We start from the raw sequence: 113,062 nt of genomic DNA on the forward strand, positions 1-113,062 counted from the left end.
CTGCACTTTGGCGTCGGGACGCATCATGACGGAACTCCACGGGAAAATAGGGAGCCCAGCATCCGGGATACGGAGAGGTCAGTTGAAGATGGGGTCTATGGAGCGCATACGGTCAAGGCACTAATGTTCTTGGGTGATGCAATCCCATTCTTCTGCGCCTGGGTGATGATGTCGTTCGCGCGGGGCACCAAGCCAAACAGGGCAACATCGAAGTCAACCTCGAGATTCATGGCTCCTTCGCGGCTTCCCTGTCGTGCTTCGTCACAGTATTCCTCGATCGAAACACCAAACTGGGCGGCGGTTTCGCTTGGTACGCCAACCTTGCCCCTCACATACTGCTCCCAGCAGAAATCCCGCTTGGCGAACTCTGAGATGTTCCTGACATTGTCCGGCGGGGATCTCAGAATGTCTGCCACCAGACGGGCCTGCTCTAGCATCCATCCAAGCAGTGCTGAGGGAACACTCTGCTCTCGCCATATCCTATCCAGATCCAACTGCTGGGCCTTTGCTCGGAACCCGTCAGCGCAGGCTGCAATCGTGTACGTGACAATTTGAGCTTTATAGCCTCGGTCTGCTTGGTACCACGACGAGTTCTGCACGGCTTCATCAAGGTCAATGAAGAGCAATGCTTTAGCCATGGCCCGACGGAACCAGGTTTCACTGAGCGAGGATCCATCTCCGAGCTTCGCGAGCACCGATGTCGTGTAGCGGTTGAAGCATTTCTGGGCGCCCTCACTGACATGTTGGGGGCGCCCATCGAAGGAAAGCTCGTACTTCGCAAGGTCGGTCTTTGTCACGAGACGTGTCTTGGGATACATCAACTCAAGCTTCTTGCGCTCAGACGGCGTCTTGTACGAGAAGAGATTCTTGTACTGGCCTCTAGCACGTTCATAGAACCATTTGCTGCTGTGAAGCTCGCCCGCTTTCTGGGGAACGGACACCTCTTTGGAGAAGCGTTCAATTCGGATCTGTACCGGACTGTTAGAGGCAAGATCAGCCAGCGAAACCTTGTTTTGTGTGTTGGCGTATTCGGAGATTCGGGGAACCACATCGGCTAACCGATCCTCCTCCACTACGGACAGCTTGACCTGAACGTAAACATGATCAAGGTTCCTGCCCAAACCATCGCGAGCATAGAGCAGAGACGCAGTGGTTTGCCCTCCGTTTACAACTTGGAAATCCTTGATGTGGGAAATAGCCAATGCACCGCTGGGGAGCCTTCGCGTCTGTACGGAGGACGCCGTAGCCGTTACGCCATTGTTGTACGCAAAGAACATCCCGGGCTCTTCCGCGATGGTGCGCAGAATGCCTTTGTTGACACCGGTCTTTGCCTGCAGGTACGTCCTGACGTTCTGCTCGAGTAGGCGATTACCAAATGCGGCGAAGACCTTGGCCAGTACCGAGCAGTCCCCAGCCAAATCTTCCAAGATCGTCGGGCTCCCGCTCATCCTGTGGATTGGCACTGGCGGGGCGCATGGCGATCTTTAGCGTCTCCAAGTCCATGCCAGTCCCGTCGTCACGGATCCTTACGACAACATCACTCTCCTCGGGCTCGAACGAGATATCCACCCGAGAGGCCTTGGCCTTGATGCTATTGTCGATTAAGTCCGCGAGAGCTGCCGCTAGGTCGTAGTTACCAAAACTTCGTGCGGTCGCCATCAGGTCCCTTGCCTGGGGCGGATTCGTTATCCTCAATTCCCTCTCCTCAGCCCATACCACCGGGCAATATGGCAACAAGCCACTACAACATTATCCTTAGCCATAGTACGGGTACGAGACTATCCAGATTCATGGCAAATGGCCACTTCCTAGCCGCGCCCTTTTCTGCACCGGGTTGCATCGGAGATAGAGCCAATGCCCGCTACTGGATGCTTTGAGCCTGCCGCATCAGACTGGATGCCGGCCATAGTCGACTACCACAGCTTATGATCTCAGCTCGTAGCTGACCTTGCCTGTAGGTCGGCCACACCGACTACGATCATGAAGCTGGAGAAATTAAATGTGTAGACAGTAGGACTGAAAATCCTACGCACCAGTGAGACAGATTACGCTGGCAATACCGCCCTCCCCCACGCCACCAGCCTGGAATCAGGGGAGGGAGGCGGCTCGGGCTAATGATTGATCAACGACCCCTGATCGCCCGCAGCAGCGAGGCTGCTCAGGACATAGCTTTATTCCCCCTCATCATCTGGTGCAGAGGCCTCCATGCGCCGCCCGTAGAACCCTACCCAATCCACGTCACCAAACTCCTTCTGCAGCAACCCCTTCAGATAGTCATGCCACCCCTGGAGAGCCTCAGCCTTTTCTTCAAAGTATGAGTACCGGTCATAGATCGCATCCACCGACAGGTCCTTATGGTTGAGGATGCGACTGCGCACGTCCTTGCCCAAGCCATGCTTGGACATGTGCGTGGTTGCCGTGCGGCGCAAGTCATGCACGGTTGGACGCGGATAGCCATCGGCAACGCGCAGCAGACTCTCCTCTTCGACCCGACCTGAATCCTTCACGTAGTCATCGTAGAAGCGGCGCATGGCGCGGTTGAGCGAGGGCTGCGTCTGCGGTTTAGCAGGCCAACGCCCTGGAAACACATACTGCCCAGGCTTAGGTTGAGTTTTACTATTAGCCCAGTGTTCAAGGTCATTCGAAATCACTTTCTGAATCTGCCGCTCACGCAGGTAATTCAGAATGCTCAGCACATCGTCCGAAAGCGGAATGGCAATCGGGTTGTTGTTCTTCTCGAACTTGCCACTGCGATCCCAGATCTGCTCGTCCAAGTCGATATCGACCCATCGCATAGCCACGATACGCCCCGAGCGCTGCGCCAGCATCAGACTCAGCAACAGGGAAAACCGCGTATTGGTCGTCAGCGAGGCACCGGCCAACTGGTGCAGAAACCACACCAATTCGTGACGATTGAGGCTGCGCTCCCGTGGCGTTTCCTTGGCCACCCTATTGATCTGCACCAAGGGTGTCGCAGCAAGGATCTCGCGCTCGACGCAGAAGTTGAACATCTTTCGGATCACGGCCAGCAGACGGTTGGCCTGCACCGGCGCGGTCTTGGCCTTATGATCAAGCAGCGCCACGACCTGCTTGCGCGTGACATCACCGATCTTGGTGCGCCCGAGGTGCGGAACAAACTCAGTGCGCAGCATGCGCTCATCTTCACGCCACGATTTCTTGTTCTTCTCGGCCCACTCTAGGTAGCTGACAACCGCCTCTTCGAACGTCGGACTGGTGCGGTACTCGACCAACTCGACGATTTTCTTCTGCCCGGGATCGATACCCTGCTTCAGCAGCTCACCGGCCTGCGCGGCCTTGGCACGCGCCTCAGCAAGCGATAGCTCAGGGTATTTGCCCAGTGTCAGGCGCCGGGGATGGCCATGAAAGCTGTAGAGCAAGATGAAACTTATGCATGTTTTGTTGACCCGCACCCCGAACGTACCCTGCCCCGGCATGGGCGGATCGAGGTAATCCTGACGTCCTTTCTGGGGGTCGTACTTGAGCCGCTGGAGGATGTGTTCCTTCATCGCGCCGCGCTGTTTCATCTGCCCGCTCCTGACTAATACCGGGGTAGGTTTGGGGTAGGACTATAGCGCCTGGGGTAGGTTTGGGGTAGGGATTTGACCAAAGATTAAACAGCGGTTAGATTTTTCTACGCAGCCCAGTAAAATCGATACATACCTTTATATTCATGCACTTAGATAGCTTTAAGGCTTGTCAATTTTGCTGATACGGCCTGTGGAAAACCTAGCTTTGACACTGACTTGTAATCAGTAGGTCCCGGGTTCGACTCCTGGTGCCGGCACCATCTAATATCAAGGCCTGCTTTCATGCAGGCCTTTTTTGTTTTTGCTCCTGCCCACATCCGTCGCTTGTTCATTGCACTTACCGCTCTCGGCTCGTGGGTATGGCGAAAGGTTACATAGCGAGGTTATGAGCAGATGCGCATTCTTGTTACCGGCGGCGCCGGCTTCATCGGTTCGGCTCTGATTCGTCATCTGATTCAGAACACCGAACACGAGGTACTTAACCTCGACAAACTGACCTACGCCGGCAACCTGGAGTCGCTCACCCCCGTTGATGACAACCCGCGCTACCGCTTCGTCCAGGGCGACATTGGCGACTGCAAATGCGTTGCGGCGACACTGGCCGAGTTCCAACCGGACGCCATCATGCACCTGGCCGCCGAGTCCCACGTCGACCGTTCCATCGATGGCCCGGCCGCGTTCATCCAGACCAATATCGTCGGCACCTATGGCCTGCTAGAAAGCACCCGCGCCTACTGGCTTGGCCTGAGCGCTGAGCGCAAGGCGGCCTTTCGCTTCCATCACATATCCACCGACGAGGTGTACGGCGACCTGCATGGCGTCGACGATCTCTTTACCGAAACCACCCCTTACGCGCCCAGCTCGCCTTATTCGGCGAGCAAGGCGGCGTCCGACCATCTGGTGCGCGCCTGGCAGCGCACCTATGGTCTGCCGGTGCTGCTCACCAACTGCTCGAACAACTACGGCCCCTATCATTTCCCTGAAAAGCTGATCCCGTTGATGATCCTCAACGCCTTGGCGGGCAAACCGCTGCCGGTGTACGGCAATGGTCAGCAAGTGCGCGACTGGCTGTACGTGGAAGATCACGCTCGCGCCCTACTCAAGGTGGTCAGCGAGGGCAAGGTCGGAGAGACCTACAACATCGGCGGCCATAATGAGCAGAAGAACCTCGATGTTGTGCGCGCCATCTGCGCTTTGCTGGAAGAGTTGGCCCCACAGAAGCCGGCCGGTATCGCGCGCTATGAAGACCTGATCACCTACGTGCAGGATCGTCCCGGTCACGACCAGCGCTACGCCATCGACGCCAGCAAGATCGAGCGCGAGCTGGGTTGGGTACCGCAGGAAACCTTCGAAACCGGTCTGCGCAAGACGGTGCAGTGGTACCTGGACAACCTCGACTGGTGCCGCCGCGTGCAGGATGGCAGTTATCAAGGTCAGCGACTCGGCGCACTCTAAGGAGCAGGAATAATGAAAGGCATCATTCTCGCCGGCGGTTCCGGCACTCGCTTGCACCCCATCACCCTCGGCGTCTCCAAGCAGTTGCTGCCAATCTATGACAAGCCGATGATCTATTACCCGTTGTCGGTGCTGATGCTGGCCGGCATTCGCGAGATTCTGATCATCTCCACCCCCGAAGACCTGCCCAACTTCCGCAAGATGCTTGGCGACGGCAGCCAGTTCGGCATCGAACTGCAGTATGCCGAGCAACCCTCGCCTGATGGCCTGGCGCAGGCCTTCCTGATCGGCGAGTCGTTCATTGGTAACGACTCGGTGTGCCTGATCCTCGGCGACAACATCTTCCATGGTCAGCACTTCACCGAGAAGCTGCTGCGCGCAGCCAGCCACGACAGCGGCGCCACGGTATTCGGCTACTGGGTCAGCGATCCCGAACGTTTCGGCGTGGTCGAATTCGATGCGGCTGGCAATGCGCTGTCGATCGAGGAAAAGCCGGCGCAACCCAAGTCCAGCTTTGCCGTGACCGGCCTCTATTTCTACGACAACGACGTGGTGCAGATTGCCAAGGCGGTCAAACCCTCGCCGCGTGGCGAGCTGGAAATCACCGATGTGAACAATGCCTATCTGGCCCGTGGCGATCTGCGCGTGGAGCGTTTCGGCCGTGGCTTCGCCTGGCTCGACACCGGCACCCACGACAGCCTGCTGGATGCCTCGCATTACGTGCAGACCGTGGAAAAGCGCCAGGGTCTGAAGGTCGCCTGCCTCGAAGAGATCGCCTATCAACAGGGCTGGATCGACCGCGAACAATTGCTCGTGTGCGCCAAGGCGCTGGGCAAGACCGGCTATGGCCAGTACCTGTACAAGCTGGTGGAGGAATCGCTGTGAACGTCATCGCCACTGCACTGCCAGAAGTGCTGATTCTCGAACCCCAGGTGTTCGGTGACGAGCGCGGTTTCTTCTATGAGAGCTTCAACGCGCGACGCTTTGCCGAGGCCACCGGGCTGACCCGCGAGTTCGTTCAAGACAACCATTCGCGCTCCGCACGCGGCGTACTACGCGGCCTGCATTACCAACTGCAGCAGGCCCAGGGCAAGCTGGTGCGTGTCACTGCTGGCGAGGTCTATGATGTCGCGGTCGACGTGCGCCGCAGTTCAGCAAATTTCGGCAAGTGGGTCGGCGTGCATCTGTCCGCCGAGAACAAGCGTCAGCTGTGGGTGCCGGAAGGCTTCGCGCACGGTTTTCTGGTGCTCAGCGAATACGCCGAATTTCTCTACAAGACCACCGACTACTACGCACCGGCCCATGAGCGCTGCATCCGCTGGGATGATGCGAGCCTGGCCATCGACTGGCCCATAGACGGCCTGAGCCCGCAACTCTCGGCCAAGGATCAGCAAGGCCTGAGCCTGACCGACGCCGAGACCTTCGCATGAAGATTCTGATCAGCGGCCACACCGGCCAGGTCGCCCGTGAGCTGCAATTGGCCCTGCGCGAGCATGAACTGATCAGTCTCGGCCGGCAGGCATTCGACCTGTCGCGCCCGGAAACCCTGGGCGACATCATCCTGCGCGAGCGACCGGCGCTGGTGATCAATGCCGCCGCGTACACCGCCGTCGACCAGGCCGAACAGGAGCGCGAGCTGGCCTTCGCTATCAATGCCGATGCGCCGCGCGCTATCGCCGACGCCTGCTTCGAACTGGACATTCCGCTGATTCACTACTCCACCGACTACGTCTTCGATGGCAGCAAGACCACGCCTTACCGTGAAGCCGATACGCCACATCCGTTGGGCGTCTATGGCTCCAGCAAGGCGGCCGGTGAACAGGCGCTGCGCATCAGCGGCTGCGATCACCTGATCCTGCGCACCAGCTGGGTCTACTCGCAGCACGGTCGCAACTTTCTGCTGACCATGCAGCGCCTGCTGCAGGAGCGTGAGGAGCTCAGCGTCGTCGACGACCAGATCGGCGCACCGACCTGGGCTGGCAGTATCGCCAGCGCTACCGCCGAGCTGATCGACAAGTGGCAGCACGGGCGCCATCACTGGGGCACCTACCATCTGACCTGCCAGGGCGAAACTAGCTGGTTCGGCTTCGCCAGTGCCATCGCCGAACGCCTGCGTGCAGCCGGCAAGCCTTGCGCCAGGCTGCGTCCCATCCCCAGCAGCGAGTACCCGACACCTGCGCAGCGCCCACTCAACTCACGCCTGGATGGCAACCGCCTGGAGCAGGATTGGCAGGTTCGCCTACCGGACTGGCACACCGCCCTGGACGCCTGCCTGCAACGCATGAACTGAGCCCCTGCGTTTCATCCGCGCGGCCAGTGCCCATCACCGGCCGCGCGCTTAACGTGCATAATGCGCCGATCATTTCTGCACGGTTTGCCATGAGCACGAACACTGCCACTCCCCGTCGCCTGCGCTGGCGCAGCCTCGTGCTGTTGGCGCTGCTGCTTGCGCCACTGCTGTGGCCGGTCCACTTCCTGGCCGAGCGCTACTACCGCGAAGTGCTGATCGAACAAAATCGGCAAACCCTCGATCTGTATGTGGCCAACCTGCTCGGCACGCTTCGCCGCTACGAAGTGCTGCCGCAGATTCTTGGCGATCTGCCAGGCCTGCGCGCCGCCCTGCATGCCCCTGAAGACCCAGCCGCCCTGGACAACGCCAACCGCTTGCTGGCCCGCGTGAAGAGCCAGACCGGCGCCGACGTGATCTACCTGATGAACCCGCGCGGCGTCACCCTGGCCGCCTCCAACTGGGACAAACCCGACAGCTTCGTCGCCGGCAACTTCGCCTTCCGTCCGTATTTCCGCGAAGCATTGGCCGGGCGCCTGGGGCGCTTCTTCGGCCTGGGTACAACGTCTGGAAAGCGCGGTTACTACTTCGCCTACCCGGTGCGCGAGGACGAGCACAACATCGGCGCACTGGTGGTCAAGGTCGACCTCGACCACACCGAAACCCTGTGGGGCAATACGCCGGAACAGTTGCTGGTGACCGACACCAACGGCGTGGTCATTCTTACCTCGCGCCCGGATTGGCGCTTCCACTCCAGCCGTCCGCTGGACCGCGTCGAGCAGTCGGCCATCGCCGCCAACCAGCCCTACCCGACTCAGGCGCCGCCGGCGCTGGACATCGATCCCAACGCCTGGCTGACGCAAAGCCGTGCCCTGGAAGAAACCGGCTGGACGGTGAGCATTCTCGCCCCACGCATCCTGCTCGATCGCCCCGTGCGCAGTGCAGTGGCCGTCGGGGCGGCAGCACTTCTAGCGCTGCTATTGCTGCTTGGCCTGCTGATCCTGCGGCGCCGTCACTACCTGGAGCGCATTGCCCTCGACGCCCGCGCCAAGGCCGAACTGGAGCAGCGCGTCGCAGAACGAACGCATGATCTGGAACTGCTCAACAGCCGCCTCAAGCAGGAAGTGCTCGAGCGTGAACAGGCTCAGCAGGAGCTGGTGCGCGCTCAGGACGAGCTGGTCCAGGCCGGTAAACTGTCGGCGCTCGGCACCATGAGCGCCAGCATCAGTCACGAACTCAACCAGCCGCTCGGGGCGATCCGCAGCTACGCGGAGAACGCCAGCACCCTGCTTGACCATCAGCGCAGCGACGATGCTCGCGCCAACCTCAAGCTGATCAGCGAGCTGACCGAGCGCATGGCCTCGATCATCACCCATTTGCGCTCCTTTGCCCGCCGCGACCGCCACGCGCCGGAGCGGGTTGCCCTGCAGCCAGCACTGGATGATGCCCTGGCGCTATTGGCCAAACGCCGCCGGGCGATGGATGTAGAGTTGATTCGCGACCTGCCGGACGCCACGCTCTGGGTTCAGGCTGGCGAAACGCGCCTGCGGCAGGTACTCGGCAACCTGCTCGGCAATGCGCTCGACGCCCTGCTCGACAAGGCGCCGCCACGGCGTATCTGGATCAGCGTCGAGCATCAGGCCGAGCACCTCGATCTGCTGCTGCGCGACAACGGCCCCGGCTTCTCAAGCGAATCCCTGGCCCGCGCGCGCGAACCCTTCTTCACCACCAAGACCAGCGCCCAGGGCCTGGGGCTCGGCCTGGCCATCTGCGATAGTCTGGTGCGGGCGCTGGACGGCGAACTGCTGCTGGCCAATCATCCGGCCGGCGGCGCGCTGATTACCCTGCGCCTGCGCCTGGCCAGCCCCGGCGTCAATCTGCAACCTTCTGAGGACCCTTCGCCATGACCAGCGACAGCGCCATCGACAGCCGCATTCAGGTACTGCTGATCGACGACGACGCCCATCTGCGCCAGGCACTCAGCCAGACGCTCGACCTGGCTGGGCTCAAGGTCCTCAGCCTGGGCAACGCGCAGGGTCTGGCCGCGCGCATTCCCGCTGGCTGGCCAGGCGTAGTGGTCAGCGATATCCGCATGCCCGGCATCGATGGCCTGCAACTGCTAGAGCAATTACGCGAGCGTGATGCCGAGCTGCCGGTGCTGCTGATCACCGGCCATGGTGACGTGCCGCTGGCCGTGCAAGCAATGCGTGCCGGCGCCTACGACTTCCTGGAAAAACCTTTCGCCAACGATGACCTGCTCGACAGCGTACGCCGTGCGCTGGAGCTGCGCCGCCTGGTGCTGGACAACCGCAGCTTGCGCATGGCGCTCAATGACCGCCAGCAACTGTCCAGCCGCCTGGTTGGACAATCGCCGGCCATGCAGCGCCTACGCGAGCAGATCGGTGCACTTGCCAGCATCGCCACCGACGTACTGATTCTCGGCGAGACCGGAGCCGGCAAAGAGGTGGTTGCACGCGCCCTGCACGACCTGTCCAACCGCCGCGAAGGGCCCTTCGTCGCCATCAACGCCGGCGCACTGGCCGAGTCGGTGGTCGAAAGCGAGCTGTTCGGCCATGAGGCCGGCGCCTTCACCGGCGCGCAGAAACGGCGCATCGGCAAGTTCGAGTTCGCCAACGGCGGCACCCTGTTCCTCGACGAGATCGAGAGCATGAGCATGGATGTGCAGGTCAAGCTGCTGCGCCTGCTGCAGGAGCGCGTAGTCGAGCGCCTCGGTGGTAATCAGCTGATCCCGCTGGATATCCGCGTGATCGCCGCGACCAAGGAAGATCTGCGTCAGGCCGCCGATGCCGGGCGTTTCCGCGCCGACCTCTACTACCGCCTCAACGTCGCACCGCTGTCCATCCCACCACTGCGCGAGCGCGGCGAGGACGCCCTGCTGCTGTTCCAGCACTTCGCCGATGGGGCGGCCGCCCGCCACGCCTTGGCACCGCGAGAGTTACAGCCAGGACAGCGCGCCTTGCTGCTGCGTCATCCGTGGCCAGGCAACGTGCGTGAGTTGCAAAACGCCGCCGAACGCTTCGCCCTGGGCCTGGAGCTGGCGCTCGACAGCAACGCGCCAAATCTGCCGCCGGTCAACGGCGGGCTCAGCGAACAAGTCGAAGCCTTCGAACGCGCCCTGATCGCTGCCGAGCTGAGCCGCCCGCACGGCTCGCTGCGCAGCCTGGCCGAAGCGCTGGGCGTACCGCGCAAGACGCTGCACGACAAACTGCGCAAACATGGGCTGAATTTCTCCGGGGCTGGCGGAAGCTCGCCAGAGGACTTCGACTGACTGGCGGCAAACCGCCATTTTCAGCCATCCATACCTGATGCTGGCGGGCCCATGCGCCGACCAGAGGGTCGGTAAAGGAACATAAAAGCCCGCAGCCATGGGCCTTTGCACGGCACGCAAGGTCGGCATATCGCAGACTGGCACAAGGGTTGCTCTAGGCTAACGTCAAGCGAACCCACAAGTACAAGTCCAGGCCTCGCTAATGCCACCGGCGTTTTTCTCCAAGCCGCCTAGACTTGCTCTTGTCCGTTCGTCAGCTGCGCCCCGGCGCAAATGCGATAAACACAACAAGAGGAAGCATCCGCATGTTCAAACTGACTGCCAAGGCGCTGGCTTGCGCCCTGTCCCTGTCCATCGCTGGCGTGGTTCACGCTGCCGACCCGATCGTCATCAAGTTCTCCCACGTGGTTGCCGAGCACACCCCGAAAGGTCAGGGCGCCGTGCTGTTCAAGCAACTGGCTGAAGAGCGTCTGGGCGACAAGGTCAAGGTCGAGGTCTACCCGAACTCCTCGCTGTTCGGCGACGGCAAGGAAATGGAAGCGCTGCTGCTCGGCGACGTGCAGATCATCGCTCCGTCCCTGGCCAAGTTCGAGCATTACACCAAGCAGCTGCAGGTGTTCGACCTGCCGTTCCTGTTCGACGACATGGCTGCAGTCGATCGCTTCCAGAAAGGTCCGGAAGGCCAGAAGCTGCTGACCTCCATGACCGACAAGGGCATCACCGGCCTGGCCTACTGGCACAACGGCCTGAAGCAACTGTCGGCCAACAAGGCGCTGCTGGAGCCGAAAGACGCCCGTGGCCTGAAATTCCGCGTACAGGCTTCCGCCGTACTGGAAGAGCAGTTCAAGGCTGTGCGCGCCAACCCGCGCAAGATGAGCTTCGCCGAGGTTTACCAGGGCCTGCAGACTGGCGTGGTCAACGGTGCCGAGAACCCGTACTCGAACATCTACAGCCAGAAGATGCACGAAGTGCAGAAGTACATCACCGAGTCCAACCATGGCCTGCTGGACTACATGCTGATCACCAACACCAAGTTCTGGGACGGTCTGCCGGCTGACGTACGCGACGAGCTGGACAAGATCATCGCCGAGGTCACCGTCGAGGTGAACAAGCAGGCTGACGCCCTCAACGAAGGCGACAAGCAGCGTATCGCCGAAGCAGGCACCACCGAGATCCTGACCCTGACCCCTGAGCAGCGTGGCCAATGGCGCGATGCCATGCAGCCGGTATGGAAGAAGTTCGAAGGTGAGATCGGCGCTGACCTGATCAAGGCCGCGCAAGCTGCCAACCAGCAATAAGGCCGGAGAGCCGTAGGGTGGGCAGAGCGTCGATGCTCTGACCCACCACGACGCCCGCGACGGGCGTCGATCAACGCTGTAACCGGTGGGCCGGCTACCGTCCCACCCTACGCCCTTTCCATTCGGGAGAACCGACCATGAACGCCTTGCGGCGCGGCTGGGAGCACTTCGAGGAAGGCTTTATCGCTTTCCTCCTGGCGACCATGACGCTGATCACTTTCGTCTACGTGATCCTCAACAACTTCTACACCCTGTTCTATTGGCTGGGTGACACCTTCGGCGGTAACGAGACTTTGCTCGCTATCGGCGACGCCATTCTCGACATGGCTCAGGCGATGACCTGGAGCAATGCCCTGACCAAAGCGCTGTTCGGCTGGCTGATCTTCTTCGGCCTGGCCTATGGCGTGCGCACCGCCGGCCACATCGGCGTCGACGCCCTGGTCAAACTCGCCCCACGCGGCGTACAACGCGTGATCGGTGTGATCGCCTGCTCGGCCTGCCTGGGCTACGCCGGCCTGATCGCCGTCGGCAGCTTCGACTGGGTCAGCACCCTGTTCAAGGCTGGCATCGGTGCCGAGGACCTCGGCCACTACGGCATCCAGCAATGGCACATCGGCATGATCGTGCCCTTCGGCTACGCCATGGTGTTCATCCGCTTCCTGGAAATCCTCGTCCGTATCCTGCGCAACGAGCAGACCGGCCTCGGCCTGGCTGACGAAGCCGCCGATGCGTTGAAAATCAATGAGCACGAGGAGCCCAAGCAATGACCGTTCTGTTCCTCTTCCTGCTGCTGTTCTTGCTGATGTTCATCGGCGTGCCGATCGCCGCGTCGCTCGGCCTGGCCGGTTCGATCACCATCATGCTGTTCAGCCCGGACTCGGTGCGCTCGCTGGCGATCAAGCTGTTCGAGACCTCCGAGCACTACACCCTGCTGGCGATTCCGTTCTTCCTGCTCTCCGGTGCATTCATGACCACTGGTGGCGTCGCGCGTCGCCTGATCGACTTCGCCAACGCCTGCGTCGGCCACATCCGTGGCGGCCTGGCCATCGGCGCGGTACTGGCGTGCATGCTGTTCGCCGCGCTGTCCGGCTCCTCGCCGGCCACCGTCGCCGCGGTCGGCTCCATCGCCATCGCCGGCATGGTGCGTTCCGGTTACCCGCAGGCTTTCGGCGCCGGCATCGTGTGTAACGCCGGTACCCTGGGCATCCTGATTCCGCCGTCGATCGTGATGGTGGTGTACGCCGCCGCCACCGAGCAGTCGGTGGGCAAGCTGTTCATGGCCGGTGTGATCCCCGGCATCATGCTCGGCCTGGTGTTGATGATTGCGATCTACATCGTCGCGCGCATCAAGAAGCTGCCAGCCTTGCCGCGCGCCAGCTTCCGCGAGTGGCTGCGTGCTGCACGTGAGGCGTTCTGGGGCCTGCTGCTGATGGTGATCATCCTCGGCGGTATCTACACCGGCATGTTCACCCCGACCGAGGCTGCGGCCGTGGCGGCGGTATACGCCGGCTTCGTCGCCCTGTTCGTGTACAAGGACCTGACCATCCGCGAGTGCCCGAAGGTGCTGCTGGAGTCTGGCAAGCTGACCATCATGCTGATGTTCATCATCGCCAACGCCATGCTCTTCGCCCACGTGCTGACCACCGAGCAGATTCCGCAGCAGATCACCGCCTGGGTGGTGGAGCTGGGCCTGCAGCCGTGGCAGTTCCTGCTGGTGGTGAACATCGTGCTGCTGGTGGCCGGTGCCTTCATGGAGCCATCGGCGATCATCCTGATCCTCGCACCGATCCTGTTCCCGATCGCCATGCAGCTGGGCATCGACCCGATTCACCTGGGCATCATCATGGTGGTGAACATGGAGATCGGCCTGATCACGCCGCCGGTGGGGCTGAATCTGTTCGTCACCTCGGCGGTGACGGGAATGCCACTAACAGCAGTGATCCGCGCGGCGATGCCATGGCTGATGCTGCTGCTCAGCTTCCTGATGATCATCACCTACATCCCGGCCGTGTCCATGGCCCTGCCAAATATGCTTGGCATGTAACGGTTCGACCGAACGCTACTACTTCGGTACCTTGTGTACCTACTACGCCCGGCCTTAGTGCCGGGCTTTTTTTGTTCGAAACAATCTGACGAAAAGTGCTGTAGCCATTTCGCCAACCACGCGCACGGGCAAGACTGCACAGAATTGCCGCGCCTGGCGTAAAGTCACCGCCAAGATCGTCAAGGAAACCGATACATGCTCAGACGCAGCCTGAAATCCGTCGTAACCACCTGGCTGACGGGTCTACTCGCGCTACTGCCGCTGGCACTGACCCTGGCATTGCTTGCCTGGATATTCAGCCTGCTCAATCGCCTGGTCGGACCTTCGACCCTGATCGGCCAAGTGTTCGCAGCCCTCGGCCAACCCTTCTCCAGCAATAGTTATCTGGCTTACATGCTGGGCAGTCTGGTGCTGCTGGCCAGCCTCTACCCACTGGGCCTGGCGGTACAACTGGGCTTGCGCCGCCCGCTGTCCTGGCTGATCGATCGCACCCTGCGGCGCACGCCGCTGATCGGTAACTTCTACAACCTGGCTGATCGATTCGTTGGCCTGCTGGACAAGAGCAAGAACCCCGATATCACCACCATGGCGCCGGTCTGGTGCTTCTTCGGCGGCGACGGCGCAGCGGTGCTCGCCCTGCGCCCGAGTTCGGAAAGCGTCGAACTGGAGGGCCGCCCCTACTGCGCCATCCTCATCCCCACCGCACCGATTCCGGTCGGTGGCGGCCTGCTCTATGTACCCGAAGAGTGGATTCGCCCCGCCGACATGGGTGTGGATCAACTGACCAGCATCTATGTGTCCATGGGGCTCACGCCACCCAGCAGGCGCAACGTCGAGCAGTCGCCGCCAGTGGTGATCAAACCCTGAATATGTCCTGCGTCACTCCCGCGCAGGCGGGAGCCCAGGAAATTCGAAGGCTCGAGATCTACAGGCCAGCGCAAGCGCTGTTCAGCGATAGGGCTGCTGTCCCGCCTGCGCGGGCATGACAGCTTTTTCAGTGTTTCCTAGGCAAGCGGCAGGCTGGTGGTGGACTTGATCTCCGATAACGCCACGATCGAGTTCACCTCCTGGATCCCTGGCACCAGCGACAGCTTCTCGAAGAAGAAGCGCTCATAGGCCTCGATATCGCGGGTGACGATGCGCAGCATGAAGTCCACCGCCCCCATCAGCACGTGACACTCCAGCACCTCGGGAAATTCGCGCATGGCTTCGGCGAACTCGGTCAGGTTGGAGCGCCCGTGGGCGTTGAGTTTGACCTGGGCGAACACCTGCGTATGCAGGCCGATGCGCTTGCGATCGAGCAGGGTCACCTGCTTGCGAATCACCCCTTCCTCCTTGAGCCGCTGGATACGTCGCCAGCAGGGCGACTGCGACAGACCGATGCGCTCGGCGATCTCCGCCGTGGAGAGGCCTGCATCCTCCTGTAGCAAAGCAAGAATGCGTTGATCGTAGGCATCCAGCGCAATGGACATAAAAATTCCTCACCAGCCACTTTTTCAGGTGAGTCTATCCACATAAACGCCATCAACACAGCAAACCAGGCAGAACTTTTGCCGAAATAAGGCGGAAACTTAGGCAAAACCTGCCTGAGCTGCCACCATGCCTGATACCACGCCGTTTCCGTCCGCCCATAATCGCCGCGATCCCTGGCAGGATCGCCCCGATGCCTGTGTCGAATACCAACTGCGCACCGACGCCGAGGCCGACGTCATGTGCCGGCTGCTCGGCCTGTTCGCACAATTGCAGTTGCTCCCCGAAACCCTGCACATGCAGCGCCTGCAAGATGACCTGCATATCAGTCTGCGCCTGCCCGGTATCTCGCTGCATCGAGCCGGCGTGCTGGCGCAGAAACTGCGCGGCCTGGTGTGCGTATGGGAGGTTACCTGGCAGCACCTGGATCACAACCTGGTGACGGAGGTGGCCTGAAGCGGGTGATCGATCACGCCGGGCACTTCGCCCTGGTGCCACTTTTCGGGCATCCTAGCTCGGCTAGAAGATCGTTGAAGAACGACCTGCTACCCTTGTTCAGGCCGACCCCGAGGAGCCCGCATGTCCGCCTTCACCGCCACTGCCCCCGACCGTGTACTGGATCTTGGCGACCTGCTGCGCGAGCTGGTGGCCCAAGGCCGGGTGGACCAGGATGTGGCTGAACAGTGCCTGGCAATCCGCCGCAGCTCACTGAACAACGCCCAGCATCCATTGGAGTTTCTGGCCGCGCAGCAGGTGGACGATCAGCAAAGGCCGGGCAAGAAACTCGACCTGGAAACCCTCACCACCTGGCTGGCCAACTTCGCCGGGCAACCTTACTTGCGCATCGACCCGCTGAAGATCGACGTGCCGGCCATCACCCCGCTGATGTCCTACGCCTTTGCTCAGCGTCACAAGATTCTCGCCGTGGCAGTGGACAGCGAGAGCGTGACCATCGCCAGCAGCCAGCCGCTTGTGCACAGCTGGGAAGCCAACCTGGTCCACGTACTCAAGCGCCCGATCAAGCGCGTGGTGGCCAACCCCAGCGATATCCAGCGTTTCACCACCGAGTTCTATCGCCTGGCCCGCTCGGTCAGCGGCGCCAATGCCACCGATCAAAAGGTCAGCGGTGTCGGCAACTTCGAACAATTGCTCAGCCTCGGCGCCCAGGACCAGGAGCCGGATGCCAACGACGCGCACATCGTCAACATCGTCGACTGGCTGTTCCAGTACGCCTTCCAGCAGCGCGCCAGCGATATCCACATCGAACCGCGCAGGGAACAGGGCACGGTGCGCTTTCGCATCGACGGCGTATTGCACACCGTCTACCAGTTCCCCGCGCAGGTCACCATGGCGGTAGTCAGCCGCCTGAAGAACCTCGGCCGCATGAACATCGCCGAGAAGCGCAAACCGCAGGATGGCCGGGTCAAGACCAAGACCCCGGACGGCAACGAAGTGGAGTTGCGCCTATCCACCCTGCCAACCGCCTTCGGCGAGAAGATGGTGATGCGTATCTTCGACCCGGAAGTGCTGCTGAAAAGCCCGGATCAACTCGGGTTTTCCCCCGAGGATCTGCGCCGCTGGGCCAGCATGACCAGCCAGCCCAACGGCATCATCCTGGTCACCGGCCCCACCGGCTCGGGCAAGACCACCACGCTCTACACCACCCTCAAGCAGCTGGCGACCGAGGAGGTGAACGTCTGCACCATCGAAGACCCGATCGAGATGATCGAAGGTGCCTTCAACCAGATGCAGGTGCAGCACAACATCGATCTGAACTTCGCCAGCGGTGTGCGCGCGCTGATGCGCCAGGACCCCGACATCATCATGGTCGGCGAGATCCGCGACCTGGAAACCGCGGAGATGGCCATCCAGGCGGCGCTGACCGGCCACCTGGTGCTGTCCACCCTGCACACCAACGATGCACCCAGCGCTATCACCCGCCTGCTCGAACTGGGCGTGCCGCACTACCTGCTCAAGGCCACCATCCTCGGCGTCATGGCCCAGCGCCTGGTGCGTACCCTGTGCCCGCACTGCAAGGCGCCCTTGCAACTGGACGAAGACACCTGGAACGGTCTGACCCGGCCCTGGAGCTCGCCGCCGCCGAGTCAGGCACACCACGCCGTCGGCTGCCTGGAATGCCGCGAAACCGGCTACCGCGGCCGCGCCGGCGTCTACGAGATCATGCTGATCAACGATGCCATCAAGCCACTGATCAACGCTGACACCGACCTTACCGCCCTGCGCCGCGCCGCGTTCAAGGACGGCATGCGCAGCCTGCGTCTGTCCGGCGCGCAGAAGGTCGCTGCAGGGCTGACCACCATCGAGGAAGTGCTACGCGTCACTCCACAGAGCGAGCAACGCTGACGCTCGCACAATCGCGATAGCGCTCATCGCTTATCTGAGGATGCCAGGCGAACAGGCACTGGCCGTCCTTGAGCTGATCCACCAGCACACCGATCACCTCCTGCTGCACCGCCGGACAGCCCAGGCTGCGCCCCATACGCCCATATTTCTGCGCCCATGTCGGCGCCACGTAATAAGCACCATGGATCACCAGCGCACGGGCACGCGCCTGATCATTCAGGCCGGGCTCCAGACCATCGAGGCGCAGCGAATGCCCATGCCGCCCCTTGTAGCTTTCAGCGCCGCGAAACAGGCCTAGGCTGGTCTGATTACTGCCAGGCTGATTGGAGAAATGCTCGGCAAACAATTCACCAGACTGGCGACCATGGGCCGCGAACTCACGCTGCAGCAGACGCCCGCGCGCCAGATCGAAAACCCATAGGCGCCGCTCCAGCGAAGAGCGCGAGTAATCGATCACCGCCAACCGTCTGCCTTCACTCGCACCTTCGCGCTCGGCGCACCGCAGCGCCCATAGTGCTTCTTGCAACGCACGCTGTTCCAACTGCGGCGCTGCACGGTGCAGGGCATTCAGTAGTTCACTGGCCACAGCGCCCTTTCCAGCCAGCAACAGAACGCTAAGCAAAAACACCATCAGCGAACGCGTAAACATGCCCTGGCTCCCACGGATGACCTGGCATCTGCCCACCTTGCGAAGGGGTCGGCGGCAGAGCCCAGGCGACTGTGCTTAGATTGATTGATCTGGCAATGGAGTCTATGCGATGCACACCGAAGGGCGATCAGCGAACAGTCTGAGTATGGGTAGCCACGCCTTCCCATGATCACCTACCTGCAACATCTGTCGTTCTGGGACTGGCTGGCCCTGGCCACCCTGCTGCTGATTCTCGAGGTGTTCGGCGCCGGAGGCTACTTGCTATGGATCGGCCTGGTGACCGTCGCTGTCGGCGCATTGACTTATCTGTTCCCGGACCTGTCTTGGGTTTGGCAATTTCTGCTATTCGGCGCACTGGCAATACTCTCGGCATTGATCTGGTGGCGCCACCAACAGCGGGCTCGCAAGCTCAGCAACTGATCGGCCTGGCAACCGGCCATCGCCTGTAAGGAACCACCAGCGGCTTGCGCGACTCCTAGGAGAGGAGCCACCCCTAAGGAGTTTCATCATGCGTGTAACGAGCCGGGCCGCACTGGCGTTCAGTGCCTTTCTGATCGCCCAGACCGCAGCAGCCGATGGCATGCTGCGCGACATTCTTTCATCGGGCGCAACCACCGCCTCGACCTACCTGACCTTCAAGGATCGCAAGCTGGTCGCCGCGGCCGAAGAGGACGCGAGCAGCTTCGTCGCCAGTAACGGCGAAATCCGCGGCCCGCATCTGGAAGCCGCGATGCAGCAACTGCGCAGCGCCAACCCGCAGTTGCAGGAAGCCGACGACATGGCGCTGGCCAGCGCCATTCTCGCGACTTCGGCAGCACCAGCTGACACCCCACGCTGAGCTATCCCGGTCGCGCATAAAAAATGCCCGCATCCATAGGGTGCGGGCATTTTTGATTGGCTTTCGGGACTCAGGCCTTGGCAAGCCTCCCGAAAACTCTCGCCTTACATCAGCGGCAGGGTGTAGCTGACGATCAGGCGGTTCTGGTCGGCGTCGGTAGTGGCATCGCCGCGCAGCATGCCGTTACGCCAGCCCAGACCCAGACCTTTCAGGGCGCCGTCTTGGAACACGTAGTCCAGAGCGATGTCACGCTCCCACTCTTTGTTCTGCGAACCGTCGGCGCGCTGGATGTTGGTGCCCTTCAGGTAGGCTACCGAAGCTTTCAGACCCGGCACGCCGAGGCTGGCAAAGTCATAGCTGTACTGGCCAAAAGTGGTGCGCTCACCGGCACGGGTGAAGCTGTTGACCAAGCGGTCGGTCAGCAGATAAACGCTGGCTCCTGCGGAACCTTCAATGCCACCCTGGTTCAGCTGGACGAAGTTGCTATTCTCGGAAACACGCTGATAGCCCAGCATAAACGCATGGCTCTGCAGGGTGTAGGTGAAGGCTGCGCTCCAAGTGTTGTTGTCGACCTCACCAGTGCCATCACCAAAGGTAGTGTTAGCTGTATAGCCTGCAGCACGCCCGGCCGCGCTACCGTTCTTGCCGTCGGATGTAGTGCGGAAATAGCGCAGATCGGTTTTCAGACTACCTTCACCCAGTGCCAAATTGTGGCCCAAACCGGCGAAGTGCTGCTTGTAGAAATCGTCCAGATTCGCGTAGTAGTACTGGGCAGTCAGATCTTTGGCGACTTTCCAGTCCCCGCCGCCGAAGTAGAATTTGTTGGAGTCAGCCTGGCCAACAGCACGGCCATCGATCGACAAACTGGTGCTATTGCTCGAGGCACGGCCTACGGCGTGCTCAATCTGACCCGCGGTCAGGGTCAGGTTGTCGATCTCGTTGGAGGTGATCATGCCGCCTTCAAACATCTGCGGCAGCAAGCGACCGTCGTTGGAGGTCAAGATCGGCAGCTTAGGCATCAGGGTACCGATGCGAGCCTCGGTCTTGGAGAAACGAACTTTGGCGGTAGCACCGGCCTTGCTGAAATCATCAACAGCGCTGTTGTCGGTCTCACGAGGAAAAAGCTGGCCCGGGGTGCGATCCCGACCGGCCTTATCGCTGCGACCACCGCCATCAAGACGCACACCCAGCATACCTACAGCATCGACGCCAAAACCGACGGTACCTTCAGTGAAACCAGACTGATAGTTGAGAATAAACCCTTGGCCCCACTCACGAGCGGCACCATCGTTATTGGTGGTGTTCTTAACGTCGTTATCGAAATAGAAGTTACGCATGGTCAGGCTGGCTTTGCTGTCACCGATAAAATCGGCGAAGGCGACTTGGCTCAGGCCCAGGGTGCTGGCGGCTACGGCCAGTGCCAGGGAGGTCTTTCTCATTATGTTTCTCTCCAGTGTGTTTAAGGTGACGCATCGTCCGGCTCAGACTTCGGCACGAAGAGGCAGGCCGGAACGAATAGGGCACACACACCCATGAGCCATGGCACGGCAAAGCCGGGCTCGAATGGGCGCATGAAAAATTCAGGAAGAACGAAACAACGGCGAACGCAGCGGGACGGCCGGAATGAGGCGGGCAGAGTGGCGCATGGTGAGTGCTCTCGTCGTTGTTATTGTGCGCCGACATCCTAGCCGGCATCTTTCGGGGCCTATGCAGATAGCGCGCCAGCTTGGCGAAGTCGGCGCACAAGGCTTCTAGAACAGCAGGTTACATTTTTTCGACAAGTCGGTGGCTAACCGATGACAGCACATTATCGGCAATTTTCCGCCCATGATAACCAGGTCTCAGGCGGAAAGTCGCCAACCATCACCCTAGTACGATCTGATTCTTGCCTTGGCGTTTGGCCACGTACATCGCTGCATCGGCACGTGCATAGAGCGCATCGAGGCTGACATCAGTGGCTAGCAGGCTGGTCAGCCCCTGACTGACTGTAATGCCGAAGTGCCGACCTTCATGCTGAAAGCCGAGGCGTTGCACCTCGCGCTGTAGCCGTTCAGCCACCTGCAATGCCACATCCTGCTCACAGCCGGGGAACAGCGCCGCGAACTCCTCACCACCGATACGTCCGAACAGATCGCCGCGCCTCAAGGCGTTGCTGCCGCACTGCGCCAGGCGCCGCAACACCTCATCGCCAATCTGGTGGCCGTACTGGTCATTGATCGTCTTGAAGTCATCGAGATCGAGCAGCAGGAAAGCCAACGGGCTGCCGAACTTGCGCGCGTGCTCGAACTCACGGCGAGCGCATTCGAAGAAGTGCCGCCGGTTGCTGCTCTGGGTCAGCACATCTGTGGTTGCCAGGCGATGCAACTCGCCCTCCAGGCGCTTCTTCTCGGTGATATCTTCAGCAATACCGACGATCACATGCCCCTGCTCGGTACCCAGCCGGGGGCTGACGAAACACTTGTCGCTGAGCCAGCGCAATTGGCCATCGGCGCGAATGATGCGGTACTCACGCGACTCCACCGCGCCAGTTTCCAATACCTTGGCCAGGCTTTCAGCGGCGTAGTCGATATCGTCGGGATAGATGCTGTTACGCCACTCGCCATAGTCGGCCAACAGTAACGCGGCGGAACGACCGAAGATTCGCTCATAAGCAGGGCTGACATAAATCATCCGCTGCTCGCTCCAATCGAAGGCCCAGAGCACGGCATTGACGCTGCCAAGCAAGCTACTGAACAGTTGCTCGCGCGCACCCAGACGCTCTACTTCGGCACGGCTGTGCAGTAGAGCCAAGGTCAGTTCTTCCAACTCGGAAACAGCCCTGCCTTGATCGTCCATTACAGCGGCCATCCGTCCTTCGCCTCGCATTGAAATGAGCATAGTGCGAGCTGTTGGACAAACACAAAGGCCCGCCAGTTCGGCGGGCCTTTGCTGGTAACGAGCGGAGGTCAGGCAGTCGCGCTGGATGGTCGCAACGAGTAGGTCTTGAGGTGCTCGGCAAACTCACGCAGCGACTGGATACCGCTGGCCTCGGCCTCGTGTACCCACTGTTTCATGGCTTCGAGCATGTCGTGGCCGTTGCTGCTGGTCTTCACCCAGATTTGCTGCAGCGCCAGGCGCCTCTCGTAGATCACCTTGAGTGCCTGGCTTTGCGCCAGCATATCGGCGATGTGCGCATGATGCTGCTCTTCCAGCAGGCTCGGTTCACGCGACAAGAGGCGTTTTGCCCGACGGAAAAGGTGACGAACGGACTCATCGGCCTTGGCCACTTCCTGCTTGACCAACGGCACAATCACCAACTTGCGGTATTGCGCCATGATCTGGAAACGGTTGTTGAGGATGGCCATGGCAGTGTCCATGTCCAGACTGGCCTTGCCCTCGACCCGATGCGCAATCGGCGCCACGCGCTGCACCTTCGCCAGGCCGAGGAAGCTGAACAGCTTGATCCAGGCCCAACCCATGTCGAACTCCCACTTCTTCACCGACAGCTTGGCGCTGTTAGGGTAAGTGTGATGGTTGTTGTGCAGTTCCTCACCGCCGATCAGGATGCCCCAGGGCACCAGATTGGTGGCAGCGTCGCGGCATTCGAAGTTGCGATAGCCGACAGCATGACCAAGACCGTTGATGACACCCGCGGCCCATACCGGAATCCACATCATCTGCACGGCCCACACCGTGATGCCGAGTACGCCGAACAGGGCCAGGTCGATGATCGCCATCAGGATCACGCCGCCAATCGGGTAACGGCTGTAGACATTGCGCTCGATCCAGTCATCCGGGCAGTTCTTGCCGTAAATGCGCAAAGTTTCCTGGTTCTTCGCCTCTTCCTGATAGAGTTCGGCACCTTTACGCAGTATGGTGCCCAGACCTTTGACGACCGGACTATGCGGATCATCGGCGGTTTCACACTTGGCGTGATGCTTACGGTGAATCGCGGTCCACTCACGGGTGTTCTGACCAGTGGTCAGCCACAGCCAGAAACGGAAGAAATGCTTGAGCGCCGGGTGCAGTTCCAATGCCCGGTGCGCAGAGTAGCGGTGCAGATAGACAGTGACGCTGACGATGGTCACGTGTGTCATCAGCAGGGTCGCAGTCACCAGCTGCCAGACCGACAGGTCGAGTAAACCGTTGTACCACATGGGCGGTGTTGCCTCTTGATAGGGAAACGCGGTTTGTCCTACAAGGACGAACCTGTTCACATTATCCCTGACCCATGCCAGAAAACCAGTTGGTCTTTTAGATGAGAATGTTTCAGCCCAACCCTCTTCTATACTGACCCACATTAACAGGGAGCGTAGTAGCCTACCCATGCGTATCGACACCGCCGCCCTGCGTTTTACTCTGGGCTATCTGTTGCTGGCCTGCCTCTGGATACTGCTGAGCGACCGACTGCTGACAGCCCTCGGCCTGTCCGTGGCGCAACTGGAGCGCTTGCAATCTTTCAAGGGCCTGCTGTTCGTCGCGCTCACCAGTTCACTGCTTTATCTGGTGCTACACCGTCACGCTCAACAATATCGACGCGCACGCCTGGCGCTGGCCAGCAACGAGGAGCGCCTGCGCCTGGCGCTAGATGCCACGCGCGACGGCCTGTGGGATTGGGACGTGAGCAACCGCCGAGCGTTCTTCTCCGAGGGCTATGCCAGGCTGCTGGGCCTCACCCCGCAAACCCTGGGCAACACCCGCGAAGATTGGGCCGCACGCCTGCATCCGGATGACGCGGAGCGCGCGCTGCATGCGCTCAACGCCGAGTTGAGCGAGCAGGCCTATGAAAACATATACCGTCTGCGCCACGCCGACGGCAGCTATCGCTGGATTCATTCACGCGGCCGCCTGCTGCGTGACGAAAACGGCCAACCACAGCGCTTCATCGGCATCGCCAGCGACATCACCCAGCAACGCGCCATCGACGACAGCCTGCGCCAGGCCGCAGCGGTGTTCGATGCGACTCAGGAAGGGGTACTGGTCACCAATGCCGAGCAGCGCATCGTTCACGTCAACCCGGCCTTCAGCCGCATCACCGGTTACAGCAGCGAGGAAATCCTCGGTCAGCACCCCGGCCTGCTCAAGTCCGGCCGCCATGACGCCGCCTTCTATCAGAGCCTGTGGCAGGCACTGCAGAACCGTGGAGCCTGGAGTGGCGAGGTGTGGAACCGGCGCAAAAGTGGGGAGATTTACCCGCAGTGGCAGTGCATCCGAGTCATTCGCGATGAACAAGGGCGAGTCAGCCACTATGTGGCGGTGTTCTCCGACATCACCGCAATCAAGCGCTCGCAACGCGAGCTGGACTACCTGGCCCACCACGACCCGCTGAGCAACCTGCCCAACCGCCTGTTGTTCACCGAGCGCGTCGCTCATGCGCTGGAGCGCAGCAAGATCGAGGTGCTGCGCGGCGCAGTACTACTGATCGATCTGGACCACTTCAAGCACATCAATGAAAGCCTCGGCCACAACGTCGGTGATCTGTTGCTCAAGGCGGTCGGCGAGCGCTTGCAGCAAGGTTTACCCACTGGCACCACCCTAGCCCGGCTAGGCGGCGACGAGTTCGGCCTACTCAGCGAAAACTGCGCTGACGCCGCCCAGGCAGCCGAACTGGCACAAAGCCTGCTGCGCAGCCTGGAAACATCCTTTCGTCTCGACGGCCACGAGCTCTACATCGGCGCCAGCATCGGCATCAGTCTGTTCCCCGAAGATGCCGACAGCGTCGAGCAAATCCTGCGTAACGCCGACTCGGCGCTGTTCAAGGCCAAGAACAGCGGTCGCGAAGGCTATGCCTTCTACGTGCAGGAGCTCACCGACTACGCCCGGCAGCGCGTGGAGCTGGCCAGCAGCCTGCGTCATGCGTTGGACAACGACGAGCTGCGCGTGTACTACCAGCCGCTGCACGACCTGCGTGACGGTCGCCAGGTAGGCATGGAGGCGCTGGTGCGCTGGCAACACCCGCAACGCGGGCTGATTCCCCCTGGCGAATTCATTCCGATTGCCGAGGACAACGGCATGATCGGCGCTATCGATACCTGGGTTCTGGAACAGGCCTGCCGCCAGATGATGCGCTGGAACGCCGAAGGGCATGCGCTGAGCTTCGTTGCAGTGAACGTCTCCAGCCGGCTGTTCAGTCGCGGTGAACTCGATATGAAAGTGGCGCAGGTACTGGCAGAAACAGGCCTGCCGCCTGAGCAGCTGGAGCTGGAGGTCACCGAGAGCGCGATCATGGAAGACCCGGATGCAGCGCAGAAACAGCTCATCAGTCTGCGTGCCCTGGGCGTACGCCTGGCCATCGACGACTTCGGAACGGGGTATAGCTCTCTGGCGCGCCTCAAGCGCCTGCCCGTGGACAAGCTCAAGCTCGATCAGAGCTTCGTGCGCGGCCTGCCCAACGACGCTGAAGACGCCGCCATCGCTCGCGCCGTGATCGCGCTGGGCAAAAGCCTGGGCCTCAAGGTCCTCGCCGAAGGTATCGAACAACCAGCCCAGGCCGATTTTCTGCGTGAGCTAGGCTGCAACTATGGTCAGGGCTATCACTTCGGTCGCCCACAGCCGGTGCCCGTCAACACCGCTGACGCCAACACCCCAGGCGAAACGCAGGGCAGTCACCCCAGCACCAGGAACTGAGCATGCGCGTGCTGATTCTCGAAGACGATCCCTGGATAGCCGACCTGCTCAAACAGATCGTCCTCAGCCTCTGCCCAGGCGCCCAGGTCGACTGTCAGAGCCGCGTCGTCGATGCCCTTGCAGCCTGGAAGCGGCAGGCGGCCCAGTTGGTCATCGCCGACTGGCACCTGCCCGACGGTAACGGCACCCAGTTGCTGGAAGCTGTGCGTCAACGCAGCCAGGATATCCCGCTGGTCATGGTCACGGCCCGCGCCGACCGTGACAGCGTGCTAGCCATACGCCCGTTGAATATCAGCGCCTTCATCAGCAAGCCCTTTCAGGTGCCCAAGGTGATCGCCAACCTGCAGCCACTATTGGCGAATGCCCAAAGCATCGCCGGTGAAGTCGACCACGCTGGGGATTTCCTCCAGCAACTTGCACGCCTGACCGATGACGCACTCGAACTGCCGCTGCGTGAATCCCTGTACCAGCGTCTGCGCGATGTGCCTCAACCCTTCGATAACCTGCAACAGCTTGGCGACCTCTGGCAGAACGACCCAGCCGTTCACGCGCGGTTGATCGCAGCCGCCAACAGCGGCAACTACAACAGCGCCGGGCAGCCCTGCGTCACCCTCAACGAAGCCGTGCAACGCCTCGGTCAGGCCACTGCCGTCAACCTGGTTCAAGGCCTCGCACTTCGGCCGCAGGCGGTACTGAGCGACCCCGAGCTCCAGCGCCAGGGCGATGCGCATTTCGTTCATGCCCTGCGCCTGCGCCAGCGTATTGCTGAGCTGGCGCGTAGCAGCCGGGTTGATCCGGCGCCGCTGCACAGCGCCGCACTGCTACAACGCATGGGCGAACTGGCCCTGCTGGATCAGGCGCAACGCTGGCGCAGTGCCGGCCGAGAGCTGGACGAACAGACCCTGAACACCGCCCTGCAGCGTCATAGCAGCCAACTGGCCAATCGACTCAAGGCGCACTGGCGCCTGCCTATCGCGCTACGCGAGTTGATCGGTGCCTGCTACGCCCTACCCCCCGGCAATACACGACGTGACACGGTGGTGATGCGCCTGGCCAGTGCCGAACTGCTGGGCGCCGAAGCGCCGGAAATCGAGCGTCTTAGGCGTCTCGCTGGCCTGGCGCGGACAGGCGCACCATGACCAGCAATTCGCGGCCGATTGCCATTCGCTGGATCGTGGTCGGCGGCAGTCTGTGTCTGGCGCTGCTCTTCGCCTTCCTCGGGCGCCAGGCACTGCACGAGCGTGAGGCGCTGTGGCAATTGCAGATGAACAAGCAGGCCGAGGCGCAACGTCTGGCACTGCAAAGCGTTCAGCACGGCCTGCGCGAGCGTGCACAGTTGCTGGCCGAGGCCATCGCCGCCGACGCCTGGGTAGCCGAGCTGGTGCGCCAGGCGTCAGTCCTGCCCAAGGATGACCAGGGCGGTCTGGCCAGCATCCGCAACCAGCTCTACACCCGCTTGGCGCCGCGCTGGCGCAACATGCAGGTGCACCGGCCGTTTCGCCTCTACGTCCATCTGCCAGACGACGCACGCATCCTGCTGCGGGTACACGAGCCGCAGCGTTTTGGTGACACCCAGGAGGCCATGCGCCCGTTATTGCTGCAAGCCCTGCGCACTGGCGACAGCCGTGCAGAACTGAACCTTGCTAACAAAAGCATCGGCATCCGTGCCGCAGCGCCGCTGCTGATCGATACGCAAAACGGTCAGCGCCAGGTTGGCGCCATCAGCGTGGCAATGGATGTGCTCGAGGATCTGCCGCAACTGGATCGGGATCTCGGCGCCGGCATCGCGCTACTACTCAACGCAGCGGCCGAGGTCGGTACGCAAGCCGATCACGCCCCCGCCTGGCGCCTGATCCAGCAGACACGTCCGCAGGCAAATATCTGGCTGCAAGCGGATCTTCTGCCCTCTCCCAGCGAAGGTAACAGCCAGCGTCTGCTGGAGGATGGCGGGCAACACTACCTGCTCAGCCAGCTGTCGATGGCGACCTCGCCACAGCCCGGCTCTGCGGCCATGGCCACGGTGCTGACCTGGCGTGACGTCAGCGAACTCTATGCCGTGCATGAACGCGACAAGCGCTGGCTGGTAGTCAAATGGCTGCTCGCCTGGTGCGGCGCCGAAGCCTTGCTGATGATCCTGCTACACGCGACACATCGCAGTACCCAGCGCCTGATGCAACGCCAACAGAGCGCGCTGCACGCACTCAACGAGATTTCTGCGCTATCGAGCCTGAGCAGCAAGGAACAACTGCGCGAAGCGCTGCGCATGGGGGCCAACTATTTCGACATGCCGCTCGGCGTAATCGGCATGATCGACGCCGATCACTATCGCGTCCTGGTCCAGGTCTGTCCTGACACGCAGCTTGAGGACGGCCAGACCTTCGCCCTCAACGAAACCTACTGCAGCCTGACCTACGCCCAGGACGACATTCTCAGTATCGAGCGCATGGCCAGCTCACCTTATCGAGAGCACGCCTGCTACACCCGCTTCGCCCTGGAAAGCTATATCGGTACGGCGATCTGGGTAGATGGCCGCAGAGTCGGCACCCTGGCCTTCTGCGACCAGCAAGCCCGTGACCGTCAGTTCGACGAGAACGAACGCGAATTCCTGCGCCTGTTCGCCCGCTGGGTCGGCGCCACCCTGGAGCGCGAGCAGCAGCAGCAGGCACGGCAGAACCTGCTCGAACGCCTTGCCAGCATCATCGAAGGCACCGACGTCGGCACCTGGGTGTGGAATGTGCAGAGCGGCGCCACCGTGTTCAACGAGCGCTGGGCGCAGATGCTCGGCTACCAACTCCAGGAACTGCAGCCCACCAGTGTCGAAACCTGGAAGCGCTTCTGTCACCCAGATGATCGCGAGCCCAGCGAACGCATGCTGCGACGCCACTTCGCTGGCGAGTTAGCCTTCTACGACCGGCAGATACGCATGCAGCACCGAGACGGGCGCTGGCTGTGGGTACAGGTGCGCGGCCGCCTCTCCAGCCGCGACGAGCAAGGCCGGCCGCTGCTGATGTATGGCACCCACACGGACATCAGCGCAGCGCGGCAGCGCGAGGATGCGGTGATCGAGGCGCGAGCGTTCCTGCAGACCGTACTGGATTCGGCCAGCGGCGTTGCCATCATCGCCACCGACCCGAACGGCCTGGTCACCCTCTTCAACTCTGGCGCAGAGCGCCTGCTGGGCTATAGCAGCGACGCCGTGATCGGCCAGATGACACCCGAACGCTTCCATCTGCCCAGCGAAATCGACGCTCGGGCCGAGCAGCTCAGCATCAGTTGCGGGCATCTGGTCAGCGGCTTCCAGATCTTCACTCACAACGTACGTAATGGCGAGTCGGAAACCCGCCAATGGACGTACGTGCACAAGGACGGCAGCCAGCGCCTGGTCAACCTCACCACCAACGCCATCTTCGACGCCAGCGGACAGATCACCGGTTTTCTCGGCATCGCCAGCGACATCAGCGCCCTGCAGCAGGCCACTCGCGCACTGCAGCAGAGCGAAAGTCGCTTCCGTGGCCTGGTCGCCAACCTGCCCGGCGTGGTCTATCGCTGCGCCAACGACAGCGACTGGAGCATGCGTTACGTCAGCGACGAGATTCTCAGCCTGACTGGCTACCCGCCCAGCGACTTCATCGACAATCGCGTGCGCAGCTTCTCCAGCATCGTCCATCCCGACGACCTGCCGAGCACCTACCTCGCCAACGAAAGCATCGCTCGCCAGGAAACCTTCGAGCTGACCTACCGCCTGCGTCATGCCGATGGCCACAGCGTCTGGGTGCGCGAGAAAGGTCGCGGCGAGCACGACGCCCAGGGGCGCCTGATCTGGGTCGACGGGTTCATCTGGGACATCAGCGAGCGCAAGGTCATGGAAGACGACCTGCGCCTGAGCCAGCAGCTGTTCAGCAGCGCCTTTGCCACCGCGCCGCAGGGCATGGCGCTGGTGGCCATCGACGGACGCTGGCTGGAGGTCAACGACGAGCTGTGCCGCATGCTCGGCTACAGCCGCGAGGAAATGCTCGCCCTCGATTTTCAGCGCATCACCCACCCCGACGACCTCGGTGCGGACCTGCGCAACGTCGACGACCTGCTGGCCGGGCGCATCAGCGCCTACCAGATGGAAAAGCGCTATCTGGACAAACAGGGTCAGGTGCTCTGGGTACTGCTCAGCAGCGCGCTGGTGCGCAACGCCCAAGGCCAGCCCGTGCATCTGGTCGCGCAGATCCAGGACTTCAGCGATCGGGTTGCCGCCGAGCGCGCGATTCGCGAACGCGAGCATTACCTGCGCACCCTGCTCGACAACGTCATCGATGCCATCGTCACTCTCGACGACGAGGGCCATATCGAAACCTTCAACCACGCGGCCGAACGCATCTTTGCCTACAGCCAGGCCGAGGTCGCCGGGCGTGACATCGCCACGCTGATTCCAGGCATGGCCAGTGACACCCTGCGCCAAGGCTGCGCCAGCGACCAGATTCGCGAGATGGAAGGCCTGCGCCAGGGCGGCGAACGCTTCCCGCTGGAACTGGCGATGTCGCAGATCAGCCACCAGGGCCAGGTGCGCTTCATCGCGGTGATTCGTGACATCGCCGAACGCAAACGCATCGAGCAGATGAAGAACGAGTTCGTCTCCACCGTCAGCCACGAACTGCGCACACCGCTGACCGCCATCGCCGGCTCGCTGGGCCTGATCAATGGCGGCGCACTCGGCGCCGTGCCGCAGGCCATGGCGCACATGCTGAGCATCGCCGAGGCCAACAGCCAGCGCCTGAGCACGCTGATCAATGACCTGCTGGACATGGAAAAGCTGGTCGCTGGCAAGATGCATTTCGACCTCCAGCGCAGGCCACTCAAACCACTGCTGGAACTGGCACTGCTGCATAACCAACCGTATGCCGACCAGCATCAGGTACGCCTCGAACTGCACGCAGAGCATGATGTCGAAGTCCGGGTCGATTCCCAGCGCCTGGCCCAGGTGCTGGCCAATCTGCTGTCCAACGCCGCCAAGTTCTCACCGGCAGGCGCCGTGGTGCAGGTCAGCCTGGAGACAATGGCTGACAAGCTGCGGGTCAACGTGCGAGATCATGGCCCAGGTATCCCCGCAGCATTCCATTCGCACATCTTCGCCAAGTTCTCTCAGGCCGACGCCGGCGATACCCGGCAGAAAGGCGGCACCGGCCTGGGTCTGGCGATCTGCAAGGAAATCATCGAGCGCATGCACGGGCGTATCGGTTTCCACTCGGTGCCTGGCCAGGGCGCGACCTTCTGGTTCGAACTGCCGCGCGTCGATGAAGGCGAGACATGAAGCCTACGCAAGGCTAACAAAGCTGTACCACACTGCAGATAGCAGCCAACGGCCGGGGAGACCGTCATGACTGAGCTCAAACGCATCCTGCATGTCGAGGACGATCCCTCGATCCAGGCCGTGGCCAAGGTCGCACTGGAGGCCGTCGGCGGCTTTCAGGTATTGAGCTGTGCCAGTGGCCAGGAGGCGCTCGACCAGGTGCAGGGCTTCGCACCGGATTTCATTCTGCTCGACGTGATGATGCCCGACATGGATGGGCCCAAGACCCTGGAGCTGATTGGCCAGCTGGTCGATACCGCACGCATTCCGGTGGCCTTCATGACCGCCAAGGTGCAGCCTGACGAGGTCGCCCACTACCACAGCCTCGGCGCCCATGGCGTGATCATCAAACCATTCGACCCGATGCAGCTCGCCGCCCAGGTACGGCAGATCTGGAACCAGCGTAATGGATAAACACGAAGGCAGCGCCATCCCGCAGGCGCTGCAACAACACTTGCAACAGCTCGGTCAGCAATTCAGTGAGCGCCTGAGCCAGGCACTGCCCCAGTTGGCGCAACAGGCAAGGCAACTGCTGGAGGCCGATGTAGCCCAACGCACCCGCCTGCTGCAGGAGCTGCGTGATCAGTTGCACCGTCTGGCTGGCAGTGCCGGCACCTTCGGTTTCAGCCAGCTTGGCCAGCAGGCGCGCGAACTGGAGCAGCATGCCGAGCGCTGGATGGAGCGTCTGCTACGGCAACAACAGAGCCTCAACGAGTTCGTCGCTGCCTTGCAGGCACTCGGTGAGCAGCCGACCAGCGCTGGGGCCGTCACTGAACAGGCAGGCAAAGCGCGCAAGCTGCCGCGCCAGGAAGACGGCAGCCGCACCATCTACATCCTCGAAGGCGAAGCCGCGTTTGGCGAGAACATGCGCCAGACGCTGAGCAACTTCGGTTACCGCGCCGAGCATTTCAATTCCACCGCAGGGCTCGACGCCGCGCTGCAGCAGCACCTGCCCGATGCGCTGATCATCGACGCCAAGCTGCCCGGCGAAGCCAGTTGCGGTCTGGATTACGCCCACCAGTTGCGCGAACGCCTGGACGAACCACTGCCGCTGCTGGTGCTCACCGACCAGCAGGATGACTTCGCTACCCAGCTGCATGCGGTGCGCGCCGGCGCCATGGGCCTGTTCAGCAAGCCGGTGGACATCCCGCAGCTGGAAAGCCGCCTCGAACGCTGCTTCTCGCAACAGCACGGCGAACCCTACCGCGTGCTGATCGCCGACGACGACCAGGACCTGGCCAGCCGCTACAGCCTGGTGCTGCGCGATGCCGGCATGCTGGTGGAGATACTCAGCGAACCGGCGCGGATCTTCACCCACCTGCGCGACTTCAACCCCGAGGTAGTGCTGCTCGACGTCAACATGCCGCACTGCACCGGCCCCGAACTGGCGCAGATCATCCGCTGCAATGACGACTGGCTGCGCATTCCGATCATCTACCTGTCGGCGGAAACCGATATCGGCAAACAGATGAACGCGCTGATCAAGGCCGGCGACGATTTCGTCACCAAGCCCATATCCGACAATGCGCTGGTCGCCACCGTGTTCTCCCGCGCTCAGCGCGCACGCCTGCTCTCCGACGCCCTGGCGCGCGACAGCCTCACCGGCCTGCTCAAGCACGCCGACATCAAAGAGCAAGTGGCCATCGAACTGGAGCGCGCCCTGCGCAGCGGCGACCGCGCCAGCGTGGTGATGCTGGATATCGACCACTTCAAGCGGGTCAACGACGAGCACGGTCACGCGGCCGGCGACAACGTCATCCGCGCCCTGGCCAACCTGCTGCGCCAACGCCTGCGCCGGGTCGACAGCCTGGGCCGCTACGGCGGCGAGGAGTTTCTTGCGGTGCTGCCGGACTGCACACCGCAGCAGGCAGGTTTGATCGTCGACGAGATTCGTCAGCGCTTCGCCGAGCTGCGCTTCATCGCCGATGGTGGCGAATTCTCCTGCACCCTGAGTGCCGGTATCGCCGGCACCGATGTGCACAGCGATGCCGAGCAACTGCGTGAGCGCGCCGACAAGGCGCTGTATGCGGCCAAATACAACGGGCGCAATCAGGTGCAGATAGCGGCGTCGGAAGAACATCGCGGCTGAAGCCGCTCCTAGGGAGCACAGATGCAACTGTAGGAGCGGCTTCAGCCGCGAAACTCTACGCTATTCAGGCGCAGGTCACGCCTCGGCGCGCTGCATCAGGCGGCGCTGACGCCATTCCATGAAGGTCTTGAGGAACAACGTGAGCAGCGCCATGCACGCCAGCAGCCCGGCCGCGGTGAAGGCGGCCGCCGGCTTGTAGTCGTTGTTGAGCTGGTCGACCAGCAGCGGCAACGTCAGGGTCTGGTTGATGATGGTGCCAGACACCACCGACACCGCGCCGAACTCGCCCACCGCGCGGGCATTGGTGACGACGACGCCATACAGCAGCGCCCACTTGATCTTCGGCAGGCTGATGCGGCGGAAGATCTGCCAGCCGCTGGCGCCCAGGCACATCGCGGCGGTTTCCTCGTCCTGCCCCTGCGTCTGCATCACCGGGATCAGGATGCGTGCCACGTAGGGCGCGGTGACGAACACGGTGACCATGACGATGCCCGGCCAGGCGAACATCAGCTGCAGGCCCTGATCGTAGAACCAGCGGCCGATGAAGCTCTCCAGACCGTAGACCACCAGGTAGCAGAGACCGGCGACCACCGGCGACACCGCGTAGGGAATGTCGATCACTGTGGTCAGCAGCTTGCGCCCGCGAAAATCGTAGTGGGTCACGCACCAGGCCAGGCAGATGCCGAAGCACAGATTCAGCGGCACGGTGATCACTGCCACCAGCAGGGTCAGGCCGATGGCGTGGAGCATGTAGTCCTCGCCGAGGTTGCTCCACAGCAGGTCGAGCCCGCCAGCCAGCGCCTTGCTGAAAATCAATGCCAGCGGCACCAGCAGAATCAGCGCCACCACCAACAGACCGAGGGTTACCAACGCCCACTGGCGCCAATCCTGAGGCTTTTTCATCGACCTTGCCGTTGCCATGCGAACAGACGCCCCTGCACGACCTGCAGGAGGAAAAGAAGAGCCAGCGACGCGAGCAGGATCACCGAAGCGATGGCTGCTGCCGCCGGGTAATTGAATTCCTGCAGACGGACGAAAATCATCAGCGAGCTGACCTCCGTCTGATAGGGAATGTTGCCGGCGATCATGATCACCGCGCCGAACTCACCGAGACTGCGGATGAACGCCTGCGAGCCACCGGTGACCAGTGCCGGCGCCAGAGTCGGCAGGATCACCTTGCGGAAGGTCTGCACACGGCTGGCGCCGAGGGTGCGCGCGGCCTCTTCGTATTCCGAGCCGAGGTCCTGCAGCACCGGCTGCACCGTGCGCACCACGAATGGAATGCTGGTGAAGACCATCGCCACCACGATACCTGCGTAGGCGTAGGCCACCTTGAAGCCCAGCCACTGGCCGATCCAGCCGTTGGGCACCAGCAGCGCGGCGAGGGTCAGGCCGGCCACCGAGGTTGGCAGGGCGAACGGCAAATCGATCAACGCATCGACGATACGCCGGCCGGGGAAGTCGTAGCGGGTGATGATCCAGGCCAGCAGCAGGCCGATCACCAGCACCGCCAGGGTCGAGTAGAACGCCGCCGAGATGGTCACCTTGTAGGTCTGCACCACACGCGGGTCGCTGATCGCGAACCAGTACTGCGCCCAGGTCATGTCGCTGACGTACAGCAGCAGCGCAGACAGCGGCAACAGGATCACCAGTGAGAGGTACAACACACTGACGCCGAAGCTCAGGCCGAAGCCTGGCAGCAGCGGAGTCTGCAGGAAGAACAGCGTTGGTTTACTCACGAAAAGCTCGGCTCTACAAATGCAGTTGGCCGCCAATAAGGCGGCCAAAGGACCATTACGATGCTCGCGTAGGGCGGGCGAAACCCGCCACTCTTAGGCGCCCTACGCCAGACCGGCGCGCTCAGCGCCCAGTCGCGAGAAGCTGGTCGAGGATACCACCGTTGTCGAAGTGCTTGGCGGTGATGTCATCCCAGCTGCCAAGGATCTCGTTCGGGTTGATCAGGCGTACCGGAGCGAACTGAGCCTTGGTCGCCTCGACCACTTCCGGGTGGTGCACACGGTAGTTGTAGCGGGTCAGCAGTTGTTGAATGTCCTTGCTGTACTGGAAGTCGAGGAAGGCCTTGGCCTGCTCGCGGGTACCGCGCTCGTCGGCAACCTTGTCGACGATGGCGACCGGGAACTCGGCCAGCACGCTGACTTCCGGTACCACGATTTCCAGGTTGGCGGATTTGAATTCGTCGCCTTTGGCGATGTTGATCACTTCCGATTCGAAGGTCAGCAGCACGTCGCCCTGGCCGTTCTGGGCGAAGGCCACGGTGGCGCCACGACCGCCGGTGGGGAAGTTCTCGACGTTCTTCAGCAGCTTGCCGACGAAGGCTTTGACCTTCTCCTCGTCACCGTTGAATTTCTCGTTGGCGAACAGCCAGGCGCCCAGGTAGCTGTAGCGGGCATTGCCGGAGGTTTTCGGATTGGGGAACACCAGTTTCACGTCATCGCGAATCAAGTCATCCCAGCTCTTGATGTTCTTCGGGTTGCCTTCGCGCACCAGGAAGGCGGTGGTGCTGTAGTACGGCGAGCTGTTGTTGGGGAACTGCTTGGCCCAGTCCTCACGCAGCAGCTTGCGCTTGGCCAGGATGTCCACGTCGCTCACCTGGTTGAAGGTCACTACATCGACCTTCTTGCCCTGGATGATGTCCTGCGCCTGGCGCGAGGTGCCGGCGAAGGACTGGATGATCTTCACTTCCTTGCCGCTCTGCTGCTTCCAATGCTCGACGAACAGCGGGTTGATCTCGCCGAACAGTTCGCGGGCGATGTCATAGGAGGCGTTGTGGAATGGCGTATCAGCGGCAGCATGGCTCAGCGAGCCGGTAAGCAGGGTGGCGCTGGCCACGGTGGCCAGAACGATCTTCTTCAGCATCTATGGCGTCCTTCTTATCGCGAGAGGAACCTGCAGGCAGGCTATTTGATGGCGCGATTCTGCAGAAAAAACATATAGCTGAAAAATATCTTTTTATTCGACTCTTATAACCATTATCTCTTTGCCTGCGAAAACACCCTGCAGCTCTCGTATCCGAAGGCTGCTCAGGCAACCACTCTTAGAGCCTGTTCACGATCTTTATGTGCCTGAATACTACAAGGCAAAAGCGTTCGGCGAGCATGTAGGAGGGGCTTCAGCCCCGAGCTTTATTGGTGCGCAAAGAGCTCGCGGCTAGAGCCGCTCCTACAAGATCGCAAGTGCTTTATTTCGCCAGTTGGCTGCCAAAGCCGACGAAAATTGGCTGAAAAATATGAAAAGGTTCTTACAGCTTGGCGATGGACACTTCGGTGGATTTCACGAAGGCGATCACTTCGCTGCCCACCTGCAATTCCAGTTCACGCACGGAGCGGGTGGTGATCACCGAAGTGACGATGCCGGCAGCGGTCTGCACGTCGATTTCCGACAACACGTCGCCGATGACGATTTCCTTGATGTTGCCCTTGAACTGGTTACGTACGTTGATGGCTTTGATGGTCATGGTGTTTCTCCTCAGGTCGTTTTACAGGTAGCCCGGTGCAATCCGGGGAATCCTCGAGCCGCTCCCGGATTGCCTCCGGGCTACGGCGTCAAAGCGCCCAACGCAATTGCGTGGGCAGGGGTGATACGGGTTCGGGCGGTGTCGGTAATTCCGGCTGCGCCAGCACGCGGTCGAGCACGCGCGCTTCCAGTGCCGCCAGTAGCGGCGAGCCATGTGGACGCGGGCGCACCAGTTGCACATCGAGGTCGAGGCCGATCTGGCCGTCCTCGATCAGGATCACCCGGTCCGCCACGGCCACGGCTTCGGCCACGTCGTGGGTGACCAGCAGTACGGTGAAGCCATGCTGCTGCCACAGGCGTTCGATCAGTTGCTGCATCTCGATGCGGGTCAAGGCATCCAGTGCACCGAGCGGCTCGTCGAGCAGCAGCAGGCGCGGCCGATGGATCAATGCACGGGCCAGGGCCACGCGCTGCTTCTGCCCGCCGGACAGTGCTGCCGGCCATTCATTGGCGCGATCCGCCAGGCCGACCGCCGCCAGCGCTTCCTCGGCCTGCTTGCGCCAGTTGCCGGAAAGCCCCAGACCGACGTTGTCGATCACTCGCTTCCAGGGCAGCAGACGCGAGTCCTGAAACATCAGACGGATGTCTTCACGCACCGCGTTGAGCGAGCCATTGCCGGCCAGCAACTGACCGCCGCTGGGTTGATCCAGCCCGGCCAGCAGGCGCAGCAAGGTGCTCTTGCCACAGCCGCTACGGCCAACCACGGCGACAAACTGACCTGCAGGGATATGCAGGTCGATGCCCTTGAGCACCTGACGCTCGCCAAAGGATTTCTCGATGTTCTCGATCGCCAGGGGAATGCCCTGACGGATGTTATGCAGCGCTGTCATTGCCCACCTGCCTTGGCCTGGTAGGCCGGGTGCCAGCGCAGCCACACGCGCTCGAGACCACGGGCAGCGACGTCGGCCAGCTTGCCGAGCACCGCGTAGAGCAGGATCGCCAGCACCACCACGTCGGTCTGCAGGAACTCACGGGCGTTCATCGCCAGGTAGCCGATGCCGCTGCTGGCGGAAATGGTCTCCGCGACGATCAGGGTCAGCCACATGAAGCCGAGGGCGAAACGCACACCGACCAGGATCGACGGCAACGCGCCGGGCAGGATCACCTGGCGGAACAGCGAGAAGCCTGACAGGCCATAGCTGCGCGCCATCTCCACCAGCGCCGGGTCGACGTTACGAATACCGTGGTAGGTGTTGAGGTAGATCGGGAACAGCGTGCCGAGCGCGACCAGGAACACCTTGGCTGCCTCATCGATGCCGAACCAGAGGATCACCAGCGGGATCAGCGCCAGGTGCGGCACGTTGCGAATCATCTGCACCGAGCTGTCGAGAAAGCGCTCGCCCCATTTGGACAGGCCGGTGATAAAGCCCAGCAGCAGGCCGATACCACCGCCGATGGCGAAGCCGATGCCGGCGCGCTGGCCACTGATCGCCAGGTGCTGCCAGATTTCGCCGGAGGCCAGTAGCTCCCAGCCAGCGGCGAGCACGGCACTGGGCGCCGGCAGGATGCGGCTGGACAGCCAGCCACTGGCCACCGCCAGTTGCCAGGCGGCCAGCAGCCCCAGCGGCAAGGCCCAGGGCGCAGCGCGCAGGGCCAGTTTGTGAAGGGTCGTGTTGCTCATGATTGCCTCAAAGAATTCTGTGTCTCTGTCCCCGGATTGCATCCGGCTACATCTGCCCTCTCCCCCAGCCCCTCTCCCGCAAGCGGGAGAAGGGAGCCAAACCGTGCCATCGGGCGAACAAGCGGTGCCGGACAGCTCCCTCGCCCCTCCGGGGAGAGGGTTGGGGAGAGGGGGCTGGCGCCCAGCCCTCTCGAAATGCATCTGATGACCGCCACGGGACGACCGAGATGCTTTTCAACTCGCCGAAGCCGCCTTAGGCAGGATGTCGCTGGAGATCATTTCGCCGAACGGGCTGACATAACCGCGACTTTCCGGGCGCTGCGGCTGGGCCACGTCCAGGTGCGGGAACAGCAGTTCAGCGACCCGGTACGACTCCTCCAGATGCGGGTAGCCGGAGAAGATGAAGGTATCGATGCCGAGGTCGGCGTATTCCTTGACCCGCGCCGCCACGGTCGGGCCATCGCCGACCAGCGCGGTGCCGGCGCCGCCGCGCACCAGGCCGACACCGGCCCAGAGGTTTGGCGACACTTCCAGGTTGTCGGTCTTGCCGCCATGTAGCGCAGCCATACGCTGCTGACCAACGGAATCGAAGCGCGCCAGCGACGCCTGGGCGCGGTCGATGGTGTCCTGATCCAGATGGCTGATCAGACGATCTGCCGCCGCCCAGGCTTCCTCATTGGTCTCGCGCACGATCACGTGCAGACGAATGCCAAAGCGCACTTCGCGGCCCTGCGCAGCAGCCTTCTCGCGCACCTGAGCGATTTTCTCGGCCACGGCGGCCGGCGGCTCGCCCCAGGTCAGGTACAGCTCGACCTGCTCGGCGGCCAAGTCTTGCGCCGCGTCGGAGGAACCACCGAAATACAGCGGCGGACGCGGCTGCTGGATCGGCGGGTAGAGCAGCTTGGCGCCCTTCACCTGGATGTGCTTGCCGTCGTAGTCGACGGTTTCGCCTTCCAGCACACGGCGCCAGATGCGGGTGAATTCGACGGATGCCTCATAGCGCTCGGCATGCGACAGGTGCAGGCCATCGCCGGCCAGTTCGTCCGGGTCGCCACCGGTCACCAGGTTGAACAGCGCACGGCCGTCCGACAGGCGATCCAGAGTCGCCGCCTGGCGCGCGGCCACGGTCGGCGAAATGATCCCCGGACGCAGGGCGACGAGGAACTTCAGGTTCTGCGTGAGCGGGATCAGCGAGGCTGCCACCAGCCAGGAGTCCTCGCAGGAACGCCCGGTGGGAATCAGCACGCCGCCATAACCGAGGCGGTCAGCCGCCTGGGCGACCTGGGCCAGATAGCCGTGGTCGACGGCGCGCGCGCCTTCGGAGGTGCCCAGGTACTTGCCATCACCATGGGTAGGCAGGAACCAGAAGATGTTGAGGCTCATGGAGTTGTCTCCTTGGATTCGCTCCCCTCTCCCACCGGGAGAGGGGCTGGGGTAGGGTTTACTGGGCCTGCGCGACCTTGGCCGGCGGATTCCAGATCACATCCTTGATGGTCAGTTTCTTGGGGATCAGCTTCAGCTCGGTGAAGGTGTCGGCGATCTTCTGCTGCGCCTCGACCACCTCCGGGGTGATGAACTGCGCGCCATAGCCCTGGCGCTCAACAGCCTGACGGGTGATCTCCGGGGACAGACCGATCAGCGGCGCAACCTGACTGGTGGCTTCATCGAGGTTGCCCTTGACCCACTCGCCAACGCCGCGAATTTCCTCGACCAGCGTGCCGATCACCTGCGGGTTCTTCTCGGCATAGGTGCGGGTCGCCAGGTAGAACTGGTGGTTGTCGACCAGACCGCTACCGTCACGCAGGGTGCGCGCTTGCAGTTGCTTCTCGGCGGCGGACTGGAACGGGTCCCAGATCACCCAGGCATCGACGCTGCCACGCTCGAAGGCGGCGCGAGCATCGGCCGGCGGCAGGTAAACCGGGGTGATGTCGCCGTATTTGAGGCCGGCGTCTTCCAGCGCACGCACCAGCAGGTAATGCACGTTGGAACCCTTGTTCAGGGCGACTTTCTTGCCCTTGAGCTCGGCTACCGATTTGATCGACGAATCTTTCGGCACGAGGATCGCCTCGCCCGTCGGAGCCGGCGGCTCATGGGCGACGTAAAGCAGGTCGGCGCCAGCCGCCTGAGCGAATACCGGCGGGGTTTCACCCGTGACGCCAAAGTCCACGGAGCCGACGTTGAGGCCTTCGAGCAGTTGCGGGCCGCCAGGGAACTCCGTCCACTTGACCTCAACACCCTGCTCGGCAAGGCGTTTTTCCAGGGTGCCCTTGGCCTTGAGCAGCACCAGGGTGCCGTATTTCTGATAGCCGATACGCAATGTCTCGGCTTGTGCATGAGTGATGGCGCCGAAAGAAATGGCCGCGGCAAACAGGGCGACCAGGCTTCGACGCAAAGTAATGTTGCGCATGGCGCTCTCCCTTTGCGGTGATGTCTTGGTTGGCTACCTGCTTGCCCGTTGGCGGGCGAGTAAGGCGGGGTATTACAGATGGATCAGATGCTCCAGCGGGCGTTCACCAGCCGGTCGTTCAACACGTTCGAATCGATCGGCCTCGGCCGTCGCGCCAGGGCTACGCCCAGTTGTTCCAGTGCCTCGTCGAGGCGTTCGCGCAACTCGTCGTCGATCTGCGCGGGCCTGTCCCCTTCCGGGTAGGCGATCTGTTTGTCCACGGCGAACACGCCGGAGAGCATTTCCTGCGCCTTCAGCGCGGCCAGTACCGGCTTGAGCGCGTAGTCCACAGCCAACAGGTGCGCCGGGCTGCCGCCACTGGCCAGGGGCAGAACCACCTTGTGCGCCAGAGCGCGTTCGGGCAGCAGATCCAGCAGCACCTTCAAGGTACCGGTGAACGACGCCTTGTACACCGGCGTACCGACCACCAGGCCATCAGCGCTGGCCACCACAGCCTGCAACTGCTGCACTGCCGGGCTGTCGAAGCGCGCATGCAGCAGATCCTCGGCGGGAAAATCCCGCACCCGCAGCAGGCTCACTTCCACCTGCTGCGCCTCCAGGCGCTGGCGCACGTAATCCAGCAGCACCTCGGTGCGCGAACGCGCCGCAGGGCTGCCGGAAAGCAACACAACATGCATGATCGATCCTTAGCGATGGTCTGAAGTAGTCGTCATTCCCGCGCAGGCGGGAAACCAGCCCCCGCAGTACATGGACTCCCGCCTGCGCGAGAGTGACGAGGTATAGCTTTTTTCAGCGTTTCATTAGCGATTCGGCTGCGGGGTCAGACGCAGATAAGGTTTCACCGCGCGATAACCTTTCGGGAAGCGCTGGGCGATCTCGGCTTCGTCCTTCAGCGACGGCACGATCACCACCTCTTCACCGTCCTGCCAGTTGGCCGGAGTGGCCACCTTGTAGTTGTCGGTCAGTTGCAGCGAGTCGACAACGCGCAGGATTTCGTTGAAGTTGCGCCCGGTACTGGCCGGATAGGTGATGGTCAGGCGCACCTTCTTGTTCGGGTCGATGACGAACAGCGAACGCACGGTCAGGGTGTCGTTGGCGTTGGGGTGGATCAGGTCGTAGAGGTCGGACACCTTGCGGTCGGCATCGGCGATGATCGGGAAATTGACCGCCGTGTTCTGCGTCTCGTTGATGTCGTCGATCCACTTGATGTGCGAATCCACCGGGTCGACGGACAGGGCGATGGCCTTGACGCCGCGCTTGGCGAATTCATCCTTGAGCTTGGCGGTGAAGCCCAGTTCGGTAGTGCACACCGGCGTGAAGTCAGCCGGGTGAGAGAAGAGGATGCCCCAGCTGTCGCCCAGCCACTCGTGGAAACGAATGCGGCCTTCGCTGGAATCCTGTTCGAAGTCAGGGGCGATGTCGCCCAGGCGGATGGTCATGATCGTGCTCCTTGGCAGTAGCTTGGGTGGTGCTCACTATGCTCAGGAACAAAGAGAAACAAAAAGAATAAATAATAATTTATTTATAACCAAAGCATCTTTAAAGAAAGACCGTCATGACCTCCCCAACCTTGCACGAGATTCCCAGCGAACAGGCGCCCATGGCGCTGCTGCTGGAAGCCGATCCGAGCAACGCCCTCATCGCCGGTTATTTACAGGACGGTCATTGCGTGGTCGCGCGCCAGAGCGACGCAACCCTTGGCGTCTACGTGATCAAGGCACTGGCGGCCAACACCTGGGAACTGATGAACATCGCCGTGGCGCCCGAACACCAGGGCCAGGGCATCGGCGCCCTCCTGCTGCACCACGCCATCAACCAGGCCCGGCAACTGGGCGCGAAGCGCCTGGAACTGGGCACCGGCAGCTTCGGCCACCAACTGGCGTTCTATCAGCGCGCCGGCTTTCGCGTGGTGGCGGTGGAACCGGACTACTTTCTTACCCACTACCCCGAACCGCTGTTCGAGAATGGCCTGCAGCATCAGGATCGCTTGCGTCTGGCGTTGACGCTATAGCGCCAAGTGCACCGTCAGGCCGACCAGCGCACAGGCCACCAACGTCTCGATCACCCCGCGTTTGAAGCCCAGCAACGCCACGCCCGCACCCAGGGTGATCAATGCCGACACCCAATCGAACGCGCCGGCAAAACCCTCGGGCCAGAGCACGTGATAACCGAAGAACAGCGCCAGATTGAGGATCACCCCGACTACCGCAGCGGTGATTCCAGTCAACGGCGCGGTGAACGTCAACTTCCCATGGGTTGACTCCACCAGCGGCCCGCCGGCGAGGATGAACAGAAATGACGGCAGGAAGGTGAACCAGGTGACCAGCACCGCCGCCAACGCGCCGCTGGCAAAGGCCGACTCGCCCCCGAACAGCGGCTGGCCGTAAGCACCCACGAAGGCGACAAACGCCACCACCATGATCAGCGGCCCCGGCGTGGTTTCACCCAGCGCCAGGCCATCGATCATCTGCCGGGGCGTCAGCCAGCCGTAGAGCTCGATGGCGCCTTGATACACATAAGGTAGAACGGCATAGGCACCGCCGAAGGTGAGCAGCGCCGCCTTGGTGAAAAACCAACCCATCTGCGTCAGCGTGCCCTGCCAGCCGAACGCCAGGGTCAGCAGGCCCATCGGCAGCAGCCAAAGCAATGCGCCGACCATCAGGATCAGCGCCAGGCGGCTGGAACGAAAATGCGTGTGCGCCAGACGCGTTTCGTCATCGATAAGCGCCGGTGCATGCGCCCCGCCCGCCTCGCCATGTCCAGCCCCAACCGCGAAGTGCTGCGGCGCCAGTCGCCCACCGATGTAGCCCACCAGCGCGGCACCGAGCACAATCAGCGGGAACGGCAGTTGCAGCGCGAAAATGGCGACGAAGGCCGCCGCCGCGATGGCCCACAGCCAGGCGTTCTTCAACACCCGCCCGCCGATGCGCCAGGCGGCCTGCAGCACGATGGCCGTCACCGCCGGCTTGATGCCATAGAAGATCCCGGCCACCAGCGGCACATCGCCGAACACCAGGTAGACCCAGGACAACGCGATCAGGATCAGAAGCGACGGCAACACGAACAGCGCCCCGGCGATCACCCCGCCCCAGGTGCGGTGCATCAGCCAGCCGATATAGGTGGCCAACTGCTGCGCCTCCGGCCCGGGCAGCAACATGCAGTAGTTCAGTGCATGCAGAAAACGCCGCTCGGACAACCAGCGGCGCTTCTCCACCAACTCCTGATGCATGATCGAAATCTGCCCGGCCGGCCCCCCGAAGCTGATCAACCCCAGCTTCAACCAGAACCAGAAAGCCTGCAGCAAACTGACCGGGGCAGGACGTTCAGGCGAGTCGGACATGAATGGCTCCAGCGACGGCAAATCGACCGGCCACTATAGCCACGAAAGATGACAGCCGCGCGACACCGCACGAAAAATCACCAGCCCGACGCAGCCCTTGCCCCACCTGGCCTGGACGACTTTTCCCGCATCTTATCCACAACGCTTTCCCCAGATTTTGTGCACGACACCCGGCAACCCACTCCCGACCTGCCCTGCTGTTGAAAACTCGAGCCAAGTGATTGATTAAACGCGATATTCCGCCTGGCGATAACGCCAGCAGAGCGTCATTGGATAAAAACTGAACGGCTTGCCGAGGCCCGCTTGAATGCTAGGCGCGGAGGGCTTTTGCAAAGGTTATCCACAGTGGTGTTAACAGAATTTGTGGGTGGGTTTGGGAAGGTCTGGAGCGCCGTTTCTCCAACGGCAAACACCCACATGGCATTTTGCCCACAGGCCATGGACAGCCTGCGCTGAAATACCCGCCGCGGTGGACAACGCGAAGCTTGTCCACCATGCCAAGGGTAGGAACAGCGCGTAGGGCGTACCGGGACGCCGGCCGCTCGGAAGCAATACGCCAATGATGTGTTGGCCGCAGGCTCCGGTCTCGCATGGCCTGGCGGGCTGCTCGCTTCGCGAGCGAGGCCGCCCTACGTCAGCAAGTAGCCTGGGTAGAGCGCCTTCAGTCGAATGAAACTTTCGGTTTCATACCCGCCATAACCTCTGAAACCTCGCCCTGACAAAGCCCCCGGATTTCATCCGGGCTACAAAAGCCAACGCGTGCGACGCACTCAAAAAAATCGGGCCTGACGGCCCGAAAAGTTACTCCACCTTGAAGAGTTCGTTTACAGCACGTGCGACTGGTACAGCTCGGTCAGCGCCTCGCCACGCAGGTAGGCCAACTCAGCCGAGCGGCGGTCGCGGGGGCGGGCCAGGGGCACGGCCAGTTCGCGTTGCAGGCGGCTTGGTGTGCCGCCAAAGATCAGCACGCGGTCGCTGAGGTAGAAGGCTTCGTCGAGGTCATGGGTGACCAGCAGCACGGCAATCTCGTAGCGGGCGGCCAGCTCCACCACCAGATCCTGCAGTTTCATGCGGGTGAAGGCGTCCACCGTGCTGAAGGGTTCATCCAGCAGCAGCACCTGCGGTTTGCCGTACAAACCACGGGCAATCGCCACACGCTGCGCCTGGCAGCCAGAGAGGTGCTTAGGCAGCGCCTCGCCACGCCCGTGCAGGCCGACGTCGCGCAGCAGTTGCTGCACCCACGAGTCGTCGGCCACCCAGCCATCGGTGAAGCCGACGTTCTGCGCCACGCTCAGCCAGGGCATCAGCCGGGGCTCCTGGAACACCACGCCTATGCCGTTGCCACGGCCAAAGTTGAGCAGCGGGTTGAGTTCCAGTCCGCCCTGGTAGTCCTGATCCAGCCCGGCGGCAATGCGCAGCAGGGTGCTTTTGCCACAGCCGGAAGGGCCGAGCAGGCTGACCACTTCGCCAGCGGCCAGGCTCAAACTGACGTCATTGAGCACCACGGTGGCGCCGAAGGATTTGCTGACCCGACGCAGTTCAATCAATGCACTCATCGCTTGTCCCCGTCGTAGTTGTCGCGCCAGGTCAGGGCGCGTGTTTCCAGACCCTTGAGCAGGCTATCGCTCAACTTGCCCATGACCGCCAAAGTGGCGATGGCGACCAACACGAGATCCGGGCGTGATACTTCACGGCCATCGGTCAGCAGGTAGCCAATACCTTCGGTGGCAGCCAGCAGCTCTGCAGCCACTACGCACAACCAGGCCATCGACAGCCCCGCGCGCAGACCGGTGAACAGGTACGGCTGCGCGGCCGGCACGAAGATGCGCCGGATGGTCGCCAGGCGTGACAGGTTGCACAGCTCGCCAACCTCGACCAGTTTGCGGTCGACGTTTCGGATACCGGCCACCAGGTTGAGGTAAACCGGGAAGAACGAGCCGATGGCGATCAGCGTGACTTTCGATGATTCATCGATGCCCAGCCAGATCAGCAGCAGCGGCACCCAGGCCAAGCCCGGAACAGCCCGCAGGGCTTGGAAGGTCGGATCGAGGTAGACCTCCAGCCGTCGACTCAAACCAACCAATGAACCGAGTACCAGCGCCAGCGAGGCACCGATGGCGAACCCTGCCAGCACACGCAGTGAGCTGGCGAGGATGTGCGTCCACAGCGGCCCTTCAGCCAGCTCCCACAAGGTCACGGCCAGCTCGCTGGGTGCGGGCATCAGGTAGGCAGGTATCCAGCCGATACGCACCACAGACTCAAGTACGGCCAGTAGCATCGCAGGCAGCAACCAGCCCTGCAGACTCGACAGGCCAGGCAGCCAGCTTCGCCAGGCGAGCCTCGACTGGGCCTGGGGCAGGCTCTCAACGCGGCTCATCACTGGCCTCGATAACGTCCTTGGCGATGCGGGCATCGATCAGGCTGGCCAGCGCCGCCTCGGTATCGGCGTTGCGGCGCAGCACGCCATCGGCAACCAGCAACGGAATGACCGGCTTGATCGCATCCATGTGAACCTGGCCAGGCAGTGGTTTACTGAAGTCGTAACGGCTCAGTTGCAGGCGAATGACCTCGACCGGCAGTTGAGTTTCACCGGACACCAGTTGAGCAGCCTCTTCCGGGTTGGCGATTATCCAGCGACGTGCACGCTCGTAGGCCTTTACCACCGTAGCGACAGCTTCTGGCTGCTCGCCGAGAAAGCGCTCCTGCGTATTAAGGAAGGCGCCGAGACCAAACTCCGCGTTTTGATAGATGAACCGCGTACCCGCCAATTGCGCACCGGCCATGTGGGGGTCGAGACCCGCCCAGCCATCTACCCGACCTTGTTCCAGAGCCGTGCGCCCCTCGGGGTGCTGCAGATGAACGATTTTCACGTCGGCAGGCTTGAGGTTTTCGGCGGCCAGGGCGCGCAGCAGGAAGAAGTAAGGGTCGGTGCCTTTGGTGGCGGCAATCTGTTTGCCGCGCAGGTCATGCAGCGTCTGGTAGGGCGAATCGGCTTGCACCAGGATCGCACTGGGCACAGACCAGAGGTAGTTGTAGATAGCTTTCACCGGCTGGCCGTTGGTGCGACTGACAAAGGCCGAGATGCTTGAAGTCAGTGCGAAATTCGACGCGCCACTGTTGAGAAACTCCAGCGAGTTGTTGCTGCCCCGGGACAGTACCCAGCGCACCTCGGTGCCGGTGGCAGCGAAGTCTTTTTCCAGCCAGCCGTTGTGTTTGATCACCAGGCTTTCCGGGGAATAGAAGGCGTAGTCGAGGCGTACTTCCTCAAGCGGCGCCGCATGTGCGGCAGTCGGCAACCAGGCCGCGAACAGTGCGGCCAGGCCAAGACGCAAGGTGGTGCTTTTCATGATCATCTCCGTGGGCGGATGAGTCACCTTCCAGCCCGTTGGCGGGCCGGTCAGGAGATGCGAAATGGGGTTTATAGAAGAGTCAGGGTGTAGCTCAGGATCAGGCGGTTTTCGTCGGCGTCGGTGGTGACGTTGCCGCGCTGGGTCGCGTTGCGCCAGGACACGCCGAGGCCTTTCAGCGGGCCGTCCTGCAGGGTGTAGTCGAGGCGGAAGTCGCGCTCCCACTCTTTCAGGTCACCGTTGGCGGAGTCGACGTTGTCACCCTTGAGGTAAGCGACGCTGGCCTTCAGGCCCGGGACTCCGAGTTTGGTGAAGTCATAGCCGTACTCGGCCAGCCAGGTGCGCTCGCCGGCGTTCTGGAACTTGCCGATCTGGCGGTCGGTGATCAGGTAGGACGAGCCGCCGCCGCCCTGGTTGAGGAACGGGAAGGCGCTGTCGCCTTCGACCTGCTGGTAGCCAAGGCTGGCGAAGTGGCTGCCCAGGGTGTAGGTGAACAGCGCGCTCCAGGTCTGGTTGTCGACCTCGCCGGTGCTGCTGTCGCCTGCACGCCAGTAGCCGGCGCTGCGGTAGCCATCGGCACGGCCGGAGGCGCTGCCGTTCTTGCCGTCGGAGTTGCTGTCGAAGTAACGCAGATCCGTCTTCAGCGAACCCGGGCCGATCGCCCAGTTGTGCACCAGGCCGAGGAAGTGCTGTTTGTAGAAGTCTTCCAGGTTGCCGTAATAGTACTGCAGCGTCAGGTCCTTGGTCAGCTTGTAGTCACCACCGGCGAAGTAGAACTTGTTGGTGTCGGCGTCACCGGTGGCGCCGGCGATACGCAGAGAGATGTCGTCGGTGGAGCTACGGGTCTTGGTGCTTTCCAGCTGGCCCGCGGTCAGAGTCAGGCCGTCGATCTCGTTGGAGGTGATCTGCCCGCCTTCGAAAGTCTGCGGCAGCAGGCGGCCGTCGTTGAAGGTCACCACCGGCAGCTTCGGTAGCAGGGTGCCGATACGCGCCTCGGTTTTGGACAGGCGCACCTTGGCGGTCACGCCGGCCTTGCTGTAGTCGTCCACGGCGCTGCCGTCGCTGTCGAGCGGGAACAGCTGGCCTGGGGTGCGATCACGGCCCGCCTTGCTTGCGGTGCCGCCGGAGTCCAGCTTCACGCCAAGCAGGCCGATGGCGTCGAGGCCGAAGCCAACGGTGCCTTCGGTAAAACCGGAGCTGTAATTGAAGATGAAGCCCTGGCCCCATTCCTGCGCCTCGCCGTTGTTGTTGGCGGTGTTCTTGGTGTTGAGGTCGTAATAGAAATTGCGCAGGCCGAGGCTGGCCTTGCTGTCTTCGATGAAACCGGCGGCGGTGGCCTGGTTGGCGATGGCGGCCAGCGTGACGGCCAAGGCCAGGGTGGATTTTTTCATGCTCGATGCTCCAAGTGCTTTGTGTGCTGTTCTGGGGTTGGCACTGCACAGGGGCTCGGCAGGACAGCGGACATGGCGCTGGTCTCGGCGGATTGGCATACGAACCTGGTCACGATCTGCTGCGCGTCGGCCATGCTGCGTTGAAACCAGGCTCGGGCGCGAGTCCGATCAAAATGCTCATTTACAGCTCGTAAACTGCGCTTTTTCGCCTGGTTTCGCCTTGCCTGACTCTAGCTCGCGAGATCGGGAACAGGTTCTAAGAGCCCCTGATTCGGGCCCGATGCGGTGGTCCGCTGTCGGCTGGTGGCTAATCTACGAGACGAGCGCTAATCCCTAAAAAGAATTATTTTTCACCTTGTAGTAACTAAAAAGAATATAAGCAGCACGTAAGCCTTACGGGGCGGCGATCCACGAGCGAAGCAGCTTCGTAGGGCGTACTCGCGCAGCAGTACGCCGTCAGATATGCGCAACCACGCAAAGCGACGAACTGTTCGCTTCGCTACGAGCGGCCGGCGTTCCGGTCCGCCCTACCACTGTGCAGTGCTGGGTGCAGGTTGCGGTGCCGGTCTGGGCATGGCCCGGCGGGCTGCTCGCTTCGCGAGCGAGGCCGCCCTACGCTCGTTCGAGCGGCGGTGTTTCGGGTCAATACATGCCTAAGCTAATTCCTAAAAATTATTTGTTAGCTATTTTTTATATCGACTAGCTTCTCTTCACCGGATCACCGGACTTCTTTTTCTAAACACTGAAGTACGCGTGATCCGCCGCATTCCCATGGCCGGCACGTGTTCGTATCGAGAGCCGCCATGTCCAATACTCATTCCAAACGCAGCACACTGATCGCCGCCTCGCTGGCCATCGGCCTGATCGTCGCTCCGCTCACCGAGGCTGCCGAGCAACTGCGCATCGGCTACCAGAAATCCTCCACGCTGATCAGCCTGCTGAAGAGCCAGGGCACCCTGGAAAAGGCACTGGCCGATCAGGACATCCAGATCAGCTGGCACGAATTCCCCAACGGCCAACCGCTGCTGGAGGCACTCAACGTCGGCAATATTGACCTCTCCGCCGATGTCGCCGACACCGTGCCGGTGTTCGCCCAAGCCGCTGGCGCCGACCTCGCCTATTTCGCCCAGGAAGCGCCCTCCCCCAGCGCCCAGGCGATCATCGTGCGCGAGGATTCGCCGATCAAAACCCTGGCCGACCTCAAGGGCAAGAAGGTTGCCGTGACCAAGGCAGCCGGCGTGCACTACCTGCTGATCGCCGCGCTGAACAAGGCCGGCCTGAAATTCAGCGACATCGAACCCGCCTACCTGACCCCGGCCGATGGCCGCGCCGCCTTCGAGAACCGCAAGGTGGACGCCTGGGTAACCTGGGAGCCCTTCCTCAGCGGCGCGCAGCAACAGCTGCCGACGCGCATCCTCGCCGACGGCAAGGGCCTGGCCGACTACCAGCGCTATTACCTGACCAGCGCCAAATTTGCCAAGAGCCACCCGCAGGTGCTGCAGACCGTGTTTGCCGAGCTGGTGAAGACCGGTGACTGGCTGCGCGCCAACCCGCGCCAGGCGGCTGAAATCCTCGGCCCGCTGTGGGGCAACCTCGACCCAGCCATCGTCGAGAAAGCCAACGCCAAACGCAGCTACCAGGTGCGTCTGGTACAGCCGGACAGCCTCGCCGAGCAACAGAAGATCGCCGATGCCTTCTACGGCGCCAGTCTGTTGCCGACCTCGGTGGATGCCCGTGAAGTGAGCATCTGGAGCCCGCAATGAGTGCCGAGGCCCGCCTGCATCCCAGCCTGCGTGACGAACCGCTGTTCGCCGCGCACCTGTTCCCCGTGGACTTCGGCAGCCGCACGGCCAAGGTCGAACGCCTGGCCCGGCGCCTGGCGGCCAGCGCGGTGGAACGTGATCGTGCTGGCGGCAGCGCCCAGGCCGAACGCGAATTGATCCGTGAAAGCGGCCTGCTGACCCTGGCCGTGCCGCAGCAGTACGGCGGTCAGGGCGTGGCCTGGCCGGAAATCTATCGCATCGTGCGCTACTTGGCGGCGGTGGACAGCTCGCTGGCCCACCTGTTTGCCTTCCAGCACCTGCAGGTGGCGACCATCCTGCTGTTCGGCAACCCCGATCAGCAGCGCCACTGGCTGACGCGCACGGTGCAGGAGCGCTGGTTCTGGGGCAACGCCACCAATGGTCGCGACGCTGGCCTGACCCTCAGCCAGCGCGAGGAGCATTACGAGCTCAATGGCAGCAAGTCGTTCTGCTCCGGTGCGCTTGGCGCCGACGCGCTGGTGATCAGCGCACCGCGCGGCAAGAACCCGGAAGATCGGGTGTTCATCGTTCTGCCCAGCCAGCGCGAAGGGCTGGCGGTGAACAGCGACTGGGACGGCTTCGGCCAGCGCCAGACCGACAGCGGCACGGTGCAGTTCGAGCAGGTATTCGTCGACACCAGCGAGCTGCTCGGCCCGGTCGGCCCAAGCCCGCGCACCACCCTGCGTGCCTGCCTGTCGCAACTGATCCTCACCCAGCTTTACCTGGGTAATGCCCAGGGCGCGCTGGATGCAGCGCTGCGTTACACCCGCGAACAGAGCCGCGCCTGGCCAGCATCGGGCGTGGCCAATGCCAGCGACGATCCATTTATCCAGCAGCGTTACGGCGAGCTGTGGCTGCGTTATCGCAGCGCCCTGCCACTGGCCGAGCACGCCGCCCAGCGCCTGCAAACCGCCTGGGAAAAACCGGCACTGACCGCCGCCGAACGCGCCGAAGTGGCGCTTGCCATCAGCGAGGCCAAGGTGGTGGCGGTGCGCGCCGCGCTGGACATCACCAGCCAGATTTTCGAAGCCATGGGCGCCCGCGCCACCAGCTCGCGCTACGGCTTCGACCGCTTCTGGCGCAACGTGCGCGTGCACAGCCTGCACGACCCCATCGACTACAAGGTACGCGACCTCGGCCACTGGCTGCTCAGCGGCCAGGGCCCACAAGCGTCGCTGTACAGCTGACAAGGAGGTTAGAGCCACAACCAACATGCATGGAAAACCCATATCTCGCATCGACAAAGGCTAATCAGCCGCAAAACTGCCAACGACAACGAGGTCAACACAATGAAGATCAAGACCCTATTCGGCGCCGGCGCATTGCTAGCCGCCGCTCTGCTGCAATCGGTGACGGCGCATGCCACAAGCGAATACCTGGTCAGCACCGACTGGTTGGAAAAGAACCTGAAAGATCCCAAGGTACGCATCATCGAAGTCAGTGTGGCGCCCGGTGTCTACGAACGCGGGCATATTCCCGGCGCGGTGAACTTCGCCTGGCACAGCGACCTGGTTGACCCGGTACGCCGTGACATCGCCAGCCAGGAAGCCTTCCAGCAACTGCTGCGCAAGGCCGGGGTGAATAACGACAGCACCACGATCATCTACGGTGACAACAACAACTGGTTCGCCGCCTGGGGCGCCTGGGTGTTCGACGTGTACGGCGTGGATAACGTCAAACTGCTCGACGGGGGCCGCGCCAAGTGGGAGGCCGAAGGGCGCCAGTTGGACAGCCGCGCCAGCACACCGAAGGCCGGTAACGTCACGGTACAGGCCGCCAACAAGAGCCTGCGGGCCTTCCTCCCCGATGTGCTAGCTGCCGCCGAAAAACGCAGCGACACGCAACTGGTGGATATCCGCTCGCCCGATGAATACAACGGCAAGGTCTTCGCCCCGCAGGGCGTGCAGGAGCTTGCCGTGCGCGCCGGCCATGTACCAGGCGCAGTGAACGTGCCCTGGGGCCAGGCGGTCGCTGCTGATGGCACCTTCAAATCGGCTGAAGAGCTGAAGAAGGTCTACGGCGCAGTCGGCATCGACGGTAGCAAGCCGATCATCACCTACTGCCGCATCGGCGAGCGCTCCAGCCACACCTGGTTCGCCCTGAAGAAAATCCTCGGCTACGACGTGCGCAACTACGACGGTTCCTGGACCGAATACGGCAATGCCGTGGGCGTACCGGTGGTGAACGTGGCCGGCACCGTCTGGGGCGGCAAGTAAGCGAACACTCGGTGCGGTGGTGAATCACGCGTCAGCGATTCACCACCAACGCGAATTCATCCCCCAAGGCTGATGCTTCCTGTAGGAGCGGATTTATCCGCGATTCTCGTGGCTGAAGCCGCTCCTACAAAACAAATGTCAGTCACGCAAAACGCGGCCCCGGCCGAAACGCCGGGGCAGCTTTAGTCATCACGGTCGGAAAGGACAACCTATGACCGCCAGTATCGTCTCCACTCGCGCAGTGCTGCCCATCACCCTGGCGGGCCTGCTCGCTCTCGCCCTGCTCGCCTTCATCTGGCAACTGTCCGATGGCAGTAACCAGGGCCGCGCCTTCGGCTATTCGCTGGCCAGTGGCGCGCTGTTCGGTCTGTTTCTACAGCGTGCACGCTTCTGCTTCTTCTGCGTGACGCGCGACTTCGTCGAACGCCGTGTGCCGGACGGCCTGCTCGGCCTGCTCGCCGCCCTGGCGGTCGGCACCCTCGGCTATCACGCGGTGTTCGGCGCCTTCCTGCCAGACCCCAGCGGTGGACGCCTACCACCGGATGCCCATATAGGCCCGCTGAGCTGGGTGCTGGCTCTGGCCGCCACGGTGTTCGGCATCGGCATGGCGATTTCCGGCTCGTGCATCAGTGCGCACCTGTACCGCCTCGGTGAAGGCAACTTCGCCTCACTGGCTGCACTCGCCGGCGCCCTGCTTGGCTTCGCCCTAGGCTTTCTCAGCTGGAATCCGCTGTACCTGGCCGCCCTGCAGGAGGCGCCGGTGCTGTGGTTGCCGGGCAAGCTCGGTTACGGCGGATCCCTGCTCTTGCAACTGATCCTGCTTGGCGCGCTCGCTGCCTGGCTGCTGCGTTATCGCCAGGCGGGCACAGCTTCCGAGACACAGGGGCTATGGTCGCTGATGTTCGGCGCACGCTGGCCGGCCTGGGTCGGCGGCGTGCTGATCGGTGGGCTGGCGGTGCTGGCCTACTTTCGCGTCGCACCGCTGGGGGTGACGGCCGAGCTGGGCAGCCTGGCGCGCACCAGCGCCGATAGCCTGGGCTGGCTACCCGAACGCCTGGAGGGACTCGACGGCTTTTCCGGCTGCGCCACGGTGATCAAGGAAACCCTGCTGTCGAACAACGGCCTGTTCGTCATCGGCCTGGTCAGCGCGGCCTGGGCCAGCGCCCTGGCCGCAGGCGATTTCCGCCCCAGCGGCGGTGCACCACGTGATTGGCTACGCGGCCTGCTCGGTGGCGCGCTGCTGGGCTGGGGCAGCCTGCTGGCGTTGGGCTGCACGGTGGGCACGCTGCTGTCCGGGGTGATGGCTGGCGCGGCGTCAGGCTGGGTGTTCGGCCTGTTCTGCCTGGTTGGTACCCTGCTTGGCTTGAAGCTCAGGCCGTTGCTGCGCTTGGGGTAGTCGGGGAGCTCGGTTCGACCGCGGTGCGCACGACCTAGTGCGGCCCCGCGACGCCCTACGGAACGCGCGCGGCTCGGCTCCCCTCTCCCATTTATGGGAGAGGGGCTGGGGGAGAGGGTTGGTTAGCGCGTATTGATCCGGCCGTTTGTTCGCGTCGAAGTCCGTAGCCCGGATTTCATCCGCCCTACGTCAGGCCATCTTGCTCGGCGACGCATCCTCGAAGCGATTCACCTTGCGCAGGCTCTTGAAGCCAAGCATCCAGCCGCCGGTCACGGTCAGGGTGCAGGCGCAGCCGATCAGCGCTGCCGGCACCACGCCGAACCACGCCGCGCTGGTACCGGCACGAAATTCGCCGAGCTCGTTGGAAGAGCCGATGAACAGCATGTTCACCGCATTTACCCGACCACGCATGGTGTCCGGTGTGGAGAACTGCACCAGCGAGGAACGGATGTACATGCTCACCATGTCCGCGCCGCCGGCCACCACCAGCGCGGCGAACGACAACCAGAACAGGCTGGACAGGGCGAACACCAGGTTGGCCACACCGAACAGGGCCACCGCGCCGAACATCACCAGGCCGACATGGCGGTTGAACGGCTTCATGCTCAGGTACAACCCGACCGACACCTCACCAATGGCCATGGCACTGCGCAGCAGACCCAGGCCGGTCGGCCCGACTTCCAGTACTTCCTGGGCGTAGATCGGCAGCAGCGCGATCACGCCGCCGAGCAGCACGGCGAACAGGTCCAGCGATATGGTGCCGAGGATGATCGGCCGCGTGCGGATGAAGTGGATGCCGGCGGTAAAACGCGCCCAGGCGGTCGCCTCCAGCGCCTGCATCTTTTCCGCATAGCGCACGGGCACCCGCAACATCAGGGCGGTGCCGGCGAGGAAGCAGGCCAAACACACTGAGTAGGTCAGCCCGCCGCCACCGATGGCGTACAGACCACCACCGATCACCGGGCCGGAAATGGTCGCGCCGCGCATGATCATGCTGTTGGCGGCGATGGCCGCAGCCAGGCGCTCGCGCGGCACGATCTGCGGCAGCAGGCTGGACAACGCCGGCCCGGTGAAGGCGCGGCCACAGCCGTACAGCACCAGCACGGCGTAGTACCAGGCGATCGGCGCCCCACTGAGCGACAACCATAACAACGCCCCGGCGCACACGCCTTCGACCAGCCAACTGAGCATCAGGATCAGCTTGCGGTCGTAACGGTCGATCAGATCGCCAGCCGGCATCAGCAGCACCAGCATGGGAATGAACTGAGCCAGGCCGACATAGGCCAGCGACAGCGGGTCGCGCGTCAGGTCGTAAACCTGCCAGGCCACGACGATGGCCTGAATCTGTACGGCGAACACCACCACGATGCGGGCAATGAGAAACGGCAGGAAACCGGGAAGCCGGTAGACGGAAACGGGGGCAGCGGACACGGCAGAAACCTCGAGGCATGACCGGCCAGTGCCGGTCGAGGTGAGCCGGCCAATCTACGTCAAGGCGCTGCTGCGGGGCAAACGGATGAACAGCCTGTTGCGCAGATCGAACCCAAGAAAACCCGGAGCGTTCGTAGAAGTGAACCGTGGGTGATGACTGTAGGAGCGCCGCCCCGGCGCGAAGACGGATGCGCTCATAGCGCACTATCGAGTCGCATGATCCATTCGTCGTGGGGCGCGGCGCCTACAGTCATTGGTAGTGCGGGCGGATGCGGGAGGTCATCCTGCCCGCCAATATCCAGGCTAGACGAATGCCTGATCGCCGAAACCGCGCGGCAGGCGCTGGCGCCCCGGCAAGGCTGTCAGGCGCGCTTCCCAGGAGGTGCGCCAGTCATTGACGGCACGTGCGGCTTTCTCACGGCGGGCGGCCCGGCGCGCAGCGTTACGGGCGTTACGACGAGCTTCGGTGAAGACTTCGGTCTTGCGGCAATTGCGGCATTTGACCTTGCCCAGCTCGGTGGTGGAAGGCAGTTTTTCACCATGAGAGCCACAGGCAAGGTGGCCAGAGACTTTGTAGTGCGTAACCATCGCGTTATCTCCTTGATTGTGGGCGCCCGGCTGCAGCCAGATGACTTACACCCCTCAGGAAATGTGACTATTAAAGCGCAGCGGTGGTTCATTAACGGCCAGCAGGCATAAGCCGTCTCGCTAGCCACCGGTCCCCCCGAGCGGGTCTAATGCCTCCTTTTGCCGGAATATCGCGATGCCCCTGAGCCCCGACGAACTCGCGCAGATCAGCGCCCTCACCCTGGCCCACTATCAGAGCAGCGCCGAGGACTTTCGCGAGGGCACGCGCGACCATGACGTGAGCCAGAACATCGCCGCGCTGTTGCGTCATATCGAGGGCGAAAAGCCCTGGCGCATCCTCGATTTCGGCTGTGGTCCGGGGCGTGATCTGCGCACCTTCAGCGGCCTCGGCCATACCGCCATCGGCCTCGATGGCTGCGCAGAGTTCGTCACCATGGCTCGCGCCGACAGCGGCTGCGAAGTCTGGCAGCAAAGTTTTCTAGAGCTGGATCTGCCGGCCGGCCACTTCGATGGCATCTTCGCCAACGCCAGCCTGTTCCATGTGCCCGATCAGGAGCTGCCGCGCGTGCTCAGCCAGTTGCACGCAGCGCTGAAACCGGGTGGCGTGCTGTTCAGCTCCAACCCGCGCGGCGAGAATCAGGAAGGCTGGAACGGCCCGCGCTACGGCAGCTACCACGACCTGGAACGCTGGCGCGCGCGGCTCACGGCGGCCGGTTTCGTCGAGCTGGAACACTACTACCGCCCCGCCGGCCTGCCACGCGACCAGCAGCCCTGGCTGGCCAGCGTGTGGCGGCGTGTCGATTAATGGGACTTCAGCGACGGCAATAGCGCAGTGAGGATACCCAGCAGCGGCAGGAAGGAGCAGATCAGGAACACCTCCTCGATGCCGTGGATGTCCGCCAGGTAACCGAGCAGCGCCCCGCCGATGCCGCCGAAACCGAACATCAGGCCGAAGAACAGCCCGGCGATCATGCCGACGTTGCCCGGCATCAGCTCCTGGGCGAAGACCACGATGGCGGAGAATGCCGAGGCGAGTATGAAGCCGATCACCATGCTCAGCACGCCCGTCCAGAACAGGTCGACGTGCGGCAGCAGCAGGGAGAACGGCGCCACGCCGAGGATGGAGAACCAGATCACCTGCTTGCGCCCGATGCGGTCGCCAATCGGCCCGCCGAAGAAGGTGCCGGCCGCCACCGCGCCGAGAAACAGGAACAGGTAGAGCTGCGAGCTGGCCACCGACAGGTCGAACTTCTCGATCAGGAAGAAGGTGAAGTAGCTGGTGAAGCTGGCCATGTAGAAGTACTTGGAGAACACCAGCAGCGCCAGGATCAGCAAGGCGAACTTCACCCGCCCGGCTGACAGCCCGTGAGTGGCCACGCCGCCCTGCTTGAGCTTGAACAGCGTCAGGTGGTGGCGGTACCAGCGGCTCAGGCCATACAACACGACGATGGCGAAGGCGGCGAACAGGCCGAACCAGGCGACGTTGCCCTGGCCGTAGGGAATGATGATGGCCGCCGCCAGCAGCGGGCCGAAGGCGGTGCCGGCATTGCCGCCGACCTGGAAGGTGGACTGCGCCAGGCCGTAGCGCCCGCCCGAGGCCAGGCGAGCGATGCGCGACGCTTCGGGGTGGAAGGTCGACGAGCCGATACCCACCAGCGCCGAAGCCATGAGGATCGCCGGGAAGCTGCCGACGAAGGCCAGCATGAGGATGCCGACCAGGGTGCACAGCGAGCCGGCCGGCAGCAGCCAGGGCTTGGGATGGCGGTCGGTGTGGTAGCCCACCCAGGGCTGCAGCAGCGAGGCGGTGAGCTGGAAGGTCAGGGTGATCAGACCGATCTGGGCGAAGCTCAGGCCGTAGTTGAGCTTGAGCATTGGGTAGATGGCGGGCAAAACCGCCTGGATCAGGTCGTTGATCAGGTGCGCCAGGGCGCAGGCGCCGATCACGCGCATCACCAGAGGGCTGGCCTGGCTGACGGGCGAAGCGCCGGCCAGGGAGGTAGCGGCAGGGCTGCTGGACATGCTTGAAGCTTCCGAACGAGATGAGGAACGCCGCTATGCTAGGCTGCGCCCAACCGCCTGTCTCACGAAGATCGGGAAACAACCCTCGCAAAAAAGGCAGTCTCATGCGCTTAGCCGATAAATTACTGGCCGAGATCGACGCATCACCCTGGCTGGTCAGCAGCAGCGCCACCGATTACCCGGTCAACGCCGTCATCGAGCCGCACTCGCACCGCAACAAGCACCAGCTGATCTACGCCATCTCCGGGGTGATGGTGGTGACCTCGGCGCTGAACCAGTGGACAGTGCCACCGAGCCGCGGCATCTGGATGCCCTGCGGCCAGGTGCATGCGATCCGCTGCATCGGCAGCGTGCGAATGCGCAGCGTCTTCGTACGCCCCGACAGCCTGCCGGATATGCCCGCCGAGTGCCGCGCCGTAGCCATCTCACCGCTGCTGGGCGAGCTGATCCGCGCCGCCGTCGAGATCAACCAACCCTACGCCGACGACTCGCGCGAGGCACGGGTGATGCGCCTGATCCTCGATGAGCTGCGCATCCTGCCGACCCTACCGCTGCACCTGCCGCAGCCGGCCGATCCGCGCATCCAGCCGATCTGCACGACACTGCAGGACGACCCCGGCGACGCCTCCACCCTGGCCGACTGGAGCATCCGCCTGGGTCTGGACGAGAAGACCATCCAGCGCCTGTTCCAGAAAGGCACCGGCATGACCTTCGGCCAGTGGCGCCAACAGGCGCGCCTGTTGCTGGCGCTGGAGCGCATCGCCCTGGGCGAGAAGATCATCGATATCGCCGGGGAGCTGGGCTACGACAGCCCCAGCGCCTTCACCACCATGTTCAAGAAGCAGTTCGGCACCACGCCCAGCCAGTTCTTCAAGTAAACCGGGCAAGAGCACTCAAGACTTCATGCGCAGGATGTCAGGGGTTATACCCTGTATGTTCGTTTGCCCACAGAACGCCATGGATAGGTCGAGCTCTTCCCGAATGATGTGCAAGGCCTTGCTGACACCCTGCTCTCCAAGAGCTCCCAGCCCGTAAAGCATGGCTCGCCCGATATAGGTGCCTTTGGCCCCCAGGGCGATGGCCTTGAGCACGTCCTGGCCGCAACGGATACCGCTATCGAAGTGCAACTCCGTCTGCCCACCCACCGCATCCACGATCTCCGGCAGAGTCGTGATGGATGAGGACGCACCATCCAGTTGGCGCCCGCCGTGGTTGGACACGACCACGGCATCGGCACCGCAACTCACCGCGAGACGAGCATCCTCAGGGTGCTGAATGCCCTTGATGATCAGTCGGCCGCTCCAGCGCTTGCGTATCCACTCGATATCCTGCCAAGACAAGGTCGGGTCGAATTGCTCACGCGTCCACTCCACCAACGACTGGATGTTATCAACACCCTTGGCATGGCCAACGATATTGCCGAACTGACGATGCTGCGTACCCAGCATTCCCAGACACCAGCGCGGCTTGCTCAGCATGTTGGCGATGTTGCGCAGGGTCGGCTTGGGGGGCATGGACAGGCCATTCTTCTTGTCCTTGTGCCGCTGACCGAAAACCTGCAGGTCCATCGTCACCACCAGCGCCGAACAATTGGCGGCCTCGGCTCGAGCGATGAGGCTCTCGACGAATGCGCGATCACGCATGACGTAGAGCTGAAACCAGAACGGGTGATGCCCGGTCGCCTTGGCCACCGCTTCAAGCGAGCAAATACTCATGGTGGACAGGGTGAAGGGAATGCCGAACTGCTTGGCCGCTCGTGCGGCGAGAATCTCGCCATCGGCATGCTGCATACCTGTCAGCCCCGTCGGGGCGATGGCCACCGGCATGCTGACAGGTACTCCGACCATGGTGCTGGCCGTGTCGCGATGGGTGATATCACAGGCAACCCGCTGGCGGAATTCGATACGCTGAAAGTCCACCTCGTTGGCCCGATAGGTGTACTCACTCCATGAGCCACCATCGACATAATCGTAAAACATGCGCGGCACACGCTTTCTCGCCAGGCGGCGCATATCTTCTATGCAGGTTATTTCAGCCATGACATGCCTGTATGTTTATATCGCGGGCAATCTAAACTGCCGAAGCTGACAACTTCGGCAGCACGCAAAGTTAATGATGATACTTGCCAGCCTGGCTTCAGACCTTGTCGTAAGCCATATAGGCGTTTTGCAAGACAATATGGTCTGCAATGTACTTGGCGTCATGCCAAACACCATAAATGAAGGACGAGGCACGATTCACCAAGTTAGGCAAGCCAACAAAGTAAATGCCACTTTCCGCAGAGATGCCGCGCTTGTGAAACGGCATGCCCTTGTCATCGAACGCGTTGACTTTCAGCCAACTGAAATCGAACTTGAAGCCCGTCGCCCAGATGATGGAGGTGATGCCGGCCTGCTCCAGATCCAGCTGGAGAATCGGATTCTTGATGCACTCAGGGTCCTCGAGCAGGTTCCAGGCCTCCGGCTCGGGCGGAAATGGCAGACCGTTCTGCTCGATGTAGGCATCGGCCTCTCGCAGTACATCGAAATAAGCCTGATCACCATCTGCGATGTTCTTCGCCAGGCCTTCTTGGAACTCCACAACACCGTCATTCCAGGCTTTGGTCAGACCTACCAGGGTGATGCCGGAATGAGCAAGGCGGCGGAAATCCACAGTCTTGCCACCTTCGTAGCCACTGACGGCGAAGGCGACATGCTCTTTCTTCGGGCGGATCTTGACCTCATCCCACAGGCCCAGCGCACCCAGCCACCAGCAGTAGTCACGGCCGCGGTAGGAGCGCGGCGGCCGGTAATGCTCGCCAACCGATAGGTAGACACGTTTGCCCGCACGCTGCAGCTCCTCGGCGATCTGCGAGCCCGAAGCACCTGCCCCCACGACCAGAACAGCGCCATCGGCCAACTGCCCGGGGTTCTTGTACAGCGACGAGTGTAACTGCTGAACCTTGGCACTCTGCGGCACGATCTGCGGGAAGGTAGGCTTCTGGAATGGGCCGGTTGCCGCCACCACATTGGCCGCCTCGATCACACCTGCCGAGGTGGTGACCTTGAAGCCGGGACGCGCCACCAGGCGCTCCACATGCAAGACCTCCACCCCCGTACGAATGGGGGCCTTGAGCATCGCGGCATAATCCTCGAAGTATTTCGCCATGCGCTCTTTCGGCGGAAAGGCCTCGGGCGAGATATTGTCGAATTTCATGCTAGGAAAACGGTCATGCCACGCCGGGCCATTGGCCACCAGAGAATCCCAGCGCTCCGAGCGCCAGCGCTCTGCAATGCGGCTGCGCTCCAGAACGACATGGGGCACGTCCATCAGTGAGAGATGTTCACTCATGGCAATACCGGCCTGGCCGGCACCGATCACCAACGTGTTGATTTTTTCAACGGACATTTGCGAATTTCCTAAAGGGCGTCGAACCTGTGAAATGTTGTTGGCGCCTGGAGCCAACAGACGGTCGAAGAAGTACAGGCGCCCCATACAAAGCATTCAACGACCGTAATAAGTCTGCGTAAGTCTGAAACTTTTGAGAATCACGCTTTTTAAATGCAACGCTTCAGAAAAAAAGAAGCGCGCCACTAAATCCACCCGCCTTTATTGCTCTAACTTATTTATTTCAGGCAGCCGAGAGGGCCACAGCGAAGTTAAACTTCAGTGCGGTTTGAATCACATGCGAAACATAGTGGTCAGCCGTTCGAGCATGGCATCACATGCCTCAAGTTGCGTGGCATGAATGAACTCATCGGGTTTATGCCCCTGGTCCATACTGCCTGGGCCACAGACCACGGTGGCGATGCCAATGCTGTCGAATAACCCGCCCTCGGTACCGAAAGCGACCGTGGTGAAGTCGTCCGAACCGGAGATGTCTGCGATCAGCCGCGCCGCATCGCTCTGCGCATCCGTGGTAAGCCCCGGATAGGCGGAGAGCTCGGCAAAGCGAATGTCGCTGCCTGCCGCCACCGTACGCATTCTTGGCAGTACTTCCTGCTGAGCATAGCGCTGCAACTGCTGTGCGACAGCTTGTGGATCGGTATCCGGCAGTGCGCGTACCTCGAAGTCGAAGCGACACTCTGCCGGCACGATGTTCAACGCCTTGCCACCGCTGATAACGCCCGTCTGCACCGTGCTGAAGGGCGGGTCGAAACGCGAATCGCACAACTCTGGCGCCTGCAACTGGCGACCAATACGGCCCAGCTCGCCAATCAACTCCGCGGCGTATTCGATGGCATTGACCCCTTGCGGGGCATAGGCGGAATGACAGGCAGCACCGTGCACGTCGCAGCGCATGGCCAGCTTGCCCTTGTGGCCGAGCACCGGCTGCAATTGGGTCGGTTCGCCGATGATGCACAAGCGAGGTTTGCAGGACCGTTCGGCCAGGCGCGCGATCAGGTCACGAACACCCAGACAACCGACTTCTTCGTCGTAGGACAGCGCAATGTGAATGGGCAGGCGCAGTGGCTGCGCCAGAAACCCCGGCACGGCCGCCAACACGCTGGCGATAAAGCCCTTCATGTCGGTAGTGCCGCGGCCATAGAGCTTGCCGTCACGCTCGCTCAACTGGAACGGTGGCACCGACCAGGCCTGACCATCTACCGGTACGACATCGGTATGCCCGGACAAGACGATACCGGGCACGTCGGCCGGTCCGATGGTGGCGAAGAGATTGGCCTTGCTGCGCTCTTCGTTGAAGATCAGCTCGCTGGAAACGTTCAGCTGCGCCAGGTACTCACGCACGAAGGCGATCAGTTGCAGGTTGGATTCACGGCTCGTGGTGTCGAACGAGACCAAGGTGGCCAGTAGCTCTTTGCTGTTCATTCACTCGTCTCCAGGAACCCCGTAGCTAGGCGCTTTGGTCGGGTCGAGCGCGCGGGTGATGTAGTCCTGCATCTGCGGCCGGTAGGCGCTCCACAGCTGCTCCAGAGCGCCAATCGGGTCCTCGTCGGCCCAGTCGACGCGCAGATCGACGATGGGCCATGCCTGCTCTCCCACCACGATCAGCGCAGCCGAGTGCACCGGCCCAGCCTCACCGCCTGCAGCCATGGCTGCCTGCATCGCACTGAGCAGGCGCTCGGCCAGGCAGCCCTCGCTGGTTTCGAAGCCACGCACCAAAGCGTCGATGACCGCCTGATTGGCCAACAGGTTACCGGCACCGACGCACTGCTCCCCGGAGACGGCATGGTGGCAACCCAGGGTCTCGCTGCCACTGAAATGTGCGGTACGCCCCTGATGGTCGATCAGCGCCAACTGACGGAACTGGCGGTACTCGTCACTGGCCAATGCCAAGTCACGCGCCTGCTGCGGCGAGCAGCCAAGCGCGAGTTGCTCCAGTGCCCGATCACCCAGAGCCGGCAGGGTGACGTTTTGCGTCGAGACCGCGCCCACGCCTGGGCGCAACCAGGGGCAGCGGGCACCCACCGCGATACTCGACGAACTGATGGCGATACCCAGTTGCCCGGTCTTGGCGCAACGGCCGGTGATGGAGAAGGTCATGGTCTGCGGTGATCCTGTTGGTAATTGATTCTGTCGGGGCCAGAAGCGGGCTGCGAACGCCCGCGCAAGCGAGCGTCAGCGTGGCGACTCGACATTCAGCACTCGTCCAAGGCCGAGAAAGCGGTTGGCCAATGTCAGCAGGGAGGCCGTCGTGGCGATGTAGATCACCGACAGCGCCGCCAACGTAGGGTCGGCAAATTCACGCACGTAGTTGTACATGGCCACGGGCAGCGTCTGAGTTGCCTGCGTAGTCACGAACAGCGAGGCGGTGAACTCGTTGAACGACAGGATCGCGGCGAATAACCAGCCACCGAACAAGCCAGGCAGCATCAGCGGTACGGTGATGGTCCAGACGACACGTAGCGGTGAGGCACCCAGGCTCGCTGCCGCCAACTCGATCCGCTGCTCCAGGTTATGCAACGACACATAGAGGCTGCGCAGCACGAAGGGCAGCACCAGCACCACGTGACAGAAGATCACCAGGGCATAACCACGGCTCAGGTCGAGCTGCGCCACCAGCATCAGCAGGCCGAGACCGATGGTGAAATGCGGAATGAACAGCGGCGACATCAGCACGCCTTCGAGCAGGCTCTTGAAGCGAAACTCGTAGCGATTGATAGCGATGGCCAGGGTCGTACCGATCACCACCGCCAGAGTCGAGGCCCAGGCTGTGACGATCAGCCCGGCATAGAAGCCGTTCTTGAAGTCGCTGTAATTCAGCGCCCGCTCGAACCAGCGCAGCGACCAGCCCTTGGGCGGGAAGAACAACACCGAGGTGCTGCTGAACGAGGAGATGAACACCACCACCGTCGGCAGCAGCACGAACATCAGGATCAGCGCGACCAGCAGTCGGCCCGCGTATCCCAGCCATTTATCGTGATTGGAACGCGTCATCTCAGTGCTCTCCAACGCGCTGCAGCGAGCGGCTCATGCGTTTCAGGGCAGCCAGCAGCAACAGGGTCATGATCAGACCGGCGACGCTCAAGGCCGCGGCGAACGGGAAGTTCAGCGAGGAGAAACCCAGTTGGTAGACCAGCGTGGCTACCGTGCTGACCTTGCCACCACCGATCAGCTGCGGTGTGGCAAAGGCACTGAAGGTCCAGGCAAAAGCAGTGGTGACGCTGGCGACGATACCCGGCAGGGAAAGCGGCAGGGTGATGGTCAGGAATGTGTTGATCGGGCCAGCCCCCAGACTGGTGGCTGCCTTCTCATACGCAGTGTCGATGTGGGACAGGCCGGTGGCGAGCATCAGCACCATGATCGGCATGGTCACATGCACCAGCGCCAGCACTACGCCGGTGTTGGTGAACATCAGTTGCAGCGGTTTGTCGATCAGCCCCATCGCCATCAGCAGGCTGTTGAGGAAGCCGCTGTTGCCCAGGACGATGATCCAGGAATAGGTGCGGACCACCTCGCCGAGAAACAGCGGGGTAATGGCGATGATCAGGATGCAGGACTTCAGCCATGCGGTCTGGGTACGCACCAGCGCATAGGCCAGCGGATAACTCAGCAACAGACCGAACAGCGCAGTCTTGAAGCTCAGGACGACCGTGTTGATGAAGGCATCGGCATACAGGCTCTTGAGCATGCCCTGGAAGTTGGCCAGGGTAAAACCACCGACCTCCAGCGAGCCTGGAATGTATGCGCGTACGCTGTACTGCAGCACGGTCAGCATGGCGATCGTCAGACCAAGAGCGGTCAGCGCCGATGGCAGCACGAACCACCGGACAAACGCAGGATTACGAGTCATGGGCGTTTCCGTTGAAAGCGGCCACATGCAGTGGCCGCGCAAAAGGACTCAGAGAAAGAAGGCGCGGGCATCGCCCGCGCCTGGACTGGCGATCAATGCGCCATGACGTTCTCAGAGAACCACTTGCGCCATTCAGCGGTTTTTTCCGCGCGCAGTTTCGGGTCGATATTCAGCGTCGCATCCCACTGCTCGGCCGTGGTCAGCATGCCCGGCAGCTTGGCGATTTCCGGGTCGACGGTGGCATTGGTGACCACCGGGCTGCCGCGGTTGATCTCGGCAATCTTCGCCTGTACTTCCGGCGACAGGGCGATGTTCATGAAGGTGTAGGCAAGGTCAGCGTGCTTGCTGCCTTTGTTGATGCCCATGGCATCAACACCCAGCACCGCGCCTTCCTTGGGCATGGCCAGCTTGATGTCCACGCCTTCCTCGATCATGTGATAAGCGTTCATCGACAGCAGCACCTGTACCGGGGTCTCACCAGTGGCGATGAGCTGCTGACTGTTGGCGTCGTTGGTGTAGAACGACTTGATGCTGGGCACCAGCGCCTTGAGCTTGTCCTGGCCTTTTTCCCAAGTGCTGGCATCAGCCCCGGACAGCTTGGCGGACACCGCGATGATATGGCTGGGATCGAAGTCAGGCAGCGCCAGGGTGGCCTTCAGCTCGGGCCGCCACAGGTCTGCCCAGGTCTCGAAGGTCTCGCCTTCCGGCACCAGATCCGGACGGTAACCGATGGTGTAGACGTAGCCCCAGACACCGATGTGGTTCGGGCTCAGCTGCGCCTGATGAACCAGGTTCTTGGCGTTGGGGATCTTGGCCATGTCCAGGTCTTCGAACAGCCCGTCGTTGGCGTACAACCAACCGACATGCGAGGTGGTGAAGGTCAGGTCGCTCTCGGCGGTGCCGGCCAGCTTGGCCTTGTTCAAGCGGTCGATGGTGCCGCCAGTGACGTACTCGACTTCGACGCCAGTCTGCTTGGTGAATTCGCGGCCGATGGCCTGATCGATCAGGTCACGGAAACTGCCGCCCCAAGTGCTGACAACCAGTTTGTCTGCAGCACTGGCGCTCACGGTCGCCAGCAAGCTGACACTCAGCACGGTCAAGGCAAGGGCTTTACGCATCATTTTTCTGCTCCGGTTATGGGTCGTGCGTTCTGGCTTGTAAGGACATCGCGACGCGGTCTGATCTTCGTGCGGATCGGTTAGCGCCAGCGCCGCCCCGAAATGGGGCACAGGTAGGCATAACGTGGTGAATTCATAATGGCGGGGGCGTTCATTCGGGTAAAACAACCTTTACCCGTGCTCTTGCGTAAGAATTTCCTATGCAGCCACAAGCTGCGATCTGACAAGCTTCCAGGCCTGTCGCAGGCATATCCGCCAATGGCTCGGCAGTGAAATCAGCCTTTCTACCGCTCAGGCCACCGGCACGGACCTTGCGTTACTGAGCGCTGACCAAGGCGCTGCCTGGTTCTGCCAAACCATTGCTCAGAGAGTTCTTATGCTTAGTCGAATCACCCAACGACAACTGGAGTACTTCGTCGCGTCAGGCGAGGCCGGCAGTCTGCTCGGGGCATCGGAACGCCTCCATGTATCGTCCCCGTCGATCTCGGCGGCAGTCAGCCACATCGAGTCAGAACTGGGTGTGCAGCTGTTCGTACGCCATCATGCCCAAGGCGTTTCACTGACCGCGGTCGGCCGTCAGGTGATGAAAGAGGCCAAGCTGATCCTCGACCAGGTGAACAACCTGTACACCATCGCCTCGGAGTCGCTGAACAGCATTCGCGGCCCCTTGCGCGTCGGCTGCCTGGAGTCGCTGGCACCGATGATCACGCCAGACCTGGTGTTCGGCTTTGGCCGCGCATTTCCCGGCGTTCGTATCAGCCAGTACGAGGGCAACCATGAGGAGCTACTGAGCAAACTGCGCAACGCCGATATCGATATCGCCCTGACCTATGACCTGACCGCCAGCGACGACATTGAATTCCAGGCACTGGCGCAGCTGCCGCCCTATGTGATGGTTGGCGAACACCACCCACTTGCGAACCTGCCCGCAGTGACGCTGGACGATCTGGAAACCCACCCGATGGTCCTGCTGGACATCCCGGTAAGCCGCGAATATTTCCTCGGCCTGTTCATGCCCGCCGGTGTCACGCCAAACATCGTGATGCGCTCGAGCAACCTCGAGGTAGTCAGGGCGATGGTCGCCAATGGCGTGGGCTACAGCATCGCCAACGTGCGACCGAAGGCCAATCTGTCACAGGATGGCAAGCGCCTGATCCGCGTCCGCCTGGCCGGTGAGCATCGGCCCATGCGCCTGGGCTACGCGGTGACCAGGAACACGCAACTGTCACGTGTGGTCAGCGCCTTCGCCGAACGTTGCCGGATGTTCATTTCCGATCAATACATCCCAGGCATGGCGGCACCGAGCTTTTTCGACCCGCACTCGGTGCGCATGCTCAAGGATGTGAGCTGATCAAGGCCTTGGCAGAGGCTAGTAACCGCGTGCAGGATCGACCTGATGCAGCACTGCCTCGCCACGCTGAAGACGCAGGATATTGTCGGCAATCTGCCTGGCCGCCGACTCGGGTATGGCCACAGAGGCCAGATGCGGGGTGATCAGCACATTCGTCATCCCCCAGAGCGGATCTTCGGGCGGCAATGGCTCGCGATCGAAGACATCCAGGGTCGCCTCGGCAATCCGCCCACTCCCCAGCGCCTCTGTCAGCGCCTGCTGATCGACCACGGCGCCGCGCGAGACATTGATGAAGCAACTGCCAGGCGGTAGCAGCGCGAGCCGGCGAGCATCCAGCAAGCCACGAGTCTCCGAGGTCAGCGGCAGCATCACAACGAGTATTTCACTATCAGCGATGAAGCTGTCCAGGCAATCCAGACCGCTGTAGCAACGCACGCCTTCGAGCTGCTTGGCCGAACGCGACCAACCACTCACAGTGAACCCCTGGCGCACCAACTCAGCGGCGGCGTAGGCGCCCAGTTCACCTAGACCAAGTACACCGACCCGCACGCTTTGCGGCAGGCGTGGGTGCAGATAATGCCAGCGCCGCTCACGCTGAGCCTGTTCGAAAGCCGGGATGTCACGGGCATAGCGCAGTACTGCGAACAGCACATAGCTGGCCATCATGCGTCCCATGTTCGGGTCGGACAGGCGAGTAATCGGAATGGCTGGGAGATCGTCTCGACCGACCAGCGAGTCGACACCTGCGCCCAGGTTTATCAGCAGTTGCAGGTTGCGGTAACGGGCGAAGAAGCCCTGCGGTGGCTTCCAGGCAAGGGCATAGAGCACGCTGTCCGGATCCTCTACATCCTGCTCCTGACAGATGCGTATCCCCGGTAGCAAGGGTGCGAGCAACGCCTGCCATTGCTCGAAACTGTCGAACTGACTGTAGAACACCAATGTCGGGCTCATGCCTGTTCCTCCAGCAGTTCAGCCACGCTGGACAACGCCAGGCGATAGCCCCGCACGCCCAGACCAGCGATGACACCTGTAGCAGCCTTGGACACATAGGAGTGATGACGAAAGCTCTCGCGCTTCCAGATATTGCTCATGTGCACCTCGATGATAGGCCCCTCGAAAGCAAGCAGCGCATCGAGAATCGGCACCGAGCTGTAAGTCAGCCCAGCAGCGTTGATGATGACGGCGTCGGCACTCAGGCGTGCCTCCTGAATCCAGTCCACCAGCACACCTTCATGGTTGCTCTGGCGAAACTCCAGTTGCAGCCCCAGCTGCGCAGCGTGGGCCTGGCAACGTTGCTCGATGCTGGCGAAGCTCTCGCTGCCATAGGTGCCGTTCTTGTCCAGCCCATAGAGGTTGGCATTCGGGCCATTGAGGAAAAATACGCGGTACGACATGGACACTCCTGGGTCAGGCCACCGGCCGGGTGGCAAACATGGCCGGGTGTTGTTCAAATTCGGCGAACCACTTGGCAGTGGCCGGGTGCTCGCTGCGCCAGTCGAACTCGGCGAAACGGAAGTCCAGATAGCCCAGCCCGCAACCAATGGTGATCAAGCCGATGTCATCCGGCTCGCTGCGCCAATGCGCGGCTTGAGTTTCGATCTCACCCAGGACGGCGTTGATCTTGCCCAACTGGGCCTCGACCCATGCGGACCAGTGTTTTTCCGGAGGTCTGGCGGTGGCCTCGTAACGGGCCAGCAGCGCCGCATCGAGCAGGCCATCACCCAGCGCCTGACGAACCAGACTGGTCCAGCGCTCAGGTCCTTTGGCGGGAAACAAGGCACCGTCGACCGAGGCGTTCAGGTATTCGCAGATCACCCGGCTGTCGTACAGCGACACGCCATCAGGGGTCTGCAAGGCCGGGACCTTGGCCAGCGGGTTGAAACGCGCGATGCGCTCGTCACGCTGAATCGGATGAGCCGCCGAGTCGAGTTTCTCGATTTGCTCAATCAGGCCCAGGACGTGGGCGACGACCATGACCTTACGCACATAGGGGGAGGTGGGGGCGTAATACAGTTTGTACATGGGGGTTCCTGTCGTAAGCCGACGTTGCCGGCCGATCCTGTTACAGCGAATCCGGGATCAGTAGCACCTTGCCGATGTTCTCGTTCGCTTCCAGCACGCGATGAGCTTCGGCCGCCTGCTGCAAGGACAAGCGAGCATGAATCAGCGGACGCACCTTGCCTGCTGCCAGCCAGGGCAGCATCTGCTCGGTGATGGCAGTAGCCAGGCGCGCTTTCTCGGCGCTGCTCTTGGGCCGCAGGGTCGATGAGGTCAGGCTGAGGCTCTTGCGCATCATCAGCAGCAGATCCAGCTCGACCTTCGCCCCCTGCATGAACGACAGACTGATATGACGCCCACCCGCCGCCATCGCAGCGAGATTGCGCGCCACGTAGTCGCCGCCGACGTTATCCAGCACCACATCGACGCCACGGCCCTCGGTGCACTGCTCGACCACTTCGACGAAGTCTTCCTCGTAGCGGTCAACGGCCCGCCACACGCCAAGCGCTTTCAGTGCCTCCACCTTCTGCGCCCCACCTGCGGTGCCAATCACCTTGGCACCTGCCGCATGGGCACACTGAATGGCAAAGGTGCCGACGCCACTGGCTGCGCCATGAATCAGCACCACCTCGCCGGCTTGCAGGCGGCCTAGCTCGAACAGGTTATGCCAGACCGTGAATGCCGCTTCCGGCACACCGGCGGCCTCTGCCAGGTCTAGCTCTGCCGGAACAGGCAAACAGTGTGCAGCCGTGGCAATGCAATATTGCGCATAGCCGCCACCGTTGAGCAGCGCCATGACCCGGTCACCCGGAACAAAGCCACTCACGCCCTCGCCTACCGCGACCACTGTGCCTGCAGCTTCGAGCCCGAGAATATCGGGCGCGCCAGGTGGCAACGGTGCTCCGCTGCGCTGCATCAGATCCGGGCGATTGACCCCCGCAGCCGCGACCTTGATCAGCAGCTCGCCGGCGCCCACTGCAGGTAACTGGCGCAGCACGCCATCGAGCACTTCAGGACCACCCGGCTCGCGGGCAATCACGGCGTTCATCGTTTCAGCAATCACAAGACCGTCCATTTCAATGGGTAGGCTGGGTTTCAGCCGCGAAGGCGCAGACGCCTTCGTTGTCGAACGCCAAACCACTGACCGCACCAACCGGCCAGCGGGTGAGGGATTCCAGGCCGGACTGGCGCACGAACAGGCGCGTATTGCCCAGCGACGGGACATCCAGATGGATATCGACGTGATCGCCTTGGAACACATGATTGACCACCGTGCCACTGAGCAGAGCCTCAGCGCCTAGCGGCACCAGGCGGATGTTCTCCGGCCGCGCGTAGACGTCCAGACGCGAGCCGACCGGGCCATGGACATGCGTGGCAGGCAGGCGCAGGGTGGCGTCACCCAGTTCCACACAGGCGCTGTCATCACGACTCAGATAACGGCCAGGCAGAATGTTGGCATCGCCGACGAAGCTGGCCACGAACGGATCCTCAGGGTTGCGGTAGATCGCGTCTGGCGTGCCGATCTGGCGGATATGACCAGCCGACATGACCACCACTCGGTCGCTCATGCTCAAGGCTTCACCCTGATCATGGGTCACGAATACCGTGGTCACGCCCAGCTTGCGCTGGATGTCCTTGAGCTCGATCTGCATCGACAGCCTGAGGTTCTTGTCCAGTGCCGAGAAAGGCTCATCGAGCAACAACACCTTGGGCCGAATGACCAACGCACGGGCCAGCGCGACACGCTGCTGCTGACCACCAGACAGCTCACGCGGCTTGCGCTCGCCATAACCGCTCAGCTTCACCAGTGCCAAGGCCTGCTCCACACGCTCGGCGATTTCGGCCTTTGCCACACCACGCATGCGCAGGCCGTAGCCGACGTTCTTCGCCACGTTCATATGCGGAAACAGGGCATAGTTCTGGAAGACGATGCCGATCTCGCGCTGATAAGGCGGCGTCTCGGTAACCAGTTGGCCATCGATGAATATCTCGCCGTTATCGGCCTCGGCGAAGCCTGCCATGAGGTTCAACAGCGTGGTCTTGCCACAGCCGGATGGCCCCAGGAGGGTGATGAATTCACCCTCCTGGATTTTCAGGGACACTTTCTGCAGGGCAATCGAATTGCCGAAGCGCTTCAACACACCATCGAGCTGAACCGCGACATTGCTCCTGGGCGCCGTGGCTACTTCGGTATCGGGTGTTGGATAGAGAGTCTTGATCTGTGCAGTCGCCATGGGCGCTCCGATTTACGAATGGGCTAACGAGTCAGGCTACGGGCCAGTCATCCGGGATAACGGCAATCACATCGATCTCCATCAGCCACTGCGGCTGAGCGAGCCCCGACACCACCAGCCCGGTGGAGATCGGGAAGACGCCTCTGAGCCATTTGCCGACTTCCTTGTAGACGTCCTCGCGGTATCGCGGGTCGATGATGTAGGTGGTCGTCTTGACGACATGGGAGAGGTCCGAACCCGCCTCCTCGAGCAGTTGCTTGACGTTCTTCATCGCCTGTTCAGCCTGCGCCTGCGGATCTCCAAGGCCAACGAGATTGCCTTCGAAGTCGGTACCGACCTGACCGCGCACATAGACTGTGTTGCCGGCACGCACGGCCTGGCACAGGTCGTTGTCGAGCGACTGATTGGGGTAGGTCTGCTTGGTGTTGAACATGCGAATACGGGTATGGGTGGGCATGCCTGGCGACTCTGCTATGACGTGTTCAGCCAAGCTTCACATTGCTGACAGACCAGAGAAACCAGCATTTGCCGCGAGTGGTGATTAGGAAAATCTGAACCGCACTCGCACCGTAGCGCATCGGATATACGCCATCGCCAGAGAGCAGGGCTAGGACAGCCCCAGCGCCTTCACCACTCCGTTCAAGAAGCAGGTCGGCCTGCTGGCGCCCAGCCAGTTCTTCAAGTGATGCGCGGTGGGCGGTTCTTGAGCGGCGATTGTCGCGGCTGAAGCCGCTCCTACGTCATACGTCCAGACTGTCGCCGGATGGCCGCTCAGGCGAGAGGTAGCTGACCAACTGGCGCGCATGGGACGACAGCGCCTCCCAGCTGCGCACGCACAGGCGTAATTCGCGGGTGGCCCAGACATCTTCCAGCATCACCACCGCCACCGGCAGTTCCTGGGCGAAGCGGGTCGCGGCCACCTCGGGCAGCATGGACACGCCAACGCCCTGCGCCACCAGTTGGGCGATGGCATCGAAGCTCGGCGCGCGCACGCGCACCTTGAGCGGCAAGGCGTTGCGCACCGCCATGTACTCGATGAAGCGCTGCATCGCGCGCTCGGCGGGCAGGCAGACGAAGGGGTAGTTGAGTGCATTGCGCAGCGAGGCCGGGCGTTGCTCGATCAACGCATGGCCATGCGGTACCAGCAGCACCAGGCGGTCGTTGCGAAATGGCAGCGACAGCAGGTCATCGGTGACCAGGTTGCCGTCGTACACGCCGATGTCGATGCTGCCTTCCCGCGCGGCCTGCAGCACATCCTTGCTGTTGTACTCGGCCAGTTGCAGATCCACCTCGGGGTAGTCGGCCAGGAACGGCCCGAGCGCCGCCGGCAGGAAGGTGCTGTTGGCCACCGTGGAGGCCGCCAGGCGCAGGGTGATGCGCCGCTCACCCTTGAGTTCCTGCAGGGTATCGCTGAGCTGGCGGGCCTCCTTCAGCACGCCTTGGCAAGCCTCCAGCACCAGGCGCCCGGCAGGAGTCAGGCTCATGCCATCGCTGCTGCGCACGAACAGCGTCAGCCCGCAGCGTTCTTCGAACAGGCGCAGGCGGGTGCTGGCCGCCGACACGGCGACGGGGAAGGTCGCCGCCGCCTTGCTCAGGCTGCCGGTTGCAGCAATCGCCGCGATCAGGCGCAGGTCGGGCAGGTCGAAATGCATGCAGCATTCTCCAAAACAGAAAGCCATCTTCGTGAAATTGCGATTCTGGCTGCTTAGCTTTCCACTCAGAATAACAGCTCACTCCCCTGCCGCAGCCCTGCTCATGAATGCTCTGACCGCCTCGTACCGACGCAGCCTGGACAACGGCGTGCTGTTCGCCGTGCTCTCGGCCACCGGCTTCAGCCTGAAAGCCGTGTTCGTCAAACTCGCCTACGCCGCTGCGCCGGTGGACGCCATCACCGTATTGAGTCTGCGCATGAGTCTGGCCCTGCCGCTATTCGCCTGGCTGCTGTGGCTGAGCCGTGGCACCGGGCAAGCGCGGCTGTCAGCGAAGGACTGGGCGCACGTTCTGCTGCTGGGGATGCTCGGTTACTACCTGTCGAGCCTGTTCGACTTCTACGGCCTGCAGTACATCAGCGCCGGGCTGGAGCGGCTGATCCTGTTCACCTATCCGACGCTGGTGCTGCTGTTGCAGATGCTGGCGCTGGGCGAGCGACCGGGCCCGCGCACCTTCCTGGCCATGGGCCTGTGCTACCTGGGCCTGGGCATCGCCCTGGTGCATGACATCCGCGTGGAAGGCGACAGCGAGCAGATTCTGCTGGGGGCCGCCTGGGTGTTCGCCAGCGCGGTGACCTACGCCTTGTATTACCTGGGCACCGGCGTGGTGATTCGACGGGTCGGCTCTATGCGCCTGGCCGGGCTGGCCGGCGGCTCCTCGGCGATCATGGTGCTGATCCACTACGCCATCAGCGGTGAGCCGACGCAACTGGCGAGCCTGCCGAACCAGGTATGGCTTTACAGCGCGCTGATGGCGGTGCTGTCGACGGTGCTGCCGATCTACTGGATGGCACTGGCCATCCAGCGCATGGGCGCCAGCCATACCGCGGTGTTCGGCAACCTGGGCCCGGTGCTGACGATGTTCGCCGCCTGGGCACTGCTCGGCGAGGCCATCAGCCTGTACCAGATCGCCGGCCTGGCGCTGGTGCTATTGGGCGTCTCGCGCCTGTCGGCGAGCAAGCGCAAGACGGGCTGAGCCAGGGTCAGTCCTGGCGGATCAGGTCGGCGGCCTTCTCGCCGACATGATGTATGACGCGTTGGTGTTGCCGCCGATCAGCGTCGGCATGATCGAGGCGTCGGCCACGCCATCGAGCAGCAGGCGCTCGACTTCGCAGCGGTGCGCACGAAGATCGTCCACGGAAACAGACCTCAATAGCGCTATATACAAAAAAACATAACGATGTAGGATTGCCGCATTCAGACCTGCCGCCAGGGTCGAGCCAACACCCGATAACGATAAGGAATCCCCATGCTCACGCCGCTCAAGCACAGCCTGCTCGCCCTCGGCCTGATCTTCGCCAGCGGCGCCATCGCCGACGAGGTCAAGGTCGCTGTCGCCGCCAACTTCACCGCGCCGATCCAGGCACTCGCGCCAGCGTTCGAGCAGGCCACCGGGCACAAGCTGGTGGCGTCATTCGGCGCCACCGGGCAGTTCTATGCGCAGATCAAGCATGGCGCGCCATTCGATGTATTCCTCAGCGCCGACGACAGCACCCCGGCCAAGCTGGAAAGCGAAGATGACACCCTCCCCGGCTTGCGTTTCACCTACGCCATCGGCAGCCTGGTGCTGTGGTCGGCCGACGCCAGCTACCTCGATGGTACTGACGCGGCGCTTAAAGCAGGCCAGTTCAAGCACCTGTCCATCGCCAACCCGAAGGCCGCCCCCTACGGCCTGGCCGCGACCCAGGTGCTGGACAAGCTGGGCCTGAGCGACACTGTGAAAAGCAAACTGGTCGAAGGCCATAACATCACCCAGGCGCATCAATTCGTCTCCACCGGTAACGCCGAGCTGGGCTTCGTCGCGCTGTCGCAGGTGTACAAGGACGGTAAGGTCACCAGCGGCTCGGCCTGGATCGTCCCAGACGATATGTACGACCCGATCAAACAGGACGCGGTGATTCTCAAGCAGGGCGCAAACAATCCGGCAGCGACGGCACTGGTCGAGTACCTGAAAGGCCCGGAAGCGGCCAAGGTGATCAAGTCGTTCGGTTATAAGCTGTAATAGCCGTGGCCCGGATCGCATTCGGGCCACGCTTTCCACTTCCGGAATTCCTGCATGCCGCTGTCGAAGAGTGACCTCGACGCCATCCTCCTGACCCTGGAGCTGGCCTCACTGACCACCGTGCTGCTGCTGATCATCGGCACGCCGATTGCCCTGTGGCTGGCGCGCACCGACTCCTGGCTCAAGCGCCCGGTTGGCGCGGTGGTGGCGCTGCCGCTGGTGCTGCCGCCGACGGTGATCGGTTTCTACCTGCTAGTGAGCATGGGGCCCAATGGTTTCTTCGGTCAGCTGACGCAGAGCCTCGGTCTCGGCACCTTCGCCTTCACGTTCACCGGCCTGGTGATTGGCTCGATCTTCTATTCGCTGCCCTTCGTCGTGCAGCCACTGCAGAACGCTTTCGAGGCCATCGGCCGTGGCCCGCTGGAGGCGGCCGCCACGTTGCGCGCCAACCCGTGGGATACGTTCTTCAGCGTGGTGCTGCCACTGGCCCGCCCGGGCTTCATCACCGCCGCCATTCTCAGCTTCGCCCATACCGTCGGTGAGTTCGGCGTGGTGCTGATGATCGGTGGCAACATCCCCGGCAAGACTCAGGTGGTGTCAGTGCAGATCTACAACCACGTGGAAACCATGGAGTACGCCCAGGCACACTGGCTGGCTGGCGGCATGGTGGCGTTCTCCTTCATCGTTCTGCTCACGCTGTATAGCGGGCGCAGTAGCCGGATGAGGGCTCTGTGATGTTCGGTTTCGGCAAAGCCCCACCACCTGCCGTTCACGACGACGGGCGCATTCGCGCGCGCTTCGTGGTCAAGCATCCGGGCTTCGCCCTGGATGTCGACCTCGACCTGCCCGGGCGCGGCGTCAGTGCGCTGTTCGGCCATTCTGGTTCGGGCAAGACCAGTTGCCTGCGCTGCTTCGCCGGGCTGGATCGCCCGCAGCAGGGCTACCTGCAGGTAGCCGGTGAGCTCTGGCAGGACAGCGAGCGCGGTTTCTTCCTGCCCGCGCACAAGCGCGCCATCGGCTACGTGTTCCAGGACGCCAACCTGTTCCCGCACCTGAGCGTGCGCAAGAATCTGGAATACGGTCAGCGGCGCATCCCTGCCTCGCAACGCAAAGTGGCACTGGAACAGGCGCTGCAGCTGCTGGGCATCGGCCACCTGCTCGAGCGCATGCCCTCGGCGCTGTCCGGCGGCGAACGCCAGCGCGTCGGTATCGCCCGCGCGCTGGTCACCAGCCCGCGCCTGCTGCTGATGGACGAGCCGCTGGCTTCGCTCGACCTCAAGCGCAAACAGGAAGTCCTGCCGTATCTGCAGCGCCTGCACGAGGAGCTGGACATCCCGGTGCTCTACGTCAGCCACGCCCCGGACGAAGTGGCGCGTCTGGCCGATCATCTGGTGCTGCTCGACGAAGGCCAGGTGCGCGCCAGCGGCCCGCTCAAGGAGACCCTGTTGCGCGCCGATCTGCCGTTCGCCAGCGATGACGAGGCCGAAGCGGTGATCGACGGCCAGGTCTGTGGCCACGATGCCGCCTACGATCTGCTGCAACTGAACCTTCCCGGCAGCGAAGCCTGCCTGCGCCTACCCCATGCAGCGCTGCTCAGCGGGCATCGGGTACGGGTGAAGATCAAGGCGCGCGACGTCAGCCTCAGCCTGCAACGTGCCGAAGGCAGCAGCCTGCTCAACCTGCTGCCGGTGCGGGTCGATGGCTGGCAGGCACTGGACGCGCAGATGCTGTTGACCCTGCGCATCGGCGATCAGCGCCTGCTGGCGCGAATCACCCGTTACTCCTTCGATCAGTTGGGCATTCACGCCGGCCAGGCGCTGTGGGCGCAGATCAAGTCGGTGTCGCTGCTGGCGCCGTAATTCCTGGCTGCGCGACCGCGGAGCCCCCGGTGGGCATGGCGCACCCTACGCTGAAGCCGTCACACCCGTAGGGTGCGCCGCGCGCACCGACCACGCGTAGGTTGATAGCTCCCACGCGCAGCGCGAGGAAGATCGGCCTCACCCATTCATTACGCAATACCCGGCAGCTCCAGATGCTCCGGCCCGATTTCGGCATGGCCGGCCAACAGCAGGGCGAAGTGGATGACGTTCTCCAGCTCACGAGTATTGCCGGGCCAGCGGTGCGCCTCCAGCACCGCCTGCGCCGCCGGGCTGATCGACGGAATGGCCAAACCCAGGCGCAGGGCGTGGATGCCGAGGAAGTATTCAGCCAGCGGCAAGATATCGCCGACGCGCTGACGCAGGGCGGGGAACAGCAGCTGGCCATCGCACAGGTAGGCATACAAGCGCTCGTCGAAAGTGCCGGCGGCCACTGCGCGGGATAGCTCAATGCTGCTCGCCGCTACAAGGCGCACATCTACCGGCAGTGCCTGGCTGGCGCCAACGCGATACACCTCGCGGGTTTCCAGTGCGGACAGCAGCTTGCTCTGCAACGGGCGCGCGAGGTCGGCGATCTCGTCGAGGTAGAGCGTGCCGCCATTGGCCGAACCGAACCAGCCGGCACGGCTGCTGGCGGCGCCGACATGAGCGCCGCCGACATGCCCGAACAGCTCGGCCTCGCCCCATTGCGGGCTGATCGCCGCGCAGCTCACCGCCACGAACAGGCCAGCACGCTCACTGTGGCGATGGATATAGCGCGCCAGCAACTCCTTGCCGGTACCGGTCTCGCCAAGAATCAGCAACGGCTGGCCGTCACCCGCCAGCGCCTCGGCGCGCTCGCGCAATTGACGCGAACGGGCATCGACGAATACCAGCGCCTTGGCCCGAATGCTCAGTGGGCTCTTGTCCGAATCGGCGAAAGTCAATGGCGGTGGAAAGCCTGGTGGAAAACTCATGACGTGCAGCTCCTGAGCCACACCTCGCCGGCGCAGCCTGTACGCGAATAGAAAATTGCCTGGAGCAACTGCTCCACAACGGCTCGAAGGGTGGCCGCCATGGCTGGCAGGCGATAAAAAAGAGCGGGTGGCTGCCTGGCCCGACCCCGCTCTGAAAATGGTGTGACGTGGTGACCGGCTCAGGCGCGCAAGCGCGACTGCTGTTCGATGCGACTCTGCAGGCGATACAGATAACCGAAGCCCTGTTCCCAGTAACGGTGCCCGGACTTCACGTTGATATGCCCAGCACCAGTGAGAATCGCCGCCTCGCTGCCCCAGGCCCGCGCCAGCTCCATGGCGCGCAGGGCACTGGCCGCTGCGTCGTTGTCGGAGCCCACCAGCAGGCTGGGAAAGGGCAGCAGATCACGCGGTATCGGCGCGAAATTCCGTAGCGGTTCGGGACAACCCGGCCGCTCGACATCGGCCGGCGCCACCAGCAGCGCACCGCGCACGCGGCGCAGCAACTCGACCGGCGCCTGCGCCGCCCAGTGCGCCACCGTCACGCAACCGAGACTATGAGCGATGAGGATGACCGGACGCGGATCGGCGGCAATCGCCTGGTTCAACGCAGCGACCCAATCACCCCGTTGCGGGTTGAGCCAGTCCTGCTGTTCGACCCGCGCACTGTTGGGCAGGCTGCGCTGCCAGTGGCTTTGCCAGTGTTCCTCGGATGAGCCCTGCCAGCCCGGCAGGATCAGATAACGGATTGCTTCGCTGCCCATGACGGCGCTCCTTGAATCGAATGGCGTCAGTCTAGGCAGCGCAAATCGATTACAAAAAGAATAAGAATTTATTTGCTTATTCCATAAATGCAAAGCAAACACACGGCGTCTTATATTTCCAAAAAGAATATAAATGTTATTAAACAGTATTTTTAAGAATATTTCAGCCTCTCTACTATCCGCTCCACGCCAGCGTCGGTACTCCATCCCGCCGCCGTGGCGACCTATTCATAAGGAGCCTGGAAATGACCGCGACGCTGAGAAACCTCGAAGGCCAGGATGAAGCCAGCATCCTGCGCGAGATCCAGACCGCCCTGCATGGCCTGAAATTCGGTTCGGTGGAAATCACCGTCCACAACGGCCAGGTCGTGCAGATCGAACGCAAGGAAAAGATTCGCCTGCAACAACCGAACACCAAGAACAGCTGACAGAACACCGACCTCATGATGCAGCCCGACTGGACCACCAGAGGGCTCGAAACAGTTCGCCTCGCCTGACACCCAATACGCCAACACAAGAATTCAACAGTTAGGAGCTGCACCATGTCCATTCGTCGTTTCGCCCTGGCCGCGCTGGCCAGCACCCTGATCGCCGGCCCGGCCATCGCCCAGCCGCTGCTCAACGTGTCCTACGACCCGACCCGTGAGCTGTACGTCGAGTACAACGCTGCCTTCAACAAGTTCTGGCAGTCCAAAGGCAACCCTGCCATCAGCATCCAGCAGTCCCACGGTGGCTCGGGCAAACAGGCCCGTGCAGTGATCGATGGCCTGCGCGCTGACGTGGTGACCCTGGCCCTGTCGGGCGACATCGACGCGATCAACCTCAACCAGCAGTTGATCGACCCGAACTGGCAGGCGCGTCTGCCGGACAACAGCACCCCCTACACCTCGACCATCGTGTTCCTGGTGCGCAAGGGCAACCCGAAAGGCATCAAGGACTGGGATGATCTGGTCAAAGACGGCGTGGAAGTCATCACCCCGAACCCGAAAACCTCCGGCGGCGCACGCTGGAACTTCCTCGCCGCCTGGGCCTATGCCCGCGAGAAATTCGGCAGCGAAGACAAGGCCCTGGAGTTCGTGACCGAGCTGTACCGTCACGCCCCGGTGCTGGATACCGGCGCACGCGGCTCGACCATCAGCTTCGTCCAGCGTGGCCTGGGTGACGTGCTGCTGGCCTGGGAAAACGAGGCCTACCTGTCGCTGGCCGAAGAAGGCGGCGATCAGCTGGAGATCGTCACCCCGTCGCTGTCGATCCTCGCCGAACCGCCGGTTGCGGTGGTCGATGCCAACGTCGACCGCAAAGGCACCCGCGCCGTGGCCGAAGCCTATCTGGAGCACCTGTACAGCGAAGAAGGCCAGCGCATCGCCGCGAAGAACTTCTATCGCCCACGCAACGAGAAGGTCGCCGCCGAGTTCAAGGACCAGTTCCAGGACCTCAAGCTGGTGACCATCGACAAGGACTTCGGCGGCTGGAAACAGGCCCAACCCAAGTACTTCGACGACGGCGGCGTGTTCGACCAGATCTTCACCAAGATCAACCAGTAATCCCGGTTTGATCGCTCAGGCTCTTCACCCTCCGGGGTGGAGAGCCTTGTTTAGCGCCGGCTAAAAGTCTCGCGAACCAGAGCCAGTTCCATCGCAGCACGGCCAAGACGCAGCAGACTTTTAACCAGCTCTTGTCGCGGACCTGAGCCAAAGGACACCCCATGTCTCGTCGAACTTCCCCGGTCATACCCGGCTTCGGGCTGACTCTGGGCTACACCCTCACCTACCTGGCGTTGATCGTGCTGATTCCGCTGGGTGCGATGTTCCTCTTCTCCTTCCAGCTGACCAGCGAGCAATGGTGGGCCCTGCTCAACAACCGCCAGTTGCAGTTCTCACTGAAACTGTCGTTCGGCACCGCCCTGGCCGCGACCGTACTCAACGGTATTCTCGGCACCATCATCGCCTGGGTGCTGGTGCGCTACACCTTCCCTGGCCGGCGCATCATCGATGCCATGGTCGACATGCCATTCGCCCTGCCCACCGCCGTGGCCGGTATCGCGCTCACCGCGCTGTACGCACCCAACGGTCTGATCGGCTCGCTGTTCCCGTTCAAGATCGCCTATACCCCGCTGGGCATCACCCTGGCGCTGGTGTTCGTCACCCTGCCGTTCGTGGTGCGCACGCTGCAGCCGGTACTGGCCGACATCCCCAAGGAAGTCGAAGAAGCCGCCGCCTGCCTGGGTGCCAAACCGTTGCAGGTATTCCGCCACGTACTGCTGCCGAGCCTGCTGCCGGCCTGGTTGACCGGTTTCGCCCTGGCCTTCGCCCGCGGTGTCGGTGAGTACGGCTCGGTGGTTTTCATCGCCGGCAACATCCCGCTGAAGACCGAGATCCTGCCGCTGCTGATCGTCTCCAAGCTGGATCAGTACGACTACCCGGGTGCCACCGCCATCGGAGTGATCATGCTGGTGGTCTCGTTCATCCTGCTGCTGCTGATCAACATCCTGCAGCGCCGCATTCAGCCGCAACTCTGAGGAGCCCGTCATGAGCCTTGCAACCCTCGGCAAGAACGCGGCTGCGCGTCCGGCCAGTCGCTCCCCCGGCGCCATCGCCCTGATCGTCATCGCCTGGGCGGTGTTCGCGGTGATCCTGCTGCTACCGCTGTACATGGTGCTCAGCCAGGGCCTTAGCCGTGGTCTGGAGTTCTTCTGGCAGGCGATCAGCGAGCCGGATGCCATTTCTGCACTCAAGCTGACCTTGCTCGCCACCGCCATCTCGGTACCACTGAACCTGGTGTTCGGCGTTGCCGCTGCCTGGGCGGTGACCAAGTTCGAATTCCGCGGCAAGAGCATCCTGATCACCCTGATCGACATGCCGTTCTCGGTGTCACCGGTGGTCGCTGGCCTGATCTACGTGCTGCTGTTCGGCTCGCAGAGTTTTCTCGCGCCGTATCTCGACTCGCAGAACCTGCAGATCGTCTACGCCGTGCCGGGCATCGTCCTGGCCACCATCTTCGTCACCTTCCCCTTCGTCGCCCGCGAGCTGATCCCGCTGATGGAGGAACAGGGCACCACCGAGGAAGAGGCCGCGCGACTGCTCGGTGCCAATGGTTGGCAGATGTTCTGGCATGTCACGCTGCCTAACGTAAAATGGGCGCTGATTTACGGCGTGGTGCTGTGCACCGCGCGGGCGATGGGCGAATTCGGCGCAGTTTCGGTGGTTTCCGGGCATATCCGCGGGTACACCAACACCCTGCCGCTGCACATCGAGATTCTCTACAACGAGTACAACATCGTCGCCGCCTTCAGCGTGGCGATCCTGCTGCTCGTCATGGCCCTGGTGGTGCTGCTGCTTCGCCAATGGAGCGAAGCGCGTCTGAGCCGCCAGCTGCAAGCCAACCGAGAAGACTGACAGCCGTGAGGCACGGCCCACGGAACCACCAGGAATAAGCCATGAGTATCGAAGTCAAAGGCGTCAACAAGCAGTTCGGCCAGTTCAAGGCGCTGAACGAGATCAACCTGAGCATCCAGAGCGGCGAGCTGGTCGCCCTGCTCGGCCCGTCCGGCTGCGGCAAGACCACCCTGCTGCGCATCATCGCCGGCCTGGAAACCCCGGACAGCGGCACCATCGGCTTCCACGGCGAGGACGTGTCCGAGCATGACGTGCGTGATCGCAATGTCGGCTTCGTGTTCCAGCACTACGCGCTGTTCCGCCACATGACCGTGTTCGACAACGTCGCCTTCGGCCTGCGCATGAAGCCCAAGCGCGAGCGCCCGAGCGAAGAGGTGATCAAGCAGAAGGTGCACGAGCTGCTCAACCTGGTGCAGCTCGACTGGCTCGGCGACCGCTACCCGGAGCAGCTCTCCGGTGGCCAGCGCCAGCGTATCGCCCTGGCCCGCGCCCTGGCGGTAGAGCCGAAAGTGTTGCTGCTCGACGAACCCTTCGGCGCGCTGGATGCCAAGGTGCGCAAGGAGCTGCGCCGCTGGCTGGCGCGCCTGCACGAAGAAGTGCACCTGACCAGCGTGTTCGTCACCCACGACCAGGAAGAAGCCATGGAAGTGGCCGACCGCATCGTGGTGATGAACAAGGGCGTAATCGAGCAGATCGGCACCCCGGCCGAGGTCTACGAGCATCCGGCCAGCGATTTCGTCTACCACTTCCTCGGTGATGCCAACCGCCTCTACGTCGGCAACGACCACCACGTGCTGTTCCGCCCGCACGAGGTCGACCTGTCCAGCGAACCGAGCCCGGAGCACAAGGCCGGTGAAGTGCGCGACATCCGCCTGCTCGGCGCGATCACCCGCATCACCCTCAAAGTCGAAGGCCAGGACGAACTGATCGAGGCCGAAGTGGCCAAGGATCACGTCAGCCTGGAGAACCTCGCCCGTGGCACCACCCTGTACTTCAAGCCCAAGGGCGGCAAGCCGGTCAGCGCCCAGGCGTAGCACTTCGTAGGATGGGTCGTACGGTCGTGCGTAGGGCGGGTGTAACCCGCCACCCAAGACGGCGGGTTTCACCCGCCCTACCTGAGAGTCCGGCGAGAAATTCGACACGGCCCTAGCACGCCGGATCGCCGCTCAACCCCCTACGAAGCTACGACGCCGCGATCGCCATGATCGCCCTGCGCCCCTGCGGCGACACCTGCAGCGCACGCGACTCCTTGCTGCGCCGCAGCCAACCCTCGCCCTCGCACAGGCTCAGCAACGCCGCGCCCAGTGCACCGCCCAGATGCGGCTTGCGCTCGCTCCAGTCCGGGCAGGCACACAACCGCTGGCGGCGCTGACGGCCGACCTGCTGCAAATCGATACCCAACGCCAGCAGCCCCAGCTCGCCGCTGGCGGTCAAATTCAGCGCACCACCCTCCTCGCTCAGCCAGTCAGCTGCACGCATGCGCGCGAACACGCCGACCGCCAGTTCGCCGGCCAGATGGTCATAACAGGTGCGCGCCTCACGCATGAGCTGCGGCGTGCCGCGCGAGACTGGCACGGCACGCGCTTGCCGTGGCTGCGCAGCCAGTGCGGCACTGGCCAGGGCCTCGACCAGTTGCCCCACTTCCGGCCCGGCCAGGCGGTAATAGCGATTACGACCATGGCGCTGCTGTACCAGCAGGCCGCCCTCCACCAGTTTGGCCAGGTGCGCGCTGGTCGACGAAGGCGACAACCCCGCCAGCAAGGCCAGCTCACCGGCCGGCCGCGCACTGCCGTCCATCAGTGCCCAGACCATGCTGGCGCGTCCGGCATCGGCGAGCAGCGCGGCAATCGAACTGAAACCCGGTGCGTATTCCATAATTCACCTCATGACGAAACATGGCGTGCAGCAAAGGTGGATACTGGCAGGCAACTTCAGCCAGAGCCAGGGAGAAAGCCGATGCTCGCCGTGATCTTCGAAGTCGAGGCCAAGTCTGGCCAGCAGCAGGGAAAAGCACGATGACGGAATACCTGCCGCTGATTCTCGTCACCTTCCTGCTCGCCGGCATGGTCAAGGGCGTGGTCGGCCTCGGTCTGCCGACCATCGCTGTCGGCCTGCTCGGCCTGGTGATGGCGCCGCTGCAAGCTGCCGCGCTGCTGATCATCCCGTCGATGGTGACCAACATCTGGCAGCTGTGCGACGGCCGCAGCCCGCTACCGATGCTGCGCCGGCTGTGGCCGATGCTGCTGGGGATTCTGTGCGGCACGCTGCTGGTCGCCGGCTTGCTGCAGAGTCTCGACGTGCCCGGCGCCACACGCTGGCTGGGTGCCGCCCTGGTGCTCTACGCAGTGCTCGGCCTGGCCAAGGTGCACTTTCGCGTGGAGCGGGCCAAGGAGGGCTGGCTAAGCCCGGTGATCGGCGCCATCACCGGTGCGATTACCGCAGTTACCGGCGTTTTCGTGATTCCCGCCGTACCTTACCTACAGGCCATCGGTCTGGAGAAGGACGATCTGGTTCAGGCCCTGGGGTTGTCCTTCAGCGTGTCCACCCTGGCCCTGGCGGCAGCGCTCGGTCACAGCGGTGAACTGCTGCAACCGGCGGTGCTGGGTGTATCAGCCCTTGCCCTGCTGCCAGCGCTGCTGGGCATGGCCGCCGGCCAGTGGTTGCGCAAACGCATCAGCGCGGAGCGCTTCAAACGCTGGTTCTTCGTCGGCCTGTTGCTGCTCGGTGCCGAACTGGCGTTGCGCGGTCTCTGAGCCGGCGCAAGTCCCTGCGCCAGCCAGTGAGGCCGTACTGGTGTCGCCTCAACTGCACAGCGAGCAAGGCGTACTCAGCCTGATCAGCACCATCACGGTGTTCGGCACGCCAAATGACATGACCCTGGCCGAGCTGGCACTGGAGACCTTCTTCCCCGCCGACGCCTTCACCGCAGAGTACCTGCGCAATCTGAATAAAAGCCCCTGAACGGTAGCGATTTCCGACGAAATCACTCTTTCGGGTCATGCTCCGCTACGCTTGGCGCAGTAGTCTTGACGCTGCGTCGTTGACGCTGCCAATGCATACCTGCTCAAAACAATAACAAGGAGCACCCCGGATGCGCTGTAAAGCACTGTTGCGTCATGCTTTTCTCTGGTCGCTCGGACTTTTCGTCGGGCTCTCGCCAATGGCCTTCGCCGAGGCCGTCAGCCCGCAGGAACAGATTCAGGTACACGCCAGCCGCGCCACCAGCAGCCTGATGCTGTTACGTGGCGAAGGTTTCCAGAAGACCCATCAGCAGCGCCTGGAAGCCGACCTGGCCGCTCTGGCCGGTGCCATGCAGAGCCTGCCGCAGGGCAGCGCCGAACTCACCAACGCCCACCAGGCACTCGTTACCCAATTGCGCAACGGTGTTTCCTATGGCCCCGGTGACGAGAACGTGCCCTGGCGCTTCCCCGAAGACCTAAGCCGTGCCCTGCGCGACTTTATCAGTGCAGCCCGGGCCCTGCCGGGCGCCGAAGGCCAGAGCGAACTGGCGGCCAAGGTCGAGTACCTCAGCGTGCAATACCTCAGCCGCTCCTACCTGGGCACCTTCGAGATCGCCCGGGAACAACCCGGCACCTACCTCGGCCAGGACGAACGCCTGCTGCTGCCGGCCATCGACAGCGAACTGCAGGCACTCAAGGACCAATCCGACCCACAGATGAGCAAGCTGCAGACACGCTGGAGTTACCTGCGCGCCGCGCTGGCCGACATGAACAGCCAGAGCAACACCCTGCAGAGCGTTTCCGGCCGGCCCTTCGCCCCCATCACCGTGGACCGCCACGCACGCTCGATGACGGCGCAGTGGATGGAGATGTTCTAGAAAGGCTCGCGGCTAAGGCCCCTCCCACAAACCCCGAGGAAGCGTGGGAGGGGCTTTAGCCGCGACGAACAGCAGCAGTCAGGCCAGCGCCTTCTTCTCGCGGATGCAGGTCGGGCCGGCGATCTCCACCACGGCATGTTCGACTTCCTTGCGCAGGCCGAGCAGAAAAGCCAGTTCAGCGACCACGAACAGCGGACCAACGACCAGCCCCATGACGTCATCGACGAACGCCGGCTTGCGCCCTTCGTAGTAATGGCCAACGAACTGGATCACCCAGCCAACCACGAACAGACCAATGCCTGCCGTCAGCCACAAGGCCGTGGAGGCGACCGCCAGGCCGGCACCGGCCCACAGGCACAGCCCCAGCAGTACGGCCATGAGCAGGCCGAAGCGGGTATCCAGACGCAGATAGAACACGGCGGCAGCCAGCGCCGTCAGCGTGGCAGGCGCCAGCCACAGGCCAGCGATTTCGAAACCTGGCCGCGACAGCAGCACGGCGACGGCCAGCACGATCATCGGGATGCCGATGAAATGACTGGCGATATTGCGTCGGTCGCGGTGGTAGCCGGCATACTGCGCCAGGTGATCGACGAGGGTTTTCATTGTTATCGTCCTCATGTGTGAAACGGGCCCGAGCATGATCACCTCGCCGTGGCTCGTCGCACTGTCGGCTAGCCGACAATGGCAGGGATGGCCGCACCGCCGCGCAACCTCACAGGAGCCGCAATGCCCGATCCCCACCATTACCTCAGCCAACTGAACCAGGGGCACTGGTTCGCCGCCTTGCCAGCCGCGCTGAGCCAGAGCCTTTTGGACATGGCCCAGGTGCAGCGCCTGGACGCCGGCCAGCGGCTGTTTCGCCGTGGCGACAAACCCAGCGGGCTGTATGCGGTGGTCGAAGGTGCCGTGCGCGTTGGCGCGGTCAGCGAGAACGGCAAGGAGGCGCTGCTGACACTGGTCGAGCCGCCTTACTGGTTCGGCGAGATTTCCCTGTTCGATGGTTTGCCGCGCACCCACGACGCCTTCACCGAAAGCGCTAGCACCCTGCTGCTGTTGCCCCAGGCCGAGCTGCTCGCCCTGCTCGAACGCCAGCCGCAACACTGGCGCGACTTTGCCCTGCTGATGAGCCACAAGCTGCGCCTGGCCTTTCTCGCTCTGGAAGACATGAGCCTGCTGCCCGCCGCGCCGCGCCTGGCCCGACGCCTGCTGCTGATCGCCGAAAACTACGGTGACAGCGAACCGCGCCGGGTGCTGCACCTGGCCCAGGAACAGCTGGCGCTGATGCTCTCGCTGTCACGTCAGACCACCAACCAGATCCTCAAGGAGCTGCAGGCACAAGGCGTGGTGCAACTGACCTACGGCGAAATCGAAATTCTCGACATCGAGCACCTGCGCCAGCTGGCCTCCTGAACCGCTGGCGTCCTGCCACTGTCCAAGCCCTGTTCATTTATCCGCAGGAAGTACCGTGCCGATGCCAGACAATGCCTCCGCTCCGCTGCCCGATGTGCTCGCCGGCCCGCTGCTGCGCCGCCTGGAGCCCGGCCGCCTGGTACTGTGGCTGGTGGCGAGTCGCGAGCTGAGCCTGCAACTGTGGCTGCAGCCCGAAGGCCAGGCGCAGCAGACGCATGCACTGGACGAACACTGCCAGCAACTGCCGCTCGGCCGACATGCCGTGCTGCATCTGATCGACCTGCCCCTTGCGCAGGCCCTGCCGCAAGACGTACGCATCGCCTATGACCTGCAGATCGTCGCTGACGGTGATCCGCAAGGCATGCGCGACTGGGCACCGCACCTGATGCATGACGGTGCCGAGCATGCCGATTTCGTCCTGCGTTCGCGTGTCGATCAGCTGCTCCACGGCTCCTGCCGCAAGCCGCACCACGCTGCCGATGACGGCCTGCTCTGCGCCGACCGCCTGCTGGCAGGTCAGCCCGAAGCCAAGCAGCGCCCGGCCCTGCTGCTGATGAGCGGCGACCAGGTCTATGTCGACGATGTCGCCGGCCCGCTGCTGTGCGCCATCCACCAACTGATCGCCCGCCTCGGCCTGTTTGACGAATTTCTCGAAGGTGCCGTGGTCGAGGACAGCCAGGCGCTCTACGCCAACCCGATCGGCTACTACCAGCGCGCCGAACTACTGCCCGCGGTGAAGAGCAACCAGACCCTGCGCGACAAGTTCTTCGGCGGTGTGGAAAAGCCGGTCTTTACCAGCAACAGTGCCGACAACCACCTGGTGACCTTCGCCGAGATGATCGCCATGTACCTGCTGGTCTGGTCGCCGGTGCCCTGGACACTGATCAGCGAAAAGCAGCCGCCGCTGGATGAAGAACAACAGCAGCGTTACGCCAACGAGCGCGAGCGTATCGATGCGTTCCGCCGGAATCTCGGCCAGGTCGCGCGGGTATTCGCCCACCTGCCGACATTGATGATCTTCGACGACCACGACGTCACCGATGACTGGAACCTCTCCGCGCGCTGGGAGCAGACCGCTTATGGCCATCCGTTCTCCAAGCGCATCATCGGCAACGCCCTGCTTGCCTACCTGCTGTGCCAGGGCTGGGGCAACAACCCGGACGTGTTCGAGGTGCCGCTGCAGGCCTTTCGCGAACTGCTTGAGCAGCGCCAGGACGACCATCTGCAGGCCAAGGCGCAGGATGCGCTGATCGATCAGTTGCTGCATTTCGAACAGTGGCACTACGTGCTGCCGAGCACGCCGGCGCTGCTGGTACTGGATACCCGCACGCGGCGTTGGCGCAGTGAAGGGCATCTGTCGAAACCCTCGGGGCTGATGGACTGGGAAGCGCTATGCGACTTCCAGCAGGCACTGCTCGATCACCCCAGCTGCATCATCGTTTCAGCAGCGCCCATGTTCGGCGTGAAGCTGATCGAGGGCATCCAGAAACTCTTCACCCTCGCCGGGCACCCGCTGATGGTCGATGCGGAAAACTGGATGGCCCATCGCGGCGCGGCCAGCGTGATGATGAACATCTTCCGCCATTCGCGTACGCCAAGGGATTTCGTCATCCTCTCCGGCGACGTGCACTACTCCTTCGTCTACCGCGTGAACATCCGCCACCGGCGCGCCAGCCCGACCATCTGGCAGATCACCAGCAGCGGTATCAAGAACGAATTCCCGGCCGACCTGCTGGACTGGTTCGACCGCCTCAACCGCTGGCTCTACGCGCCCTGGTCGCCGCTCAACTGGCTGACCAAGCGCCGCCGCATGCGCGTCACCCCGCTGATCCCCGACCGTAGCCGCTCGGGTGAACGCCTGTGGAACAGCGCCGGCCTCGGCCAGGTGTTCTTCGACGAACAGGGCCGGCCCAAGCGCATCCTGCAGCTCAACGCCGATGGATCGAAGCCGGTGACGTTCATCAGCGAACGCGAAGAGCAGCCGGCCCACGCCACTACGCCTCGCAGTCGCAATGCTGCGCCTTAGGCTATGCACGAAAAGGGCCTGCGTTTGGTGATGCTGCGTTGAAAACGAGCTCGTGCGTGAGCCCGAGCAATCAGCTCGACGACCTCTCGCCCAGCCCTCAGGAAAACTACCCATCACAGGTGAGGGCTTGCGGCACTCAGCGCAGCTTCTCCAGCATCTGGTAGTACCACATGCCCGCCGCCAGCATCGGGTTGCCGAGCTGGTCACCCAGCGGCACCTTGATGTGTTTGCAGGCGGCGAAGGTGTCGTACTGCTCCAGGTCGCCAGTGATCGCCTTGGCCATGATCTCGCCCATGATGTGGGTGGTGGCCACGCCGTGGCCGGAGTAGCCCTGGCAGTACCAGACATTGGACGAGAGCTTGCCCAGCTGCGGGATGCGGTTCATCACGATGCCCATGGCACAGCTCCACTGGTAGTCGATCTGCACGCCCTTGAGCTGTGGGAAGGTGCGCTCGATGCACGGGCGCAGCTCGCCGGCGATGTCGCGTGAATCGCGTCCGGAGTAGTTGGCGCCGCCGCCGAACAGCAGGCGGCCATCGCCAGTGAGGCGGTAGTAGTCGAGCACGAAGCGGCAGTCGTATACCGCGAGGTCATGCGGGTTGATCGCCTCGATCAGCTCGGCGCCCAGCGGCGCGGTGGTAACGATGCCGCCCATGGCCGGGAAGATCAGGCCCTTGAGCTTGCGCCGCTCCAGCTTGTGGTAGACGTCGCCGGCCAGCAGCACCTGTTTGGCCTCGATCCGTCCGCCGGTGGTGACCACCGCCGGGCGCGGGCCGTGGACGATATCCAGCACCTCGGAGTGTTCGAAGATCAGCGCACCCAGGCTCTCGGCGGCCTTGGCCTCACCGAGGCACAGGTTGAGCGGGTGCAGGTGCATGTTGCGGGTGTTTTTCAGCGCACCGCAGTACAGCTCGCTGCCCAGTTGCGTACGCACGCCAGCGGCGTCGAGCAGGGTGACATCGGCTTCCATGCCACGGCGCAGCGCTTCCTCGTAGGTCGCCTTGAGCTCGTCCATATGGCTGGCTTTCATCGCCGTATGCAGGTGGCCGTGCTTGAGGTCGCAGTCGATGCCGTACTTGGCCACGCGGTTCTTGATGATCTCGTGGCCACGCCAGCGCAGGTGCCAGATGAAGTCATCCACCTCCTCGCCAAGGGTGTTGCGCATCTGCTTGCGCATGGCCTCGTCGCCGGAGAGGCTGCCCGTGACCTGGCCGCCGTTGCGCCCGCTGGCGCCCCAGCCGACCTTGTTGGTTTCCACCACGGCGACCTTGAGGCCGCGCTCGGCCAGTTCTACCGCCGTGGCGATGCCGGTGAAACCGCCGCCGATGATGGCCACGTCGACGGTCACGCTGCCCTGCAGTGTCGGGTAGTCGCTCTCGAAGTTGAGCGAGGCCGAGTAGTAGGACGGCGCGCGCTCGGCGGCAGGTTTGGCGGGTTGCTTGATCATGTTCATTGCATGTCCTTGGGGTGCGTTTTCACCGATGAATCTGGGATCGCGGCTGAAGCCGCTCCTACGATTCCGACGCGGTAAGAGCGGCTGGGCGGCACTCCGCTTCAGCCGCGATGCTGTTCAGTCAGGCGTTGCTCAGGTACCAGCGCCAATCCTGCTCACCGACTTCACCCATGAACTGGCGATACTCGGCACGCTTGACGGCGAGAAAGACCTTGAGGAATTCGGCACCAAAGGCATCACGCGCCCAGCTGGAGCGCTCCAGCGCCTGGATCGCCGCCGACCACTGGGTCGGCAGGTACTCCGTGGCCTGGGCATAACCGTTACCTTCGATCGGCGCACCGGGATCGAGGTGGTCACGAATGCCACGGTGAATCCCGGCGAGGATCGCCGCCGCCGCCAGATAAGGGTTGGCATCGGCGCCACAGATACGATGCTCGACATGCCGGGTATTGGCGGGCCCGCCCGGCACGCGCAGGCTGACGGTACGGTTATCCACACCCCAGGTTGGCGCCAGCGGCGCATAGCTGTTGGCCTGGAAACGTCGGTAGGAGTTGGCGTTGGGGCAGAACAGCAGCAGCGAGTCGAGCAGGCTGGCTAGCATGCCGCCCACTGACTCGCGCAGCAGCGGCGTACCTGCCGGATCCTCGCTGGCGAACAGGTTGTTGCCCTGCGCATCGGCCAGGCTCACATGCATATGCATGCCGGTGCCGGCCAGATGGTCGAACGGCTTGGCCATGAAGCAGGCCTGCATCCCGTGGCGGTGCGCCACGCCCTTGACCAGGCGTTTGTAGCGTACCGCCTGATCCATCGCCGCCAGCACCGGGCCGTGCTCCAGGGTGATCTCCACCTGGCCGGGGGCGTATTCGGAAATCGCCGTGCGCGCGGGAATGCCCTGCGCCTTGCAGGCGGCATAGAGGTCGCGCAGGAAGGGTTCGATCTGTTCCAGTTCGCGCAGGCCGTAGACCTGAGTCTGCCGTGGACGGCCACCGTCGGCGTCCAGCGCCGGCTGTGGGCGCCCCTCGGCATCACGTTTCTGGTCGAGCAGATAGAACTCCAGCTCGCAGGCCATCACCGGGTAATAACCCTCGGCCTCGAGCTGCTCGATCACCCGGATCAGCAACTGACGTGGATCAGCCGGCGTGGCCGGCAGGCCTTCAGTCGGGTGCATCGACACCTGCACGGCGGCGGTGGGCATCTGCCGCCAGGGCAGGCGCACCAGGCTGCCGGGCAGCGGATAGGCGCGGCAATCGATATCGCCCACCTCCCAGACCAGGCCGGAGTCCTCCACATCCTCGCCCTGGATGGACAGGCCGAGCATGGTGCTCGGCAGCGGCCGGCCGCTCTGGTACAGCGCCAGCAATTCCTCGCGGTGCAGCAGCTTGCCGCGCGGCACGCCATTGGCGTCGAGAATGAATAGCTCGATCAGCTCGATATCGGGATTGTTTGCCAGGAAGTCCTGAGCTTCCTGAACAGGGGCGAAGGTCGTCATATTGCGCTCGCTTGCGCCAGTTCGGCGCTCGGTGTCCGCACGGCCCGTTCGATTCGTGAACAGGTTGCACAGGCAGACAATGTGATAGCAGCGGCTGCGGGCATGGCGCAGCCATCGGTATTTAGCGGGCGGGGACGGCGTCCGGCGGGCGGGCGTGGCGGCAATGCCACAGCGCCCAGAAGGCGAGAATGATCGTCAGCAGCGGGTTTAACCGCTCCAACAGGCGCCGCCGCGCGGGAGCGCGGTACAGCGGAACATGGACTTGGCAGGCCAGGGAGATCATGGTTTGGCAGCGTCGCACAGGGTTTGAGGTGCGTTAAATCGGGTTTTTCATACGTTTGGTTATGCGCCAGCTAAACAATTCACCGACTAACCGACACCGCCCCGCAGGGTGCGCCGTGCGCACCGGCCTTCATTGCACGATAGATCGCGGCGCGAGCCCTACGGCTCCGGCCGGTAGCCCAAACGCAAACCGCCCCAATGCTTGCCCAGCACCATGATCGGCACTGATAAGTCGTGCATCAGCTCGCCAGTATCGCGCATGTAGGTCTGCAGCAGCAGCGCCTGCTTGTGGCTGCCGCAGCGGATGCCGGTGCGGTCGTTGAACAGGCGTTTGCCACGGCTGCGGGTCGCGTCCACCGCCGGGTCGCCGCTGGGCGGATGGTTGAACGCGGTGTTATGGGTCGGCACATAGCCTTCCGGGGTGGTGGAGATGGCGAAAACCAGCCCTTCATGGCGCTTGAGCAAGGGCTCCTGCAACGCCGGCAGCACCTGATCGGCATACTGATCAAAGCGCGTGCGGTACTTCTGCGGCTGGGTGCCGGCGATCGGCTGGTAACGACGATCGAACAGGTCGTCGAGGCCGATGCGACCGGCCTGCAGGTCCTGCTCGAACTGGGCCGCGATGGCAGCGGCACCTTCACGGGCCAGGTCATAGGCACGCTGGTGGTAATCATCCAGACCCACTTCGGCGAGCTGCTCGCTGACGGTCTCGGCCTGGCCGACCAGTTGTTCGGCTGCGTCTGCCAGTTGCCGCGTCTGCCCTTCGCTGCCTTGCACATCGTCCTGCAATTGCAGGGCGGCAGCCGAGAGGCTGGCCAGGCGCTGGTGGTTGTCCGCCGTGCCGGCGCTGATCTGCGCCACCTGCTGCTCGACTTCCTCGGCCTGGCCGGCGATGCCGTGCAGGTGGCTGCCGGCCGTCTCGATCTGCTGCGCGGCCTGTTCCAGCTCGACACTCTGGCGCTGGATATGCGCAACCACCGCCGTGCTCTGCTGGCGAATGTCGGCGATCATCTGGCTGACTTCCTCGGTGGCGCTGGCGGTGCGCGCGGCAAGGTTGCGCACCTCGTCGGCGACCACGGCAAAACCGCGGCCCATCTCGCCGGCGCGGGCAGCCTCGATGGCCGCATTGAGTGCCAGCAGGTTGGTCTGGCTGGCGATGGACTGGATCACCTGGGTGACCTGTTCGATCTGTTCGGTACGGCTGCCGAGACCGTCGATCAGCTCACGGCTGGCCAGGGTCTGCGCGCTGAGTTGCTGCATGCGTTCGATGGCCTGATTGAGTTCGGCCTGACCGTTAGCGCTGGCATCACGCACATGTCGAGCCGCACTCAAGGTGTGCTCGGCGCGGGCGGCGCTGTCCTGCTCGGTGTGAGTGATGGCCTCGGCGGCCTGGCTGACCTGCTGCACCGCCGTCAGTTGCGATTGCAGGCGTCCGGCCAGGTGCTTGACCGCATGGGCCACCTTGGCTGCTGACAGCGCGTTGTGACAGGTATGGCGCGACAGCCCGCGGCTGAGCTCGACGAAGTCAGCGCTGGCGACCTGCTCCGTGGCAGGCGAACCGTCGTCGCGGCGCTGCCATGGTCCCAGCCAGGGCCACAGCGCCAGCAGCAGGAAAGACAACACGCTGACATAGGGCGGTAGCTGCACCTGCTGGTAGACCAGCATCAAAGCAGCCAGCCCCAGGGCGTGGAGAAGACAGGCAACAGGTGAACGGACAAAGGCAGCTTGCATGACCGACCTCAGAGTTCTTGTTCTGGTGCGCGGCGAGGCGCTGTAGGCGGACGGGGTCACGGCGGGTTCTCTCCTTGAATATCCCACGCAACCTGGGCAGCAGGCTACGTGTACGACAGGCCCGACGGAAAATCAGCGTATGCAGACCGGGCACCATGACCGGGATTCGAGCAGCTTGGAAGCACCAGCACCATAAAACTTTGGTAGCACACTGCCATGAATTTAGACGGTCAGGCCCGTGGTAGGCTGATAGAACACGCCGCCAGCGCAACCTTTGCCAGGTGTCCATCCACTGTATCGACGCCTAACCGTGCGACATTAGCGAACGGCGGCAAGAGCACTGCCCCTCGGCTTCCATGGCCGGCTACCCCACCATGCGATGGCGTTTCACGAAACGCCGGTCCAGCCAGTCCTTGCAATGACCGTACAGCTGCCCGCCTGCACTCCAGTCGTGCCACCCGAGCAGCGCCCCGCCGTCGCCAGTGGCGAGCAGAGCCAGACTCTGCCACTGCGCGCGATATGGACGTAACGGACGCCCCTGCAGCGCGGCCTGCAAATTGAAGCTCAGTACCGGTGCCTGGCGCACCGCGAAACGGCCGCTGCGGCGCATACCATCGAGGCTGGCGCTATCGCCGACGGCGAATATCTGCGCGTGGGACTCGCACTGCAGGGTCGGACGAATGGCGATGAAGCCGGCGGCGTCGCTGGCCAGTTGGCTCGCCGTCAGCCATGGCCATGGGCGTGCACCACTGGCCAGCAACAGGCGCCGTCCACGCCACACCGGTTCATCGCCGCTGAGCAGCCAGTCGTCTTCGATGCGGCCGATTGGGCAATGCTCGCGCACCTGCACGCCGCGCTGGCGCAAGTGCCCCAGCGCGCGCAGGCGCAGCCCGGGGGCCAGTCCGTCGAGCAACGATCCGCCACAGAACAGCGCCAGCGCCGGCACCTTATCGGCCAGGGCCAGGGCCAGTTCCACCCCACCAGCGCCACCACCAAGAATCGCCATGCGGCGTGGCTCGGCCTGCCACTGCTGCCAGCCTTCGAGCAGCCGCTCGATGGGTCTGGCAGCCAGCACCTGCATGCCATCGCCCTGCTGCGGAGGTATGGCCATACCGGCACCGACGTTGAGCGACAACCACTCGCTCTGCAGGCTACGGCCATCGCCGAGTTGCAGGATGCGCGCATCGGCATCGAGCGCAGCGATCTCGCCCTCGATCAGGTCTACCTTGGCCGCGCGGCACAGTGGCTGCAGCTCCACGCGGCAATCTGCCGGGCTGAAACGGCCACTGATCAGCCCCGGCAGCATGCCGGCGTACCAAGCTTCCGGGCCCGGGCTGAGCAAGGCGATACGGCCTGGCGGGCGCTCCACCAACGCCCAGCGGCGCAACACACCAAGGTGGGCATGGCCGGCCCCGGCCAGAATCAGGTCGTACTGGGTCATGCGTTAATTGCATCCGTCGCGGAACTGGCTCGGCACTTGGCCGGCACAGCGTTTGAAAGCTCGATAGTCCAATTCATGCTCGTGCAGCAGGGCAGACCATTCTGCGGGCTCTGACGCCTGCCACGACACAGCAAAGTCACACTCGGGCAAAGAGAGTGTCGTTACACCTGCGTAACCGCAACCGTTGACCGCAAGAAACTTGTGACGTGCTGTAAGTCGTCATTCGTCGCGCGATCCAGACGGATGAGACTCGCAGCGCAATCATCACGCCAGTAGTCGGCTAGAATCCACATGCGCCCGACCGCTCCTCAGAGAGAACAGTGTCCATCGGACTTCGGCGCCCTCGTAGTAGCCATGAGGCGCCCTGGATGCTCCGCCCGTTTCGCTCACTGCTATTGCTGCTCTGCCTGGCCTGCGTCATACCGGCCTGGGCGGATAGCGCGCTGCCGTTGCTCAAGCTCAGTGCCGCCGATCTGGTATCGCCGGTGAGCATCGAGCGCAGTGTGCTGCTGGAAGACCCCAGCGGCCATTTGACCGCCAGCGAAGTGTTGCAGCGCATAGGCGAGGAAGGCCAAGAGGTACACGGCACTGCGCGCATCGGCTACACCCGCAGCGCCTGGTGGCTTGCCGTGCAGCTGCAGACACCGCCTGCAGAACGCTTGCAACTGATTATCGGCCAGACCTTCCTCGATGACCTGGAGATCTGGCTGTTCGACGGCGACACGCCGCTCGGCCCGCTGTACAGCGGCGCAAAACGTCCATTCGCCCAGCGTGGCGAGCCCTATCCCCAGTTCCTGCTCAACCTGCCACGTCTGGGCGAAGGCCCTCACAGCCTGCTGCTACGTGTGGAGAGTCATTCGGCGATCAACCTGCCGCTGCAGGTAGTCGGTGCCGCACAGGGCCAACAACTGATCGCCTACAGCTGGCTGCAGAGCGGCCTGCTGATCGGTGCACTGCTCGCCCTGGCGCTGTTCTATCTGGTCAAGTACAGCACCCTGCGCGAAGCGCAGCTGGCCTATTTCAGCCTTACCGCGTTGTGCGTGGCCCTCTACAACACCAGCCTGTACAACCTGGCCGGCCTGCTCTGGCCACAGTGGTCGCTGCTGCCCAAGTTGCTGATCAACCTGCCCACCGCCGGGATGATGATCTTCAGCTCGCTATTCATCGCCAGCGCCCTGGGCCTGCACCTGGGCCGTTTGCGTTGGCTACGCGATGCCGTGTTCGGTGCCACCTTGCTGGTCTGCGTTGGCGGCGTCTTCGTCGACCACCCCCACGCCTATCAGACCCTCAACCTGCTGACCCTGGCCACCGGGCTGTACCAACTGCTGCTGATGGTGCTTGGCGTCCATCAGCGCCGCCCCTACGCGCCCGGCTACCTGGTGTGCTGGAGCGCGGCTCTGGTGCTGATGCTGCTGGTGCCGCTGAGCCGCGCCGGACTGATTCCGCTACCTGCTGGCTTCTATGCGCTGTATGCCTACCTGCCGGCGCTGAGCATGCTGCTGTTCGGCGCCCTGCTCGACAAGCAGTTGGAACGCGTACGCCGCGTGCTGCTGAGCAGCCAGGAGCAGGCCATCGATAATCTGGAGCAATACCAGGCGCTGTTCCGCCACAGCGGCGAAGGCATCTTCCGCTGCCATCGCGACGGCCAGTTGCTGGAAGCCAACCCAAGCCTGGCGCGTCTGCTTGGCAGCGAGACCCTGCCAGACGATCTCAGCCAGCTGTCCCTGCAGAGCCTGGTAGGGGAAACCCAGTGGCGCTGGCTGCTACTGCAACTCGACGTGCAGGCCGGCACGGTCAGTTGCGAATGCCAGCTGTACGACCTCGAGCAGCGCCCCCGCTGGGTCTACCTGTCGCTGCACCTGCGCCCGCATCAGGAGTCCATCGAAGGCATCGTGGTCGACCTCAGCGAGCGCCGAGCGCTGGAAGAACGCCTGCAACAGCTGGCCGCCCACGATGCCCTGACCGGCCTGCTGAATCGTCGCGAGCTGGAAAGACTGCTTTCGGAAACTCTCAGCGGCGCAGCCAAACGGCGCTTCAGCCACCTGCTGTTACTGGGGCTGGATCGCTTCAAGCAGGTCAACGACCTGTTCGGCCACTCTGCCGGCGACCAACTGCTGAAACAGCTGGCCAGCCAATTGCTGCATCAGCTACCGCGCCATGCCGAGCTGGCCCGCGTCGGCGGCGACGAGTTCGCCATTCTCCTTCGTGAAGTCGATGACGAAGCTGCGCTGAGCCAGGCCGAGCAGTTGCGCCGCGCCGTCGAGCAGTTCGTCTTCACCTGGCAGGGACGACCCTTCCGCCTGTACGCCAGCATCGGCATGCTCGCCCTCAGCTCCGGCGTGCGCGACTGGGAAACCGCGCTGAACTGGGCCAGCAGCGCCAGCCAATTGGCCAAGCATCAGGGCCGCAACCGTGTGCAGCAGTTCAACCCGGCCGATGGCGCCCTGCTTGAGCATCAACGCCAGCTGCAGTGGATCACCCGCCTGCGCGAGGCCACCGAGCGCGGTCATTTCGAGCTGTTCTTCCAACCGGTCCAGGCGCTGCAGAACGCGGCCAGCGGCCTGCACTATGAAGTGCTGCTGCGTTACCGCGACCCACAGAGCGGCGAGTGGATCAGCCCGGCGCAGTTTCTCGACGCGGCGGCGCGCTACGATTTTCTCGGCGCCATCGACCGCTGGGTCGTCCAGCACCTGTGCGCCTGGCTCGCCGCCAACCCACGTCACCTGGCGCAACTGGCTCAGGTCAACGTCAACCTCAGCGCCAGCTCGCTGCTCGACTGCACCTTCCACCGCCTGCTGCAGGACGAACTGCAGGACCACGGCTTGCCGCCCGGCAAACTGTGTATCGAGGTGACGGAAATGGTCGCCCTGGGTGAGCTGGGCGTCTCCGCGCAGTGGATCGAGGAGCTACGCAGCAAGGGGCTGAAAGTCGCCCTGGATGACTTTGGCAGCGGCTTCGCCTCCTACGCTTATCTGCGTCACTTGCCGCTGGATATTCTCAAGATCGACGGCAGCTTCATCAGTGGCATCGAGAACGACCCGATCAACCAGGCCATGGTCGGCTCCATGCGCCAGATCGCCGGACAACTGGGGCTGCTCACCGTCGCCGAGTTCGTCGAAACCCAGGCCAGCCTGGACTGCCTGCGCCGCCTGGGTATCGACTACGCTCAGGGCTACTTCGTTGGTCGCCCGCAGCCCTTGCGGCAACTGGCCGACGATGCGCGTCGCCACGGCACTCAGGAAACCTGATAGAGGGCCGCCGGCAGGCGCTCGAGCAGCGCCGGGTCCAATCGCAACATGCGCACGCAACGCGCCTCGACCAGGCTTTTAGGGGCTTCGTTGGCCGGCAGCACCAGCAGCAAGCCGCTGAGGTTGAGCACCAGTGCCTCACGCGAGAACACGCCACTGCCCAGGCCGTAGAACGCCGCGATCAACTCGCGCAGACCGAAGGGCAGACGCCAGCGGATACGCAAGGCCGAGCCGAAGCTCGCCGAGCGGCGCGGCATCGCATCGGCGATCTGCTCATCGCTCAACTCACCGCCAGCTTCCTGCCAGTCCTGCAGGCTGCGCAGCAGCGCCAGCTCCCCCAGGTTGTGCAGCAGGCCAGCAGTGTAACACAACTCCGCATCCAGCTTCAGCTCCAACGCCAGCCAGCGCGCCAGCTCGGCACTGCGCCGCGCCTGTTGCCAGGTGTGGCTGGCCAGCTCGGCCAGGCGCGGGTCACGCAACTGGGCGTTGCGCTGCACAGCAAGACCGAGCACCAGGTTCAGCGTGCGCGCCACGCCCAAACGATGCAGTGCCTGGGCCAGGGTATGACAAGGCACGCCCTGATGCTGCGCGGCGCTACTGGCAGCGGCGATCAGCAACGCGGTGATCTGCGGGTCACTGCCGAACACGGCCTCCAGCTCGCCGAGGTCCTGCTCGCCGGTCTGCAACCCCTGGCTCACGGCATTGCGCACATCGCTGAGCAACGGCGCACCCTGCCCCTCTTCGCGCACCGTATCGAGAAAGTCGCGCAGGTCGCTGACCAGCAGCGGCTGATGCACCACTACCGCTGCCGCTGGCGAGGGCAACAATGCCAGCAGACGCTGACGCAGGCTTTCAGCATTGAAGGGTTTGCCCAGGTAAGCACTGGGCGCCAGCGGCCTTGCGGCCCGCACGCTGCTGGCATCCAGACGGCCACTGATCAGTACGAACGGCAGCGCCGGTGTACGTGGATGCCGACGCAGTTGTCGCAGCAACTCCAGACCATCGAGCCCCGGCAGCTCGCCATCAGCGATCACCAGATCAGGCAGGCGACGTTTGCAGCGCGCCAGTGCTGCCTGGCCATCGCTGAACTGCAGCACGTGAGCATCACTGCGCACGTCGAGCACCAACTGCTGCAACAGGTTGGACGTCCAGGGGTCAGCCTCGGCGATCAGAACTTCCACACGGTGAGCTGAAGCGGTCATGCGAGCCTCTGGACGATAGAGAAGGGGGAGCGCTTGCGCCGGCATTCCGTGCAAACCTGAGAAAGAGGTCAGCTCCATGGTAACGGCGCAGTCTAAACCGCGGCTTTAAGCGAAGTCAGCCGGCATTGGCAGACTGCCCTGGAAATTGCCCAACGACAAAAACCTCAGGCATAAAAAAGCCCGCCAAAAGGCGGGCTTCTTCGTCAGGCAGCCGATCAATTACTTGATCTTGGCTTCCTTGTACATCACGTGCTTGCGTACGACCGGATCGAATTTCTTGATTTCGATCTTGTCAGGGGTGGTGCGCTTGTTCTTGTCGGTGGTGTAGAAGTGGCCGGTACCGGCGCTGGACACCAAACGGATCAGTTCACGCATGACTCTCTCCTTAAACCTTTTCGCCGCGAGCGCGCAGCTCGGACAGCACTACATCGATGCCACGCTTGTCGATAACACGCATGCCTTTGGCAGATACGCGCAGACGCACGAAGCGCTTCTCGGACTCGACCCAGAAGCGATGGTGCTGCAGGTTCGGCAGGAAACGACGACGGGTTTTGTTGTTTGCGTGGGAAATGTTGTTCCCGGTTACCGGACCCTTACCGGTAACTTGACAGACTCTCGACATGCCTCAGCCCTCTAAAACCACATGCCCAACCCGGCATGGGTTGGCCGCTTAAACTCAATGTCATTGGCGCTCGGCGCCGCGTTTCTCGAGGGTCTTACCGGGCGCACTGGATAGCGCAAGAACCGGGCCCCTAGAAAAGAGCGCTGCTTTATACCAGAAAGCCCTGGGAGCAACAAGGAAAACTGCAGGATAAAACACAACCCCGGGTCAGCAGACCCGCCGGGGGCCGGCCCGTTGGGGCCTGATCAAGATTTGACCGCTCGTCGCCTCGATCAGGTATTCAGCGCCCGGCAAATCGACTAGGGTTGCAAGCTTGCCGTCAACGCCAGGAATGAGGACCTCACCATGCGCCTGTTGCTCGCTGCTCTACTGTGCACCCCGATCCTGACCCAGGCTGCCACCCTCAGCATATGCACCGAAGCCAGCCCTGAGGGTTTCGACGTGGTGCAGTACAACTCGCTGACCACTACCAATGCCTCGGCAGACATGCTGATGAACCGCCTGGTCGAATTCGACGCCGAACAAGGCAAGCTGCTGCCGAGCCTGGCGCGCAGCTGGTCGATCTCCGCCGACGGCCTGGTCTACGACTTCACGCTGCGCGACGACGTGCAATTTCACCACAGCGCCGACTTCACGCCCAGTCGCCACCTCGGTTCTCAGGACGTGCTGTTCAGCTTCCAGCGCATGCTCGACGAGCAGCACCCCTGGCATGCGGTGGCCGCCAGCGGTTACCCACACGCCCAATCGATGCAGTGGCCCAGCCTGATCGCCAAGGTCGAGGCGCCGGATGCCCACAGCGTGCGCATTACCCTGAATCGCCGCGACGCCACCTTCCTCGCCACCCTGAGCATGGGCTTCGCCTCGATCTATTCCGCCGAATACGCCGACAAGCTGATGGCCGCCGGCACCCCGCAGAAGCTCAATAGCGCGCCGGTGGGCAGCGGTCCGTTCGTCTTCGAGCGTTTCCAGAAGGATGCCGTGGTGCGCTACCGCGCCAACCCGGACTACTTCGCTGGCAAGCCGGGGGTGGACCGAGTGATCTTCGCCATTACCCCGGATAGCAACGTGCGCCTGCAGAAGCTGCGCCGCGGCGAATGCCAGATCGCCCTGTCACCGAAACCGCAGGACGTGCAGGCCATCGCTGGCGACGCCAAGCTGAAAAGCGCGCAGACCGCCGCCTTCATGACCGCCTTCGTCGGCATCAACAGCCAGCATACGCCGCTGGACAAGCCGCAGGTGCGCCAGGCGATCAACCTGGCGTTCGACAAGGCCAGCTACGTCAAGGCCGTGTTCGAAGGCAGCGCCGAGCCGGCCAACGGCCCCTACCCACCGAACACCTGGAGTTACGCCAGCGAACTGCCCGGCTACGCGCACGAGCCGGCAAAAGCACGCGCCTTGCTGGCCGAGGCAGGCCTGGCTGACGGTTTCAAGACCACCATATGGACGCGCCCCAGCGGCAGCCTGCTCAACCCCAACCCGAGCCTCGGCGCGCAACTGCTGCAGGCAGACCTGGCCAAGGTCGGCATCGACGCTGAAATCCGCGTGATCGAGTGGGGCGAACTGATCCGCCGCGCCAAGGCCGGCGAACATGACCTGCTGTTCATGGGCTGGGCCGGCGACAACGGCGACCCGGACAACTTCCTCACCCCGCAATTTTCCTGCGCCTCGGTCGAGTCAGGTCTGAACTTCGCCCGTTTTTGCGATGTGGCGCTGGACAAGCTGATCGCCGATGGCAAGACCAGCAGCGACCAGAGCGAGCGCAGCCGCCTCTATCACCAGGCGCAGCAGATCATTCAGGAGCAGGCGCTGTGGCTGCCGTTGGCCCACCCGACCGCCTTCGCCCTGCTCAGCGAGAAGGTGCAGGGTTACAAGGTCAGCCCATTCGGCCGACAGGATTTCGCCTCAGTGCAGATCGCACCATAAGGCGCCATCGTGGTGGGATACGACACGTAGGACCGGTGCAACCCGCCACCCTCAATGCGGCGGGTTGCACCCGCCCTACGCCCCGCTACATCCAGCCCAGCTCGGCCATCGACAGCGGTTCACCATCGCCAACGATGAAGTGGTCGAGCACGCGCACTTCGACCAGCGCCAGAGCATCCTTGAGCCGCTGAGTCAGCACGCGGTCGGCCTGACTGGGTTCCGACACGCCCGATGGGTGGTTATGGGTGAGGATGACGGCGGCGGCATTGTTGGCCAGCGCCCGCTTGACCACCTGCCTGGGATATACGCTGGCACTGTCGATACTGCCGCGAAACAGCACCTCGAACGCCAACACCCGATGCTTGGCATCGAGAAACAGGCAGCCGAATACCTCGTGCGGTTCGTGGCGCAGTTGCGCCTTGAGGTAATCGCGCACGGCCTGCGGGCTTTCCAGCGCTGAGTCACGACGCAGGCGCTCGGCCAGATGGCGCCGCGACATCTCCAGCACTGCCTGTAGCTGTGCGTACTTGGCCGGGCCCAGACCAAGGTGTTGGCTGAACCCAGCCAGATCGGCTTCGAGTAGCGCTCTCAGGCTGCCGAACTCGCTCAGCAGATAGCGCGCCAGGTCCACCGCACTCTTGCCGGTCACTCCGGTACGCAGAAAGATCGCCAACAGTTCGGCATCGGTCAGCGAGGCCGCCCCCTGCTCCAGCAATTTCTCCCGCGGGCGCTCTGCCGCGGGCCAGTCACGAATGCTCATGTACACCTCCCTATTGAGCCAGGCGCCCGCTGTTCCGCTGCGGGCGCTGTGCTATCGTAGCCCATCTTGTGCGACACGTTGACCGTGTCGTGCTTTGTTTGGTTAATGCGCCTAGGCACCTTAATCCCTTGCTATCAGGGGGTTTTAAGCCCGAAAAAGCATTCAACAAACCGGCTCAGCCTGGTTAATCCACACCCTGGAAACGCTTCGTTTTGGCGGGGATGGATAACAAAAGCTGTATCTGTTCAAACCCTAAAATGGGTCAATGAGCGGTTACAGAAACAGGACAGTAACGTTCAGCTATCACCGAATTGTTACTAAAAATGTCTGACCCGAGGGTGAATTTGCCCTCCGGGCAGAACTCATCCTCGCAAGTCTGGCAGTGAGCCAATTCACCGTCGTGAGACGTTGGGGGGATGTTGAACCAAGCACGGAGCGAAAAGCTCCGAATCGCATTGCTCAACTTCGCTTGCATAGGAAGTACCGAGCCTGGCATGTACCTGCCAGTTCATTAGATCGGCATGCGTCAGGGGCCAACCCTGGGGTGTGAAGCCCGATTAACAATGTCTCGCTCTTATGAGGGTGTTATCCGGTGACGGAGAACGCTATACGTCCGAATTGCACGGACGTAACGAGGCTAATGACCCAACCCGCATGGCTAACGCATGTGAATCGTCGCCTGAACCTTCGTAACTACGGATAGGCCTACGGCAATTATTGGCCTTAGCCAAAATCGGCATAGTAGTCGGACAGCGCAGTGGGATGATGCGCTGCGGTACCAATACGACTACCGGGGGAAAGACGAAGCCTAAACGGGGAATAGATGCGACTCGGGGAACGTGGCAATCCCGACCACTCGCCTGCCCAGCAACATCGGGCAGGCAGGCAAACCGCAAGGGGCGCTGATGGGTGTGGGGAATGGGAGGATGCAAGAAGCGAACGGTCGCCTGTAACGGGTGGCATACCGGTTGGAACATTACCGGCAGGGGATAACTCTGGCTGACGTGCATCTGGTCTACGAGCGCAAAAACAGCCGCTGATTCCAGCGATAACCAAAAACGACCCTATGGGCGAACTACTGCCCATAGGGGAGTAGTCCGTCCTGAGTGTCGTTCATCTCGGGAGGACTGTATGAAAACGCAACCAGCAACACCGGAAGCGTCTGCGTCCTCAGGCGGAGGGGCGAACTGGCACGATCTCGATTGGGCCAAAGTTCAACAATCCGTTCGGAGAACGCAGCTGAAGATTGCGCAGGCAACACGGGAAGGTAACTGGCGCAGGGTTAAACGCCTGCAACGGATGCTGACTCGCTCGTTTTACGGCCGCTGCTTGGCTGTAAGGCGAGTCACGGAGAACCGGGGTCGCAAGACTCCGGGCGTCGATGGAGAAACCTGGGGTACGCCCCTAGCCAAGTTCCATGCCGTGAAACGTCTGTCGAAACAACGAGGCTATCGGCCCAAACCGCTACGGCGGGTCTGGATACCGAAGCCCGGCAAGCAGGAAAAGCGCCCACTGGGTATCCCGACGATGTTGGATCGGGCCATGCAAGCGCTGTATCTGCAAGCGTTGGAGCCTGTAATAGAAAGCACCAGCGATCCGAAAAGTTATGGCTTCCGGCCTGACCGCTCGACCGCTGACGCCATGGTTGAACTCTTCCACCTGTTGTCGCCCACCGTGGCGCCGACCTGGATTCTGGAGGGGGACATCAAAGGCTTCTTCGACAACATCAATCACGAGTGGCTGTGCCGAAATGTCCCGATGGACACGAAGGTGCTGCGCAAATGGTTGAGAGCCGGGGTCATCGACCGGCGACAACTCATGGCAACGGAAGCCGGGACGCCGCAGGGTGGAATTATTTCGCCCTGTCTGGCCAATGCCACTCTGAACGGTCTGGAAACTCAGCTGAAACGTCATCTGGCGAAGAAGCTAGGCATCAAGAAGGCCGAGAAGACCAAGGTGCAGTGTGTACGGTATGCGGACGACTTCGTGATCCTGGCGGCTTCGAAAGAGCTGCTGGAGGAAGAGGTCAAGCCCTGGGTAGAGCAATTCCTGTCAGTACGAGGGGTTGAGTTATCTCGGGAGAAAACGCGCATCACGCACATTCACCAGGGATTCGATTTCTTGGGGTGGAATTTCAGGAAGTACGTGCCGAAGTCACCACGCAGGAAGGCCAAGCTGCTGATCAAGCCCTCGAAGAAGAACGCCTCGGCGTTGTATCGGAAGGTGCGCGAGATCATCAAAAGTAGTGGGGCACTGACGCAGGAAGCGTTGATCGGCCAACTGAACCCGGTACTGAAGGGGTGGGCACAATACCACTCCCCGGTCGTGGCAAAGGAAACCTTCAGCAAGCTGGATCACCTGATCTTTTGGCGAATCTGGAGGTGGGTGAAGCGTAGGCATCCGAGGAAGTCAGCTGACTGGATCAGGAATAAATACTTCCGATCCATAGGCGGGCAGAGCTGGGTGTTCGCGTACCCCTACAAGAATGGTAAGGGAGAAAAGCAGTACCGCCGGCTATACCTGTTGGCGGGAACCGCAATCGTGCGCCACAAACGTCTTCCGGGGGACTACAACCCCTACGACGCGGAACACGAACTGAAGTGGGAGGCACTGAGAGTCCAGCGAATGCAGCACAAGCTGCGTTATCGAGGACAAATTCTCAGCCTCTTCCGCAGACAGCGGGGTGTTTGCGCCTCGTGTGGGCAAGCGGTGAGCAAGGAAACCGGATGGCATGACCATCACGTCATAAGACGTGTGGACGGCGGTTCGGACAATCTGCAAAACCGCGTATTGCTTCATCCAAACTGCCACGCGCGGCTTCATAGCCAGCAAAAAGATACACCGCTACGGTTTAGCGGTTTATAGCTGTAGAATCCGACGCACCTCCGTACGTTGCCGGCCAAGCTACTTGGTTTCACGTAGGCTTGAGCCGTATGCGGTGAAAGCCGCACGTACGGTTCTTAGGGGGGGATCGGCCAGCAATGGCCTATCCCTACCCGACTTTACACGGGGCCGGCCTGGGGAGGCGTTGGTCACGTGGCGCACATCCACCGGTTTATAAAAGGCAAGCCTATGCAGCGGCTGTATCGCAAACGCATCATCGTCGGCGTCGGGGGCGGTATTGCTGCCTACAAGAGCGCCGAACTGGTTCGCCGACTCAAGGATCAAGGCGCCGAAGTCCGCGTGGTGATGACTCAGGGCGGACGCGAGTTCATCACCCCGCTGACCCTGCAGGCCCTGTCCGGCCACCCTGTGCACCTCGACCTGCTCGACCCCGCCGCCGAAGCCGCGATGGGCCATATCGAGCTGGCGCGCTGGGCCGATCTGATCCTCATCGCTCCAGCCACCGCCGACCTGATCGCGCGCCTGGCCCAGGGCGTGGCCAACGACCTGCTGACCACGCTGGTGCTGGCTACCGATGCGCCGATTGCCCTGGCTCCGGCGATGAACCAGGCCATGTGGCGCGACGCAGCCACCCAGGCCAACCTCGAACTGCTGCAAAATCGCGGCATGCGCGTGTTCGGCCCGGCCTCCGGCAGCCAGGCCTGCGGTGATGTTGGCCTCGGCCGTATGCTCGAACCCACCGATCTCGCCCAATTGGCCGCCGACTGCTTCCAGCGCCAGGCACTGGACGGCCTGCACATATTGATCACCGCCGGCCCGACCCAGGAAAACATCGACCCGGTGCGCTACATCACCAACCACAGCTCCGGCAAGATGGGCTTCGCCCTGGCCGAGGCCGCCGCCGAAGCCGGTGCCCGCGTGACCCTGGTCAGCGGCCCGGTGCACCTGCCAACGCCGGATCGCGTCAGCCGCATCGACGTGGTCAGCGCCCGCGACATGCTCGCGGCCTGCGAAGCCGCCATGCCCTGCGACGTGCTGATCGCCGCTGCCGCAGTCGCCGACTACCGACCAGAAGTGGTCGCCCAGCACAAATTGAAGAAAGACCCTAGCAGCGGTGAAGGGATGCTCCTGCAAATGGTGCGCAACCCGGATATTCTCGCCACCATCGCCGGCCGCGAGGATCGCCCGTTCAGCGTGGGCTTCGCCGCCGAGACCGAGAACCTGCTCGAATACGCCTCGCGCAAGCTGCGCGACAAAAATCTCGATCTGATCGTCGCCAATGATGTGGCCAACCCCAGCATCGGCTTCAATAGTGAAGAGAACGCCATCACCGTGATCGACCGCGGGCTGCAGCAATTCAGCTTCGCCCAGACCAGCAAGGGCAAGATCGCCCGCCAGTTGATCACCCTTATCGCCGAACGACTGAACAAGAACTGACCATGCACGCTCTGCAAGCCAAGATCCTCGATCCTCGCCTCGGCCAGGAATTCCCGCTGCCGCAATACGCCACGCCTGGCTCTGCCGGCCTCGACCTGCGTGCCATGCTCAAGGAAGACATCGTCCTCGAGCCGGGCCAGACCGTGCTGATCCCCACCGGCCTGTCGATCTACATCGGCGATCCAGGCCTGGCGGCGATGATCCTGCCGCGTTCGGGCCTGGGCCACAAACACGGCATCGTGCTCGGCAATCTGGTCGGCCTGATCGACTCGGACTACCAAGGCGAGCTGATGGTGTCGTGCTGGAACCGCGGCCAGACGCCGTTCACCATCGCCATCGGTGAGCGCATCGCGCAGTTGGTGCTGGTACCGGTGGTGCAGGCGCATTTCGAGCTGGTCGAGCAGTTCGACGAAACCCAACGTGGTGCTGGCGGCTTCGGCCACTCCGGTAGCCACTGATTCACACCCCACAGGACGACCCGCCGAGGAGCACCCACGTGAAACTCTTCAAGCGTACTGCCAAGGAAGCCGACACGGCTGCCAGCCTGGTGCCGAGCAAGCCCAAGGGCAAAACGGCGAACCCCTCGCTGGGCGCACTGCTACCCGGCCTACTGGCTGCCCTGATCGGCGGGGCCGCAGGCGCCGCGCTACTGTGGTTTACCGACAACAGCAGCAGCCAGGCACGCCAGACAGAGCTGGTGCAGGCCATCGGCACCGGCCAGGCCGCTGCCGTGCAGCAGGCGCTCAAGCAATTGCAGGCCGACAGCCTCGCCGCGGCTCGCAACCCTGAGCTGTTGCAAGCACTGCAGAGCGGCGACAACCTGCGGGTCAGCGAAGCCGAACGGCGCCTGGGCTACTGGGACGGCGTGATCGATGCCCACCTTAATCGCCGCGGCGAAGCGGTACAGAACACCTCCCGTGCCGCGCCGATGAACTTCGCCGGTCTGGATATGCTGCGCCGCACTGAAAGCGGTCAGCAAGCCGCCACCGAAGCCTATCGTGTGGGTGAGCGCTGGCTGGCCTATAGCGCCGTGGCGCTACGCCTGAGTGAGAGCCAGCCGGCACAGGGTACGCTGCTGCTGGCCTTCGACCTGCAGCGCGTACTCGCAGCTGTGCCGGCGCTACCCGCCGAGTATGGCCAGGTGCAGCTGGTGCAGCAGTTCGCCAACACGCCGGCACAGGTGCTCCTACAGCGCGGCCAGGCAGGCGACGCCGCCGCTGCGCAGACCTTCTCTACCGGCAACCCTTACTGGAAGATCAGCTTCACCCCCGGCCCCAGCCTGACTCAAGGCAGCATCGCTCCGGCAATGCTCGGTCTCGCGTTCCTGCTTGCAGTGGGCGGCGCCCTGATCGGCATGATCCTGGTTCAGGGCGCGCTGCAGCGGCGCGTCAATCTCGACGCCCAGCAGCTTGGGCAAATGCTCAAAGAACTCTCTGCGGGTAAGAACGTCAAAGCCTTCAGCCTCAGCATTCCGGCGCTCGATGCGCTGGCTCAAAGCCTGGCGCGATTGCCGCGCCGCAACAGCCCTGAAGGCAGCAGCACCCCCACTAAAGGAACAGCCGCGGCCCCCGCCGCTCAGCCGGCAGCCAAGCCAGCCGAGATGGTCGACCCGCTGTTTCAGGACACCGATATCCTCGATATCGACATTCTCGATGAAGACCAGGATCTCCTGGGACTGGAGCAGAGCCCCGCAATGAGCACGAGCCAAAGCGCCCCGAAACTTCCCGCCGATATTTTCCGCGCCTACGACATCCGTGGCGTAGTGGGCGACACCCTGACCGCCGAATACGCCTACTGGATCGGCCGTGCCATCGGCTCGCAGAGCCTGGCTCAGGGCGAGCCCAAGGTCATCGTCGGCCGTGACGGCCGCCTCTCCGGCCCGGAACTGCTGCAGCAACTGGTACAAGGTCTGCTCGACTGCGGCTGCGAAGTCACCGATATCGGCATGGTGCCGACCCCCGTGGTGTACTTCGCCGCCAACGTGCTGGAAGGCCGTTCGGCCGTGATGCTCACTGGCAGCCACAATCCACCGGACTACAACGGCTTCAAGATCATCATCGCCGGCGATACCCTGGCCAACGAGCAGATCCTCGCGCTGAAGACCCGCCTGGACAACAACGACCTGGCCACAGGCGTCGGCAGCGTGCAGCAGGTCGACGTGCTGCCGCGCTACTTCAAGACCATTCGCGACGATATCGCCCTGGCCAAGCCGCTGCGCATAGTGGTCGACTGCGGCAACGGCGCCGCAGGCGTGATCGCCCCGCAACTGATCGAAGCCCTGGGTTGCAGCGTGATTCCGCTGTTCTGCGAAGTGGACGGCACCTTCCCCAACCACCACCCGGACCCGGGCAAGCCGGAGAACCTGGTCGACCTGATCGCCCGCGTCAAAGCGGAAAACGCCGACCTGGGCCTGGCCTTCGACGGCGACGGCGACCGTGTCGGCGTGGTGACCAACACCGGCAACATCGTCTACCCCGACCGCCTGCTGATGCTGTTCGCCAAGGACGTGGTCTCGCGTAACCCCGGCGCCGACATCATCTTCGACGTCAAATGCACCCGTCGCCTGACCCCGCTGATCAGCGGCTACGGTGGTCGCCCGGTGATGTGGAAGACCGGCCACTCGCTGATCAAGAAGAAAATGAAGGAAACCGGTGCCCTGCTGGCCGGCGAGATGAGCGGTCACATCTTCTTCAAGGAGCGCTGGTACGGTTTCGACGACGGTATCTACAGCGCTGCCCGTCTGCTGGAAATTCTCAGCCTCGAAAAACGCAACGCCGAGCAGGTGTTCAGTGCCTTCCCCAGCGACATTTCCACACCGGAAATCAACATCAAGGTTACCGAGCAGACCAAGTTCGGCATGATCGAGCGCCTGCAGCGTGAAGGCCAATGGGGCGAGGCGAACATCACCAGCATCGACGGTGTACGCGTCGACTACCCCAAGGGCTGGGGCCTGATCCGCGCCTCCAACACCACACCGGTGCTGGTGCTGCGCTTCGAGGCCGACACCCAGGAAGAGCTGGAGCGCATCCAGGACGTGTTCCGCGCACAACTGCTCAAGGTCGCCCCCGACCTGCAACTGCCCTTTTGACCGATTTGTTCCAGGAGCCCCTGCATGACCCTCGAGCGTGACGCCGCTGCCCAAGTTGCCAAGGTACTGTCCGAAGCCCTGCCCTATATCCGCCGCTTCGTCGGCAAGACCCTGGTGATCAAGTACGGCGGCAACGCCATGGAAAGCGAGGAGCTCAAGCAGGGCTTCGCCCGCGACATCGTGCTGATGAAGGCTGTCGGCATCAACCCGGTGGTGGTGCACGGTGGTGGGCCGCAGATCGGTGATCTGCTCAAACGCCTGTCCATCGAGAGTCACTTCATCGACGGCATGCGCGTGACCGACACCGCCACCATGGACGTGGTGGAAATGGTGCTGGGAGGGCAGGTCAACAAGAGCATCGTCAACCTGATCAACCAGCATGGCGGCAGCGCCATCGGCCTGACCGGCAAAGACGCCTGCCTGATCCGCGCCAAGAAGCTCACGGTCAGCCGGCAGACGCCTGAAATGACCCAACCGGAAATCATCGATATCGGTCATGTCGGCGAGGTCACCGGGGTCAACACCGACCTGCTGAACATGCTGGTCAAGGGCGATTTCATCCCGGTCATCGCGCCCATCGGCGTCGGCCCGAGCGGTGAGTCCTACAACATCAACGCCGACCTGGTAGCCGGCAAGGTGGCCGAAGCGCTGAAAGCCGAGAAGCTGATGCTGCTGACCAATATCGCCGGCCTGATGGACAAACAGGGCCAGGTACTCACCGGCCTGAACACCGAGCAGGTCAACGAACTGATCGCCGACGGCACCATCTACGGCGGCATGCTGCCGAAGATCAAATGCGCCCTGGAAGCGGTACAGGGTGGCGTGACCAGCTCGCACATCATCGATGGCCGTGTACCCAATGCCGTACTGCTGGAGATCTTCACCGATATCGGCAACGGCACCATGATCAGCAACCGCAAACGCCCCTAAAGGCAAGCCGCGAACGCGGCTTTCTGATGCCCCTCTCCCTCCGGGAGAGGGTGCCCGCAGGGCGGGAGAGGGAAGTGGGCACCATGAATCCCCCATGCATGCACGCATGGCGACCCGAACGGTGCGCATAGCGCACCCTACCCAAACCATCGAGCGGCCTTATCGCAAGCCATCCGCACACCGACTCGAACTTGCCGCAACCCTCCTCAACATGCACGCTCACCAGGTACCCCTGACAAGGAACCCCCATGAGCAGCTTGCCCGAACCCAGCCAGTTCAGTTTCTTCCACGCCTTACGCGTGCGCTGGGCCGAAGTCGATCCGCAAGGCATCGTCT

General features: G+C 62.7%; 100 protein-coding genes, 1 tRNA gene and 2 pseudogenes (1 of these 103 cut by a window edge). 50 read left to right on the plus strand and 53 right to left on the minus strand.

The annotated features are described in order from the left end of the window. Positions 1-95: 95 nt before the first annotated feature. From ACNFCJ_RS12135 to ACNFCJ_RS12145, 3 genes are all read right to left on the minus strand, one after another. On the minus strand, positions 96-1,427 hold the full coding sequence (locus ACNFCJ_RS12135) for an AIPR family protein (RefSeq protein ID WP_416771573.1): 1,332 nt from the start codon (positions 1,425-1,427) through the stop codon (positions 96-98). Then, a complete protein-coding gene (locus ACNFCJ_RS12140) occupies positions 1,369-1,659 on the minus strand; it encodes an ATP-binding protein (protein WP_125835804.1) in 291 nt (96 codons plus the stop codon). The genes ACNFCJ_RS12135 and ACNFCJ_RS12140 overlap by 59 nt, the downstream gene beginning before the upstream one ends. Positions 1,660-2,171: 512 nt before the next feature. Continuing rightward, the gene (locus ACNFCJ_RS12145) at positions 2,172-3,545 is read right to left on the minus strand and encodes a tyrosine-type recombinase/integrase (protein ID WP_038823682.1); all 1,374 of its coding nucleotides are present in this window, start codon (positions 3,543-3,545) and stop codon (positions 2,172-2,174) included. Between the two features lie 189 nt (positions 3,546-3,734). On the opposite strand from ACNFCJ_RS12145, the gene ACNFCJ_RS12150 reads away from it, so the two are divergent. The 11 genes from ACNFCJ_RS12150 (at position 3,735) to ACNFCJ_RS12200 (ending at position 14,788) form a co-directional block, all read left to right on the plus strand. Continuing rightward, a tRNA-Ser gene (locus ACNFCJ_RS12150) sits at positions 3,735-3,808 on the plus strand. Positions 3,809-3,941: 133 nt separating this feature from the next. After that, on the plus strand, positions 3,942-5,003 hold the full coding sequence (rfbB, locus tag ACNFCJ_RS12155) for a dTDP-glucose 4,6-dehydratase (protein WP_416771576.1): 1,062 nt from the start codon (positions 3,942-3,944) through the stop codon (positions 5,001-5,003). A 12-nt stretch (positions 5,004-5,015) separates the two neighbouring features. Beyond that, complete coding sequence (gene rfbA / locus ACNFCJ_RS12160) at positions 5,016-5,888, plus strand: glucose-1-phosphate thymidylyltransferase RfbA (protein WP_416771578.1); 873 nt, start codon at positions 5,016-5,018, stop codon at positions 5,886-5,888. Then, positions 5,885-6,433, plus strand: coding sequence for a dTDP-4-dehydrorhamnose 3,5-epimerase (gene rfbC, locus ACNFCJ_RS12165; protein ID WP_416771579.1), 549 nt, complete (start codon positions 5,885-5,887; stop codon positions 6,431-6,433). The genes rfbA and rfbC overlap by 4 nt, the downstream gene beginning before the upstream one ends. After that, positions 6,430-7,293 (plus strand): dTDP-4-dehydrorhamnose reductase, encoded by an 864-nt coding sequence (gene rfbD / locus ACNFCJ_RS12170; protein WP_416771581.1) that lies wholly within the window; start codon positions 6,430-6,432, stop codon positions 7,291-7,293. The genes rfbC and rfbD overlap by 4 nt, the downstream gene beginning before the upstream one ends. An 89-nt stretch (positions 7,294-7,382) precedes the next feature. Next, on the plus strand, positions 7,383-9,197 hold the full coding sequence (locus ACNFCJ_RS12175; RefSeq protein WP_416771583.1) for a sensor histidine kinase: 1,815 nt from the start codon (positions 7,383-7,385) through the stop codon (positions 9,195-9,197). Next, on the plus strand, positions 9,194-10,579 hold the full coding sequence (locus ACNFCJ_RS12180; protein ID WP_416771584.1) for a sigma-54-dependent transcriptional regulator: 1,386 nt from the start codon (positions 9,194-9,196) through the stop codon (positions 10,577-10,579). Before ACNFCJ_RS12175 ends, ACNFCJ_RS12180 begins: the two co-directional genes overlap by 4 nt. 305 nt (positions 10,580-10,884) lie before the next feature. After that, entirely contained in the window at positions 10,885-11,877 is a 993-nt protein-coding gene (gene dctP, locus ACNFCJ_RS12185) for a C4-dicarboxylate TRAP substrate-binding protein DctP (protein ID WP_416771586.1), read from the plus strand. A 137-nt stretch (positions 11,878-12,014) separates the two neighbouring features. Further along, entirely contained in the window at positions 12,015-12,644 is a 630-nt protein-coding gene (locus ACNFCJ_RS12190) for a TRAP transporter small permease (protein ID WP_179543689.1), read from the plus strand. Then, positions 12,641-13,921 (plus strand): C4-dicarboxylate TRAP transporter large permease protein DctM, encoded by a 1,281-nt coding sequence (gene dctM, locus ACNFCJ_RS12195; RefSeq protein WP_416771587.1) that lies wholly within the window; start codon positions 12,641-12,643, stop codon positions 13,919-13,921. Before ACNFCJ_RS12190 ends, dctM begins: the two co-directional genes overlap by 4 nt. A gap of 195 nt (positions 13,922-14,116) precedes the next feature. Further along, entirely contained in the window at positions 14,117-14,788 is a 672-nt protein-coding gene (locus ACNFCJ_RS12200; RefSeq protein ID WP_125881338.1) for a DUF502 domain-containing protein, read from the plus strand. 137 nt (positions 14,789-14,925) lie between these two features. Here ACNFCJ_RS12200 and ACNFCJ_RS12205 read toward each other — a convergent pair whose 3' ends face one another. Next, positions 14,926-15,393 carry an Lrp/AsnC family transcriptional regulator gene (locus ACNFCJ_RS12205; protein WP_003464367.1) on the minus strand — a complete coding sequence of 156 codons (468 nt, stop codon included), beginning with the start codon at positions 15,391-15,393 and terminating at the stop codon, positions 14,926-14,928. A 127-nt stretch (positions 15,394-15,520) separates the two neighbouring features. Here ACNFCJ_RS12205 and ACNFCJ_RS12210 point away from each other — a divergent pair, with 127 nt between their 5' ends. Further along, the gene (locus ACNFCJ_RS12210; RefSeq protein ID WP_416771588.1) at positions 15,521-15,847 is read left to right on the plus strand and encodes a hypothetical protein; all 327 of its coding nucleotides are present in this window, start codon (positions 15,521-15,523) and stop codon (positions 15,845-15,847) included. Positions 15,848-15,970: 123 nt separating this feature from the next. After that, positions 15,971-17,755, plus strand: a complete 1,785-nt coding sequence (locus ACNFCJ_RS12215; RefSeq protein ID WP_416771590.1) for a GspE/PulE family protein — start codon at positions 15,971-15,973, stop codon at positions 17,753-17,755. Here the strand turns inward: ACNFCJ_RS12215 and ACNFCJ_RS12220 are convergent. Next, complete coding sequence (locus ACNFCJ_RS12220; RefSeq protein ID WP_416771591.1) at positions 17,730-18,404, minus strand: murein L,D-transpeptidase catalytic domain family protein; 675 nt, start codon at positions 18,402-18,404, stop codon at positions 17,730-17,732. The genes ACNFCJ_RS12215 and ACNFCJ_RS12220 overlap by 26 nt on opposite strands. A 165-nt stretch (positions 18,405-18,569) precedes the next feature. Here ACNFCJ_RS12220 and ACNFCJ_RS12225 point away from each other — a divergent pair. Both ACNFCJ_RS12225 and ACNFCJ_RS12230 read left to right on the plus strand, forming a co-directional pair. Next, positions 18,570-18,821, plus strand: a pseudogene (locus ACNFCJ_RS12225) (NfeD family protein); the annotation flags it as partial. Between the two features lie 91 nt (positions 18,822-18,912). Next, a complete protein-coding gene (locus tag ACNFCJ_RS12230; protein ID WP_106735195.1) occupies positions 18,913-19,242 on the plus strand; it encodes a DUF2388 domain-containing protein in 330 nt (109 codons plus the stop codon). 104 nt (positions 19,243-19,346) lie between these two features. Here ACNFCJ_RS12230 and ACNFCJ_RS12235 read toward each other — a convergent pair whose 3' ends face one another. The 3 genes from ACNFCJ_RS12235 to desA all read right to left on the minus strand — a co-directional run bounded on the left by ACNFCJ_RS12235 (position 19,347) and on the right by desA (position 23,378). Then, on the minus strand, positions 19,347-20,681 hold the full coding sequence (locus ACNFCJ_RS12235; RefSeq protein ID WP_416771593.1) for an OprD family porin: 1,335 nt from the start codon (positions 20,679-20,681) through the stop codon (positions 19,347-19,349). Positions 20,682-21,105: 424 nt separating this feature from the next. Then, on the minus strand, positions 21,106-22,077 hold the full coding sequence (locus tag ACNFCJ_RS12240) for a GGDEF domain-containing protein (protein WP_416771595.1): 972 nt from the start codon (positions 22,075-22,077) through the stop codon (positions 21,106-21,108). A gap of 110 nt (positions 22,078-22,187) precedes the next feature. Continuing rightward, positions 22,188-23,378 (minus strand): delta-9 fatty acid desaturase DesA, encoded by a 1,191-nt coding sequence (gene desA / locus ACNFCJ_RS12245; protein WP_416771596.1) that lies wholly within the window; start codon positions 23,376-23,378, stop codon positions 22,188-22,190. Positions 23,379-23,547: 169 nt separating this feature from the next. Between desA and dibA the strand changes: the two genes are divergently transcribed. The 5 genes from dibA (at position 23,548) to ACNFCJ_RS12270 (ending at position 33,275) form a co-directional block, all read left to right on the plus strand. Continuing rightward, a complete protein-coding gene (gene dibA / locus ACNFCJ_RS12250) occupies positions 23,548-25,848 on the plus strand; it encodes a phosphodiesterase DibA (RefSeq protein WP_416771597.1) in 2,301 nt (766 codons plus the stop codon). A gap of 2 nt (positions 25,849-25,850) precedes the next feature. Beyond that, positions 25,851-26,987, plus strand: coding sequence for an HDOD domain-containing protein (locus ACNFCJ_RS12255; protein ID WP_416771599.1), 1,137 nt, complete (start codon positions 25,851-25,853; stop codon positions 26,985-26,987). Next, positions 26,984-31,147: a PAS domain S-box protein gene (locus tag ACNFCJ_RS12260; RefSeq protein ID WP_416771600.1), complete on the plus strand. Its 4,164-nt coding sequence runs from the start codon at positions 26,984-26,986 to the stop codon at positions 31,145-31,147. The genes ACNFCJ_RS12255 and ACNFCJ_RS12260 overlap by 4 nt, the downstream gene beginning before the upstream one ends. 66 nt (positions 31,148-31,213) lie before the next feature. Then, the gene (locus ACNFCJ_RS12265; protein ID WP_179574800.1) at positions 31,214-31,600 is read left to right on the plus strand and encodes a response regulator; all 387 of its coding nucleotides are present in this window, start codon (positions 31,214-31,216) and stop codon (positions 31,598-31,600) included. Further along, complete coding sequence (locus ACNFCJ_RS12270; RefSeq protein WP_416771603.1) at positions 31,593-33,275, plus strand: diguanylate cyclase domain-containing protein; 1,683 nt, start codon at positions 31,593-31,595, stop codon at positions 33,273-33,275. Before ACNFCJ_RS12265 ends, ACNFCJ_RS12270 begins: the two co-directional genes overlap by 8 nt. Positions 33,276-33,350: 75 nt before the next feature. Here ACNFCJ_RS12270 and cysW (ACNFCJ_RS12275) read toward each other — a convergent pair whose 3' ends face one another. The 10 genes from cysW (ACNFCJ_RS12275) to ACNFCJ_RS12320 form a co-directional block, all read right to left on the minus strand. Further along, the gene (cysW, locus tag ACNFCJ_RS12275) at positions 33,351-34,178 is read right to left on the minus strand and encodes a sulfate ABC transporter permease subunit CysW (protein WP_416771604.1); all 828 of its coding nucleotides are present in this window, start codon (positions 34,176-34,178) and stop codon (positions 33,351-33,353) included. Then, complete coding sequence (gene cysT / locus ACNFCJ_RS12280) at positions 34,175-35,014, minus strand: sulfate ABC transporter permease subunit CysT (RefSeq protein ID WP_055985283.1); 840 nt, start codon at positions 35,012-35,014, stop codon at positions 34,175-34,177. Before cysT (ACNFCJ_RS12280) ends, cysW (ACNFCJ_RS12275) begins: the two co-directional genes overlap by 4 nt. 121 nt (positions 35,015-35,135) lie before the next feature. After that, a complete protein-coding gene (gene cysP, locus ACNFCJ_RS12285) occupies positions 35,136-36,152 on the minus strand; it encodes a thiosulfate ABC transporter substrate-binding protein CysP (RefSeq protein ID WP_416771605.1) in 1,017 nt (338 codons plus the stop codon). Positions 36,153-36,534: 382 nt separating this feature from the next. Beyond that, positions 36,535-36,750, minus strand: a complete 216-nt coding sequence (locus ACNFCJ_RS12290; protein WP_003464423.1) for a TOBE domain-containing protein — start codon at positions 36,748-36,750, stop codon at positions 36,535-36,537. An 88-nt stretch (positions 36,751-36,838) separates the two neighbouring features. Continuing rightward, on the minus strand, positions 36,839-37,639 hold the full coding sequence (gene ssuB / locus ACNFCJ_RS12295; protein WP_079782485.1) for an aliphatic sulfonates ABC transporter ATP-binding protein: 801 nt from the start codon (positions 37,637-37,639) through the stop codon (positions 36,839-36,841). Beyond that, positions 37,636-38,430, minus strand: coding sequence for an aliphatic sulfonate ABC transporter permease SsuC (ssuC, locus tag ACNFCJ_RS12300; protein ID WP_055985291.1), 795 nt, complete (start codon positions 38,428-38,430; stop codon positions 37,636-37,638). Before ssuC ends, ssuB begins: the two co-directional genes overlap by 4 nt. A gap of 234 nt (positions 38,431-38,664) precedes the next feature. Then, on the minus strand, positions 38,665-39,813 hold the full coding sequence (ssuD, locus tag ACNFCJ_RS12305) for an FMNH2-dependent alkanesulfonate monooxygenase (RefSeq protein ID WP_416771607.1): 1,149 nt from the start codon (positions 39,811-39,813) through the stop codon (positions 38,665-38,667). 58 nt (positions 39,814-39,871) lie between these two features. After that, the gene (locus tag ACNFCJ_RS12310; RefSeq protein ID WP_416771608.1) at positions 39,872-40,837 is read right to left on the minus strand and encodes a sulfonate ABC transporter substrate-binding protein; all 966 of its coding nucleotides are present in this window, start codon (positions 40,835-40,837) and stop codon (positions 39,872-39,874) included. 83 nt (positions 40,838-40,920) lie between these two features. Further along, entirely contained in the window at positions 40,921-41,514 is a 594-nt protein-coding gene (gene ssuE, locus ACNFCJ_RS12315; RefSeq protein ID WP_416771610.1) for an NADPH-dependent FMN reductase, read from the minus strand. A gap of 123 nt (positions 41,515-41,637) precedes the next feature. Next, positions 41,638-42,276, minus strand: a complete 639-nt coding sequence (locus tag ACNFCJ_RS12320) for a peroxiredoxin (RefSeq protein WP_169968840.1) — start codon at positions 42,274-42,276, stop codon at positions 41,638-41,640. 116 nt (positions 42,277-42,392) lie between these two features. Here ACNFCJ_RS12320 and ACNFCJ_RS12325 point away from each other — a divergent pair, with 116 nt between their 5' ends. Further along, positions 42,393-42,848, plus strand: a complete 456-nt coding sequence (locus ACNFCJ_RS12325; protein WP_416771612.1) for a GNAT family N-acetyltransferase — start codon at positions 42,393-42,395, stop codon at positions 42,846-42,848. On the opposite strand, the gene chrA is transcribed toward ACNFCJ_RS12325, so the two are convergent. From chrA to ACNFCJ_RS12350, 5 genes are all read right to left on the minus strand, one after another. After that, the gene (gene chrA, locus ACNFCJ_RS12330) at positions 42,843-44,177 is read right to left on the minus strand and encodes a chromate efflux transporter (protein WP_416771613.1); all 1,335 of its coding nucleotides are present in this window, start codon (positions 44,175-44,177) and stop codon (positions 42,843-42,845) included. The genes ACNFCJ_RS12325 and chrA overlap by 6 nt on opposite strands. An 824-nt stretch (positions 44,178-45,001) precedes the next feature. Then, the gene (locus tag ACNFCJ_RS12335; protein ID WP_416771614.1) at positions 45,002-45,733 is read right to left on the minus strand and encodes an ABC transporter ATP-binding protein; all 732 of its coding nucleotides are present in this window, start codon (positions 45,731-45,733) and stop codon (positions 45,002-45,004) included. Beyond that, positions 45,730-46,554: an ABC transporter permease gene (locus ACNFCJ_RS12340; protein ID WP_416771616.1), complete on the minus strand. Its 825-nt coding sequence runs from the start codon at positions 46,552-46,554 to the stop codon at positions 45,730-45,732. Before ACNFCJ_RS12340 ends, ACNFCJ_RS12335 begins: the two co-directional genes overlap by 4 nt. After that, the gene (locus tag ACNFCJ_RS12345; protein WP_416771617.1) at positions 46,541-47,524 is read right to left on the minus strand and encodes an aliphatic sulfonate ABC transporter substrate-binding protein; all 984 of its coding nucleotides are present in this window, start codon (positions 47,522-47,524) and stop codon (positions 46,541-46,543) included. The genes ACNFCJ_RS12340 and ACNFCJ_RS12345 overlap by 14 nt, the downstream gene beginning before the upstream one ends. Before the next feature lie 71 nt (positions 47,525-47,595). Beyond that, positions 47,596-48,915, minus strand: coding sequence for an OprD family porin (locus ACNFCJ_RS12350; protein ID WP_416771618.1), 1,320 nt, complete (start codon positions 48,913-48,915; stop codon positions 47,596-47,598). A gap of 803 nt (positions 48,916-49,718) precedes the next feature. On the opposite strand from ACNFCJ_RS12350, the gene ACNFCJ_RS12355 reads away from it, so the two are divergent. The 4 genes from ACNFCJ_RS12355 (at position 49,719) to ACNFCJ_RS12370 (ending at position 54,329) form a co-directional block, all read left to right on the plus strand. After that, a complete protein-coding gene (locus ACNFCJ_RS12355; RefSeq protein ID WP_416771620.1) occupies positions 49,719-50,678 on the plus strand; it encodes an aliphatic sulfonate ABC transporter substrate-binding protein in 960 nt (319 codons plus the stop codon). Continuing rightward, positions 50,675-51,904 (plus strand): acyl-CoA dehydrogenase family protein, encoded by a 1,230-nt coding sequence (locus ACNFCJ_RS12360; protein WP_416771622.1) that lies wholly within the window; start codon positions 50,675-50,677, stop codon positions 51,902-51,904. Before ACNFCJ_RS12355 ends, ACNFCJ_RS12360 begins: the two co-directional genes overlap by 4 nt. Before the next feature lie 102 nt (positions 51,905-52,006). Beyond that, complete coding sequence (locus ACNFCJ_RS12365) at positions 52,007-52,933, plus strand: sulfurtransferase (RefSeq protein ID WP_416771624.1); 927 nt, start codon at positions 52,007-52,009, stop codon at positions 52,931-52,933. Between the two features lie 211 nt (positions 52,934-53,144). After that, the gene (locus tag ACNFCJ_RS12370) at positions 53,145-54,329 is read left to right on the plus strand and encodes a YeeE/YedE thiosulfate transporter family protein (protein WP_416771626.1); all 1,185 of its coding nucleotides are present in this window, start codon (positions 53,145-53,147) and stop codon (positions 54,327-54,329) included. Positions 54,330-54,518: 189 nt separating this feature from the next. On the opposite strand, the gene ACNFCJ_RS12375 is transcribed toward ACNFCJ_RS12370, so the two are convergent. Both ACNFCJ_RS12375 and ACNFCJ_RS12380 read right to left on the minus strand, forming a co-directional pair. After that, on the minus strand, positions 54,519-55,760 hold the full coding sequence (locus ACNFCJ_RS12375) for an MFS transporter (RefSeq protein WP_416771627.1): 1,242 nt from the start codon (positions 55,758-55,760) through the stop codon (positions 54,519-54,521). Positions 55,761-56,063: 303 nt separating this feature from the next. Further along, entirely contained in the window at positions 56,064-56,348 is a 285-nt protein-coding gene (locus ACNFCJ_RS12380) for a hypothetical protein (RefSeq protein WP_041980354.1), read from the minus strand. A 175-nt stretch (positions 56,349-56,523) separates the two neighbouring features. Here ACNFCJ_RS12380 and ACNFCJ_RS12385 point away from each other — a divergent pair, with 175 nt between their 5' ends. Beyond that, the gene (locus ACNFCJ_RS12385; protein WP_416771629.1) at positions 56,524-57,153 is read left to right on the plus strand and encodes a class I SAM-dependent methyltransferase; all 630 of its coding nucleotides are present in this window, start codon (positions 56,524-56,526) and stop codon (positions 57,151-57,153) included. On the opposite strand, the gene ACNFCJ_RS12390 is transcribed toward ACNFCJ_RS12385, so the two are convergent. After that, positions 57,150-58,367 carry an MFS transporter gene (locus ACNFCJ_RS12390; protein ID WP_416771630.1) on the minus strand — a complete coding sequence of 406 codons (1,218 nt, stop codon included), beginning with the start codon at positions 58,365-58,367 and terminating at the stop codon, positions 57,150-57,152. The genes ACNFCJ_RS12385 and ACNFCJ_RS12390 overlap by 4 nt on opposite strands. 104 nt (positions 58,368-58,471) lie before the next feature. Here ACNFCJ_RS12390 and ACNFCJ_RS12395 point away from each other — a divergent pair, with 104 nt between their 5' ends. Continuing rightward, entirely contained in the window at positions 58,472-59,245 is a 774-nt protein-coding gene (locus ACNFCJ_RS12395; protein ID WP_416771632.1) for an AraC family transcriptional regulator, read from the plus strand. A 15-nt stretch (positions 59,246-59,260) separates the two neighbouring features. On the opposite strand, the gene ACNFCJ_RS12400 is transcribed toward ACNFCJ_RS12395, so the two are convergent. From ACNFCJ_RS12400 to ACNFCJ_RS12430, 7 genes are all read right to left on the minus strand, one after another. Next, positions 59,261-60,406, minus strand: coding sequence for an alpha-hydroxy acid oxidase (locus tag ACNFCJ_RS12400; RefSeq protein WP_416771633.1), 1,146 nt, complete (start codon positions 60,404-60,406; stop codon positions 59,261-59,263). A gap of 97 nt (positions 60,407-60,503) precedes the next feature. Next, positions 60,504-61,754, minus strand: coding sequence for a flavin-containing monooxygenase (locus ACNFCJ_RS12405; RefSeq protein ID WP_416771635.1), 1,251 nt, complete (start codon positions 61,752-61,754; stop codon positions 60,504-60,506). Positions 61,755-62,027: 273 nt separating this feature from the next. Beyond that, on the minus strand, positions 62,028-63,176 hold the full coding sequence (argE, locus tag ACNFCJ_RS12410; RefSeq protein ID WP_416771636.1) for an acetylornithine deacetylase: 1,149 nt from the start codon (positions 63,174-63,176) through the stop codon (positions 62,028-62,030). Then, positions 63,177-63,851: a DUF1028 domain-containing protein gene (locus tag ACNFCJ_RS12415; protein WP_416771637.1), complete on the minus strand. Its 675-nt coding sequence runs from the start codon at positions 63,849-63,851 to the stop codon at positions 63,177-63,179. 75 nt (positions 63,852-63,926) lie between these two features. Continuing rightward, positions 63,927-64,745 carry an ABC transporter permease gene (locus ACNFCJ_RS12420; RefSeq protein WP_045735793.1) on the minus strand — a complete coding sequence of 273 codons (819 nt, stop codon included), beginning with the start codon at positions 64,743-64,745 and terminating at the stop codon, positions 63,927-63,929. Between the two features lies 1 nt (position 64,746). Then, positions 64,747-65,601, minus strand: coding sequence for an ABC transporter permease (locus tag ACNFCJ_RS12425; RefSeq protein WP_045735794.1), 855 nt, complete (start codon positions 65,599-65,601; stop codon positions 64,747-64,749). Between the two features lie 92 nt (positions 65,602-65,693). Beyond that, positions 65,694-66,722 carry an ABC transporter substrate-binding protein gene (locus ACNFCJ_RS12430; RefSeq protein ID WP_416771639.1) on the minus strand — a complete coding sequence of 343 codons (1,029 nt, stop codon included), beginning with the start codon at positions 66,720-66,722 and terminating at the stop codon, positions 65,694-65,696. 373 nt (positions 66,723-67,095) lie between these two features. Here ACNFCJ_RS12430 and ACNFCJ_RS12435 point away from each other — a divergent pair, with 373 nt between their 5' ends. Beyond that, on the plus strand, positions 67,096-68,070 hold the full coding sequence (locus tag ACNFCJ_RS12435; RefSeq protein WP_045735796.1) for a LysR substrate-binding domain-containing protein: 975 nt from the start codon (positions 67,096-67,098) through the stop codon (positions 68,068-68,070). A gap of 18 nt (positions 68,071-68,088) precedes the next feature. On the opposite strand, the gene ACNFCJ_RS12440 is transcribed toward ACNFCJ_RS12435, so the two are convergent. The 7 genes from ACNFCJ_RS12440 to ACNFCJ_RS12470 form a co-directional block, all read right to left on the minus strand. After that, positions 68,089-69,021: a 2-hydroxyacid dehydrogenase gene (locus tag ACNFCJ_RS12440; RefSeq protein WP_416771641.1), complete on the minus strand. Its 933-nt coding sequence runs from the start codon at positions 69,019-69,021 to the stop codon at positions 68,089-68,091. After that, a complete protein-coding gene (locus ACNFCJ_RS12445; RefSeq protein ID WP_349653020.1) occupies positions 69,018-69,464 on the minus strand; it encodes a type II 3-dehydroquinate dehydratase in 447 nt (148 codons plus the stop codon). Before ACNFCJ_RS12445 ends, ACNFCJ_RS12440 begins: the two co-directional genes overlap by 4 nt. Positions 69,465-69,477: 13 nt before the next feature. Next, complete coding sequence (locus tag ACNFCJ_RS12450) at positions 69,478-70,092, minus strand: glutathione S-transferase (RefSeq protein ID WP_416771643.1); 615 nt, start codon at positions 70,090-70,092, stop codon at positions 69,478-69,480. 40 nt (positions 70,093-70,132) lie between these two features. After that, positions 70,133-71,131 (minus strand): NAD(P)H-quinone oxidoreductase, encoded by a 999-nt coding sequence (locus ACNFCJ_RS12455; protein WP_416771645.1) that lies wholly within the window; start codon positions 71,129-71,131, stop codon positions 70,133-70,135. Between the two features lie 13 nt (positions 71,132-71,144). Further along, positions 71,145-72,302: an ABC transporter ATP-binding protein gene (locus ACNFCJ_RS12460; protein ID WP_416771646.1), complete on the minus strand. Its 1,158-nt coding sequence runs from the start codon at positions 72,300-72,302 to the stop codon at positions 71,145-71,147. A gap of 31 nt (positions 72,303-72,333) precedes the next feature. After that, the gene (locus tag ACNFCJ_RS12465) at positions 72,334-72,759 is read right to left on the minus strand and encodes a RidA family protein (RefSeq protein ID WP_416771647.1); all 426 of its coding nucleotides are present in this window, start codon (positions 72,757-72,759) and stop codon (positions 72,334-72,336) included. Positions 72,760-73,042: 283 nt separating this feature from the next. Continuing rightward, positions 73,043-73,954, minus strand: a complete 912-nt coding sequence (locus tag ACNFCJ_RS12470) for a LysR family transcriptional regulator (protein WP_416771648.1) — start codon at positions 73,952-73,954, stop codon at positions 73,043-73,045. A 103-nt stretch (positions 73,955-74,057) separates the two neighbouring features. Between ACNFCJ_RS12470 and ACNFCJ_RS12475 the strand changes: the two genes are divergently transcribed. Then, entirely contained in the window at positions 74,058-74,987 is a 930-nt protein-coding gene (locus tag ACNFCJ_RS12475) for a DMT family transporter (protein ID WP_416771649.1), read from the plus strand. A gap of 21 nt (positions 74,988-75,008) precedes the next feature. Here the strand turns inward: ACNFCJ_RS12475 and ACNFCJ_RS12480 are convergent, their stop codons facing one another. Then, positions 75,009-75,149 carry a hypothetical protein gene (locus ACNFCJ_RS12480; RefSeq protein WP_416771651.1) on the minus strand — a complete coding sequence of 47 codons (141 nt, stop codon included), beginning with the start codon at positions 75,147-75,149 and terminating at the stop codon, positions 75,009-75,011. Positions 75,150-75,260: 111 nt separating this feature from the next. Between ACNFCJ_RS12480 and modA the strand changes: the two genes are divergently transcribed. The 3 genes from modA to modC are packed head-to-tail and all read left to right on the plus strand — an operon-like array spanning position 75,261 to position 77,872. Then, positions 75,261-76,013 (plus strand): molybdate ABC transporter substrate-binding protein, encoded by a 753-nt coding sequence (modA, locus tag ACNFCJ_RS12485; RefSeq protein WP_416771652.1) that lies wholly within the window; start codon positions 75,261-75,263, stop codon positions 76,011-76,013. Positions 76,014-76,067: 54 nt separating this feature from the next. Continuing rightward, positions 76,068-76,748, plus strand: a complete 681-nt coding sequence (modB, locus tag ACNFCJ_RS12490; protein ID WP_416771654.1) for a molybdate ABC transporter permease subunit — start codon at positions 76,068-76,070, stop codon at positions 76,746-76,748. Continuing rightward, positions 76,748-77,872 carry a molybdenum ABC transporter ATP-binding protein gene (gene modC, locus ACNFCJ_RS12495; protein WP_416771700.1) on the plus strand — a complete coding sequence of 375 codons (1,125 nt, stop codon included), beginning with the start codon at positions 76,748-76,750 and terminating at the stop codon, positions 77,870-77,872. Before modB ends, modC begins: the two co-directional genes overlap by 1 nt. A 149-nt stretch (positions 77,873-78,021) precedes the next feature. Here the strand turns inward: modC and ACNFCJ_RS12500 are convergent, their stop codons facing one another. Together ACNFCJ_RS12500 and ACNFCJ_RS12505 are read right to left on the minus strand one after the other, a co-directional pair. Next, entirely contained in the window at positions 78,022-78,846 is an 825-nt protein-coding gene (locus ACNFCJ_RS12500) for a sigma 54-interacting transcriptional regulator (protein WP_416771656.1), read from the minus strand. A gap of 179 nt (positions 78,847-79,025) precedes the next feature. Further along, positions 79,026-79,607: an RBBP9/YdeN family alpha/beta hydrolase gene (locus tag ACNFCJ_RS12505; RefSeq protein WP_279922994.1), complete on the minus strand. Its 582-nt coding sequence runs from the start codon at positions 79,605-79,607 to the stop codon at positions 79,026-79,028. Positions 79,608-79,852: 245 nt separating this feature from the next. Between ACNFCJ_RS12505 and oscA the strand changes: the two genes are divergently transcribed. The 5 genes from oscA (at position 79,853) to ACNFCJ_RS12530 (ending at position 84,036) form a co-directional block, all read left to right on the plus strand. Continuing rightward, positions 79,853-80,035, plus strand: coding sequence for a sulfur starvation response protein OscA (oscA, locus tag ACNFCJ_RS12510; protein ID WP_036998842.1), 183 nt, complete (start codon positions 79,853-79,855; stop codon positions 80,033-80,035). A gap of 114 nt (positions 80,036-80,149) precedes the next feature. Next, a complete protein-coding gene (locus ACNFCJ_RS12515; RefSeq protein WP_416771657.1) occupies positions 80,150-81,151 on the plus strand; it encodes a sulfate ABC transporter substrate-binding protein in 1,002 nt (333 codons plus the stop codon). 161 nt (positions 81,152-81,312) lie between these two features. After that, complete coding sequence (cysT, locus tag ACNFCJ_RS12520; RefSeq protein WP_416771658.1) at positions 81,313-82,125, plus strand: sulfate ABC transporter permease subunit CysT; 813 nt, start codon at positions 81,313-81,315, stop codon at positions 82,123-82,125. 10 nt (positions 82,126-82,135) lie between these two features. Next, a complete protein-coding gene (cysW, locus tag ACNFCJ_RS12525; protein ID WP_256836052.1) occupies positions 82,136-83,002 on the plus strand; it encodes a sulfate ABC transporter permease subunit CysW in 867 nt (288 codons plus the stop codon). Positions 83,003-83,043: 41 nt separating this feature from the next. Then, positions 83,044-84,036 carry a sulfate/molybdate ABC transporter ATP-binding protein gene (locus ACNFCJ_RS12530; protein ID WP_416771659.1) on the plus strand — a complete coding sequence of 331 codons (993 nt, stop codon included), beginning with the start codon at positions 83,044-83,046 and terminating at the stop codon, positions 84,034-84,036. 148 nt (positions 84,037-84,184) lie between these two features. Here the strand turns inward: ACNFCJ_RS12530 and ACNFCJ_RS12535 are convergent, their stop codons facing one another. Beyond that, entirely contained in the window at positions 84,185-84,877 is a 693-nt protein-coding gene (locus ACNFCJ_RS12535; RefSeq protein ID WP_416771660.1) for an ArsR/SmtB family transcription factor, read from the minus strand. Positions 84,878-85,017: 140 nt separating this feature from the next. Here ACNFCJ_RS12535 and ACNFCJ_RS12540 point away from each other — a divergent pair, with 140 nt between their 5' ends. From ACNFCJ_RS12540 to ACNFCJ_RS12550, 3 genes and pseudogenes are all read left to right on the plus strand, one after another. Next, positions 85,018-85,755, plus strand: coding sequence for a sulfite exporter TauE/SafE family protein (locus ACNFCJ_RS12540; protein ID WP_143507438.1), 738 nt, complete (start codon positions 85,018-85,020; stop codon positions 85,753-85,755). Between the two features lies 1 nt (position 85,756). Continuing rightward, positions 85,757-85,963: pseudogene (locus ACNFCJ_RS12545) on the plus strand (transcriptional regulator); the annotation flags it as partial. A gap of 130 nt (positions 85,964-86,093) precedes the next feature. After that, complete coding sequence (locus tag ACNFCJ_RS12550) at positions 86,094-86,840, plus strand: hypothetical protein (RefSeq protein WP_416771661.1); 747 nt, start codon at positions 86,094-86,096, stop codon at positions 86,838-86,840. Between the two features lie 78 nt (positions 86,841-86,918). On the opposite strand, the gene ACNFCJ_RS12555 is transcribed toward ACNFCJ_RS12550, so the two are convergent. Further along, on the minus strand, positions 86,919-87,443 hold the full coding sequence (locus ACNFCJ_RS12555) for a DUF962 domain-containing protein (protein WP_416771663.1): 525 nt from the start codon (positions 87,441-87,443) through the stop codon (positions 86,919-86,921). Positions 87,444-87,566: 123 nt separating this feature from the next. On the opposite strand from ACNFCJ_RS12555, the gene ACNFCJ_RS12560 reads away from it, so the two are divergent. Continuing rightward, a complete protein-coding gene (locus ACNFCJ_RS12560; protein WP_125881287.1) occupies positions 87,567-88,250 on the plus strand; it encodes a Crp/Fnr family transcriptional regulator in 684 nt (227 codons plus the stop codon). Positions 88,251-88,311: 61 nt separating this feature from the next. Further along, positions 88,312-90,276 carry an alkaline phosphatase family protein gene (locus ACNFCJ_RS12565; protein ID WP_416771665.1) on the plus strand — a complete coding sequence of 655 codons (1,965 nt, stop codon included), beginning with the start codon at positions 88,312-88,314 and terminating at the stop codon, positions 90,274-90,276. A 136-nt stretch (positions 90,277-90,412) separates the two neighbouring features. On the opposite strand, the gene ACNFCJ_RS12570 is transcribed toward ACNFCJ_RS12565, so the two are convergent. The 4 genes from ACNFCJ_RS12570 to ACNFCJ_RS12585 form a co-directional block, all read right to left on the minus strand. Beyond that, positions 90,413-91,723, minus strand: a complete 1,311-nt coding sequence (locus ACNFCJ_RS12570) for an NAD(P)/FAD-dependent oxidoreductase (protein ID WP_416771701.1) — start codon at positions 91,721-91,723, stop codon at positions 90,413-90,415. Positions 91,724-91,850: 127 nt separating this feature from the next. Further along, on the minus strand, positions 91,851-93,218 hold the full coding sequence (locus tag ACNFCJ_RS12575) for a glutamine synthetase family protein (protein ID WP_416771666.1): 1,368 nt from the start codon (positions 93,216-93,218) through the stop codon (positions 91,851-91,853). A 441-nt stretch (positions 93,219-93,659) separates the two neighbouring features. Continuing rightward, positions 93,660-95,231, minus strand: coding sequence for a methyl-accepting chemotaxis protein (locus tag ACNFCJ_RS12580; protein WP_416771667.1), 1,572 nt, complete (start codon positions 95,229-95,231; stop codon positions 93,660-93,662). 364 nt (positions 95,232-95,595) lie between these two features. Next, positions 95,596-96,672: an FAD-dependent oxidoreductase gene (locus ACNFCJ_RS12585; protein WP_099526704.1), complete on the minus strand. Its 1,077-nt coding sequence runs from the start codon at positions 96,670-96,672 to the stop codon at positions 95,596-95,598. A 368-nt stretch (positions 96,673-97,040) separates the two neighbouring features. Here ACNFCJ_RS12585 and ACNFCJ_RS12590 point away from each other — a divergent pair, with 368 nt between their 5' ends. Then, the gene (locus ACNFCJ_RS12590; RefSeq protein ID WP_416771669.1) at positions 97,041-99,920 is read left to right on the plus strand and encodes an EAL domain-containing protein; all 2,880 of its coding nucleotides are present in this window, start codon (positions 97,041-97,043) and stop codon (positions 99,918-99,920) included. Here the strand turns inward: ACNFCJ_RS12590 and ACNFCJ_RS12595 are convergent. The 3 genes from ACNFCJ_RS12595 to rpmB all read right to left on the minus strand — a co-directional run bounded on the left by ACNFCJ_RS12595 (position 99,908) and on the right by rpmB (position 101,744). Then, positions 99,908-101,122, minus strand: a complete 1,215-nt coding sequence (locus tag ACNFCJ_RS12595; RefSeq protein ID WP_416771671.1) for an HDOD domain-containing protein — start codon at positions 101,120-101,122, stop codon at positions 99,908-99,910. The genes ACNFCJ_RS12590 and ACNFCJ_RS12595 overlap by 13 nt on opposite strands. A gap of 219 nt (positions 101,123-101,341) precedes the next feature. Next, a complete protein-coding gene (gene rpmG / locus ACNFCJ_RS12600) occupies positions 101,342-101,497 on the minus strand; it encodes a 50S ribosomal protein L33 (RefSeq protein WP_003464575.1) in 156 nt (51 codons plus the stop codon). 10 nt (positions 101,498-101,507) lie between these two features. Continuing rightward, entirely contained in the window at positions 101,508-101,744 is a 237-nt protein-coding gene (gene rpmB / locus ACNFCJ_RS12605; protein WP_016495372.1) for a 50S ribosomal protein L28, read from the minus strand. Between the two features lie 345 nt (positions 101,745-102,089). Between rpmB and ACNFCJ_RS12610 the strand changes: the two genes are divergently transcribed. After that, a complete protein-coding gene (locus ACNFCJ_RS12610) occupies positions 102,090-103,667 on the plus strand; it encodes an ABC transporter substrate-binding protein (protein WP_416771673.1) in 1,578 nt (525 codons plus the stop codon). A gap of 85 nt (positions 103,668-103,752) precedes the next feature. Here the strand turns inward: ACNFCJ_RS12610 and radC are convergent, their stop codons facing one another. Further along, a complete protein-coding gene (gene radC / locus ACNFCJ_RS12615; protein ID WP_075750716.1) occupies positions 103,753-104,427 on the minus strand; it encodes a RadC family protein in 675 nt (224 codons plus the stop codon). Positions 104,428-105,558: 1,131 nt separating this feature from the next. Between radC and ltrA the strand changes: the two genes are divergently transcribed. The 6 genes from ltrA to ACNFCJ_RS12645 all read left to right on the plus strand — a co-directional run. Further along, positions 105,559-107,292 carry a group II intron reverse transcriptase/maturase gene (gene ltrA, locus ACNFCJ_RS12620; RefSeq protein ID WP_416771674.1) on the plus strand — a complete coding sequence of 578 codons (1,734 nt, stop codon included), beginning with the start codon at positions 105,559-105,561 and terminating at the stop codon, positions 107,290-107,292. A gap of 207 nt (positions 107,293-107,499) precedes the next feature. Then, entirely contained in the window at positions 107,500-108,708 is a 1,209-nt protein-coding gene (coaBC, locus tag ACNFCJ_RS12625; RefSeq protein ID WP_416771676.1) for a bifunctional phosphopantothenoylcysteine decarboxylase/phosphopantothenate--cysteine ligase CoaBC, read from the plus strand. A gap of 2 nt (positions 108,709-108,710) precedes the next feature. Then, entirely contained in the window at positions 108,711-109,166 is a 456-nt protein-coding gene (dut, locus tag ACNFCJ_RS12630; RefSeq protein WP_024310042.1) for a dUTP diphosphatase, read from the plus strand. Positions 109,167-110,401: 1,235 nt separating this feature from the next. Then, positions 110,402-111,796 (plus strand): phosphomannomutase/phosphoglucomutase, encoded by a 1,395-nt coding sequence (algC, locus tag ACNFCJ_RS12635; RefSeq protein WP_416771703.1) that lies wholly within the window; start codon positions 110,402-110,404, stop codon positions 111,794-111,796. A 24-nt stretch (positions 111,797-111,820) separates the two neighbouring features. Further along, positions 111,821-112,726, plus strand: a complete 906-nt coding sequence (gene argB / locus ACNFCJ_RS12640; protein ID WP_416771679.1) for an acetylglutamate kinase — start codon at positions 111,821-111,823, stop codon at positions 112,724-112,726. Between the two features lie 248 nt (positions 112,727-112,974). Continuing rightward, positions 112,975-113,062, plus strand: partial view of an acyl-CoA thioesterase gene (locus ACNFCJ_RS12645; protein WP_143507457.1) — the start only. It continues 359 nt past the right edge of the window; only the first 88 of its 447 coding nucleotides appear in the window; it begins with the start codon at positions 112,975-112,977; the stop codon falls past the right edge of the window.

This window comes from Pseudomonas sp. NY15364 (assembly GCF_048068235.1).
GTDB classification, from domain to species: domain Bacteria; phylum Pseudomonadota; class Gammaproteobacteria; order Pseudomonadales; family Pseudomonadaceae; genus Aquipseudomonas; species Aquipseudomonas mendocina_D.

What these genes read in the sequence shown, in the direction of transcription:
- ACNFCJ_RS12140 (WP_125835804.1), bottom strand. Translation starts at nt 1,659, where the DNA reads ATGGCGACCGCACGAAGTTTTGGTAACTACGACCTAGCGGCAGCTCTC.
- ACNFCJ_RS12145 (WP_038823682.1), bottom strand. Translation starts at nt 3,545, where the DNA reads ATGAAACAGCGCGGCGCGATGAAGGAACACATCCTCCAGCGGCTCAAG.
- rfbB (WP_416771576.1), top strand. Translation starts at nt 3,942, where the DNA reads ATGCGCATTCTTGTTACCGGCGGCGCCGGCTTCATCGGTTCGGCTCTG.
- rfbA (WP_416771578.1), top strand. Translation starts at nt 5,016, where the DNA reads ATGAAAGGCATCATTCTCGCCGGCGGTTCCGGCACTCGCTTGCACCCC.
- rfbD (WP_416771581.1), top strand. Translation starts at nt 6,430, where the DNA reads ATGAAGATTCTGATCAGCGGCCACACCGGCCAGGTCGCCCGTGAGCTG.
- ACNFCJ_RS12175 (WP_416771583.1), top strand. Translation starts at nt 7,383, where the DNA reads ATGAGCACGAACACTGCCACTCCCCGTCGCCTGCGCTGGCGCAGCCTC.
- ACNFCJ_RS12180 (WP_416771584.1), top strand. Translation starts at nt 9,194, where the DNA reads ATGACCAGCGACAGCGCCATCGACAGCCGCATTCAGGTACTGCTGATC.
- dctP (WP_416771586.1), top strand. Translation starts at nt 10,885, where the DNA reads ATGTTCAAACTGACTGCCAAGGCGCTGGCTTGCGCCCTGTCCCTGTCC.
- ACNFCJ_RS12190 (WP_179543689.1), top strand. Translation starts at nt 12,015, where the DNA reads ATGAACGCCTTGCGGCGCGGCTGGGAGCACTTCGAGGAAGGCTTTATC.
- dctM (WP_416771587.1), top strand. Translation starts at nt 12,641, where the DNA reads ATGACCGTTCTGTTCCTCTTCCTGCTGCTGTTCTTGCTGATGTTCATC.
- ACNFCJ_RS12200 (WP_125881338.1), top strand. Translation starts at nt 14,117, where the DNA reads ATGCTCAGACGCAGCCTGAAATCCGTCGTAACCACCTGGCTGACGGGT.
- ACNFCJ_RS12205 (WP_003464367.1), bottom strand. Translation starts at nt 15,393, where the DNA reads ATGTCCATTGCGCTGGATGCCTACGATCAACGCATTCTTGCTTTGCTA.
- ACNFCJ_RS12210 (WP_416771588.1), top strand. Translation starts at nt 15,521, where the DNA reads ATGCCTGATACCACGCCGTTTCCGTCCGCCCATAATCGCCGCGATCCC.
- ACNFCJ_RS12215 (WP_416771590.1), top strand. Translation starts at nt 15,971, where the DNA reads ATGTCCGCCTTCACCGCCACTGCCCCCGACCGTGTACTGGATCTTGGC.
- ACNFCJ_RS12220 (WP_416771591.1), bottom strand. Translation starts at nt 18,404, where the DNA reads ATGTTTACGCGTTCGCTGATGGTGTTTTTGCTTAGCGTTCTGTTGCTG.
- ACNFCJ_RS12230 (WP_106735195.1), top strand. Translation starts at nt 18,913, where the DNA reads ATGCGTGTAACGAGCCGGGCCGCACTGGCGTTCAGTGCCTTTCTGATC.
- ACNFCJ_RS12235 (WP_416771593.1), bottom strand. Translation starts at nt 20,681, where the DNA reads ATGAGAAAGACCTCCCTGGCACTGGCCGTAGCCGCCAGCACCCTGGGC.
- ACNFCJ_RS12240 (WP_416771595.1), bottom strand. Translation starts at nt 22,077, where the DNA reads ATGGACGATCAAGGCAGGGCTGTTTCCGAGTTGGAAGAACTGACCTTG.
- desA (WP_416771596.1), bottom strand. Translation starts at nt 23,378, where the DNA reads ATGTGGTACAACGGTTTACTCGACCTGTCGGTCTGGCAGCTGGTGACT.
- dibA (WP_416771597.1), top strand. Translation starts at nt 23,548, where the DNA reads ATGCGTATCGACACCGCCGCCCTGCGTTTTACTCTGGGCTATCTGTTG.
- ACNFCJ_RS12255 (WP_416771599.1), top strand. Translation starts at nt 25,851, where the DNA reads ATGCGCGTGCTGATTCTCGAAGACGATCCCTGGATAGCCGACCTGCTC.
- ACNFCJ_RS12260 (WP_416771600.1), top strand. Translation starts at nt 26,984, where the DNA reads ATGACCAGCAATTCGCGGCCGATTGCCATTCGCTGGATCGTGGTCGGC.
- ACNFCJ_RS12265 (WP_179574800.1), top strand. Translation starts at nt 31,214, where the DNA reads ATGACTGAGCTCAAACGCATCCTGCATGTCGAGGACGATCCCTCGATC.
- ACNFCJ_RS12270 (WP_416771603.1), top strand. Translation starts at nt 31,593, where the DNA reads ATGGATAAACACGAAGGCAGCGCCATCCCGCAGGCGCTGCAACAACAC.
- cysW (WP_416771604.1), bottom strand. Translation starts at nt 34,178, where the DNA reads ATGAAAAAGCCTCAGGATTGGCGCCAGTGGGCGTTGGTAACCCTCGGT.
- cysP (WP_416771605.1), bottom strand. Translation starts at nt 36,152, where the DNA reads ATGCTGAAGAAGATCGTTCTGGCCACCGTGGCCAGCGCCACCCTGCTT.
- ACNFCJ_RS12290 (WP_003464423.1), bottom strand. Translation starts at nt 36,750, where the DNA reads ATGACCATCAAAGCCATCAACGTACGTAACCAGTTCAAGGGCAACATC.
- ssuB (WP_079782485.1), bottom strand. Translation starts at nt 37,639, where the DNA reads ATGACAGCGCTGCATAACATCCGTCAGGGCATTCCCCTGGCGATCGAG.
- ssuC (WP_055985291.1), bottom strand. Translation starts at nt 38,430, where the DNA reads ATGAGCAACACGACCCTTCACAAACTGGCCCTGCGCGCTGCGCCCTGG.
- ssuD (WP_416771607.1), bottom strand. Translation starts at nt 39,813, where the DNA reads ATGAGCCTCAACATCTTCTGGTTCCTGCCTACCCATGGTGATGGCAAG.
- ACNFCJ_RS12310 (WP_416771608.1), bottom strand. Translation starts at nt 40,837, where the DNA reads ATGCGCAACATTACTTTGCGTCGAAGCCTGGTCGCCCTGTTTGCCGCG.
- ssuE (WP_416771610.1), bottom strand. Translation starts at nt 41,514, where the DNA reads ATGCATGTTGTGTTGCTTTCCGGCAGCCCTGCGGCGCGTTCGCGCACC.
- ACNFCJ_RS12320 (WP_169968840.1), bottom strand. Translation starts at nt 42,276, where the DNA reads ATGACCATCCGCCTGGGCGACATCGCCCCTGACTTCGAACAGGATTCC.
- ACNFCJ_RS12325 (WP_416771612.1), top strand. Translation starts at nt 42,393, where the DNA reads ATGACCTCCCCAACCTTGCACGAGATTCCCAGCGAACAGGCGCCCATG.
- chrA (WP_416771613.1), bottom strand. Translation starts at nt 44,177, where the DNA reads ATGTCCGACTCGCCTGAACGTCCTGCCCCGGTCAGTTTGCTGCAGGCT.
- ACNFCJ_RS12335 (WP_416771614.1), bottom strand. Translation starts at nt 45,733, where the DNA reads ATGAGTGCATTGATTGAACTGCGTCGGGTCAGCAAATCCTTCGGCGCC.
- ACNFCJ_RS12340 (WP_416771616.1), bottom strand. Translation starts at nt 46,554, where the DNA reads ATGAGCCGCGTTGAGAGCCTGCCCCAGGCCCAGTCGAGGCTCGCCTGG.
- ACNFCJ_RS12345 (WP_416771617.1), bottom strand. Translation starts at nt 47,524, where the DNA reads ATGAAAAGCACCACCTTGCGTCTTGGCCTGGCCGCACTGTTCGCGGCC.
- ACNFCJ_RS12350 (WP_416771618.1), bottom strand. Translation starts at nt 48,915, where the DNA reads ATGAAAAAATCCACCCTGGCCTTGGCCGTCACGCTGGCCGCCATCGCC.
- ACNFCJ_RS12355 (WP_416771620.1), top strand. Translation starts at nt 49,719, where the DNA reads ATGTCCAATACTCATTCCAAACGCAGCACACTGATCGCCGCCTCGCTG.
- ACNFCJ_RS12360 (WP_416771622.1), top strand. Translation starts at nt 50,675, where the DNA reads ATGAGTGCCGAGGCCCGCCTGCATCCCAGCCTGCGTGACGAACCGCTG.
- ACNFCJ_RS12365 (WP_416771624.1), top strand. Translation starts at nt 52,007, where the DNA reads ATGAAGATCAAGACCCTATTCGGCGCCGGCGCATTGCTAGCCGCCGCT.
- ACNFCJ_RS12370 (WP_416771626.1), top strand. Translation starts at nt 53,145, where the DNA reads ATGACCGCCAGTATCGTCTCCACTCGCGCAGTGCTGCCCATCACCCTG.
- ACNFCJ_RS12380 (WP_041980354.1), bottom strand. Translation starts at nt 56,348, where the DNA reads ATGGTTACGCACTACAAAGTCTCTGGCCACCTTGCCTGTGGCTCTCAT.
- ACNFCJ_RS12385 (WP_416771629.1), top strand. Translation starts at nt 56,524, where the DNA reads ATGCCCCTGAGCCCCGACGAACTCGCGCAGATCAGCGCCCTCACCCTG.
- ACNFCJ_RS12390 (WP_416771630.1), bottom strand. Translation starts at nt 58,367, where the DNA reads ATGTCCAGCAGCCCTGCCGCTACCTCCCTGGCCGGCGCTTCGCCCGTC.
- ACNFCJ_RS12395 (WP_416771632.1), top strand. Translation starts at nt 58,472, where the DNA reads ATGCGCTTAGCCGATAAATTACTGGCCGAGATCGACGCATCACCCTGG.
- ACNFCJ_RS12400 (WP_416771633.1), bottom strand. Translation starts at nt 60,406, where the DNA reads ATGGCTGAAATAACCTGCATAGAAGATATGCGCCGCCTGGCGAGAAAG.
- ACNFCJ_RS12405 (WP_416771635.1), bottom strand. Translation starts at nt 61,754, where the DNA reads ATGTCCGTTGAAAAAATCAACACGTTGGTGATCGGTGCCGGCCAGGCC.
- argE (WP_416771636.1), bottom strand. Translation starts at nt 63,176, where the DNA reads ATGAACAGCAAAGAGCTACTGGCCACCTTGGTCTCGTTCGACACCACG.
- ACNFCJ_RS12415 (WP_416771637.1), bottom strand. Translation starts at nt 63,851, where the DNA reads ATGACCTTCTCCATCACCGGCCGTTGCGCCAAGACCGGGCAACTGGGT.
- ACNFCJ_RS12420 (WP_045735793.1), bottom strand. Translation starts at nt 64,745, where the DNA reads ATGACGCGTTCCAATCACGATAAATGGCTGGGATACGCGGGCCGACTG.
- ACNFCJ_RS12425 (WP_045735794.1), bottom strand. Translation starts at nt 65,601, where the DNA reads ATGACTCGTAATCCTGCGTTTGTCCGGTGGTTCGTGCTGCCATCGGCG.
- ACNFCJ_RS12430 (WP_416771639.1), bottom strand. Translation starts at nt 66,722, where the DNA reads ATGATGCGTAAAGCCCTTGCCTTGACCGTGCTGAGTGTCAGCTTGCTG.
- ACNFCJ_RS12435 (WP_045735796.1), top strand. Translation starts at nt 67,096, where the DNA reads ATGCTTAGTCGAATCACCCAACGACAACTGGAGTACTTCGTCGCGTCA.
- ACNFCJ_RS12440 (WP_416771641.1), bottom strand. Translation starts at nt 69,021, where the DNA reads ATGAGCCCGACATTGGTGTTCTACAGTCAGTTCGACAGTTTCGAGCAA.
- ACNFCJ_RS12445 (WP_349653020.1), bottom strand. Translation starts at nt 69,464, where the DNA reads ATGTCGTACCGCGTATTTTTCCTCAATGGCCCGAATGCCAACCTCTAT.
- ACNFCJ_RS12450 (WP_416771643.1), bottom strand. Translation starts at nt 70,092, where the DNA reads ATGTACAAACTGTATTACGCCCCCACCTCCCCCTATGTGCGTAAGGTC.
- ACNFCJ_RS12460 (WP_416771646.1), bottom strand. Translation starts at nt 72,302, where the DNA reads ATGGCGACTGCACAGATCAAGACTCTCTATCCAACACCCGATACCGAA.
- ACNFCJ_RS12465 (WP_416771647.1), bottom strand. Translation starts at nt 72,759, where the DNA reads ATGCCCACCCATACCCGTATTCGCATGTTCAACACCAAGCAGACCTAC.
- ACNFCJ_RS12470 (WP_416771648.1), bottom strand. Translation starts at nt 73,954, where the DNA reads ATGCATTTCGACCTGCCCGACCTGCGCCTGATCGCGGCGATTGCTGCA.
- ACNFCJ_RS12475 (WP_416771649.1), top strand. Translation starts at nt 74,058, where the DNA reads ATGAATGCTCTGACCGCCTCGTACCGACGCAGCCTGGACAACGGCGTG.
- modA (WP_416771652.1), top strand. Translation starts at nt 75,261, where the DNA reads ATGCTCACGCCGCTCAAGCACAGCCTGCTCGCCCTCGGCCTGATCTTC.
- modB (WP_416771654.1), top strand. Translation starts at nt 76,068, where the DNA reads ATGCCGCTGTCGAAGAGTGACCTCGACGCCATCCTCCTGACCCTGGAG.
- modC (WP_416771700.1), top strand. Translation starts at nt 76,748, where the DNA reads ATGTTCGGTTTCGGCAAAGCCCCACCACCTGCCGTTCACGACGACGGG.
- ACNFCJ_RS12500 (WP_416771656.1), bottom strand. Translation starts at nt 78,846, where the DNA reads ATGAGTTTTCCACCAGGCTTTCCACCGCCATTGACTTTCGCCGATTCG.
- ACNFCJ_RS12505 (WP_279922994.1), bottom strand. Translation starts at nt 79,607, where the DNA reads ATGGGCAGCGAAGCAATCCGTTATCTGATCCTGCCGGGCTGGCAGGGC.
- oscA (WP_036998842.1), top strand. Translation starts at nt 79,853, where the DNA reads ATGACCGCGACGCTGAGAAACCTCGAAGGCCAGGATGAAGCCAGCATC.
- ACNFCJ_RS12515 (WP_416771657.1), top strand. Translation starts at nt 80,150, where the DNA reads ATGTCCATTCGTCGTTTCGCCCTGGCCGCGCTGGCCAGCACCCTGATC.
- cysT (WP_416771658.1), top strand. Translation starts at nt 81,313, where the DNA reads ATGTCTCGTCGAACTTCCCCGGTCATACCCGGCTTCGGGCTGACTCTG.
- cysW (WP_256836052.1), top strand. Translation starts at nt 82,136, where the DNA reads ATGAGCCTTGCAACCCTCGGCAAGAACGCGGCTGCGCGTCCGGCCAGT.
- ACNFCJ_RS12530 (WP_416771659.1), top strand. Translation starts at nt 83,044, where the DNA reads ATGAGTATCGAAGTCAAAGGCGTCAACAAGCAGTTCGGCCAGTTCAAG.
- ACNFCJ_RS12535 (WP_416771660.1), bottom strand. Translation starts at nt 84,877, where the DNA reads ATGGAATACGCACCGGGTTTCAGTTCGATTGCCGCGCTGCTCGCCGAT.
- ACNFCJ_RS12540 (WP_143507438.1), top strand. Translation starts at nt 85,018, where the DNA reads ATGACGGAATACCTGCCGCTGATTCTCGTCACCTTCCTGCTCGCCGGC.
- ACNFCJ_RS12550 (WP_416771661.1), top strand. Translation starts at nt 86,094, where the DNA reads ATGCGCTGTAAAGCACTGTTGCGTCATGCTTTTCTCTGGTCGCTCGGA.
- ACNFCJ_RS12555 (WP_416771663.1), bottom strand. Translation starts at nt 87,443, where the DNA reads ATGAAAACCCTCGTCGATCACCTGGCGCAGTATGCCGGCTACCACCGC.
- ACNFCJ_RS12560 (WP_125881287.1), top strand. Translation starts at nt 87,567, where the DNA reads ATGCCCGATCCCCACCATTACCTCAGCCAACTGAACCAGGGGCACTGG.
- ACNFCJ_RS12565 (WP_416771665.1), top strand. Translation starts at nt 88,312, where the DNA reads ATGCCAGACAATGCCTCCGCTCCGCTGCCCGATGTGCTCGCCGGCCCG.
- ACNFCJ_RS12570 (WP_416771701.1), bottom strand. Translation starts at nt 91,723, where the DNA reads ATGATCAAGCAACCCGCCAAACCTGCCGCCGAGCGCGCGCCGTCCTAC.
- ACNFCJ_RS12575 (WP_416771666.1), bottom strand. Translation starts at nt 93,218, where the DNA reads ATGACGACCTTCGCCCCTGTTCAGGAAGCTCAGGACTTCCTGGCAAAC.
- ACNFCJ_RS12580 (WP_416771667.1), bottom strand. Translation starts at nt 95,231, where the DNA reads ATGCAAGCTGCCTTTGTCCGTTCACCTGTTGCCTGTCTTCTCCACGCC.
- ACNFCJ_RS12585 (WP_099526704.1), bottom strand. Translation starts at nt 96,672, where the DNA reads ATGACCCAGTACGACCTGATTCTGGCCGGGGCCGGCCATGCCCACCTT.
- ACNFCJ_RS12590 (WP_416771669.1), top strand. Translation starts at nt 97,041, where the DNA reads ATGCTCCGCCCGTTTCGCTCACTGCTATTGCTGCTCTGCCTGGCCTGC.
- ACNFCJ_RS12595 (WP_416771671.1), bottom strand. Translation starts at nt 101,122, where the DNA reads ATGACCGCTTCAGCTCACCGTGTGGAAGTTCTGATCGCCGAGGCTGAC.
- rpmG (WP_003464575.1), bottom strand. Translation starts at nt 101,497, where the DNA reads ATGCGTGAACTGATCCGTTTGGTGTCCAGCGCCGGTACCGGCCACTTC.
- rpmB (WP_016495372.1), bottom strand. Translation starts at nt 101,744, where the DNA reads ATGTCGAGAGTCTGTCAAGTTACCGGTAAGGGTCCGGTAACCGGGAAC.
- ACNFCJ_RS12610 (WP_416771673.1), top strand. Translation starts at nt 102,090, where the DNA reads ATGCGCCTGTTGCTCGCTGCTCTACTGTGCACCCCGATCCTGACCCAG.
- radC (WP_075750716.1), bottom strand. Translation starts at nt 104,427, where the DNA reads ATGAGCATTCGTGACTGGCCCGCGGCAGAGCGCCCGCGGGAGAAATTG.
- ltrA (WP_416771674.1), top strand. Translation starts at nt 105,559, where the DNA reads ATGAAAACGCAACCAGCAACACCGGAAGCGTCTGCGTCCTCAGGCGGA.
- coaBC (WP_416771676.1), top strand. Translation starts at nt 107,500, where the DNA reads ATGCAGCGGCTGTATCGCAAACGCATCATCGTCGGCGTCGGGGGCGGT.
- dut (WP_024310042.1), top strand. Translation starts at nt 108,711, where the DNA reads ATGCACGCTCTGCAAGCCAAGATCCTCGATCCTCGCCTCGGCCAGGAA.
- algC (WP_416771703.1), top strand. Translation starts at nt 110,402, where the DNA reads ATGAGCACGAGCCAAAGCGCCCCGAAACTTCCCGCCGATATTTTCCGC.
- argB (WP_416771679.1), top strand. Translation starts at nt 111,821, where the DNA reads ATGACCCTCGAGCGTGACGCCGCTGCCCAAGTTGCCAAGGTACTGTCC.